Consider the following 113,237-nt stretch of genomic DNA (forward strand, 5'->3'; position numbering starts at 1 on the left):
GAGGGGCGGCGGATGGCGCCAGAAGGTGACTCGGAGGACGAGTGAACTCGTCATCCGTGGTGGCGTGATCGATGAACGTACGAGGAGCGAGACCGTCGGCCGTCACCGAGCCGAAGGCTTCGACTTGGCGAGCGGCCCCCTGGCTCGTGCCGAACTCGTACTCGGCCGCGACAACACGCACATTCTCGTCCTGTCATGGCATCATTCCGTCGTCGACGGATACTCGCTCGGAGTCCTGTGGGACGATCTGTGCCAGGCGTACAACGAGCCCGGAGACGCGCCCGCCCCGCGCCAGCAGGGAGAATTCGCCCAGCGGCAGTCGGCCCGCAGGGTCGCTAGGGCAAAGGAGGCCGCCCTCGCTATCCGCTCGCGGTATCCGAAAGCCCTGAACAGCCCAGCCGACACGCGTCCGCGCCCTCACCCTGTGGACCTCGGTGGAATCACGCTGCGCTGGGATACCGACGAAAGCAGGAAGGTTGCGGCTCGTGCCGATGAGCTGGGCCTGACCCTGTACATGGTGCTTCTTGCGGCTTATCGCTCAGCCCTTGAGGAGAAGGGCCTCCTGTCGCCCGACGCCCCTGTCTGGTCCCCCATGTCCGGCCGGGTGTCCAGTGCTTTCAGCCGGAGCGTCGGCCTGTTCATGAACCTGGTCCCCGTCTTCGGCTCGATCGAGAGGTCACCCGAGAAGAAGAGGCCGATGGGAGCGTTGTGGGAGGGCTGTATCGAGGCATTCGACCGCCAAGACGTGCCGCGCAACGATCTCATCGAAATCCTTCCCGAGCTTCCCGCGGCGAGTGCTCTGTTTGTGGTGCAGAACAGCTCGACGGGAACCCGTGATCTCACCGGAGTCCAACGGTCGATGCCCACACCGTCGGGGTACCCGCCCGCCGCACCGGTTCTGGAATTCGACAGCCCCGTCTCCGGCCTGTTTCCGACAGCGCTGTCCATCGAGTTCATGGGGGACAACAGTATAGCTGGTGTATTCGAATACGATCGCACGCGACTTGATGTGGCAACTGCTACTGAGGTAACGGATTACCTTTCCAGAGTGATTGACAAAGCAATCGCCGGGACATTCTCTTGGTGAGGATGCGCGCGGTCATCTCGTGTCGTTACGTACAACATGGATGAGTAAGGGGATCACGTGCGTAAGAGTGGCTTCTCGGAGAAACGGCTGACCCGCGTGCGAGACGTGCTTGAGCGCCGCGTCGACGCCGGCTACAGCCCGGGTGCGGCGGCCGTCGTCGCCCGCCATGGTGAGGTTCGTATCGAGGCAGTGGGCAATCTCGCCTTCGAGGGCGTGGGCGCGAGCAAACCGATGGCAGCCGACTCGATCTGCCGCATCTCGTCGATGACGAAGTCGATCGTTGCCGCCTGCGCGATGACGCTCGTCGAGGACTGCACGGTCCGCCTCAACGACCCGGTCGACGCACTCTTGCCGGAACTGGCGAACATGACCGTGCTCGCCGATCCGAACGGGCCATTGGACGACACCGTTCCCATGAAACACCCGATCACACTGCGGGACCTGCTCACCTGCCGCATCGGCACCGGCACGATCCTGGCCGAGCCGGGAAGGGTCCCGATCTGCGACGCGCTGAATGCGATCGAGCAAGGGGACGATCTTGGCGCTCCTGAGCCGTCACCGGACGAATGGCTCCGCAGACTCGGCACACTCCCGCTCGTCCACCAGCCGGGTGAGCGCTGGATGTATAACACCGGCCCCACCGCGACGGGCCTGCTCATCACGCGCGCCACCGGCATGTCCCTTGAAGACGCGGTGCGTGAACGGATCTGTGAGCCGTTGGGGATGAAGGACACCACCTTCGGCTTGGTCGACGCGAGAGCCGACCGGGTGGCGTCCGCGTACGTGTACGACGAAGTCGCCGACGAGCTCGTCGAAGAAGATCTCGAGGGCATCCGGAAGCGACCGTCAACGTTCAAGGCGCCCGCCAGCGGGCTCGTCTCGACCGCCGCCGATTTCCTGGCCTTTGCCTCGGCCCTGCTCAGCGGCGGTACCCATCGCGGCGAGCGGATCCTGTCGCGGCCGTCGGTGTCGTTGATGACGAGCGACCACCTGACACCGGCGCAGAAGGCGGCCTCCAAGTGGATGTGGCCGCTGGAGTACTTCGCAGACTTCGGCTGGGGTTTCGGGATGGAGGTCCGCGGCCGGCGCACCAACCTCGGCCCGTCGGCCGGGAGTTATGGGTGGTACGGCAAGTACGGTACGGCCTGGTGCAATGACCCTGCCGAGAGCATGACGACGATCTTCATGATCCAGCGGGAGGACGGGCTCGATCTGCCGGCCCTTGTCGACCTCTGGACGGCCGCATACCAGGCGATCGACGACTGACCTCCGTCAACCCAAATGCCGGAACCGGCGGCAGAGCGGCCCCCTCGGGCGTCGGCCAGTCCTGGCTGTCCGGCTTGAGGTGGAAGCACAAGCACGGACCACGGTCGGGGCCGGCAGCGTGGTATCCGAGGGGTGCGGCCATTGAGGCGCGTTTCCGAGGGACGACGACAGTCACCTTGGGCGGATCTGGAGCCCGGCTCCGCCGGCCGCGGAGGCGCTACCGCGTCTGCTGCGCGGAGTCCACCGGTGACGCACTGAGGACTTCGACCGCGCGCAGGCCGAGTGCCGCCGGGATCGAGAGGGGGTTCGGTCTGCGCCAGCTCAACCCCGGTGACGGCACTGCCGCGCGGCGGCCCATCAGCGCCGAGCGGGCCAAGGCTGAACCCGCAGACCGCCTCCCGAGCACTGTCCCCGTTCCGGGGATTCGGTTCCGGTCTGCGCACGCCGCGCCGCCGCGGACATCGTCGATCACCTCCTCGGCCGCTCCCGACGCGGGCGAGGAACCCGAGGCTGCCGCGCTGTGAAGCCGCGGCACAAAGCCCTGGAGGGTTGCCCACAGCGCCTGTTACCGCTGAACAGAGGAGCACAAGGAGAACGATGTATGTGATCGCTAACGGCCCCAGCCCAGAACCGCCTCCCCGACGACCGCGACACCGGAGGCCGGTGCTGGGGTGTGCGTAGAAGAACAGGCGATTGAGGCTCACGGACTGGCTTGTTTTCACCTATAGGGGTGAGTAGTTCTCGTCAAACACCTGCAGCTCGGGACGCACCGAGTCGGTTAGCCGGTTTTGACTACTGACCAGCGGGACAGCGCGAACTTTCATTGCGTCCGCCATCGGCTTACCGCCGCCTCTGCACGGCGGTGGCTTGAATATATCCCCACGCTTGCAAAGCCGACCGATGGGTGACCCGTCAGGAATTGGCCAGTAGCCCGTATGGTCGATGAATCGGTTTGCGATTGATTCAATGGGCACTTAGAGTGTTCTTTCGCAACGGGGGATGGCTGAATGTGCCCAGTAGAACCAAGTGATTGGTGTCTCTCCTTCCCATCCTCGGTATCTGCTGAATTGTTCGATGCGACCGCGCCAAGGGGGAGTCCTTCATGCCTGCAATGCTGGAGCGTCCGAAGATTGTTCTGTTTGACGGCCCAGGAGGGCCCTTGCCCGAGTGGTTCCTTCCCAGGCTTTGCGATGAGTACGAAGTCCGCGTGCTCTGGGTAGCCAGTGGGCAGACCGAGAAAGATGAGGATCGGTCGGTTTTATTTGATGCGTACTGCAAAAACTCCGCCTTGTCGAGTCAGGAAGACGCACTTCAAGAGATCGTAGATTTTGCGCGCACGTGGCACCCCGATGGGATTCTGGGGTTCAGTGAACTGGGTGTGGATGTAGTACACGGCGCCGCCTTGCAACTGGGGCTTCCTGCCAACTCCCCGGAATCCATTCCTGCTCTGCGGGACAAGCAGATGCAGAGGGAGTTGCTTGCTAAAGCAGGCGTACCCGTACCTCGTTTTGCCCCTGTGTATTCCCTCGCTGACTTACAGGATGCGATAGGCCACGTAAAGACGCCCGCAATTCTCAAGCCGGCGGCAGGGGTCGGCAGCATGGCCACATACAGGGTGACGGATAAGACAGACCTTAAAGAGCTGTGGGACACGGCTTCCGGACGCTACGCGATGGATCCTCGCGGGACCGGCGAGTTGCACTTCGTTCTGGAAGAGCTTCTGATAGGTGAGAACTGGCACGAGGACGCACGCTACGGAACCTACGTCAGTATTGAATCCCTCGTGGCTGATGGCGTGATCCACCATCTCGGAGTCACCGACAAGATGCCCTTGTCGGAGCCATTCCGTGAGAACGGCGGCATCATGCCCTCCGTCCTCCCGGACCACCGGACGAAGCTTTTGCTCCAGTGCGCTTCTCAAGCAGTGTCTGCGGTGGGCATCACCAACTCCGCAGTGCACACCGAGATCATGCTGACGGCAGAGGGCCCTCGGATCATCGAGGTCAACAGTCGCATCGGAGGCGGTACGACCGAGATGCTGCACCACTGCTACGGCTACGACATCGTTCAAGCGATGGCTGCCGTGGCAACCGGTCGTCCCGTTCCGATGCGCGGGAGTCTGCGGCAGAGTACAGCGTTCTGCTGTCCCCAAGCCCCGGCTGCAGATGTGGTGATCAGTAGTGCGCCTTCGGTTGAGGAACTGCTGGCCCTGCCTGCCGTCCGGGATGTACAGCTGCCCTATAGCGTTGGGGACCGTCCCGCCTGGGAGTCCGGCACCAAGAGTGGGACCGTGGCTCGGGTCATAGCCGTGGCGGAGTCGGCAGACCACCTGTTGGCCCTGGCGGACCACTTGGCATCACCTGCGACGTTCTCGTACCAGCCCTCTGGTGCGAGTGCCTCGGACTGACGATGCATCGCGCAGAGGTCACTTTGGACCTGACTGCAGTGGAACGCAATGTCGAGGAACTGGTCAAGTTGGCGGACGGGGCTGCCCTTTGGGCCGTAGTCAAGGCGAACGCCTACGGTCACGGCGCAGCAGCTACCGCGGCAGCTGCCATGCGGGCCGGCGCGAACGGCCTTTGTGTCGCCACCGCTGGCGAGGGAACGGCGCTCCGTAAACTCTTCCCGGCTGCCCGAATTATCGTCTTGGGACCTGTTACGCGAGAAGAAGTTGTACAGGCCCGACAAGCTCGGTTGGAGTGTGTTGCGTATAACCAGGAGAGTATTGCCATCCTGGGCGAACAGGTGGATATTCACTTGAAAATGAATACCGGGATGAACCGCTGGGGCTGGTCGGAACCCCCCGAAAGGCTACCTGACCGCATAGTGGGAGTGTTTAGTCATTTCGCCCGGGCGTATTCGGACCCGCGTCATACCGAAGAACAGACTGCACGGTTTCTGCAATGGAGCGCAGATATGCCGAACATTCCCCGGCATATCGCCAACAGTGCTGCAACCCTGCGATTCCCGAGTACTCACCTCGACGCAGTTCGCTGTGGTACGGCGATCCTGGGCCTATCTCCGTTTGAAGATTCCACACCTGAGGAACTTGGGCTGCGGCCAGCTCTACGCTGGACCAGTTACCTGGCGCAGACAAGAATTCTTATGCCGGGCGATAGCGTCGGATACGGAGACAGTTTCACTGCTCCCTTACGTATGCGTATGGGGATCGTCCCAGTAGGGTACGGTGACGGTTTCAGTAAACGGCTGACTGGCTCTCGGATTCTGGTCGGGAACACTTTCGCTCCGGTGATTGGTGTTGTATCAATGGACGCCATCGCGGTAGGTCTCGAAAGAGACGTTCCGACCGGAACAACGGTAACGATCGTCGGCGACGGAATTACTCTTGAGGACCACGCCAAGGTGGCTGGTGCCACTAATCTTGAAATCTCCACAGGGCTAACGGCTGACCCCCGCCGTGTTCGACGTCGATTCACTCACTAGACATGAGGAGCAGGGAATGCATATCGGTGTGATCGTTGGCGGCCCCAGCCCTGAGAGGGACGGGTCTTATCTTTCTGGTGAAGCCGCCCAGAAGGCCCTCGTTGACTTGGGGCATCAGGCTGATCTTATTGACATGTCCGACAAGGGCTTCTGGCGGGAGATAGGCCAGTACGAGGTCGCCTTCATCGCGGGCCATGGATGGTTCGCGGAGGACGGCAAGGTTCAGGGCATGTTGGAGATTCAAGGTATTCCGTACACCGGCTCCGGGGTGCTGGCGAGTGCGTTGGGTATGCATAAGCCCACGTTCAAGAAACTAATGATGGCGGAAGGTATTCCAACTGCGCCATGGGCGGTTCTGCGGCCTGGATCATCCGATGTGGAAATCAGAGCCGCAGTCGAGGAGCTGGGACTGCCAGTGTTCGTTAAGCCGTCCTCCAGTGGGGAGAGTCTGGCTGCAGGAATTGCCAGAAGCACGCGTGAAGTGGTGCAGTTACTTGGCTCTGTGGAGGAGTTTGCCCCGCAGGAGTACCTCGTCGAGCCGCTTCTTCAAGGCAACACCCTCACGATAGGTCTCCTCGAGATCGAGGGGCGCCTGGAGGCACTACCCGCCCTCGAGGCGATCCCGCACAAGGGGTTCTACGACAGTCACGCCAAGTCCGACCCCAGTCTCCGGACCTATCTCTGCCCGGCTCCGCTTGCCGAGGAGACGGCCGAATCCATCAGGGAGCTAGCCTTGAAGGTCTTCCGGGTGTGTGAGTGCCGTGGCGTGGCAAGAGTCGATTTCATGATGGGGAAGGCAGGACCAGTGGTGCTGGAAGTGAACACTGTTCCCGGTCTGACCCATCAGGGCAACCTTGCGGCCATGGCCGAGGCCGCCGGATTCGGTTACCAGGCCATGATCGAGGCGATCCTGAACAGCGCCTCTGACCGGCCGGCTTATTGCCCGTGACACGCAATCTTCAGACCCGCAGCCGTCTGCACCACCTGAAGGAGGCCCCTTGAAAGGCCCGTTGACCCAACGCAGGGTCCCCTTCTACGCACAATGGGAGTCCCATCACCTCGTCGGCGCGATTATTGGTGGAACGGCCAGCGCTCGTGATGACACGAAATGGAAGCAATCGGGAGCCCAGTCGATTGATGAGTACGAATACTGGAGTTGGCGCTGCTGCGGTATGGCGTGCCTGAACATGGCGCTTGATTACTGGTTGGGGTTCACCCGGCCGACCGTAGTTTTGGCCAAGGAATGCTTGGCTGCAGGCGGGTACATCATGCGCGATGATCAACTAATCGGGCTGATCTACGATCCGTTCTGTCTCTACGTGAAAGATCGCTTCGGGATCGTCGCTGAAACGCATGCTGCTCTTTCTCTGCGTGACATCCGGGACGCCACGGTATCCGGGTGCCTCGTCATGGCATCCGTGCATCCTGACATCCGCCGTCCCACAAGGGCGGCGCCCGATCGTGGGGGTCACCTGGTGCTCGTTGTGGATACAGATGAAGAGGCGCTATACATCAACAACCCTTCGGGAACTGATCCGTCTTCCCAGGAATATGCTCGGGTGGCGGCAGCCGACTTCGAGCGGTTCTTCGCCGGCCGGGGGGTCGTCCTGTATCCACCCGCAGAGGGTGGGTCGGCACGATGAATTCCCAACCGGATGACGCCGCGGCAAGAGCGGCGTCTCCGCGCGTGACCGGAAGCCGTCTCACCGCTCTATGGAGGAAGTGGAACGGTGGCCTCAATCGGACGTTCTGGGCAGTGTGGGCTGCGACACTGGTTAATCAACTTGGCGCCATGGTTATTCCCTACCTCGGGTACTACATGTCCGAGGAGCGCCACGTATCATTGTCGACGGTCGGGGTGATCTTGGCTGTTTCCGGGCTCGGCAGTGTCATCTCCCAGTTATGTGGAGGGTTTTTCGTCGACCGGTTTGGCTATCGCGTCACAATGACTGCCGGCATGGTAGGCACTGGGGTATTCCTGTTCCTGCTCGGTGCGGTCGACCACCTTGCATGGATCGCTGTGTTCGTCTTGCTCGTTGGGGTCATGGGTGATATGCATCGGCCAGCCTCCGCCACACTCGTCGCCGACCTATTTCCCGCAGCCGAGCGGCCCCGAGCGTACGGGCTTTTATACTGGGCGGTGAATCTGGGATACGCCTTCTCCATGGTTTCTGGCGGCTCCCTTGTGCGTCATGGTTTCACCTGGCTTTTTTGGGTGAATTCCGTGACGTGTGCCGCGGCTGGGATTTTGGTCTGGAGGTCCACTGGTACCTCCGGTTCAAAAAAGGCGCCGGTTGCGACCCGACCTGGCCGTTATATGGACGTGATAAAAGACCGGCTGCTCCTGGCCTACCTGGGCTCTTGGTTCGCATACGGCATCGTCTTCTGCCAATCCCTGACGACCCTGCCCCTTGCCATGAAACTGGATGGCCTTTCAGCCTCCTCCTTCGGGTATGTGATGGCCGTCAACGCAATCGTCATCGTGGCGGTGCAACCTGTTGCCGGGCCTCTGCTGACGCGGCGCGACCACAGTCGCGTGCTGATCGGTGGAATCCTTACCCTCGGCCTTGGCTTCGGCTGCACCGCTGTGGTGTCGACACCGATCGGGTACGCCCTCACCGTGGCACTGTGGACGCTCGGTGAAATAGCTGTCAGTTCGGTGAACCAGGCCGTCATTGCCTCGTTCGCTCCAGCCTCGCTGCGTGGACGCTACTACGGCCTGTACGGCATGGTGTGGTCCACCGCCATGCTCACCGCGCCCCTCGTGGGAACCCAGTTGCTCGAATGGGGGCCCGTACCGCTGTGGACTATCTGCGCACTGCTGTGTCTCGGCGCAGCCACCGGTCAGTGGCTGCTCAGGCCAAAGATTCGCGCTCAAGCCATTCGCCTCAATGCTCTACTTGACCCGAGTGAGCAAGCCGTAGCGAAATGATTTGTTGATGTTCCTGTTTCTGTGGATTAGGCGTTCAGGTCACGATTGGCTGAACGCGGGCATCAACCGCTTGACAGTAGATTCTTGATGGGGTGAGGGTCACTGCTTCATGACGGCCAGTCAGGCAGGGTAATTTCCTTCGGCCCATAGAGTGCTGTGGATTTCTCGGTCATCAAAGCCCAGTAGCGGTCCCCGAAGGACCAATGCCACCACTCAGTGGGGTAGTTCACCAGGCCCACGGCGCTTAGCGCCGAGCCCAGCAGATTTCGGTTGGCGCGGGCCTTCTCGCTGATGTTGGCGGCCTCGGTGTAGCAAGCACCCTCGCTTTCCTCCGGGTCGGCGTTCACTGCGGTACCCATATCCAGTTCGTGCCCATCGGAATCGGCCAAAGTCAGGTCGACGGCCGCTCCGGCGCTGTGTGGAGCAATAGCTGGCGGTGATACGTACTTACTCGTTGCTGACTGGATCTGTTCGTCAGTCCACTCAGGGTGGCTGACGCGCAACTGATTAGCGTAGTTCTCGAAGTACTCTCGCTGAAGGGGTAGTGGTCGGTATCCCTCGATGAACAGGAGCCGCACGTCTTGCGGAAGCAGCTCCTGGGCTTTGAGTAGTCGCTCCAGCAGGCTGCTCCGCAGGTACGCGAAAGCACTGTTCGCGTCATGCTTACGTGCATCGACCAGTAAGGAGGTGCAGCCGCAGACGTCTACAAGAGGTTCACCGCATTCTGCTACGAGAATGGAAGCGACTGTCGGATCTGACATCAAGATGATCTCACTCATGGCACGATGATCTCTCATATAGTCGAAGTGGCAAAGCTTCCAGGTAACAGCGCGGTGAAGCGGATCCGGGTTCCCTTGGTTGCTGAGCGTTGTCACTGTGCTCTTCCAGTATGGCCGCTGATTGGATGACAACGCAGCCGCCCGCAATGGACAAGGCTCCTGTGCAGTTGAGGGTGCGTTCGACGTCTCGACTCGCCGGCACAGGAGCCTTGTTGGCCTCCAAGCCCGCCGCACTCGACTTGCCACCATGCCTTGGTCGAGTGGGTCACCCTAGTCATCGTCACCCGCGAGGGTTACCACCGCTGCAAACTTCCGCCGCACCAGCGTGCCCTGTCTGGCGGAACGCAACCAGGTCGGCGAGGGCCGAGCCGACTTCTCCCACAAGCACTGCCGACGCTGGGCGAATGAGCAGGTGGTGACCGGCCTGGCCGGGCGGCTGCTATGGATCTCACCGGCGTTGCCCGGCCGCGCGCACGATCTCGCCGGTTCCTCTTCTTACGGCATGTGTGTCGGCCGATGTAGCCGAGGGGCCCGTGACGCGGGGAGCAGATACACGTCCGCCCATGCCATATAGCCCATGATTCAGTCATGTGATCCTGTATGTTCGGATTCAAGCGGAGAGGAGCCGTTGGCCCGCAGGAGGGCGACAAGTTCGCGTGATTTCTTGGCACCAACGTGGAGTTCCTTGCGCAGGGTCTCAGCCGAGATGGGCCGCTGGTGCAGCTTCCGGTGATGTGCGTCTTTGGCTGCGGCTTGCTCGACCAGCGGGTCGTTGTATGTCTGTCGACGGCAGAACGTGGGTGGCGTGTCGTACTCGGCCTGCTCGGTGTCCGCAACAGATGGTGGTGCCCCGTGGGCGAGGAGTTCGACCGCGAGTAACAGGGCGACCGGTGGCCACCCGGCGACGAGTACCGGCTTCCACTCCAGGTTCGGAGCTGCGGCGATGTTGGCCGCCAGGGACACCCCGATGCCCAGGAAGAACGCCGCCCACAGCAAAATTCGGGGCCGTCGCCCCACATGCCTTGCCGGATTCAGCAGTCCCAGCGTCGCCAGCAGAAGCAGGCCATCGACGGACAGAGGCCAGAACGTCGCCGTAGCCACGTCCGCACCGCCTTGTAGCGCGAAATGTCGCTGATGAACATAGGACGCGTACGCCGCCACCCCCGCGACCAGTACCGCACAGCAGCGACGCACCCACACCTCAGCCGTCGCAGCGAACCCTGCGCAGCGTGGCGCCGCTCTCTCAGCTTGACCCACCGCTTCCAGCGCCCCCGGCGTCCCCTTCCGAGGCGCAGACCCAAACTGTCCAGTCGCCAAGGAACCCGTGGAGCGGGCCATTCACCCCACCTCCAGCCGCGTCGAGCGGGCCAGGGCGTGGGCGTAGTGTTCAAGTCCCCCCTCGGACACAGACAGTAAGCCCACAGGCGGTGCTGGCCGGACTCCGGCGAGCACCGCCTTTTGGCGTCGGCGAAGGTCATGCGCAGTCCGTTCCCCGGCTCGTCCACCACGGCAACCGGCGCCTGCGCTACCGCGGCACCATCAACAACGACACCTGGCTCCACACCCGAGCCACCGCCCTCGATATCCGCCGACTGATCAACCTCGGACTCACCCACACCAGTGGCACCTGGCACCTCGCACCTGGCACCGCGCACCAGCCGGTACATGGCCACGAGGGCTGTCCGGCCTCACGGCCGGACAGCCCTCACCAAGATCTTCATCAGCCTTCTAGGAGCGCGGGTCGCGCTCAGCGCGCTTCGGTGCCTTGGCCGTGACCGCGCAGGCCGCCACCAGGGCTGCGAGCAGCAGGGCGCCCGCCGACCACCAGCTCGCGACGGTGAAGCCGTGCACCATGCCTTCGGCGGCGACCAGATCCTTCTGGGCCGGGCCCCGCAGCGGCTCGGTGACGTAGCGGGTGGCGGCGCTCGCGGCGATGGTGTTCAGGAGCACCGTGCCGAGGGAACCGCCCACCTGCTGAAAGGTGGTGACGGTCGCGGACGTGACGCCCGAGTCCGCCGGCGCCACTCCGGCGGTCGCCGTCGCGTAGACCGGCATGAACGTCAGGCCCATGCCCAGGCCGAGCACCAACAGCGCGGGCAGGACGTGGGTGGCGTACCCGGAGTGCACGGTCAAGCGGGTCAGCACCACCATGCCCGCGGCCGCCAGCACCATGCCGGACACCATCAGGGCGCGCGGCGCCGTGCGGGGCAGCAGACGGGCCGCGATCCGCGTCGCGCCGACGACGATCGCCGCCGACATCGGCAGGAACGCCAGGCCCGTTTCCACGGGCGAGTAGCCGAGGACGACCTGCAAGTAGTAGGTCAGGAACAGGAACACGCCGAACATGCCGACGGTAGCCAGGCCCATCGTCGCGAAGGACCCCATCCGGTTGCGGTCCTTGAGGATCCGCAAAGGCAGCAGCGGACTCTCCGCGCGGCTCTGCCACACCACGAAGCCGACGAGCAGGACGACACCCCCCGCGAACAGCGCGAGGACCAGCGGGTCTGCCCAGCCCCGGGGTTCGGCCTCGCTGACGCCGTACACGAGGGCGACGATTCCGCCGCAGCCCAGCAGCGCGCCGCGTATGTCCAGGCGCACGCCCGGAAGGCCCGGGCGGTGGTCCAGGAAGGCGAGGGCACCGAAGAAGGCGACCGCGGCGATCGGCACGTTGACGTACAGGGACCAGCGCCAGTTCAGGTACTCGGTCAGCAGACCGCCCACCACGAGGCCGAACGCGCTGCCGCCGCCCGCCAGCGCGCCGTAGATCCCGAACGCCTTGCCGCGTTCCTCGGGATCGGTGAACGTCGTCGTCAGCAGCGACAGCGTCGAGGGTGCCAGGACGGCTCCGAACATGCCCTGGAGGGCACGCGCCGCGAACAGCACTCCGGGATCGGCTGCCGCGCCGCCCAGCGCCGAGGCCGCTGCGAAGCCGGCCAGGCCGATGAGGAAGGTGCGCTTGCGGCCCACCAGGTCGGCAACGCGGCCGCCGAGCAGCAGCAGACCGCCGAAGGCCAGCGTGTAGGCGGTGATCACCCACTGCCGGCTGGAGTCCGAGATGCCCAGGTCGTGCTGAGCGGAGGGCAGGGCGATGTTCACGATGGTCCCGTCCAGGATCACCATCAGCTGCGCGAGCGAGATGACGACGAGTGCCCACCAGCGCTTGGGGTCGGGCGCCGCCGTGGCGGGGGCGTCGGAGGTGCGGGCTGTCGTCCGTGGCCGGCTGGAACCCGTGGACCTGTCGGGGGTGTGCGGGGCGGATGACTCCCTGTCGGCGGTTGCCCCGTCATGGGCGGTTGTCCTGTGGTGACGCTGTTTGCTCATGGAGATCACATTTCGAGTCAGGGTGCTGTCGAGGCATTTGGGCAGGGGGCGTCGCGCGGCCGGAGAACGGTGACGCGTGCCGAAGGCGTCGATGCCCGTCGCGGCATGCCTACGCGTGTCGACGCACTTCGGTGGTGAGCTGATCGCGGTACGCCGACCAGGTGCCTGCCGCTCGCGGGCAGGGGCAGCAACCGGGCATGCCGAGCCGGCGGGCCGGCCCGTGAGTGGGCTGCTCGCGTGCTGGTCGGTAGCGCTGCTGTTCCACTGGTCGATGAAGGATCTGACGCGTGACCGGCGTCCGCGTGCCACTGAGGCGGCTTCGGAGCAGGCCGGCATCACGGCGACCAGCAAGGGTGCCCGTTCACGGGCGCGCGGCCTGCGGCCCGCACGGCCAAGGGGCGCACAGGCGAAGGCAGCTCATGGAGATGCCGCAGGGAGGGGCTTGAGGCTTACCGCGCGCCGCTAGAGGAACGAAGGCACACGGCCGGGGGCAACTATGGCCGCAACTACTTCGGAACGGTCCATGTCTCTCGCCTCCTTCCGGCCGGGGCGCACGGTGCGCGTCGACGGCGGGGAACCCCGCCGCAAGTTGTTCGTGGCAGAGTACACCGCCCGATAAGGCGAGCAAAAAGCATTACTTCAGCGCCAGTCCCAGGTTCTCGGTGCAGTCCTCGTGATACCGGCTGTCGCGTAGCGGGGAATACGGCACGGAGGAGGCGCTCAGCGCCTCCTCCGCGGCCCGGCTGGTCTTCAGAAGTGTGGTTGTGAGGGATCCTGGCGCACTGGTGTGCGCGGCCGGCGGGCCTCTCGTTACGCGTCCGGCTCGGCGGCGCAGGTGAGGTCCTTGGAGGGGCGGTGCCCGGTGGTGAGGAACGTGGTGGTGGCGTCGTTGGCGCAGGTGTTGGTGCCGAAGGGGTAGAGCCCGTGGCCTCCCTGGTCGGCGGTGACCATCCTGGCCCGCTGGCCGAGGGCGTGTCGCAGGGTCTTCGCGCTGGTGAGCGGGGTGCCGGGGTCCCGCTGGTTCTGGACCATGAGCACGTTCGACGGGCCTCGGTCGCCGACCTTCACCTGCTTCTCGATGCCCTTGCGCGGCCAGAAAGCGCAGGGCGTGATGCTGCCGGTGGAGCCGCCCAGCATGGGGTACCGCAGCCGGTCCGCCGCAGCGGCGCGCCGGTAGGTGTTCAGCGACCGCGCCCAGCGGGAGTCGGCGCAGACCACGTGGTGGCGGGCGGCGGCCGTGTTCTCGGCCTCGTCGTCCAGCGGTGAGGTCGGCGGTACGGGCTTGCCCTGGGCGAGTGCCTGCCACGCCTTCGCCAACGCGGGCAGGGAGGCGTTGCTGTAGAGGCGTTCGAAGGTCAGTCCGCGGAACTGCATACCGTCCGTGGTGCCGATCGGGTGGGCGGTGAGGCGGGCGGCGAGCCGGTAGTACGTGGCCTTCACCTGCGCCGGTGTGCGGCCCAGCCCGTATTCAGGGTGCTTCGCCGCGTACGCGGCGAAGTCGGGGAAGCGGTCGTGCATCCCGCGGGCGAACTGCCGGAAGGCGGTGCGGTCGTAGCCACCTGCGCCGACGTTGCTGTCGAGGACGATCCGATCGCCGCGATGGGGGAACAGCGTGGCGTAGACGGCGCCGAGCCGGGTGCCGTAGGAGGCACCGAGGTAGGAGATCTTGTCCTCGCCCAGCGCTGTCCGGATACGGTCCATGTCGCGGGCGACGTTGGCCGTCGTGGTGTGCGGCAGCATCCAGGCGCTACGGGAGGTAGCGCACTGCCGGGCGATGCTGCGGGCGTGCGCCGCCTCCCGGGTCACGTCGGCCGAGGAGTGCGCGTACGCGGGGAAGGCGCCGCGCCGCAACTGGGGCTTGGTCTGGTCGCAGGTGACCGGTGTGCTGCGGCCGACACCGCGGGTGTCGAAGCCGATCACGTCGTAGGAGTCGAGCACGCTCTTCGGCAGTCCGGAGGCCGCGAGAAGGGCGGGATAGTCGAGGCCGGGGGCGCCGGGGCCGCCCGGGTTGGTCAGCAGCACACCGCGGCGTTTCGCCGGGTCCTTGCTCGCCAGCCGGGAGACCGCGATGTCAATCTTTCGGCCATCGCGGTGCCGGTAGTCCAGCGGGACCTTGAGCGTTGCGCACTCCAGCCGGGAAGCGGCGTCGGCGTCTGCCGCGCCGGCCTTGCGCGTCCCGTCCTTCTCGGGGCACGAGCCCCACCGCAGGGTCTCCGGCGCCGACGGTGTGTCCCTCATCGCCGCGGATGCTCCGGGTATGACGGCCACCGCCGTCGCGGTCACCGCCAGGGTCAGAGCCAGCTTCTTGCGGTGCGTCCGAAGTCCTCTTCTCAGGACCTGCTGTTTCGACATGCCGCGACGTTATGGCGACTGCGATGACGGCACATCAGCCCCGCTGGCACATTGTTCTACGCCCAAGGGCTAGGCACGTTTCGACTCCGGTCGAAGGCACCGCCACGAAGGTGCCCACCACCCGGCGAGATCAGCCCACGTGACGAAGCACTACCCGGCGCGGTACGCCTCGGTGTGGCTCAGGATCAGGCGGGTGAGCGCGGCGGGGCGGTCGAGTTGGAGGAAGTGACCGGCGCCTCGCAGTCGCTCGAAGCGCCAGGGGCCGTCGACCCACTCGCCGGAGCGTGCGATCTGTTCGAGGCTGCTGTAGATGTCTCCTTCCGGCCAGATTCCGAGCGTCGGCACCTCGACCCGGGGGACCGGGCTGATCTTCGCGTGCACGGGGTGGATGTTGGCCTGATAGAAGTTCAGCATCGCCCGCACCGCGCCGGGCCTCTCCAGATCGGCGATCCAGGCGTCGGCCTCGGGGTGGTTGCCCACCCACCAGCGGAACGTCGACCAGGGGCCGCCCTCGCCCTCTGTCTCGCTGCGCAACCAGTCCTCGGCGTCGGAGAACAGCATTCGCAGCATGTACCACGACAACTGCTTCTGCTCGTACGCCGCGTACCTCCGCGCGCCGGGGTGACCGATGCTCAGTGCGACGTAGGACCTGACCCGGTCGGGGCGGTGGGCGGCCATGGCCCACGTCGACGCCGCCCCGCGGTCATGACCCACGAGATGGAAGGTCTCCGCGCCGAGTTCGTCGACGATCGCCCACAGGCGTTCTTGGTCCTTCGCGATCGTGTAGCTCGCCACCTCGGCCGGCATGTCCGAGTCCCCCTGTCCGAGGAGGTCGGGGGCGATGACCCGGTAACCGGCTTCCAGGAGTCCGGGGATCTGGCCCCGGTAGACCGCCGACGAGTCGGGGATGCCGGGGACCAGAACGATGGTCTCCGGGCCGGTCCCCGCGGTGAAGACGTTCAGCCGGTGCCCATCGACTGTGACCGTGTGGCGGTCCATGCCGGTGAGGCGGTGAACCGCCGAGTGGAGGACGGGTGAGGAGTGCCCCTGTGTCATGACGATGCTCCGTTTCTCTCAAATGTCGTGGTGGTCGTGGTGGTCGTGAAGAGGGCGAGGACTACGAGGTGCTCCGTCTGAGCCATGACGGGAATCCCCTAATGACCAAGTGGTTACTAGGAGCGTACGCGGCGTTCGCGTTGATGACCACTTGTATACTTCGATCATGAACCCCTCAGAGGAAGGCCGACGGGCTCCCGGCCGCGCGGTGGAGTCGCCGGGAGAACCGTCGGCGACCCGTCGGCGGCGCGACCCCGAGGCGAGCCGGCGAGCGATCCTCGACGCTGCCCGCCGTGAGCTGTACGAGCGCGGCTACAGCCGTATGACGATCCGTGGTGTGGCCGCCCGTGCTGGCGTGACGCACGGACTCGTCATGCGTCATTTCGGCTCGAAGGAGGGGCTGCTCCGTGCGTCGGTCCAGGGCCCGGGCGACCTCGAAGCGATCCTGGCCGGTGGTACGGAGGGGCTGCCGGAGCGCATCGCGACGGCGTTCGTCGAGCGGATGGAGGCGGCGAGGAGCTCCGATCCGATGGTGGCCCTGATCCGCAGCGCGGCGGCGGACGATCCTCTCGCGACCGACCTGTACCTGACGATGCAGGCGCAGAGCGCGCGCGCCTATCGCGTGGTGCTTACCGGGCCGAACGTCGACGAGCGGGTCGATCTGCTCGGCTCGGTGCTGCTGGGGGTCGCGTTCAGCCGGTACGTGGTCCGCGCCGGAGCGCTCGCCGCGATGGAGCCGGCGGAACTGGCCCGGCACCTGACCGAGTTGCTGCGCCCGATCGTCCATCCGGTCGACGGGGCCCCTGCGTCCGGAGGGTGAGGTCATGACCGCCGAGGGGGCGCCGGGGAGTTCGGCGGCTCTTGTTAAGTGACCGCTTGGACATTAGTCGGCAACCGCCGTAACCTCGCTAGTGTCCAAATGGTCACCAAGGGGTGAGCGGCCTCGTGCTGACACAACCTCTTTCGATGAGAGAGCAGTTCCGTCATGACCCCTGAGCCCCTCAGTCCCGACAACACCACCGTCGTCCTTGTCGACTACGCCGTCGGTTTCGCCAACCTGCTGCGGTCCCACCCCCTTGCCGAGCACCTCAACAACGTCGTCGGACTGGCCAAGACGGCGAAGTGGTACGGGAGTGGCCTGGTCGTGACCAACGGCGAGTCCAGCAAGCCGTCCGGTCCGCTTTACCCGGAGCTGCTGGAGGCCATCGGTGACCAGCCGGTCATCGAGAGGGCAGTCGACTTCAACTCCTTCCTCGACGAGTCGTTCGCCCAGGCGGTCCGGGCGGAGGGCCGGCAGAACCTGGTGATCGGCGGCGTCGCCACCGACGGGTGCGTGCTGCAAACCGTGCTGGGCGGCCTGCGCGAGGGCTACCGCGTGCACGTCGTCGTCGATGCCTCTGGAAGCCCCTCACCGGAGGCCCACAATGCTGCGGTGCAGCGCATGATCCAGGCCGGTGCGGTGCCGGTGACCTGGTTCTCCGTTGCGGCCGAGTTCCAGCTCGACCCCAAGTTCCACGACGCCCCGCACCGCATGCGCCTGATGCAGGAGAACATGCCGGCCATGGCCATGGGCGCCCGCGCCTTCGTCAACGGTGTCGATCAGGGGAAGCGCGCCGCCACGACTGCCTGAGTCCCTTGCGAGGGGCGGGCATCATCCCCGCTCCTCGCCCGCTCCGGGCCTTCCGGAAGGGGCCCGCGTCCACAAGTTCGCGACGCCCCCAGCTCGTCCGCCTCCACCGCGTACGCCGCCTCCGGAGCAAGGTCCCCGAAGATGCGCTCCAGGCCGGCCGGCGCCCGCAGCGCGGCCGGCGGCGCGTCACACATCAGGGCGGCGACTTGCTGCTCCACCCGCGCCAGCAAACCCTCCAACTCCTCGGGGAGCGGCACGGTGCGGCCCCGCACCTCCTCGATGTGCCGCTCCCCGTCCTGGCACGGACCCGTGGTGTCGATGCCACGGGGATCATCGGTCATCTCCGCCTCACGACCGGGCAGCGCATCTCGCCTCGCCACCCACACGCGCACGAGCCGCGCAGATACGCGGCCAGTGGCGCTCCCAACGTCCCGTCGTAGATCCACCAATGGGAGACGGCCTCGCAGTCTCCGGCACCGCTCCCGGCATCGAAATAGACAGGCTTGGGCTCACTCCCATCAGCCAACAGCGCCACCGGCACCTTCGTGCGAGGCCCCCAACTCCTTGTCCGTCCAGCTCATTTGTCCTCCGCGTCACTATGTGTCGCTCTCGCTAGCCGTACACCTGCCCTCCGACGCCCGATCACGGCCCGAGGATCCCCGAGCCCGGAGATCAGTGACCGGCAAACTCACGAACCCGTGACCCCTCGACGCACCGAAGCCGCCTGCCGCCGCGGGACCGCCTGGGACAGGCGTTCCACCGGCCCGCAGAAGTCCACCGCGTCGAGCTCCTCGCCCGCGAAGAAGCGCAGCAGGAGCTCTGCCGTCTCCTCGGGCCGTTCCACGACGAGCAGGTGGTCGGCGTCCCGGACGGTGGTGAACAGGGCGCCGGGGAAGGAGGCCGCGCACTCCCGGACGACGGCGGGCGGCGTGGTCCGGTCGTGTTCCCCGGTGAAGGCCAGGGCGGGCCCGGTGAACCCGGAGCCGGGCGCCCGCAGCGCCGGCATGCTGCGCTCCAGGGCGACGAGGTAGCGGGAGGCGTTGAGCGGGGCGGCCTCCCGCAGTGTCTTGTCGACGAGGAAACGGGCGGCCTCCCGGCCCCGTACGACCACGTCCTGATCGCCGCATAGCGTCGTGGCGACGACCTGGTCCACGAACTCGTCGTAGCGCTCCTCGCGCAGCAGTTCCACCTGCGCCGCCACTTTGTCGCCGGCGTCGGGCCCGAAGGTGACGGCGGTCCCGACCAGGCCCAGGCGCCGCACCCGCCCGGGGTGCCGGTGGGCGAACTCGTAGGCGACGGCGCCGCCGTAGGAGACGCCGACCAGGTCCACGCGGTCGACGCCCACGTGGTCCAGGAGGTGGGCGAGGCAGTCGGCAAGGCAGGGGAAGTCCGCCTCCGTGAGGGCCTCGCCGGTACCGTCGGTCCCGGGCAGGTCGGTCATGACGACGGGTCCGCCGCCGCGCAGCAGCTGTTCGAGGCGGGGCAGGGCGTACATGTCCTGGAAGACGCCGCCGGCCACCAGGACGGGGACGGTGCCGGGGGAGAGGTCGCCGACGACGCGGTAGCTGTACTGCGCGCCACCGTAGGTGACGTGCACGGCGTCGCCCGTGCCCCGGTCGTCGAGGAGCGCGGCGACGGAGGCGGCCGTACGACAGCGCAGCACCCGGGCCCAGGAGATCTGACGGCCGGTCCGCTCCTCCAGGCGGGTGTGCATCCGGGCCAGCCGCGGAGAGTCGCCGCCCAGGGCGAAGAAGTCGTCCTGGACGCCGATGTCCCGCAGCCCGAGGATCTCCCGCCACACCGCGAGGACGTCCTCCTCGGCGCCGGTGGCGGGGGCAGCGGCGGGTGACAGGCGGCCCACGGCGACCGTGCACGGTACCGGAACGCCGTGCCGGTCGGTCACGCGGACCCGTTCCAGCAGCGGGGCTGCCGTCCGCGCGTGCTCCGGGTCGGGGGTGCGGGCGACCACGCCGTGCACCGGGCGGGACGCGGCGGCGAGGTGGGAGCGGACGTACCGGCCGTCCGGGTCGACACCGGCGAGGACACAGGGCTCGGCCAGAGCGGCGCACACCCGCAGCGACGTCAGCGCCTGGGCGGCCTCCATCGGCGGATATCCGAGATCGGCGCCCAGGCCCTCGGAGGCCGGGCCCCGGCTGACACCGCGCTCCTGCCAGATGCCCCAGGCGATGCTCCGGCAGTCCAGGCCCCGCGCCCGCCGGTCGGCGGCGAAGGCGTCGAGCGCGGAGTTGGCGGCGGCGTAGGCGGCCTGTCCTGGCGCGCCGAACCTGCCGTACGCCGAGGAGAACACCACGAGTGAAGCGCCGGGCCGCTCGCTGGCGAGCGCGGCGAGGGTGTGGGCGCCGGCCAGCTTGGCGGCGACCGCTGCCGCGAGCCGGGCCGCGTCCACGTCGGGGAGGGCGGCCTCCTCCATGTGGCAGGCGAGGTGGAAGAAGCCGTCGGCCGGCGCCCCCCACCGCGCCTCCGCCTCCTCCACCGCCTCCCGGAGCCGCGCCGGGTCGGTGACGTCGGCCCGCGCGTACCGCACCCGCCCGGCGTCCGGGCGGGGCGCCGCCGAGCGCCCCAGCAGCAGGACGTGGGCGTCCCGGTCCGTGGCCAGGTGCTCGGCGAGGACGGCGGCGACGCCTCCGCCCCCGCCGGTCAGCACGTACCGGCCGCCGCGCACCGCGTCCGCCACCGGCACGGCCGTGCCCGGCGCAGGCGCATGCGCGGGCGCGAGCCGCGAGACCAGCCGTACCCCGCCGCGGTAGGCGGTACGGGGCTCACCGCACTCGGCGTCCAGTTCCGCCAGCACGTGACCGGCGGCCTCCGGGTCACCGGGCTCGACGTCCAGGCAGCGCACCCTCAGCCACGGCTGCTCATGCGCGGCGCTCGCCGCCAGGCCGTGGACCCCGGCACGGGCGGCGCAGACCCGCTCAGCCGCGGTGACCTGCTCGGCGGCGGCGGTCACGACCAGCACGGAAACGGCCGGTCCGGGGGCAAGCGCGCCGGCGAGTGCGGGCAGCCAGGTCAGGCCCTCGACGTGGGCGTCCACCAGCTCCTGCCCCGTCGCGTACCGGGGGCGCCGCCCGGCCAGGCGGGCGTGCACCACCTGCGCCGGGCGCAGCCCGCGCTCCGTCAACTGGGCGGTGAGCCGCCCCACTTGGGCGGCGTCACCGGTGTCCAGGACGAACTCGTCGTCCGCCACGACAGCGAACCGGGCGCCGTGCCGCACCAGGACGGCTCGTCGGCCCCCTTCCCGTACCGCCGCCGCGACCTGCCCGCCGAGCCCGGGGCCGGTCCGCACGGCGGGCCCTTCGCCCCCGCCTGCACCTGCACCTTCCCCCTCGCCATCGCCCTTGCTCCCGTCCTCGCTCTCGCTCCCGCCGATCACCAGGACAGGACCGGTGGGCGGCACCACCTCCGCTGGGGGCGGGAGCGCCGCCGGCGTCCACCGGGGCGTCAGGAACCACGCCGGCACCGTGGGACGTTCCTCGTCCAGCGTGCGCGCGAACCGTTCGGCCAGCTCCTTGCGCCGGATCTTCCCCAGCTCCGTCTTCGGCACCTCCTCGGGCCGGACGAAGACCACGAAGTCGGGGCGCGGCCCGAACGCCCGCAGCACGGTACGCGCGATCCGCTCCCTCGCCGCCGCCTCGTCAGCGCCCGGCGCCAGGACCGCGAAGAGCGCCAGCTTGTCGGAGGCGTAGTGCGGCAGCCGCAGGGGGCAGGCCGCCGTGTACGAGCGCCGTACGCAGTCCAGCTCCTCCACCACGGCCTCGATCTCGTGGCCGTGGTGGGTGACGCCGTTGACGATGACGGTGTCCCGCAGCCGGCCCGTCAGGGTCAGCCGTCCGCCCCGCAGCAGAGCGCGGTCACCGGTGTCGAACCAGCCGTCGGCCGTGAACGCCGCCCGGTTCGCCGCCGCGTTCTCGAAATACCCCGAGGTGACCTGGGCGCCGCGGACCTGCAACAGGCCCTCGGTCCCCTCCGGCACGACCCGGCCCTCCCCGTCGACGACCCGCAGGCGCAGCCCGGCCACCGGCCGCCCCAGGTCGGTACCGGCGCCGTCACCGGCGCCGTCAGTGGCGCCGTCACTCCCGTCGGGGGCGGCGTCCCCGGGCCCGGTGCCGCCCGGGAACCGGGCGTAGGTCACCCCCGACGAGGTCTCCGACATGCCCCATGCCGGCCACACGGCGTCCCCGGCCAGGCCGTGCGGCGCGAGCAGCCGCAGGAAGGCCCGCACGGTGCGCGCCGCGACCGCCTCGCCGCCGTTCAGCAGCCCGCGCACCCGCGACAGGTCCCAGGAGCGGTCCTCGCGCCGGGTCAGCTCCTCCACGACGAGGCCGAAGGCGAAGTTCGGTGCCCAGCTCACGGTGGCGCCGAACCGCTCCAGCAGGTCCAGCCAGCGCAGCGGATCGCCCAGGATCAGACGCGTCGGCGCGAACACCTCCGCGCACCCCGCCATCAGGTCCTTGAGGTGTGTCATCGCGATGCTGCCGCCGTGCTCCAGCGGCATCCAGTGCAGGGTGGTGTCGTCCGCCGTGTACGCGAGTGCGTCCAGCGTGCCGGCGGCCTCGGCGACGAGGGCGCGATGGGTCAACTCGACGAGTTTGGGCGTTCCCGTGCTGCCGGAGGTGCACAGCCGCAGCGCGACCGCCTCCGGCGGTACCGCGGCCGCCCGCGCCGCGGGCAGCTCCCGGCACTCCTCGGGCGTCACCGTCCGCAGCCCCGGCCACGCCAGCTCCGTCAGCTCGCGCCGGTCGGCCTCCTCGACCAGCACCGCCGGCCGGTGCAGGGCCTGCCAGACGTCGTGCACGCGGTCGAGCCCGGGGGCGTCCGCCGCGTACGCCTCGGGCCGTGCGACCGGGGCCGCCACGAACCCGCCCAGGAGACACCCCCACAGACCGGTCAGGAACGCCCGGCTGGACGGCAGTTGCAGCAGAACGCCGTCGCCCGGCGACACCCCTGCCCGGCGCAGCCCGCCGGTCACCCGCAAGGCGTCGGCCAGCAGCTGCGCACAGCTCTGCACCTCCTCAGCGGCCCCGGTCAGATGCGTGATCGTCTGCTCCGGCCGCAGGGCCGCCGCCCGGCGCAGGACGTCCCCCGCAGACCCGGGCAGACCGGGCGGCGGCGGGCCGCCGTCCGCCAGCGACGGCGGAGCCGACGCGGACGCCGCCCCGTCGCCCGCGACGCGGTCCCCGGGCGCGGCCCTCCTGCCCTCCTTCTCCGGAACGGCCCGTGGCGGTACGCCGGTCACGGCATCCGGTGCGAGGGGCAGCTGACCCAGCGGCTCGCGCACCGCGCCCCGGCCCACCGACAGCACACCGGGTCCGACCAGGCGGTCGGCCGTCCGCTGCCAGGCGCCGAGCAGATCGTCGTCCAGCACCGCGACCGGGGGCCGCTCCCGTCCCCGCACGGCCTCCAGGGCGCCGACCACGCACAGGGCGACCCGGCCCGGCTCGCCGCCCGTCAGCTCCGCCTCCAAGGCGGCCAGGTCCAGCGGGCCCCGCACCACGAGGTGGACGATGGCGCGGGCACCCCGCACGCCGGATCCGGCGAAGACCTCGCAGTCCTGCACGGAGCCGTGCGCCATTGCCCTGGCCCTGACTCCGGCCAGAAAACGCCGCTCGGCCGACAGATCGTCTGTACGTGACACGCCTACCCCCGACTCGAAGAAGGACGAGCGCCCGGCAGCCACGGTCTTCGGGCGTCTCGCGCAGACCCGATCAGGGTGGCGTCCTCCTCTTGCTCGACGCGCCGGGCGGGAACCTCTGCGGCCGGCCAAACCACCCGATGAGGTGAACGGGGGGCTGACAGGCAGGGCTCCCTTCACCTCGCCCAGGCCCTCAGCCCCGTGTCAGCCTCAGCCTCCCGGTACGGGTCCGCCCCCAACAGCACCCCACTGTGGGTCTCCGACGTCGAACCCGGCTCGACAACGGCCACGGCGCCGCGGCCTTCGTCTCGGGACCGGCCCTCGCGGCCCACCGGCGGTGCCGACCGGTCTCCCGCCGGCACCGCCTTCTGGCGTCCTTCTGGCGTCGTCGAAGGTCATGCGCGGCCCGGGCCGCCGTCGGCGCTCCTGCCGGTGCGGTAGCGCGGTGTCCGTACCCGCCTGGAGGTGTACCGCGTCTCACGTCGGCCCTTGGACGGTGGTGCGGCCGGGGCGAGCGGCCCCGGGCCGGCCGCCGTGGCACGCGGGTGGCCGGTCAGCATGCGCTGGAATCCGGCCGGCAGCTCGTGTGGCGGGACGTGCTTGCGCCGTCCTGCCAGCAGGCTGCGCAGCAGGGCAGCTCGCTCGCCCGTACCGGTCGGCCACGGTGATACGTCTCCGTCGTCGTGTCCGGCCGCGTGCTGGTCCGCGCCGTCGGCGAGCAGCGTCTGGTGGAGCTGCCGCAGACCCGCCGCGGGGGCGATACCGAGTTCCTCGCTGAGCAGGCGTCGGCATCTCTCGTACTCCCGCAGCGCCTCGGCCGAGCGCCCGCAGCGCTGGAGGGCCAGGATGAGCTGTTTCCAGAAGTGTTCCTGCAACGGATCGCACGCCAGGGCCTGACGGAGCCGCGGCACGTAGGCGCCCGGATCGCCGCCGCAGAGTCCGTCGAGGCTGAGTGCGACGCGCCGGTGCAGCGCGCGCCGCCTCTCCTCCTCCAGCAGCGGTACCGCGCCCAGCATCAGCTCCGGAGCGTCCACGTTCGCCAGCAGCGGCCCCCGCCACAGTTCCAGTGCGGAGTCCAACGTGCGGCTCTCCCCGTGGGTGTCTCCCGCGGCGCGCAGTTCCGAGGCGTGTCCCAGCCGTGCCCGGAACTCGGTGGCGTCGACAGCCACGCGGGTACCACTCAGGGCGTAGCCTCCCCGCCCGCCCTCGATGAGGGATGTGCCGTCCCGGCCGCTTCCCTGGGTCGGGTCCAGGGTCTGGCGCAGGCGTTTGATGTAACTGCGGATCGTCGCCCGTGGAGCCGTCGGCAGCTCGGTGCCCCATAAATACTCTGCGAGGTCCAGGACCGGCAGGGTGCGTCCGTGGTGCAGCGCCAAAGAGGCGAGCGCGATGCTCAGCTTTCCCGTCGGTATCTTCAGATGTCGTCCTCCGGACGTCACATCGAGTGCGCCCAGCAGGCGCACGGTGATTTCCATGTCATTTCCCCCATCTTTTCTGGGCACGGCACGCCAGGCTTTTCGATGGTCAATGCCTGGGCCCGGACGGCTCACCCGGTACGCCACCGCGCGGCTGCGCCACACACGGGAGTGCGGGCACAGTCCCCCGTTCCCGGGGCGCGGCGGGTTCCAAGGGGCTGAGTCTGCTGTTCTGCTGTTCTGCTGTGAGGATTCCACCGTCGGACGTTGTTGTGCAGCCGTTCTTCCGCGCAACAACACACATCGCGGTGGCTGTGCGGGACGCAACGGATCTGCTACGGAAGTGCCACGGGCTCCCTGGAAGCTGAAGTCTCCCCGCAACAGCCGCTGTCGTACCGGCCCGCCGGTAAGCCAAGGCCCCGGACGGCAGGCGGCATGTCATTCCCGAGCGAAAAGGGAGCACTGGGATGAAGATGTCCGCGAGTCGCACTGCGGTGATCGTCGAGGAGCACGGGAAGACAGGTCGGAGGGCTGGTGCATCCGCCAGGTCCGGCGCCGTGGCGCCGGAGACCGGGAGGGCGCCTGGTGGCATCGCATGAGTGAAATGGCGCACGAGAATGCGGCCTTCTCCAGTTTCCCCCGACGAAACCGGCCAGCCGTTCTTGCCGTGGCCGACGGGGCCCGAAGCGTCATCGGCGTCTTCCTGCTGGACGACCACGCGCTGTTCCGCGCGGGAGTCCGCGCGGCGGTCGAGGGAAGCCGGGACATGCGGATCGCGGGAGAGGCTGCCACGGGGAGAGAGGCGCTCGACGCATTCCGCTTCGGCCTCCGTCGGGGACCGGACGTGATTCTCGCGGATCCGGCCGCTGTGGGGATTCCCATGGCCGAATTCATCGGCCGGGCGGCAGAACTATTGGCCCCTCGCCCGGTGAGGGTGCTCATCGTCTCCACGGCCGACTCCGACGCGGAGGTCGTCAGGGCGGTCCGGTCCGGTGTGCACGGGGTCCTCGGGAAGTCCGCCGACCGCGATGAACTGATGCGCGCGATACGCACGGTGACGGGCGGGGGAGCGGTCTTCGGGCCGGGAGCGGCGGAGTGTTTGCGGCGCTGCTTCACCACGGTCGGCGACGTTCGGGGGCCCGGGGCATTCCCGGAACTCACCCCGCGCGAGCACGAGGTGCTCGACCTGCTGGCGCGGGGCTTGCCGAACCGCGATATCGCACGCCGTCTCTTCCTTTCGGAAAAGACGGTGCGCAACCACGTGTCCCACATCTTCGCCAAACTCGATGTGAAGGACAGGTCGGCCGCGACGGCCCGTGCCCGTGCGGCCGGTACGGGAGCCGGAAGCCCCGGCTGAACGCGAGCCGGCTCGCTCGGAGGGCTACGAGCGGTGGTAGTCCAGCAGACGGGTGTCGGTGCCCTCTACGCCGCCCGGCAGCCAGGAGGCCGCCATCCGCGCCACGACGTCTCGGGGCTGCGGCGGGTTGACGGTCCTGGTGTCGGGCTTCGCGGTCATCTGGAGGCCCCAGGCGAATCCGTTGAGGGGGATGAAGGAGGTCCAGAAACGGCGGTCGATTCCCAGCAGTACGTTCGCGTAGCTGTAGGCGTGCCAGGTGTGATAGCTGAGCGGCGGGTCACCGTCCATCGTGTGCACCTCGGATTCCACCGGTGCCCGGCGCGGGTCGAAGAGCACGCCCTGTGCGAAGTACGACATCGTCGCGAATACGCCGCGCGGGTCCTTCCGGTAGTACGTCTCGAACACGCCGACCTGTGCGGACGACAGCACCTGGAGCGCGTCTCGTACGGGGCGGAGAAAAGTGGCGAAGGAAGCCGGATAGCCGGAACTCCGGGACAGCTCGGTCCACGCGTCGCGCACGCCCTTCAGCGGATTCCCGCCTACGTGCGCGCCGATGGCCTCGTATGCCGCTGCGATCTCCGGCGACTGCTGGAAGTAGGTGACCTCGTCGAACTGGTACCAGAAATCATTGGCACGCCGGTCGCCCAGCATTCCCGGAACGTCGGGAAACTCCGGATCCCCCTGCCGGGTCTGCCGACGCTGACTCTCCGCTGCCCACGACGGCCCGCTCAGCACCGTGGCCGCCATCCCCGCGGCTCCGGCGATTCCGAGAGCGCCCCGCAGAAGCGCCCTCCGGCCATGCGGAACTCCGGAATCCCATACCGGTTCCTGTTTCATGTCCTGTTTCATGGATGGCCTCCCCCTTTTTCTCGGCTCCTGCCATCTTCATGTACTGGCAGTGCGTCATGCACTGTGCCGGTGCGGCGCTTTCCCTGTCCATGTCCCGGGACAGCTTCGGGACATTTATGGGACCGCGTGACCCATGCGTTCGGGACCGCGGGTTTCTTAGGTTTCGTGATGTCCGGTGGGGTGCCCGGTGAGGGCTCGGTTCCTGCCGGGACATCAGAGATCACCGAAGACGAAGGATGGTCATCATGACGGAAGAGACCGTGTCGTACGAGACGCCCGCGCTGGTCGAGGTCGGTGACTTCGCGGAGCTGACCCTTTCCCGCGGTACCTGGGGCTGGGACGACCTGAACCAGTGCTGGTTCCTGGGCTGCTGAACTGGCGCATCAGGCGCGGGGGCCGGACGGCACGCCACCTGGCCCCCGCACATCCACCGTGTGATGAAAGAAGAGGTGAAGACGATGGAAGCGCAGCTGTCGTATGAGACGCCCGCGCTGGTCGAGGTCGGTGACTTCAGGGACCGCACGTTGGGGCAGGGCACCTGGGGCTGGGAACTGGACTTTACCTGCTGGTTCTACGACTGCTGACACTCCTCCAGGGCTGAGGTGCCGGGTGAAGCATTTCACCCGGCACCCGCATTCTTGTTCCGGGCGGCCCTCATCAAGAGCGGAGAAACCATGCAATTCTTTGTTCTGCCCGATTCCCAGGACGCCACTGCCGTCTTGGAGGGAATCCCTTTCGTGCAGCGCGAACGGAGCCTGCACCATGCCTCGGGCCGTCCGTGGATCGTCGGTTCGTGGCACGACGACGAGGTGGTCCTCGGCGCGTACGGCAGCAGCCGCATCGCGCTGTTCGGCTCCACCCTGACGACAACCTCGGCTCTCGACCGGGCGCTCGCCCAGGCCCGTGGGCCGGAGCGGCTCGACACGCTCGCCCGGTCCGTACCGGGGAGCTTCCATCTGATCGCGTCCGTCGACGGCGTGACGCGGGTCCAGGGTTCCCTCTCGGGAACGCACGAGGTGTTCTGGACGACGGTCGGCGGTACGTCACTGGCCGCTGACCGGCCGGATATCCTCGCTGAGCTGACGGCCGGTGCCATCGACGACATCGGCATGCTGGGCCACTTCATGTCACAGCCCCCCTGGCCGCTGAACGAACGGACGCTCTGGCAGAACGTCACATGCCTGGGGCTGGGGGAGTACGTACGTCTCGCCCCCGACGGCACGGCCCGGCCGCTCCGCTGGTGGGCCCCGCCCGACGACGAGGTGCCGCTCACCGAGGCGGCGGAGAGGGTCAAGGCCACTCTGCTGAACGCCGCCGCCGCACGAGCCGCTTCCGGAGCGCTGCTCGCGTGCGACCTCTCCGGCGGTATGGATTCCACAAGCCTTGCCTTCACCCTGCGGCACATCGATACGCACAGCCGCATCGTGACCGTCTGTCATGACGCCGAGGACGCCGCCAACGACGATGCCAAGTGGGCGGTGCGTGCGGGGGCCTGGCTGGCCAACAGCGAGCCACTGGTCATCGAAGCGACGGAGTGCCCGGCGTCGTTCGCCGATCAGCTCAGCCTGGACGACGACCTCGAAGCGCCGTACGCCTGGTCCAGGACGAAGTCCCGCATCGCCCATACGGCGGAGCAACTGGCGGAGCGTGGAGCGTCGCTCCAGCTCACCGGGCACGGCGGTGACGAACTGTTCTCCCCCGCGCCATCCGCGTACCACACCCTCCCCCGGCGCCATCCGCTGCGCTCGATCCCGCACATGAGGGCCGCACGCAGCATGTTCCGCTGGCCCTTGGGCGCGATGACCCGCAACATCCTGCACAACCCCGGCTACGGGGACTGGCTCAGGGCTGCCGCGCGAGAGCTGACCACGGAAGAAGGCGGCCCCCGTCAGCCTGTCACCGGCTGGGGCGGGTATCCCCGACTTCCCGTCTGGGTCACGACGGACGCGGTGCACGCCTGCGCCGCGATGCTCCGTTCCGCCGCTGGAGAGACGGAGCCGTACTCGTACGACCCCACACAGCACCAAATACTGCACGGCGTCCGCCAGTGCGGCAGCCAGCTCCGGCTCACCAACCGGCGCACCCTGCGCCACGGAGTGGGGTACGACGCGCCCTACCTCGACGGGCAGGTCGTCGAAGCGGCACTCTCCTCACGGCTCATCGACCGGTTCAGCGCGGCTCGCGCCAAACCCGTCCTCGCCGAGGCCATGCGGGGCACCGTTCCCGACGCGATACTCGGCCGCACCACCAAGGGCGAGTTCAGCGCCGACGTGTACGCCGGGGTGCGGCGGCACAAGCGCGAACTCCTCGAACTCTGCGACGGCATGCTCCTCGCCGAGCGCGGACTGGTCGACGAGCCGGCGGTCCGCGCGGTGCTGACGGCACCGCATCCGATGTCCAGGACCTTCATTCCCATGGTGCACACCCTCGCCTGCGAATCGTGGCTGCGCTCGGTGGAGGCCGCGCGCGCCGAGCGGCGGCGGAGCACGGAAGGAGCCCGCGCCTCATGACGCACGAAGTGACGTACACACTCCCGCCCGACGTGATCGCGACCGCGACCGAGGACGGCATGGTGCTGCTCCAGGTGACGACGGGGCGCTACTGGATGCTCAACGGTGTCGGCGCCGTCGTGGTCCAGCTCCTCATGGAGAGCAAGGCCGTTCCCGCCATCGTGGAGGAGCTGAGCACCCGCTTCGGCGAGGATCCTGAGAGGGTCGCCGCCGATGTACGGGCGCTGCTCGAACAGCTCGCCGACGCCCGGCTGGTGACCTCATGAGCTTCCCCGTCGTACCCGAACAGCGCAGCGCCGACGTGCCGTTGCGGCTGCGGACGCTCGCCCGCCTCACCGTGTCCATCGCCTGGCTGCTGATCCGTCTGTCGCCGGGGCGGCAGCGCCGTGTGCTGAGTGCGGTGGCCCGCCGGGCGCGCCCCGCCGCGTACGGGCAGGCGCTGGACTGCCGCCAGGCCGTGGTGACCGTCAGCCGCAAGTGTGCGGGCCTGGGGTGTCTCCAGCGTTCCGTGGCAACCGTACTGCTGTGCCGGATGCACGGCACATGGCCCGAGTGGTGCACCGGTGTGCGCACCGAACCGTTCCGGGCGCACGCCTGGGTCGAGGCGGAGGGCCGTCCCGTGGGCGAGAGCGAGGACATTCTGCTCTTCCACAAGATGCTGCATGTTCCCGCACCCGCACCCGCACCCGCATCCGCCACCACCGGAAACCGGAGGCCGTCATGACCCCGTGCAACGACATCAGGTTCGGGCTCCTGCTGACCACCGCCCGTCGGGAGGGCCAGGACGAGAGCGAGGTCTTCGCGCGTACGCTGCGGCTCGCCCGGCACGCGGAGGACCTCGGCCTCGACGACCTGTGGGTGACCGAGCACCACTTCAACCCCGCCGCGGTCGGCTCCTCGGCGCTCACCCTCGCCGCTCATCTGCTGGGTGCCACCTCCCGTATCCACGTGGGAACGGCTGTCACGGTCCTCTCACTGCACGAGCCGGTGCACGTGGCGGAGCAGACGAACCTGCTCGACCACCTCTCGTCGGGACGGTTCACCCTCGGGGTAGGACGTGGTGTGCCGGGCGCCGAGCACGACGTCATGGGCCGGGGGCTGGACGCCTGGCGCGCGGGGGTCGCCGAGCCCCTGGACCGCCTGCTGGCCGCGCTGCGCGGTACGGTGCCCGACACTCCCGGCGTCTCTGCCGACGACGGACCGGCGTTACGCTTGGTCCCCGCTGCCAGGACGCGGCCGCACCCGCCCGTGTACGTGGCGGCGGGCTCACCGGCGTCGCTCACCGTGGCCGCCGAACGCGGGCTGCCGGTGATGCTGTTCTTCGACAAGGACCCCGACGCCAAGGCCGAGATGCGCGCGCTCTACGAGCGCGCGGCACAGGAGGCGGGCGGCCCGCCCGTACCGTCGCACGGTCACCGTCATGCCTTCGCCGTCTTCGCGCAGGTCACCGGGACGGAGCGGGAGACGGCACAACTGATGCGCGCCCAGGCGGAGTTCACGGCGTCGCTCAACAAGCGCCCGGGCGAGCCCTCCGCCACGCCGGAGGACGTGGCCCGTATCACGGACAAGCTCCTGACCACCCAGCCGGTGGGATCTCCCGGGACATGTGTCGACCGGTTGCTGCACCACATCTCGGCCTCGGGCTGCGGCCGTGTGATGTGTCAGGTCGAGTCGGCGGGGGACACCGCATCCGTTCTGCGGAGCCTGGAACGGCTCGCTACCGAGGTCTTCCCCGTCGTACGGCAGTGGGCCGGGACGGTTCCGGCCGGGGCCGGGGCCGGGGCCGGTGTCTGAGCCCGTGTCCCCCACTGCCTCCGCGTCCCCCGCGTCCCTCTCCCTCCGGGAGACCTTCCGGGTGCTGCTGGAGCACGTGCGTCAGGTCCGTGGCCGACTGATCCTCGGCGCGCTGCTGGGGCTGGCGGGCGCCGCGGCGATGCTCGGTCAGCCGCTCGCGGCCAAGGCCCTCATCGACCGCCTCCAGCATCAGGACGGCCTCACCGGCGCGCTCGCACTGCTCACCGTGCTGGTCCTGCTGGGCGCCGCGCTCAAGGCGTGGGGGCAGTATCTGCTGGCGCACACGGCGGAGTCCGTGGTCCGCGGCGCGCGGCGGCGGCTCGTCGCGCGGCTGCTGCGTCTGAAGGTGTCCGAACTCGACCGCAGCGAGCCCGGCGACCTGATGGCACGGGTCACCTCGGACACCACGCTGCTGCGCCAGATCACCACGCAGTCCGTCGTCTCCGCCACCATCAGCGTGCTCGGCCTCGCCGGGGTGCTGGTGATGATGGGGATGCTCGACGTGGTGCTGCTGGGCGTCAGCGTCTGCGTCGCGGCGATGGTGAGCGGGGTGGTGGTCACGGCCTTGCCGCGCATCTCCGCCGCCACCGCGCGTGCGCAGTCCTCGGTCGGTGACATGGGTGCCGTTCTCGAACGGGCCCTGGGCGCCCTGCGCACCGTCAAGGCGTCGGGCGCCGAGGAGCGGGAGACGGCCGTCGTGCACCGTGCGGTGGACGAGGCATGGCGTGGCGGGGTGGCGGCGGCGAAGTGGCAGTCGCTCATGGGAACGTCCGCCGGGCTGACCGTCCAGCTCTCGTTCCTCACGGTGCTGGCCGTCGGGGGAGCGCGGGTCGCCTCCGGTGCCATCGACGTGGCGACCCTGGTGGCGTTCCTGCTGTTCCTCTTCTACCTGATGGACCCGATCTCCCAACTCATCCAGGCGGTGGGCCAGTTCCATGTCTCGGCGGCGGCCGTCGCACGGCTGCGGGAGGCCGAGCGGCTGGAAGTCGACCCACTGGACGCCCCCGCCCCCGCCCCCGCCCTCGCTCCCGCCTCCGCCCCCGCACGGCGGTCGCGGCCGTCGCGCCCGCCAGGGGAGTCGGCGCCGCCGGTGTCGGTGCTCAGGAAGCCGGGCACCCCCGCCACCGTCGTCTTCGAAAACGTCGTCTTCCGCTACCGTCCCGGACTCCCCGACGTCCACCGGGGCGTCGACTTCGCCGCGGTCCCCGGCGGCATGACCGCGCTGGTCGGCCCGTCGGGAGCCGGAAAGACCACGCTCTTCACGCTGCTGGAGAGGTTCTACGAGCCCACCTCGGGCCGCGTCCTCCTGGACGGTGCCGATGTCAGGGACCGTCCGCTCGCCGACCTCAGGGCCGCGCTCGGGTACATCGAGCAGGACGCCCCCGTGCTCTCCGGCACACTCCGCGACAACCTGCTGTTCGCGGCGCCCGATGCCGACGAGCGACGGCTGGAGGACGTCCTGGTACGCACGCGTCTCACCGGGCTGGTCCGTGGCCTGCCCCAGGGGCTGGACACCCCGGTCGGCCACCGAGGCGTCAGGCTGTCCGGAGGCGAGCGACAACGCGTCGCCATCGCGCGTGCCCTGCTGCGCGCCCCGCGTGTCCTGCTGCTGGACGAGGCCACGTCGCAGCTCGACGCCGCCAACGAGCACGCCCTGCGTGAGGTCATCGCGGATGTGGCCCGGGAGACGACGGTCCTGGTCGTCGCCCACCGGCTGTCCACGGTCACCATGGCCGACCGCATCGTGGTGCTGGAGTCCGGCCGGGTCCGCGCCATCGGCACCCACGGCGAACTGGTCACCACGGACCGGCTGTACGGCGAACTCGCGGCCACCCAACTGCTCACTTCCCGGCCCGCGTGAGCCCCCCGATGAGCGTCCAGCCGGTTCGCCGGGCGGACCGAGGAAGCTATCGAGGCAGCTTCTTTCCACTCCGGCTTCCGCATCGCCTCGGTGAAATCGTCGCAACGGTCCGTGCAGGGCACACCTGGGAAAACCGGGCGACAGCAGGATGGGCGCGTCCGAGGTCCGGCTCGTGCCGGCCGCCGTTGCCAACGGCGATCCGATGTGCGACGTTGGAGTGGAGCCCGGAAACAGGGCTTCCGGACGAGGGGTGCCGTACCCGGTGTGCGACAAGACGGCCCGTACGGAGGCTGTCATGTCGTGGCTCGTTCTCGCCCTCTCAGGTGTGCTGGAAGCCGTGTGGGCGACGGCCCTGGGCAAGTCCGAGGGCTTCAGCAGGCTCGTCCCGTCCCTGATCTTCGCCCTCGCCCTGGCCGGAAGCATGGGCGGCCTGGCCTACGCGATGCGGGACCTTCCCGTCGGCACCGCCTACGCGGTGTGGGTGGGCATCGGGGCTGTGCTCACCGTCCTCTATGCCATGCTCACCGGCGGTGAGTCGGTGAACACCTTGAAGGTCGTCTTCCTGGTGCTGATCGTCGGCAGCGTGATCGGCCTCAAGGCCGCTCACTGAGGGTGATCGCGCAGCGGGCCGCGCCGCCCTGGCGGGCCCTGACACCACTCGACGGCGCCGAAGACACCGTGTCTCCCGCACCGGAGCAGGCCCCGTGACCCCGGTCTGACGCAGGGTCAGGACTGGTCCAGGGCCCGTTCGATGGCGCGTCGGGCCCGGTCCGCCGCCGTCCGGTCGTGCTGGAGCTGCATGGCCGCGTTCAGCGCCAGTCCGGCGGCGACGATCTCGAACAGTGCCTGGTCGACGTCGAACCCGGCAGGCAGCTCGCGGTTGTCCACCGCCGCGGCCAGGTCGGTGCGCAACTGTTCCCGCCAGCGCGACCACACCTCGGCCACCGCGTCGCGGACCCGGCCGGGGCGGCCGTCGTACTCGGTGAGAGCCGCGGTCATCAGGCAGCCGCCGGGCAGCAGCGGTGCCTCCAGATAGCCCACGGAGTTGGCGCACACCGCGCGCAGCCGCCGCAGTCCCGGCGGCTCGGCCAGTGCGGGTTCGACCACCCGGTGCCAGAAGTCGACGAAGGCCTTGTCCAGGGTGGAGATCTGGAGCGTCTCCTTGGTGCCGAAGTGCTTGTGCACCCCGGACTTGCTCATCTCCAGCTCCTCGGCGAGCCGGCCGATGGTGATGCCCTCCAGTCCTTCCTCGGAGGCGATCTCGGCGGCACGGCCGAGGATCCGGCCCCTGGTGGCCTGTGCTTCGGCTGCTGAGCGTCGTGGTGACATGCGACAAGAATAGCGTACGGTCGTTCGCTATTGATTTAGCGAACGTCCGTACGCTAAGTTCCGTGGCACCCACCGGAACGAAGGAGCACGAGATGCGGGTACGACGACTGGGCTGGGCCGGAGTGGAGATCGAGGCGGGCGGCGGTACGCGGCTGGTGATCGACTACGTGCGGGACCTCTCACCGCTGTTCACGGGCTGGAAGCCGGGCGAGGGACTGGCGGCGCCGAGCGGAAAGGCCACCGCCGCACTCGTCACCCACCTGCACCGGGACCACACCGACGCGTCCGCGCTCGCGGACGCGCTGACACCGGGGGCGCCGGTGCTGCGACCCGCGCCGGGCCACGGCGACGACGTGGACAACGTGACGACACTGCTCGCCGAACGCGAACTGGTCCAGCACCGGCTGGCGGCCGAGACCGTCGACGCCTGGTCCACCCGCCAGCTCGGGCCCTTCCGCGTCACCGCGGTCCCCGCCGTCGACGGGCTGGGCGACCCGCAGCTCAACTGGGTGGTCCAGGCCGAAGGGCAGCGGGTCTTCCACGGCGGCGACACGATGTTCCACGGCTACTGGTGGCTCGTCGCGCGCCGGTTCAGCCCCTTCGACGCGGTGTTCCTGCCCGCCAACGGCGCGGTGGTCGACGCGCCGCACCTCCAGCCGCCGAGCCCGCTGCCCGCCGCGCTGGACCCGAGGCAGGCAGCGGCGGCGGCGGAGATACTCGACGCCCGGTACGCGGTGCCGATGCACTACGAGTCGGAGCAGCCGGACAAGATCGCGGGCTATGTCGAGGTCTCCGACCCGGAGAAGGAGTTCCGCGCACACGCCGGGCGGCGCGCACATGTGCTGGCCGTCGGGCAATGGCTGGACCTGGCCACATGACGGGGGAGGGGCCGCTGGAGCCGCGCCCCCACGCGCGGCCCGCCCACCACCCCGGCCCGACCGCACCCCCTAGTGCCACGCCCCCGACAGGCGCCGGGTGACGACCGCGCTGAGCGTGCGCACGCCCCGCGTCGAGCAGGGGTCGATGCCGGTGAGTTCCCGCACCCGGCGGAGGCGGTAGTCCAGGGTGCGGGTGTGGACGTTGAGGGCGGCCGACGCGGCGCCGCGCTGCATGTCGTGGCGGTAGTACGTGTCGAGGGTGACGAGCAGGTCAGGGCCCGAGTCCAGCCGTCGGGCCACGTCGCGCAGCCACGCGTCGACGAACGGCACGTCCGCGACGGCGAGTTCGACGAACACGTCGGCCAGGGTGTGCGGCCGGAGCCGCGCTGACGCCCGTCGCAGCGGGGCCGCCCGGCTGATCCGACGGGCCCGGTCGAGCGCTTCGGCCAGCTCGGGCGGCCTGGCGGTGGCGGTGCCGACCGCGCAGGGCCGGCCGAGGGCATGGGCGAAGTCCCGTACGAGTTCCGGCAAGTGGTCGGGGACGAGATCGGGCATGAGGTCAGTGGTGGCGTGGCACGGTACGTTTTCCGCTTCCGCCGTGCCGGAAATCAGGGGGACAAGGGCGATCAGCTCGCCGCTCCCTTCGCCGTCCTCCGGGCTCCACATGACAGGCGTCTGGTGGTTCTTCACCAGTGTCTCGATCTCGTTTTCCAGAAAACGATCAACGGCGGGGCGGTCCGGAATCCGGAACACCGTCACCGCCCAGTAATCCGGCAGTTCCATGCCGACGGCCAGGGCGAGTTCCCACGCTATGGGATCTCCGTTCAGCAGTGATCGGGTCAACAGGGCGATCTGCTCGGCATACCGCATCCGGCGGCGCAGAACCCGCACGTATCCCTGGCGGTAGGCGGCGATGCCCCGTTCGCCCTGCGGGGCGAACCAGTTCATCATGTTCATGAGTTCCTCGACGCCGCCGCCGCGCTGGGCCTCCGTCGCCTCGTTGATCTCGCGCAGCATGAGCGCGGTGTGCAGCCCCAGAACCCGTTGCCGTGCGTCGAGTGACATGCCTGCCCCGGCCCGCAGCTCTCCCATCGAGGCGATGTAGCCGAGATCCGCGCCGGTCAGCGCGGTGTTGTCCGGGGACAGCTCGACGGTCCTGTGCCGGAACCACATCGAGTGCTCCAGCGTCTCGGCCCGCGCCCTGGGGTCCTTGTCCAGGAACTCGAACTCCGGGATCTCACGCGTGTACGTCTCGACCTCTCGGCGGGCGTTGGCCGACGCCTGCCGGGTCAGTTCGGCGAAGAGGCTCCCCATGGATGCGAGCATGTCATTCCGGACGAACCGGCCGACAGGCGAGATCCGGACGGTGTTCACACTCTGCGCAAATCGACGGCAAGCATATCGGCCAGACTTTTGTCACAGCGCGCAAATTTGCCGGAACGCCGCGTTCCCGTCACCTCTTCCGCTTGTGGGGGAGCCGTGAAGCGGCCTTAATGAGAATCGCGTGCGCGCCCGTGGGAGAACACCTCGGCAGTCATTCCGAACGCGACTTCCGGCAATCAATGTGCGCGTGCGTACGGGAATTCTCAGCCGGGCGCCGCACAATGGCGCCCGCTCAAAGGGGAGGGATGTTCCGATGAAGGCAGGCAAGAGAAAGAGAATCATGGCGGCGGTCGCGGTCCTGGCCACGTCGACGGCGCTCATGCTCGGCACGCCGGGCACCGGTTCGGCCGCACCCGCCGCCACCCCCAGCCTCCGTGCGTACGGGATCAGCGGCGACGGCACCCTGATGGCGGCGTTCTGGACCGACAATCCGAAGGTCCTCAACTGGGTCAGGGCCGTCGAAGGTCTCAGCGGCGATACGGGCCTGATCGGGATCGATTTCCGTGTGCAGAACGGCCTGATGTACGGCGTCGGCAACAAGGGCGGCATCTACACGATCAAGCTCCCGCAGGGCACCGAGGACGTCGTGGTCACCAAGGTGTCCCAGCTCCAGTACGCGCTGAACGGCACGACGTTCGGCGTCGACTTCAACCCGGCGGCCGACCGGCTCCGCGTGATCAGCGACAACGGCCAGAACCTGCGGCACAACCTCAACGACAACTCGACCATCCAGGACGTGAACCTCACCACCCCGCCGACGGAAGGCACGACCAAGGGCGTCACCGCCGCCGCGTACACGAACAACGACCTCAACCCGGCAACCGCGACCACCCTGGCCGACATCAACACGACCAGTGACCAGGTCGTCCTCCAGTCCCCGGCCAACAACGGCACGCTCGCACCGACCGGCAGTCTCGGCATCGACGCCGGGCTCAACGCGGGCATGGACATCTACAGCACCCTGTCCGGCGGGAAGGCGGTCGACAACGCCGCCTTCGCCTCCCTCACCCCGTACGGCGCCAGCAACCCGTCGCTCTACAGCGTCAACATCTTCACGGGGCAGGCCACCTCCATCGGCCAGTTCCCGCTGAACATCACGGACGTGGCCATCTCCCTCACCGGCACCTGATCCACGCGGTCATGTCTCGCCGCGGTCCGGCCGTCGCCGGACCGCGGCGAGACACCGCTGCGGGCGCACGGTCGCCACCGTAAGAAACCGGTCGAGATACTCACCGGATTCTCACCGGATTCCCACCTGCGCACGGCATCGTTCAGGACATGAGGTGTCACGTGCCTGTCTGTCCGCACTGCGGTCGAGTCCAGTGCATCTGCCGGTCCCGTTCGCGCCGGAAGGGCGCGCCGAGGGCGGCTGGCAGTATGGCCGCATGGTGGAGGGCACGGGCCGACGGCTGCTAGTGGTGGACGATGAACCGGCGATCGTGGACGTCCTGGCGACGTCGCTGCGCTTCCTCGGCTACGAGGTGGACGAGGCCGCAACCGGTCGCGAGGCGCTGGCCTCGGTGCGCGCACACAGACCCGATCTGGTCCTCCTGGACGTGATGCTGCCCGACTTCGACGGGTTCGAGGTCGTACGGAGGCTGCGCGCGAGCGGGGCACGGGTGCCGGTGGTGTTCCTGACGGCGCGGGAGAGCGGCGAGGACGTCGTCGGCGGGCTGGACCTGGGCGCGGACGACTACATCACCAAGCCGTTCCGGCTTGCGGAGGTCGCGGCCCGGGTGCGCGCCGTGCTGCGGCGGACGGACGGCAACGTCGGGCCCGCGGACGGCACGCTGCTGCGCTGCGCGGACCTGGAGATGGACGCCGAGACGTACGAGGTGCGGCGGGCGGGACATGTGGTGGAACTGTCGCCGACGGAGTACCGGCTGCTGCGCCATCTGCTCCTCAACGCCGGGCGCGTACTGACCCGCGAGCAGTTGCTGGAACATGTGTGGGACTACGGCGAGGGCGACACCGCCGTGCTCAAGACCTACATCTCGTATCTGCGCCGGAAGGTGGACTCCCTCGGCCCGCCGCTCATCCACACCCGGCGCGGCATCGGCTACATCCTGCGCACCCCGGAGGGCTGACCGTGCCGGGCCCGGACGACCCGGGCACACGCCGACGGCCGCACCTCCCCCTGCCCCGCTCGCTGCGCGGACGGCTCCTGATCGCACTCCTGGCGCTGGCCGCGACGGTGCTGCTGGCGCTGGACGCCGTCGTCTACTCGGCGCTGCGCGGCTATCTCGTCGACCGCACGGACACCGCGCTGCGCGGTGTGCGGACCCGTGTCGTCAAGCAGGTGCAGCAGGGGCTGCCGCCCGCACAGGGGCTGGGCCCGGACGCGCGGATGCTGGGCACGTCGGAGTACTTCATCGAGATCCGGCGGCCGGGCGGAGCCGTGACACCGCTGGTGACGGGCCTGCGCAACCCGGAGGACCCGCCGCCCGAGCTGCCCGCACCACTGCGGCGGGCGGCGCACGCGCCGGTCACGGTCCCCGCCCTCGACGGAGGCGCCCCGGAGTACCGGCTGCTCGCACATCCCCTGCCGGGGCGGCGCGGCACCCTGGTGATCGCCGTGCCGCTGACCTCCGTCGACGGCACCCTCAGCCGGCTGCTGCTCATCGAGACGGCCGCCACGGCGGGCGGCCTGGCCCTGCTCGGCGGCGCCGGACTGTGGATCGTGCGGCGCGGGCTCAGAGCGCTGGAGTCCATGGCGCGGGACGCCGACGCCATCGCCGCAGGGCAGAGCGCGCGCCGGGTGCGGCCCGCGGACGAGGCGAGCGAGGTGGGACGCCTCGGGCTGGCCCTCAACACCATGCTCGACGGGCAGGAGGCCACCCAGCGGCGGCTGCGGCAGTTCGTCGCCGACGCCTCGCACGAACTGCGCACGCCCGTCACCGTGATCCTCGGCTACGCCGACCTGCATCACCAGGGCGCCCTCGCCGACGCGGGGCAGCGCGGCAAGGCGATGGACGGCATCACCGGAGAGGCACTGCGGATGCGCGGGCTCGTCGACGACCTGCTGCTCCTGGCCCGGCTGGACACGGCCCGTGCCCCGGAGCGCGCGCCCGTCGACGTCGGCGAGGTGGCGCGGGCCGCGGTGGCGGCCGCGCGGGCCGTGGACCCGGGCCGACCGCTCGGGCTGGAGGCGGAGCCGGGCACGGTGGCGGAGGGCGACGGCGAGCACCTGCGGCGGGTGGTGGACAACCTGCTGGCGAACGTGCGGGTGCACACGCCGACGGGCACGGGTGCGCGCGTACGTGTGGGGCGGCGGGACGGCTGGGCGGTGCTGGAGGTGGCGGACGACGGCCCCGGCATCCCCGCCGAGTCGATGCCGAAGGTCTTCGACCGCTTCTACCGCGCCGACCGTTCCCGCAGCGGCGACGGCAGCGGTCTCGGCCTCGCGATCGTCGCGGCGGTGGCGGCGGCACACGGCGGCGGGGTGGAGGTGAACAGCGGGCCCGGGCTGGGCACTTCGGTCTCGGTGCGGGTGCCGCTGGGCGGCTGAGACCGCGCGGTCGGCGCGGTCGCGGGGCGCGGATATTGCCGAGTTCCCATGCCGGGCTCACCGAATTCCCACCCTTCCCTGTGAGCCTGTGCGGATGGAAACGAAGATCAGGACGGCGGGGGAGCGCTTCCGGCGTGGTCCGGGCGGCCGGGCGAGGGCCGGGGTGGCGCTGGCCGTCGTGCTCGCGGTGGTCGCGTGCGGGTTCGCGGCAGAACGGTACGGATGGGCAGGGCTCGGGGGCGCCGGGAGCCCGGACGCGGAGCGGAAGCCCAATGTCGTCATGGTGATGACGGACGATCAGTGGCTGGAGTCCCTGCGCGTGATGGACCGCACGCGCGAGCTGCTCGGGGAGGAGGGTGTGGAGTTCGAGCGGTACTACCCGTCGATGCCACTGTGCTGTCCCTCCCGGTCGACGTACCTCAGCGGCCAGTTCGCGCACAACAACGGTGTGCGGCACAACGGGCCACCGCTGGGCGGATACGCGAATCTCGACGACACGAACACGCTGCCGGTCTGGATGCGGAAGGCCGGATATGCGACCTCGCATATCGGCAAGTACCCGAACGGCTACGGCAAGAAGGATCCGAGGGAGGTGCCGCCCGGCTGGGACGAGTGGCGCGGCTCGGTGGATCCGACGACGTACCGGATGTGGGGGTACCAGCTCAACGAGAACGGCAGGCTCAAGACGTACGGGGACCCGCACGTCGAGGACCCGGACCTCTACCAGACGGATGTGTACCGCGACAAGGCGGCCGATTTCATCAAGCGCAAGTCGGCGGAGGGCAAGCCGTTCTTCCTGGACGTGGCGTTCCTGGCGCCGCACGGGGAGCTGATCGACCGTAAGAAGGACCGGAAGCAGGAGCAGGGCCAGGGCGACGAGGCGGACAGGCCCCAGGTGGGGCCCGCTCCCCGGCCCGCGCCGCGGCACAAGGGCGAGTTCGCCGACGAGCCGCTGCCTGATATGCCCGCGTACGGCGAGGACGACATGTCCGACAAGCCGGGGTTCCTGCGTGACTACCCGGAGCTGGACCAGGAGACCACGGAGGAGATCACCCAGAGCTACCGCGGGCGGCTGGAGGCACTGCTCGCCGTGGACGAGGCCGTCGACAAACTCGTGTCGACGCTGCGCGAGGCGGGACAGCTCGACAACACGTACCTGCTCTTCGCCTCGGACAACGGCTTCTTCTTCGGCCAGCACAACGTGCCCACCGGGAAGTTCCTGCCGCACGAGGCGTCGGGACACGTACCGATGATGATGCGCGGGCCCGGGATCGAGGGCGGCACACCGTCGCGCGAGATGAGCAGCAACGTCGATCTCGCCGCGACGATCGCGGACATCGGCGGAGCCAGGCCGGGGCTCGCGCTCGACGGGCGGTCCCTGCTGCCGTTCGCGCGCGATCCCCGTCGGCACACCGACCGGCCGATCCTGCACGAGGCGGCGGAGGGCGCGCGGCGCGGTGCGGTGGGCACGGACGGCGGCCCGTCGTCGGGTGACGACGCGGCGTCCGGACGGCGGGCAGCCGAGGGTGATCTGGACCAGGACGGCGAGGCCTCGCCCCGCAAGACCCGGAAGCGCAAGCCCAGGCACGGGCAGGTCTACTCCGCCGCGTACGAGTCCATCCGCACGGAGCGGTATCTGTACGTGCGCTACACCAAGGGCGGCAGGGAGCTGTACGACCTCAAGTCCGACCCGTACGAGCTGAGTTCGAGGCACGACGACCCCGCGTACGCGGAGGTGCGGAAGGGGCTGGAGAAGGCGCTGGGGAAGCTCCAGGGGTGTGCGGGCGACGAATGCGGCGCGGACGTGGGGGAGTTGCCCGAACCGGGGTGAGCCGAAGCGGTGAGGTGACGCGGGGTCCGGGGTTCGCCGAGGCGCCCACCCTCGTGGAGTCGCCGACGTCCAGCACCTGGTACCTGTGGGGCGACACCTAGCAGCACCGCCTTCGCGCAGGACGCCACCGCCACCGCCACGGACCGGGCCGACGCCACCTTCGCCGTCGGGTACTGACCCCGCCCTGCCCTCCGGGACCCACGGGCCGGGGTGTGTGAGCCGGAGAACGGCCCCCGGCTCACACACCCCGTCATCCGGTCTCAGTCCTGGTAGACCTTGTCGGTGCCGGGGCCGCCGGAGAGGGTGTCCGTGCCCGCGCCGCCCCGCAGCACGTCGTCGCCGCTGTTGCCCCAGAGGGTGTCGTCGCCCGCCTCGCCGTACAGCGTGTCGTTCTGCTCGCCGCCGAACAGCTCGTCGGGGCCGCCGCCTCCGCGCAGGGTGTCCTTGCCGGACTCTCCGCGCAGGATGTTCTCCTCGTCGGTGCCGGTGAGGGAGTCGTTCCCGGGGCCGCCGAGGCACTCGTACGTGCACCCGGTGAGGATGTCGTCGCCGTCGCCCCCGTAGGAGCCGAAGCCCATCACGCCGCCGCCCCCGTCGAGGGTGTCGTTGCCCGCCTCGCCCTTGAGGACGTTCGACGGGCTGCCGGTGAGGGTGTCGTCACCGGCGCCGCCGAAGAGGGTGGCGTACGCGTCGCTGTCGGCGTTGACCGTCGCACTGTCGTCGCCGTCGCCGAGAGCGACCTGGTAGATGTCGGAGTCGTCGGAGTTCTGGGGTGCGAGCACCGCGCACTGGACGACGGTGTGGTCGGAGGGCGAGGGATAGACGCACTCGTCCCATTCGGCGGCTTCCGGGTCGATGGTGAGTTCGCCCTGATCGCGGAAGGTGAGGATGTGGTACTCCTCGAATTCGCCGCGCTTCTCCATCTCCGTGGAAATCTCCAGGGAGTTGTTCTGCCCGGCGGTGGCCTTGTAGGTCAGCTCGCCGTTCTCGCGGACGAAGGACGCCGCGACGGGCTCGGCTGCCGGTGCGGCGGGCGCCGCGAGCGCGAGGCCGCCCAGGGCGAGCGTGAGCGCCGCGGTGGCCGTGGCGGTGATGTTCCGGTACGTGTGCGTGTTCGTGCGCATGCAGGAATGACCCTTCGTGGAAACACCGCCCGGCGAACCGGCGGAGAAAGCGCCGGTGATGTCAGTGCTGCGAAGAGCGGGCGATGTCGGGAGTTTTTCCGAACGCGACGTTAGATACCGGGACCGCTCAAGAAGTTGCGGCGGACGGCGAATTTCTCGCCGGAACGGGAAATGATGCTTTCCGTTTCTCCGTGCCCCACGGGAATTCCACGCCGCGTTTACGCGGAGTTCTCCGTGTGCGGTTTCAGGGCCCTCCGGGCGGCCGGTGCCGTCGTGCCAGGGCCTCTCCGGGCCGTCCCCGGGGCCTCTCCGGCCCGCTCGGCGGCGCGGAAGGTGCCCGCGAGTTGAACTGTTTGCGCCCGGTGTCCGTTGCGGTGTGCGCCGGGCTGTCGTGATGCCCGGTCTGTGCCCGCCGGGGCCCGCCGAGGCCCCGCGGGTCTGTGTGGAATCCACGCGCCGACAGCGCCGACACCGTGAGGAAGGGATACACATGAACCGGGGTGACGATGCTGATGAGCCGGCCAGGGAGTACGAACCCCTCACGCCCGCTTCCCCGGCTGATCTCGGCCGGCTGAAGTCCGCGGGGGAGGGGTCCGGGGCCTCCCCCGCGTTCTCCGTGGTCATTTCCGGTGACGGCTCCGCCGTCATCGACGGCGACCCCGTGCCCGTGGTGCCGGGCGAGGAACTGGACGTCGCGATCCTCGACACGCTGCACGGCTACGCGCGCAGCCGGAACGCGCCCGTGACGGCGGCCATCTCCGACCCTGCCGCGGAGTACGTGGCGGTTGTCGAGGTGCAGCCGGACGGGGCCAGCAAGCTGCTGGACCAGGTGTACGACGACGCTCACGCGGACGCGGCCGCGGCCGTCGCGGGGGCCGGAGCCGGGGCTCCGGAGCCCACGGAACAGGCCGCGCCGGTGCAGCCGGTGCCGGAGCAGACCGCACCGGCTCCGGCTCCGGCCCCTGGTCCTGAGCCGGTCGCGCCCGCGCCCGTGCCGGAGCAGGCCGTACCCGCGCCGGGCCCGGAGCAGGCCGTACAGCCGCCGGCCCCTGAGCAGGCCGACGCCACCAGCGTCATGCCCGTGGTGGGTACAGGGCCCGCCGCTCCGGTGCCTCCGGTGGGTACAGGGCCCGCAGCGCCGGTGCCTCCGGCCGCCGGTCACGAGGCGGAGGGGCTGGAGCCGTCCAAGTCGTCGCGGTTCAAGCCGTCCATGCCCTCCATGCCTTCCTTCTCGATGGGCAAGGGGTCGTCGTCGAAGAGCAAGTCCTCCTCGCCGATGAGCACGCCCAGCTTCCGGGCGAAGGGGGGCCAGTCGGACGACGAGTACCAGCAGCCCGGACTGATGGAACGCCCCCTGGTCATGGGCGGGGTGGCGGTGAGCATCGTCGTGCTCGTCGTCGGCTCGCTGGTGGCGCTGGGCAGCGGCGGCTCTGAGGGGGAGGCGCAGCAGAACAAGGCCACCGGCGCGGAGAACGAGGCGGGCAAGCCGAAGAAGCCCAAGCAGTCGACCTATCCGGACCCCACCAGCCCGTCGCGCTCGGCGGAGTCGCCGTCTCCCAAGTCGGGGTTGTCCTCTCCCTCTCCGAAGAAGAAGTCGGACAAGAAGGACTCGGGGAAGGACAAGCCGAAGGACTCCCCGAAGGCCGACAAGGATGTCCCCATCCCCACAGGCGCGGTGGTGCTCAAGAACCACTTCGGCTTCTGCGCCGACCTCCCCGGCCAGGGCAAGGGACAGATAAACCAGCAGATCATCGACGAGCGCGAGTGCGGCGGGTCGACGGCCGACAACCAGCGGTGGAAGCTGGACAAGAGCCCCGAGAAGGGCCCGGGGGGCGTCGACCTGTATCTGATCCGCAACACCAAGGACGGCTTCTGCTTCGACCTGGGGGACTACGGCCCCCGGGAGGTCGGGACGCCGGTGGCAGAGTTCCACTGCGACGCCAGCAACAAGGACAACCAGCTCTGGTGGTTCGACAAGCGTCCCGACGGCGCGTACTGGATCCGCAACCACAAGAGCGGCGACCTGTGCCTCACCCCGGCCAGGTCGGGCACGAAGGCCGAGAACGCCGACCTCAAGCTGGGTGTGTGCGACAACAGCAAGCAGGAGTGGACCTTCAAGAAGGTCTGAGCGAGGTCCGAGCCGGGAGCGCCGCCGCCCCCACCACCGTCGTCAGGGCATGGGGGGAGGCGGCGGGGCGAACGGGTCGATGGCGTCGACCGGGGGCACCTCCTTCGCCCGGTGGTTGCCGGGCTTGCATCCGGCGAAGGGCCCCATCGGGCTGCGCAGGGACTGCATGACAGGCCCCAGATAGTCACGGTGCCAGTTGGCGGGACCGCACATCCCGGACCCCGGACCCGTCAGCTCCCCCCAGGCGAGCCACAGCCCGTGCAGCTGGGCAACGGCCTCCGAGTGCTCCCACCAGCGCGAGCACCAGGGCTCCGTGGAGGTGACCTCCCTGCCGTAGACCGGCAGCAGCACATGGTGGGTCCACAGGGTGAGCTGCCGCAGGATGTAGGCGTACTCCTCGCCGTCCAGGTAGAGGATGAACTGCGGAGGTGCGGGCTCCGGGGGCCTGTCGTCCGGGAACTCCGGGCGGTCCTGGGGTCCCCCCGGCTCCTGGGGTTCGTGGGGTGCCTGTGCGGCGTCCTGGACGTCGGCCGTCATCGTGTTCCTTTCCGGGTGCGGTGAGGACCGCCTCGGGCCGTTGCCGAGCCGAGGTGGCCGTGGAGCGGCGGGACATGACGGGACATGACCCTGTCCGGCCAGCACAACGCACACACGCGGCATCGGGTTCACCGCATCCGCGCACGTGCCCGGAGTGCGTGCGCGGGAGAACCGTTTCCGGCTCCCATCCGTGTCATCCGTACAACGCCATGACCACCCGTTGCCGGACCCAAGGAGGGACATCCACGATGTCCACCACCCCCCGCCCAGGAAAGTTCACTCTGAGACGCCCTGTACGCCCCGTACGCGCCGCCGTGGCGACAGCCGCGGTGCTGGGTGCGGCGACAGTCGGGATCCTCGCCTTCGGGCCTCCTCAGATGCTGCTGGCGGCCGACGAGTCCGGCAGCCAGATCTCGGGGTTCGCGGGCAAGTGCGTCGACGTGGCGGACGGCAACAGCGCGAACGGCACCCAGGTGCAGCTCTACGACTGCAACGGCACGGAGGCCCAGCGCTGGACCATGCCGGGGGACGGCACCATCAGGGCCTTCGGCAAGTGCCTGGACGTCTGGGAGAAGGGCACCGCCGCCGGGACGTCCGTGCAGCTGTGGGACTGCCACGGCGGGCCGAACCAGCAGTGGGTCGTCAGCGAGGCGCAGGACATCGTCAACCCGGCCGCGGACAAGTGCCTGGACGTGCGCGGGTACAACAGCGCCAACCGCACACCTCTCCAGATCTGGACCTGCACGGGCGCGGCGAACGAGAAGTGGACCGTCGCGAAGAAGGAGAACCCCCCGACCACGGGCGGCGGGGACAGCGGGGGCACCACGGGCGGCACCACGGGTGGCAGCACCGGCGGAGACACCGGAGGCAGCACTGGTGGCACTACCGGCGGCAGCACCGGTGGCAGCACCGGTGGCGACACGGGCGGCAGCACCGGTGGCGGTGACGACCACCCCGGCGACACTCCAGGGAAGTTCGTCGTCAGCGAGGGCCAGTTCAACGAGATGTTCCCCGCGCGGGACTCCCTCTACAGCTACAAGGGGCTCACAGCGGCGCTGAACGCCTTCCCCGCCTTCGCCACGTCGGGCGACGACACCACGAAGAAGCGGGAGGCGGCGGCCTTTCTGGCGAACGTCAGCCATGAGACGGGCGGCCTCGCGCACGTCGTCGAGCAGAACACCGCCAACTACTCCCACTACTGCGACCCCGCCCAGGCGTACGGCTGCCCGGCCGGCCAGAACGCCTATTACGGGCGCGGACCCATCCAACTGAGCTGGAACTACAACTACAAGGCCGCCGGTGACGCGCTCGGCCTGGACCTGCTGAACAACCCCGCCATGGTGGAGAAGGACTCCTCCGTGGCCTGGCAGGTCGGCCTCTGGTACTGGAACACCCAGAGCGGCCCCGGCACCATGACCCCGCACGACGCCATGGCCAACGGCGTGGGCTTCGGCAACACCATCCGCTCCATCAACGGTTCGCTGGAGTGCGACGGCAAGAACCCGGCCCAGGTGCAGAGCCGTGTGGACACCTACCAGCACTTCACCCAGATCCTCGGCGTCGATCCGGGGAAGGACCTCTCCTGCTGAGGTAGGTGCGGCTGCCCGGTGACACCCGGGGGCGACACGAACGAAGCGGGGGCCGTCGGATTTCCGACGGCCCCCGCTTCCTCTCCGCGGGGCGGCGCGGGACGGGCGTCAGCGACGTCCCTGTTGTTGTGCCTGATTGCGCTGTGCGTTCTGCTGCTGTGCCAACCGCAGCCAGGGGGTGTACTGGGGCTGCGCAGTGGTGTGACCGGAGGCTCTCCCGGGAGAGTAGTTCTGTACGTGGGCGGCGGCACCGTTGCGCGGCTGCCCGCCTCCGGCCGCCCTGTTCATCAGCGCTTGCGCCCGCTGTCTCTCCTGTTCCGGTGTCCCCAGGCCCCTCGAAGCCCGGTGGGCGTTCTCCAGGTCCCGAGCCCGTTGCTGGGCGGGCGTCAGCGGCTGCTCCGGGGCGGGCTGCGTGGGCGTCGGCTGTGTACGCGACGGCTGCTGTGGCGGGTACGGCTGCGACTGCGCCGGGTTCGTCCGGTCCAACGCCTCCTGCCGGAAGAAATCGGCTGCCAGCGCGGCTTCCTCCAGCCCTTGCGCCTGTTCGAACTGGGTGCGGCCGGTGGAGCGCTGCTGCGGGGGAGGTGCGGCGTCCTGGTACCTGGTCGGCATTCCGGCGTACGACGCCACGGACGTCTGCCGTGAGACGTGCGAGGCCACGGACGTCTGCCGGGATACGGGGAAATTCCGGTTCCAGTCCTCCGGCCCCAGGTCGGAAACCGGGGAATCCGGCGCTGCCATGTCGTGTCTCCTTCCGTCGAGCCGGTGTCCCGCCTCGGCGTGCGGCAGCTCTGTCTTCACTACGGGGCGCGAACACGCCCGGTTCACACTGTGCCGAGGTGCCCGATTGAACCGGCTGTGCTCGATTTACGTTGGGCCCCACGACGAGCTGATCTTCGAATGCGCGGAGGGAGCAGGACACGGTGACACCGGTGGCGTCGAGACACGCCGGGCAGGTCACCCCACTCTCGAAGGCACCCGGTGTGAGGCTCGGCAACGCTCCCGCTCGCCCATATTCACCTGGAGTGACCGCGTGACCACCACTGTCGCGATCAACGGATTCGGACGCATCGGTCGCGGCTTTCTGCGCGCGATGCTGGAACGCGACAGCGCTCTGGAGATCGTCGCCGTCAACGACGTCGGCGATCCCGAACTGATGGCGCATCTGCTCCGCTACGACAGTTGCTTCGGACGACTCGACTGGGACGTCCGCTGCGACAGGGACACACTCCGGGTCGACGGCCGCGACTTCAGGTTCCTCAACGAGCGCGACGTCCGCGACCTGCCCTGGAAGGAGCTGGGCGTCGACATCGTCGTCGAGGCCACCGGGCTGCTCACTGACGCCGACGTCGCCCGCGGGCACCTGGAAGCGGGCGCGCGCAAGGTGCTGATCGCCGCGCCCGCCGAGGGCGAGGACCTCACGGTGGCCTACGGCGTCAACCACGACCGCTACGACGACCTGTGCCACAACGTCGTCTCCCTCGGCTCCTGCGTCACGAACGCCCTCGCCCCCCTGGCCCATGTGCTCGACGAGCTCTTCGGCATCGAGCACGGGCTCATGACCACCGTCCAGGCGTGCGCCGACGAGAGGCTGTCCGACGGCCTGCGCCACGACGTCAGAAGAGGCGGTGGCGGGGGAGAGGGCATCACTCCATCCACCACCGGGGCAGCCCGCGACATCGGTCGCGTGCTGCCCCGTCTCGACGGCAGGCTCGACGGCTACGCGCTGTGTGTGCCCGTGCAGACCGGGGCGCTTCTCGACCTCAACGTCACACCGCGCCGTCCGACCACCGCGAGCGAGGTCGAGGCGGCACTCCGCGATGCCGCGCAGGGGCACCTGCTCAACGTGCTGGCCTGCACCGAAGAGCCCGTTGTGTCGAGCGACATCATCGCCAACCCGTCCTCCTGCGTCGTGGACCTCGCGCTGACCCATGTCACCCCGACCCAGGTGCGGACCGTGGCCTGGTTCGACGACGAGTGCGGGCTCACCAACCGGCTCCTGGACACCGCCGAACTCATCGGCCGGGCCTGGGCCGTGGGGCACGGGAAGCCCATGGCCCGGGCCAGATGACGGGACGGACACAGCGGGAGCGGTTGCTCGCCGGGTGAACCGCCGGGTGAACCGTCCGGTGTGCGCATACGTCGTGCGTGCACAGACGTTTCACCATCCGAGAGGCGTGTTCTATGCGTGTGAGACCACTACCGCCACTGCGATCACTACGAACATTCAGACCCCTGCTGTTCGCCTTTCTGCTCGTTGTCGTCGGTGTGTCGGCCGTGGCCTCGACGCAGTTCTGGTCCGACGGGGGGAAGGAGGACATGGCCTCCGCCTCGGCCGCGGCCGAGAACGGGGAGCACACCGTCACCCTGCGCAACGAGACGGGCAGCCGTGTGTGGGTCGGTGCCACCGTCAACGCGGACGGTTCGAAGCCGCTGACGGGGCTGCCGGTGCTGGACCCGGGCAAGTCGGCCACCGTCACCATTCCCGAGAACTCGGACCCGGGGCACTGGCGGGGCAAGTTCTTCGCCCGCCAGGGGTGCAGCGGGGAGGAGGGCACCACCTTCTATTGCGAGGTGGGCGACTGCGGGCCCTACGCGGACCACTGCACTACGGGCGAGCAGCCCGTCAGCCTGGCGGAGTTCAACTTCGACAGGGCCGACAACCTGGCACCCTGGTACGACGTCAGCTATGTGAACGCGGTCTCCACGTCGGTCACCATCACGCCCGAAGGGGCGAAGCCGCCGGAGAACGGCGGGGAGTGCGCCTCGGTGGGCTGCCCCACGAATCTGCTCTCCGCCTGTCCGCCGGAGAACCTGACCAAGGCCAAGGGCACCGGCAGGCCGCTGGTGTGCGTCAACCCGAACCGCGACGCGAAGACCCCCTACAGCGAGGCGCTGGCCAAGCAGTGCCCCTCCGCCTACTCGTGGTCCAAGCACGACACCGAGCCGGGCAACCAGGTGGTGCGCCAGTGCAAGGAATGCAGCGGCATGACCGTCACCTTCCACGGCAACGGCGGCCCCGCCGACAAGCCCGACCCCAAGCCGGAGCCGAAGCCGGAGCCCACCCCCGGCAACGACCAGCCCGGCAACCCCGGCGACTCGCCCTCGAACGGCAGGGGCGTCGCCGTCAACCCCGTGGACGGCGCGACGGAGGCGCTGAAGGACTCCGGTGCGACCTGGTACCACAACTGGGCCGCCTCCAGCGATGGCCTCACGCCGCCGGAGGGTGTGGAGTTCGTGCCCACCATCTGGGGCAGGGGGTCGGTGAATGACGCCGAGCTGAACAAGGCGAAGCAGTCGGGTAAAAACCTGCTGGCCTTCAACGAGCCCGATCTGCCCCAGCAGGCCAACATGACGCCCGAAGAGGCCCTGGATCTGTGGCCCCAACTGGAGAAGACGGGCATGCGGCTGGGCGCACCCGCCGTCGCGTACGACGCGGCCAAGGACGGCAGCTGGCTGGACCGCTTCATGAAGGGAGCCCAGGAGCGCAACCTGCGCGTCGACTTCATCCCGGTGCACTGGTACGGCTCGGACTTCGGCCCCGGCGCTAGCGAGCAACTGGCCTCCTACCTGAAGGGCATCCACGAGCGCTACAACAAGCCGGTGTGGCTGACGGAGTACGCGCTCATCGACTTCACGGCCAAGGACCACAAGCCGCGCTACCCCAGCGAGCAGGAGCAGACCGCCTTCATCAAGGCATCGACCGAAACACTGGACAAGCTGGACTTCCTGGAGCGTTACGCGTGGTTCGCGCTCTCCAAGCAGACCAGCCCGACGGGCCTCTACGACGGTGCCACCGCGAACCCGAGCGGCAACACCTTCCGCGCGGCGGACTGACCCACTGTCTGTCGTGACGTCACGGCCACGGCTTCACCGCGCCCTTCGGGGTACGGTGAAGCCGTGGCCGGAAGTGTTCTACGGGCGCGTTTCCGCCGTGTCCGCGGTGGTGTGCCCACAGCGGACGAGTGCGGGCATGCGCGTACGGCTTGTGCGGCACGTACGGCAGGCCGTACGGCAGGCGTCGCGCGGGCCCGTGACACCAGTAGGCTGACAGTCCGTCGCGACGGGGGGCGATCGCGGTTGGTCAGGGCAGGGCTCTTGAGCCGTGTCCTGCACACAATTCACCGTCAATTTTCCTGAACAGGCCCACATGTCAGCACGAGCCCCCCATACGTCAGCACAAGCTCCACTCATATCTGTCATCGGTATCGGTGCCACATGGCACTCCCGTCCGCGTCGCCGCGCCGGGAGCCTGGAGCGCATGAACGTCCCCGTCGTGAACGCCCCTGCCGTGCATGTCCCCGCTATGAATGCCCTGGTGGCCCCGTGAGCGCGGCCTACGAGGAGTCCCTGCGCTTCGCGGTGCTGGGACGGGTCAGGGCGTGGCACGGTGACACCGAACTGGACCTGGGCTCACCGCAGCAGAGAGTGGTGCTGGCCGCCCTGTTACTGCGCCGGGGACGCCCCGTCACCGTCGCCGAACTCGTCGACGCCGTGTGGGGAGACGAACCACCGACCGCCGCCGTTTCCGTGCTGCGGACATACGTGTCACGGCTGCGCAAGGTGCTCAAACCCGAACGCCAGGCCGCGGAAGCCCCGCAGGTGGTGGTATCGGTCGCGGACGGATATCTCGTCAGGGTGCCCGAGAACTCCCTGGATCTGCGGGTCTTCGAGCGGCGCGTCGCCGAGGCGAAGAAGCTGCGCACAGCGGGCGAACTGCACGCCGCCGCGAAGCTGCTGCACGCCGCGCTCGACGGGTGGGAGGGGACACCCCTGGCCGGACTTCCGGGCCCGCTGGCCGAGGCGGAGCGCTCCCGGCTCGTCGAGGAGCGGCTGACGACGCTGGAGACCTGCCTGGAGGTCGATGTCCAGCTCGGGCGGCACAACGAGGTGATCGCCACGCTGACGGCGCTCACCGGCGAGCACCCGCTGCGGGAGCGGCTGTGCCAGCTCCTCATGCTCGCGCTGTACCGGTCGGGACGGCAGGCGGAGGCGCTGGCCGCCTACCGCAGGACGCGGGGCACGCTGGTGGCCGAGCTGGGCATCGAGCCCGGCACGTCGCTGCGCGAGCTGCACGACCGCATACTCGCCGCCGACGCGTCGCTGGAGCCGTCGGCGCCGGAGAAGGAGTCCTACCGTCTGGCCCCGGCCACCCGGCAGGCCGCCCGCCCTGCACAGCTCCCCGCCGACCTCCACACGTTCACGGGGCGGCAGGCCGAGCTGAAGCAGGTCGAGGAGCTGTCGTCAGGCGGCGGTACGGGCCCTGCCCCCATGGTGATCGGCGCGATCGGCGGCATGGCGGGCATCGGCAAGACGACGCTGGCCGTGCACTGGGCACACCGGGTCGCCGACCGCTACCCCGACGGGCAGCTCTACATCAACCTGCGGGGCTTCGACCCGACCGGTTCGACGGTCACGCCCGCGGAGGCCATCCGCAACTTCCTCGACGCGTTCGGCGTCCCGCCGCAGCGCATACCCGCGTCCCTCGACGCGCAGGCGGCCCTGTACCGCAGCATGCTCGCCCAGCGGCGGGTCCTGATCCTCCTGGACAACGCCCGCGACACCGAGCAGGTGCGGCCGCTGCTGCCGGGGTCGCCGAGCTGCCTGGTCATCGTCACCAGCCGCAGTCAGCTCACCGGGCTGATAGCCAACGACGGTGCCTATCCGCTGACGCTGAGTCCGCTGAAGCCCTCCGAGGCGCACGGCTTCCTCGTGCGCCGCGTCGGCGCCGCACGGCTGGCCGCCGAACCCCAGGCGGCCAAGGAGATCATCGCGCGGTGCGCGCGGCTGCCGCTGGCCCTCGCCGTCGTCGCGGCGCGTGCCGCCACGCACCCCGGCTTCCCGCTCCACGCGGTGGCCAAGGAGCTGCGCGACAGCCAGGACAGTCTCGACGCGCTCGCGGGCGGCGACCCCACGACGGACGTACGGACCGTCTTCTCCTGGTCCTACGAGGCACTGTCCGTCCCCGCGGCCAGGCTGTTCCGCCTGCTGGGCCTGCACTCGGGGCCCGACATCTCGGCGCACGCCGCCGCGGCCCTCGCCGGACTCCCGCTCCGCGAGACCAGGAGCCTGCTCGTCGAGATCACCCGCGTCCATCTGCTCACCGAGCACGCGCCGGGCCGCTACTCCCTGCACGACCTCCTGCGTGTCTACGCCGCCGAACGCGTCGAGACCGAGGAGACACCGCAGGAGCGGGCCCGTGCCGTGGAGCGGCTGCTGTGCTGGTACCAGCACACCGTGGACGCCGCCTACCCCCACCTCACCCCGCGCCGCCGCCGGATACCTCTGCAACCCCTGCCAGAGGGCTGCAACCCCCTGGCGTTCACCATGCGCGACCAGGCGCTGACGTGGTGCGAGACGGAACGCGCCAACCTCGTCGCGGCGGTGCATCAGGCGGCCGCCTACCAGCGGCCCGACATCGCGTGGCGGCTCACCGCCGCCATGTGGGGGTTCTTCTACCTCCGCAGCCACCTGCACGACTGGTTCGAGACAGCCCGGGTGTCCCTCGCCGGTGCCCGCGAGGCCGACGACCGCACGGGCGAGTCGTGGAGCCTGAGCGACATGGCCGCCGCGCTGACGGCGATGCGCAGGTTCGACGAGGCCATCGTCCATCTGCGGCAGGCGATGATGCTGTGCCAGCGGCTCGGGGACACCACCGGCAGATCCCAGGCCGTAGGCAACCTGGGCAATCTACACATGCAGGTCGGACGGCTCGACAAGGCCGTCGAGTACACACGCCGTTCGCTGGCCCTCGACCGCGCTTCCGGCAACGCCTGGGGAGAGGGCATAGCCCTGGCCAACCTGGGGGACGCCTGTCAGCGGCTCGGCAGGTTCGACGAGGCCAACGACTACCTGGAGCAGGGCCTGGGCGTCCTCCACGCCACCGGCAACCGCTGGGTCGAGGGTGTCACCCTCGACATCCTCGGCACCGTCCAGCACCGGCTGGGCCGCCACGACGACGCGATCCAGCGCTACCACCAGGCGCTGGAGACACACCGGGACGTCGGCAACCGCTGGGGCGAGGGACACACCCTCGGCCACCTCGGCGACATCCACCTGGCGACGGGCAGGCCGGAGGTGGCCCGCGCCCGGTGGCGCGAAGCGCTCGCCGTCTTCGAGGAGTTCGACCACCCCGACGCCAAGGAGATCCGGGAGAAGCTGCGCCGCCTGGAGGAGGGCGCGCGGGGCACGGAGCACACGAGGCCGGGGGCCGACCCCGCCGACGTGGGTGTGCGCCCGGCGGACACCAGCACGACGTGAGCGTGGCCACGGTCGGCCGCGGGGGTGAACCACCGCCTCCGCGGGACCGTGGTTGCTCACGCGAAGGTCGCACGGGGCCAGGAAAGTCTCGGCCCGCGCGCGATGGATGTGCGGGCCGGGGGCCACCGGAGAGGACAAGGGAAGAGGAACACCGCAGATGTACGAGGAGTCCCACGGGGAACCGCACCTGACCGTCGACCAGGTGGCCGTGGCCGAGATGAACAGCCTGCTCAGCGCGGAGGAGTTCATGTGGGAGCGGCTCAGGGAGGCCCGGGACGCGTACGCGAGGGCCGAGGCCGCGGACAAGGACGCCACGGGCCTCTTCAAGCGGGGAATGATGGGCCGGGACCAGCAGCAGGAGTACCACCACGCCGCCGTCGCGGCCCTGGAGCGACAACAGGACGCCGCAAGGCACTTCGCCGAGGCCCGTGACCGGCTCGCGAGCAGGACCGGCGCTTCGACGGAGCGGGGGACACGGGACCAGCCGTCGCCGCTCTCGCGGCCCGAAGGGCAGTTCACCCCCCGGCTCCAGTCCCAGCACTCGTCGCAGGGGCACGGCTCGGCCGCCCGTGAGACCCAGCCGCCCGCGCCGACGGTGACGGTCGTGGCTCCGGCCCCGGCGCCCGCGCCCGCGCCGGTGTCCTCCGGCTCCCCCTACGGGAAGAGCGGCGGCCGTGGCCGTAAGCGCCGCAGGAAGTGAGTGGTGAGCGGCGAGCGGTGAGCTGACTGAACCGTTCCCCACCGGGGCCCGTTGTTCCCGGCGTCAGCACCCCCGACCATGAAGGAGGGGCTCCATGGCCGACACTGACCCGCCTCGGCAGGCCGGGACCGGGCCGAACACGTCCGCTCCGGATGCGGTGAACAACGAGGCCAGGCGACTGGCGCTGAACCTGATCAGGGAGGAGTTGCGGGAGACCTCCCGCAGGCAGGCGCTCCTGAACCTGGTGAGGCGCGCGGCACAGTGGATCGGGCGACGCCTGAACCCGGGCCGCTCGACGCCGCAGGACTTCGCCGCTCAGTACGCGCCCGCGGCCTCCCCCTCGGGGCCCGACTACGGCGGCCCGCAGCAGTGGCAGGGGCAGGGCTGGGGGCAGGAGCGCTCCATGCAGCCCTTCCAGCCCGGGCCCGGGGCGTACGGTCCCGGGCCCGGGACCGGCGGGTTCGCGCAGGGGCCGCCGGCGCAGCAGTTCGGCCAGCAATTCGGGCAACAGCCCGGCCAGCAGTTCGGGCAGCCGGGGCCACCCGCGCCGGGCCAGGAAATGGCGGACGCGTGGAAGCGGGCGCTGGACGTCGCGGTCAAGGCCCACGTGGCCGAGCTGCTCAAGGGCGAATACAAGAAGGCGGCCGACAGCGGGCGGTTGCCGCGCGCGCAGGCGATGGTCACCCCGGAGATGAGTGAGGCGTCCGACCACTTGCCCGGGAACGAGAGGGACCGCCTCCGGGCGACCCTGCTGGGCCAGTCGCAGGGAGCGGCCCCCGGGGCGCCCGAGGCCGCCGACCGCTCCACCCGCCCGGCCACGCCGTCCGAGCCCGCGCCCGCGCCCGAACGCACGGCATCCCTCTCGACCGGTGAGCGCCAACAGGCCCCGCCCGCCCCCGCGCAGGAGCAGCGGGCTGGCGTCTCCCCCGTCTCGTACCCCCCGATTCCCCGAAGCGGGACGTCGAGCGAGCCACAACCGAGGACTGAGCCTTCCTCGTTGAGCGCTGCTGAGCACAATGCGCTGGATGAGAGCTTCTACGGGCGGGCCGACCCGTCGCGCTTCGAACGCCCGGCACAGCCGTTGGCCGCCACGTACACGGGCACGAATCAGCGCATGAGCGATGCCCAGACGGCGGAGAGCGTGCGGCAGAGCCAGCGGGATCAGCAGAGGTCGGCGTTGGAGACGCCCACTGTGTCCCCGAACACGGCGAACCCCGTGAACCCCGCGGCGTCCCGCTCCGCGTCCCCGCTGCCCCAGTCCCCGATCAGCGCCGAGGGGCACCGGGTCCTCGCCACGACGACGCCTGCCGCGCCCACACACGCGGCGAACTCGTCCGCCACGCCGCCGCCCAAGACCGCGCAGGTTGCCGCCAACACGGCGGCCAAGGGGCGCAGCGTCAGGTAGCGACGGTCAGGCAACAGCGACGGGCCCGCGGCTTCCCGCCGCGGGCCCGTCCTCTGTGCGCTTCGCGCCTGCCGCCTACTTGTTCCACCTCTTGTTGGTGTTGTTGACCCGCGTCTCCGCCGCCGTCAGATCCACGCGCAGCGGGATGCCGGGGCGGCTGCCGACCTTGATGAGGAAGTTGCCGAGCCCTGGCGGGTCGGCGCGGCGGCCGTTGGCGGCGTCCCAGGCCGGCGGGGTGGACCAGTCTGTCAGCAGCCGCTTCTCCGCCTCCGTCAGCTCTACGACCTGGCTGAGCTGGGGCATCTCGGCGGGCGGCAGGCCCGCGCAGACGACCATGCCCGCGCGTTCCACGAAGCCCTTCGCCTTGGTGCGGTCCTCCTCGGCCGGGAGTGCCATGAGGTCGTCGATGCTGTGGGTGATCATGGCCAGGCCGACGCCGCGCTGACGGTCCAGACGGGTCAGCGCGTTGACGCGGTCCACCAGTCCGCGGCCCGCCTGGAGGACGCGCCACAGCTCGTCCATGACGAGGAAGTAGTTGCGCTGCGGCTCCAGTCCCGCGTCCGCGAGCGCGTGCGCGGCGGAGACCGCGCCGAAGCCGTACGACCAGCACGACAGCAGCGCCGCCGCCTGGAGCAGGACCTCGCTGTCGTCGATGCCGCTGACGTCGAAGCAGACCGGGCGGTCCAGCTTCATCGGCTCCGTCGTCGGGCTGGCGAAGGTGCCGCCGAGGCGGCCGTCGCCGAGCAGCGCGGTCAGCGACGCCTCCAGGTTCTCCGTGACGTCGCGGTAGCGGTTGATGTCGCCCCGGTCCAGGGCCACGGCGCGCACGCTCTCCGGGGCGTCCTTGATGACCTGCACCAGGTCGCCGAGGACCGGGACGCGGTTCTGGCCCGAGGTGCCCGAGGAGTGCCGGTCGTCCAGGACGTTCAGGGCCGCCGACAGGATCGTCTCCTCGCGGTCCGTCGGCGGACCCGAGCGCAGGATCGTCACCAGCGCCGAGACCATGTGCAGGCGGCGGCCGTGTATCTCCGCGAGGAGCCTGCTGCGGGCCTCGCCGGTGAGCCGCGACGCGGCCTGGAGGGACTCGCCCGGGTCCAGGACGTTGAGGTTGCCCCGGCCCCGGCCCAGGCTGATGACCTGGCCGCCGATGGCCCTGATCAGGTCCACGTAGTCGGGCTTGAGGTCGCCGAAGATCAGCGGGTGGACGCCGTAGCCTGAGAGGCCGAGTGCCATGCGCCGGACGACCGTCGACTTGCCGAGCCCTGGGCGGCCGAGCACGAACATCGACGGGTTGGCGAGCAGGCCCGTGCGCATGAACCACGAGACCGGGTCGCAGCAGACCGTCGCCCCGGACTCCAGGTCGCGGCCGAGCGGCACCCCGACCATCGGGGTGCCCGACCCGGCGCCGAACGGCCACAGGCCGCACACCTGGACGGAGGTGCCGCGCCACTCGGGCGCGGGGTCGACGTAGCCGACCATGCCGCCGCCGGGGCCCGGCCAGCCACGGGAGGTGGGGCGGGGCTGGCGGGGCTGCCTGGGCTGTTTCGTCTTCGTCTTCGTCGAGCGTGCCATCAGGTTCTGGTTCTCCTCTTTCCTCGTGCGCGGGCAGCCGACGCCGTCACATCACGTCGCGCACGGTCTGCGGCAGGGCGGTGTGCAGCGGCAGCACCAGGCCCAGCGGCAGCGCCGCGGCGAACGCCGCCGCCTGCGAGCCGTAGACGGGCCGCACCGCGATGCGCGCTGCGGGCGCGAGGTTGTCGACGGCTGCGGCGGCCTCCGGCAGCTCCGCCTGGGAGTTGACGGTCGCGGTGATCAGCAGGCCGAACCGGATCACGCCGTGGCCCTGTGCCTGCTCCTCGGTGGTCCTGCGCGCCGCGGTGACCTCCGCGTCGTCGCGTGCCTGGCCGATCTGCGACTGCTGGGCGCTGAACAGCGCGTTCTTGTAGTCCTGCTGGACGACCCTGGCACCCTCGGCCGGGGTGTGCGGGCGGTACAGGAGCGTGACGCGCTTGCGCGCGATGTCGCGGTTGGGCTGCACCAGGTTGGTCAGGACGTTGGAGAACACCTCGCCCTGCGGGGCCTCCGTCATGGCCCACGTCATGCTGAACGCGCCGTCGTGCCGGTAGTGGTCCCACGCCTCGCGCGCCGCCATGGGCCCGGCCTGGTCCCACGTCAGCCCGGTGCCGCCGGTGGCCCGCGCCTCCTCGACCAGGGGCGCGACGGTGGGGTCGTAGGCGACACGTATCGCCTCGGTGAGTTCGGTCGCCGTCATCGGCACGGCCGTGCCCGCGCCCGTCATGGACAGCCCGGCGGTCAGGCCTGGCAGCCGGGTGCCGATGTGCAGCGCCATGTCCTCCGCGCTGCGGCGGGAGGCGCCGGGGCGGGCGGCACCGGAGTACGTCAGCGCGATCCGGGTGGCGATCTGCGCCGAGCCCGAGGGGTAGGAGGCCAGCACCTCGTCCAGCATCGCCGTGGCCAGTTCGGGCGCGTCGGGCGCCGAGTTGGCCGAGACCTCGTGCTGGAGCCGCACCCCGGTGTCGGGCGCGGTCTCCACCGTGACGCTCGCGGCGACGAGGTCGGGCTCGGCGCCCAGCGCCGACAGCCACTGGCCCCAGTGCGCCACCCAGCTGTCGACCTGCCGCTCCTCGACGAGTGCCGCGCCGTCCGCGTCGCAGGAGATGACCACGGTGTGGTGGCCCGTCGACGGGATCGTGATCATGGCGAACGGGCGGGAGTAGCCGTCCTGCGCCTCCGTGAGCGTCGACCCGGCCGCCAGGCCCGGCAGTTCGCAGGTGCCGCGTCCGCTCCTGCCCATCGGGCCCGAGCGGTACTCGTGGCTGCCGGAAGCGGTGGTGCGCCGCCACGCCAGGCGGACCGCGCCGCGCTGCATCAGCGTCCGCCCGTGCCGGTCCTTGAGCGCCAGCGGGCCCATGATCACGGCGAGGGCCAGGGCGATGCCCAGCGCGGCCCAGAGGGAGATCAGGGTGGCCAGGACCACGGCGATCAGCCCGGCGAACAGCAGGAGCGTCACGCCCAGGGACAGGCCGCGCAGCCCCGAGGTGCGGGGCCTGCGGAAGTTGCCGTACGTGCGGGGGGAGAGGGTTTCAGTAGCCACGGGGCTTCTCCTGCTGATGGTCGTCGGGGTGCTGACGGTCCGGCACCGTTACCGGGGCCTGGCCCGTCGTCGCGTCCCGTTCCTCTGACTGTGTCTCGGCGCTGTTGTCCTGCGCCTCGGGCCGCGCTGTGGTCGGGGCCGTGGCGGGCCCGGCCGGTTTTCCGTGTGCCCTGTCGCTTCCCTTGGCGGTTCGCGCGGCGCCCGTCTGCAACCCGCTGGGGTCCGGCACCACGGCGGCGCCCGCCACCGAGCGGCCGGTGCCGAGGCTGCGCAGGTGCGGGACGGGCAGTGCTCCGGTAGCCGCGCTCGACGATCCGTCAGAGCCGCCGGAGGAGCGCCCCGAGCGGCCTCCGCCGGACACCGCCGCCTGGACGACGGGCGCGGCGAACCGCATCAGCGCGGGCAGCGTCGCGCAGGCCAGGACGATCAGGACGACCCCGGAGACCATGGAGACGACCTCGTTGTCCTGCTTCTGCCCGCTGATCGAGAACGCGGCGGCGTACACGACGGCCGCCGCCGGTTTGTAGAGCACGAAGGCGAGCAGCCAGCCCACGGACCTGCGGAACCAGATCCGGCCCGCGGGGGCCGAACTGGCCGCTGCGGCAAGGGGGAGTGTGCCGGTGAGGATCACCAGCATGGCCATCCGCACGATCATCAGGGCGATCTGCGCCACGGTGCCGATGACCACCAGCATGGCCATGATCAGGACGAGGAACGAGGAGTCCGTGCCGCCCAGTGCCAGCATGGCGGAGGTGCGCTTCTCGAACTCGTCCACGCACTGCGCGACGGGTTCCCCGGCCGCGCTGATCTGCTGGCAGCCGGTGGACCTGTCGATGATCCACACGCTGAACTTGTCCCCGGCCGAGGTCAGCAGGCCGACCGTGGCGACCCCGGCGGAGGAGACCACCACCAGGTTGAGCAGCCCCTGGAGGGCCTGCTTGGCCGAGTCGCCGCGGCGCTGCCAGGCCAGGTGCCCGGCCGCGAACAGCAGACACAGCACGGCGGTGAACGAGGTGACCCACAGCGTGGAGTCCTGGAGGAACGCCACGGGGCCGCCGTTGTCGGCCAGTTCGGGGCGGCCCAGGCTCATCCAGGAGCTGCCGAGCGCCTTGACGGTCGTGGCCGCCGCTTCAGCGGCGCTCTCGGCGATGTCGTCGAACCCGCTGTCGCCGAGGTCCTTCGGGGACGCGCCGGAGCCGTCCCCTACGCAGTATCCGCCGACGGAGGGGGCGACCCATCCGAAGTCACAGCCCGCCATCAGACACCTCCCCATTCGGTGTATCCGGCCAGCGAACCGACCTGGGTGGGCGCGGCGGGGTCAGCCGGGTACTCCAGCTTCCAGTCGCCGTTCTGCCACAGCATCGTGGTGGTGGCGGCCTGCATGCGGCCGTCGGGGAACCGCCACACGGTCTGGATCACCGCGGTGCTGGAGTTGTACGTGACGAACTTGAACCCGGCGATCTGCCCGTGGGCACCACCGCCCTGCTCCGTGGTCGCGCTCTTCCGCTCCGACTTGGTCCGCTCCGCGATGTAGGTGTCGCGGCCCGCGCCGACGGTCTGCGCCGTGGCCACCTTCCGCCAGTCGTCGGCGGCGAGATAGCGCACGCTGATCTGGCTGCTGGCCAGCAGGGCGCCGACGGGGGTGTGCGCGTAGCAGCGTGCGACGTTACGGCCGACCAGCGCCGGGCCCGACGCCTTGGAGGAGGGGAGCGCCACGGCGTCGTACAGCGACCAGGTCACGCGCCGGGGTGCCGAGGTGGGCACGTCCTGCTGCTTGTCGGCCAGTTCGGGGCACGTCCCGCCACCGCTTCCGCCGCCGCGGGACGAGGACCGGTCCGGGTCCGCCGCGGGGTCGGCGGACGACCGGGCCGACGTGGAGCCCCCGTCCTTCGCCGGTGCGGTGGGCGGGTCGGAGGTGAGGACGACCGCTCCTCCGATGACGGTCACGAAGCCGATGAACGCGGCGGCGAGTACGAAGCCGGAGCGCAGCCACGGGCTGCGCGGCTCGTCGGCCGCCGCGCGGGTGCCGGGGTCTGCCATGTTCTTTCCCCATCCTCACGGGTGGTCGGGTGCTGGTGGGCCGGAGTGCTGATCGGTCTGCTCCGTGTTCCTGTACGGGCGTTCCTGGACGTTCTGTGGGGGCGTTGTTCCTGTACGGGCGCGCGCCGGTGTGCCTAGACGAGCGCGCCGACGATGCCCGAGGCGGAGCCGACGAGCAGGCACGCGCCGAGGACGAAGCCGAGCCCTCTGGCGTGTTCCCGGCCGCCACCGCGGGAGTGGTCGACCGCCATGCGTGCCGCGACGGCGAAGATGCCCGCGACGCACAGGGCCGTGACGGTCCACGCCACCCACTTGAGGACCTTCAGCAGGTCCTCGGCTCCGGGCGGCGCCTCCCCTCCGCCGACGTCGGGTACGCCCGAGGGCTGCGGGGCTGCCACGACCATGTGGGCCGCGTTCGGTGTGACGTCCATGACGGCCGCCAGCAGACTGGACAACTCGTTTCCTTTCCAGGCGGTGAGCCGGATCGCGGGTGGGACGTATCTACAGGGGGCGGGTGAGCCGGGTCAGGTCACGCGCCAGGGCCGTGCACTCCTTGGGCAGATGCGGCTCGCCGAGCCGCCACTGCTCCACCCAGGGGACCTCCCACAGCCGGGGCACGGCGCCCGAGACCAGCCGCACCCGGTCGCGCAGGAGCCGCGGGCGCTTGCCCGGAGCGTCCGCGACGACGACCAGGCCCAGCAGCTCGACCCCGGTGACCATGCGCGAGGCCCACTGCTGCGCGGCGTGCTGCGCGGCTTCGAGACCGTGTGCCGTGGAGCGGGCGACCAGGACGACCGACTGGGACGTCGAGGCCGTGGGCCAGGCCCGGTTGGCGTCCCGGCCGCCGGAGATGGCGCGCTCCAGCGAGCTGACACCCGCGCCTCCGTGCACGCCAAGCCACCACCAGCCGTGCCCTTCGCCCGCGTGGGGCTGTGCGACGGGCAACGCCTGCTCGGGCCGCGGGACTCCGGCACCCTGGGGCGCCGCCGGTCCTGTGAGTCCTTCCGGCGCACTCTGAACCGATCCGTGAGGTTTCCCGTTGGTGCCCCCCGGAGGGTCGGACTGCGGCAACCAGGGATTCACAACCGGCACATCCCCCGCCAAGACATCTCCTTCGACCGCTGATACGACGAGCCGATAGTACACATAAACCCGCAACAGGCAATAAATTGCTTGTTCTTCGATTACTTCGCATAAAGGCCAATTCACCCATGCCAATTCACAGAGTTTTTTTGGGGTGTTCAGATGACATGGGGCGTTCCGGATGAACGGCCGTCCCGGTCGGGCGGGATCGACGGCGCTGATCGTGGGAGGCGTCGGCCTGGGGCTGCTCGCCTCCGTGGTCGGGCTGTCGGTGGTGGGGGCCGTCGAGGAACAGGACGACACGGCCTCGGTGGGTTTCGCCAAGGACCTCAAGGCGGGACACGTACCCGCGGACTACGCGGCGTGGATCCAGCGTGCAGGTGAACTCTGCGACGAGGTGAGCGCGCCGCTGGTCGCGGCGCAGATCGCCGCCGAGTCCGGCTGGAATCCCGACGCGGAGAGCCCCGTCGGCGCCCAGGGCCTGAGCCAGTTCATGCCCGGAACCTGGAAGACCTGGGGCGTGGACGCGGCGGGCAAGGACGGCAGCGACGAACCGGACGGCGAGGCCGACCCGTTCACACCCGGCGACGCGATCATGACCCAGGCCCGCTACGACTGCTGGCTCGCGGACAAGATCCGACGTATGGGCGTGGAGGGGGACATCACCCGCCTGCTGCTCGCCGCCTACAACGCGGGTCCCGGAGCGGTCCAGGAGTACGGGGGCGTGCCTCCGTACCCCGAGACGCAGGGCTATGTGACGCGGATCGTCGGCTCGATGCCCAAATACACCGAGGGCGACCCGGTCGACGCCGACAGCCCGTTCGGCGACCGCGTCGTGGCCGGTGCCCGCAAGTGGCTGGGCACCCCCTACTCGTGGGGCGGCGGCGGACCCGAGGGCCCGGGACGCGGGTTCGCGCAGGGCGCGAACACGGTGGGGTTCGACTGCTCCAGCCTCGTCCAGTACGCGGTGTACTACGCCAGCGGCGGCGACGTGCTGCCGCCGCGCGTCACGCAGCTCCAGGCCAACGCGGGAGAGGCGGTTTCCCGCGACGACATGCGGCCTGGCGACGCGATCCTGTTCAAGCTCAATGGAGGCAGTTACGACCACGTCGGCATTTACATCGGTGACGGGCAGTTCATCCACGCGCCCAAGACCGGTGACGTCGTCAAGATCGCTGATCTCGACGAATCGTATTACGCGAGCAAGCCCCAGAAAGTGAGGCGCTTCGGATGACTTCCTCCTCCGCGCGCAGCGGCGCCGTGGTGGCCGCGACGGTGCTCACCGTCCTGCTCACCGCGAGCGGCTGCGGTTCAGGCGAGGGCGGGGAGGACGCGCGCACCGCGCCGTCGTCCCCCGCCACCTCCCCGGCCGCCACCGGCACCGGTCCTTACCCGACCCCGGCCGACGCTGAGGCCGACGCGTCGGCCTCAGCGTCCGCTTCCGACTCGGCCTCGGCGTCCCCGGGCGCCGGGGCCACGGGCGAGCCCAAGGGAGGAACGGTCCGCCCCGAGGACGTGAAGGGAACCGACGCCGACGCGGTGAGCCGCGGCGCGCTCAAGTCGCTGTGGACGTTCGACACGGCCATCGACAGCGGGCCCAGGGACGCCGAGCTGCGGACGGCCGAGGCGGGCTGGCTGACGGACAAGTACGCGGACAAGCTGCGCGCCGACCGGCCCCAGTCGGTGCCAGGGGCGCAGTGGCAGGAGTGGGACAAGCACCGCGCCTACACCAAGGTCGGCCTGGAGAAGACGGAGGACGCGGCGAAGCCCGCCGACGCCGGCGGCGAGGCATGGCGCCAGTGGACCGTCACCACCACGCCGACGGGGCGCGACCAGTGGTCGGGCGACCCCCTTGTCGTCACGGCGTACGTACAGCTCACCCGCACCGCGGACGGCAAGCCCTGGCGGGTCGCCGACGTCACCGTCGCCTAGGCGCAACCGCCGCCCGGACGTCGACGTCGCTCAGGAGGCGTCCGGTGACCGGTGTCCCGCTTCGGCAGGCGACACTTGTCGCACGGACACGACCGACAGCACCCGTCCCACAGCCCGGAGAACTCCTTCATGCCTTCGAACGCCGAATCCATGGATGTCCCCACCTGGCCGGTCTACGACCTCATCGTGCACGAGGACGGACGGATCGTCGCGTCGGGCCCGCAGATGCCCACGACCGGGCACCCCACCCGCGCCGACGCGCTGAACGCGGTGGCCGGGACCGCGGTCAGGCTCGGCCGCCCCGTGCGGGCCAGGGCCACCGAGCCGGACGGCGCCGTATGGCCGCTGATCATCGCGCCGGACGGCTCGGTGCGCGAGGCACCGGACGGCGCGACGCCCGCCCCGGCGCAGAAGGCCCAGAAGGCACAGAAGTCGCGGAAGGTGCGGCAAGCCCAGGAGGCGCCGACGACGCCGAAGAAGCGGTCGTTCGGGCTGCGCCGCCAGGCGAAGGAGAAGCGCGGGGCGGGAACGGCCGCGCCGGGCCCTGCGGCCCCCGCCTCCGCGACGGGGCTGCCCGGACAGCCCGGACAGCCCGGACTGCCGGGCCAGGGCGGGCAGTTGGTGAGTGGGGACTACGCGGGGCCGCTGGCGCAGGTGACGGAACATCTGCGCGTCGGTCAGTACGCCGAGGCCGTCAAACTCGCCACCGAACTGGACGACAGGGCGGCGGGCGTCCTCGGGGTCTCGCACCCCGACGTGCTGCACATCCGCGAGAAGCGGGCCGAGGCGGCGGCCCGCACCGGGGACGCGTTCGGCAGCATCCAGCTGTACCGCGACGTGGCCGAGCGCTGGCACTACCGTGGCGAGGGCGCGATGGCAGAGGATGTGGCGAGGCGCGCGGAAGAGCTGTGGAGGCAGATGCCGCAGGGGGACGAGGCGCTGTCCGCCGGGCTCGTCGTCGTCAGGATGCGCAATCAGATGCCGGGGCAGTCGGGCGACGCGCTCACCGCTGTACTGGCAGACCGTGTGCGGCTGCTCCAGGCACACGCGGGGGCGTCCGAGAACTTGCAGATGGCGCCCCAACAGCCCATGGCCACCGCCCCCTCGCACTCGCACCCCGTGGCCCAGCAGCCGGTCGCGGCCGAAGTCCCCGCGCAGCAGGTGGTGGCCGAGGCTCCCGCGCAGCAGCCTGTGGTGGCCGCTCCCGTGCAGTATGCGGCGCCCGCTCTCGCACGGCCGGTCGCGGCTGAGGCCGCCGCGCAGCCGGTGGTGGCTGAGGCTCCCGCGCAGCCGGTGGTCGCCGAGGTTCCCGCGCAGCCGGTGGTCGCCGAGGCCCCAGCGCAGCCTGTGATGGCCGCTCCCGTGCAGTATGCGGTGCCCGTCCTCGCGCAGCCGGCCGGGGCCGAGATCGCCGCGCGGCTCTTGGCGGCCGAAGTCCCCGCGCGCACGGCGGCGGAACACACGCCCGAGCCGCGGTCAGTGGCGGGTGCCGGTGCCCCCGAACAGCCTGTGGCTGTCAGTTACCCGCACCCGGTAGCGGCCGGTGCCGCGGTACGACCCGCGGCGGAACACACTCCCGCGGCACACCCGGTGACGGACACGTCCGCACCTGCCGCGGCCAACAATGTCGCGCACTCCGTGGGGGAGCACGCACCCGCACAGCCCGCGGCGGCCAACGTCGCCGCACAGCCTGTGGCGGACACCACCGCTGCCCAGAAGCCCCGCCCCGCGATGAGGCAGATGACCTGGGAACGGTCCGCTTCACCCGTCCGGAGCGCGGGCTGAGCCCGGCCGCCCTGCGGCGGTGTGTCACGCGGCGGAGGTGTACCACCACGCGGGCTTCCTGCGCACCTCGTCGTCGGCGCTCTCGACGACACCCATGGCCAGCCGCAGCGCGCGCACCGCGTGGTGCACGCGCGACTTGACGGTTCCCGACGGTATGCCGAGCACCTGGCCCGCCTCGCGCATCGACCTACCGGAGTAGTAGGTCTCGTACAGCACCTCGCGGTGGTTGGACGAGAGATGCTGGAAGGCTTCCTTGAGGAGCATCGAGGACAGCAGCCAGTCCACGTCGTCGGACTTCGTCAGCAGATCCTCCAGCCAGACGTTGCCGTCGACCTCCTGGGGACGGGTCATGCGCAGCCGGTAGTCGTCGATGACCAGGTTGCGCGCCACTCTGAACAGCCACGGGCGCAGCGGCTGACCACTCGTCAGGTCCTGCGTGCGCCAGCAGCGCAGCAGTGTCTCCTGCACCACGTCCTCGGCGCGATACCGGTCACCTCCCAGCAACCGCACCACGTAGGCGTAGAGAGCACCCGCTTGTTCGTCGTAGAGCGTGCGCATCGCGCGTTCCTTGGCGCTCATCGACGCCGAGGAACCCATTATGGTCCAGCTCACGTTCGCGTTCCCTTGTTCCATGACCTTGTGAAGGACAGGGCCCAGGCCCGAGTGGCCTCGACCCGGGGGGAGTGTCGCGAGCGGGGTTCCACATCGCATTGACGTGCGATTGACGGCCGAAGTGGCGACTTCCGTCGCCGGAGGAGGCCGCGCGGCGCGTCGGCGGAAGCGCGTCCTCCGTACGGTCCCTAGCGCTGACCTGCGCTTTCCCTCTCCAGCGGCGCGTTCTGCTGCGCGGCGCCGGCGGAGGTGAGGGCATGTATACGGCGATTGACGCTGCTCAACAACTCGGCATCTTCCGCACTACCCCCGCCGTGCTGCGACCACACATCGAGCAGCGCACGACCATGGCCGACCGCGGCGGAGACGTCGTCGATGAGCCACCAAGCGGCGACCGCGCGCCGCAGTTCCTCCTGCGCTCCGGGGAGGTCACCCTGCCGTTGGCGTATCCGGGAGAGTTCGACGCACATGGCCGTCGCGCCGGTGTAGTTACCGCATTGGTACGCGGTGAACGCCTCCAGCGCGTGTGCCTCGACCCAGAAGGGGTGCGCGATGTCGAAGGCGCGCGCGGTGTGTTCCCGCAGCCGGAAGGCGAGCGCGGCGGCGCGTTCCAGCGCCCCGGAGTCGAGCGCGCGCCCGATGTCGTCGACAAGCCCCGTGAGTTGCTCGGGCACCGGCACGGGGGACGCCGCGCTCGCCGGTGACTCCGGGGCGGGCGCGGGCGCGGGTTGGGGTGCGGGTTCCGGAGCGGGCGCGGCGGTGGGCACGGGTGCTTCCGGCGCGACGGGTGCGGGTGCGGGCGCAGGCGCAGGGGCGGGAGCCGGAGCGGGTGGGGCGGCGACGGTGGGTTCGGGGACGGGCGCGGGTGCCGGTGTCGGCACGGGTGCGGGTGCGGGTGCGGGTGCGGGTGTCGGCACGGCTGCGGGCGCGGGTGCCGGGGCCGGGGCCGGTGCGGCCTCGGCCGGTGGCGCGACGGCGGGCTCCGTGCGCGGTTCGTCGTGCTGACCCAGGCCCTCGGTGTGTCCCAGGACGCTGCTCGACCCGTCGGGGGCGACCTCGATGCGCGTGGTGGAGACCGCGCCCTCGTCGACGATCAGTGACTGGACCGGCCGGCCCTGTGCCTGGGCGTGCCGGTGCAGTGCGTCGAGCACGACGACGTGCACGGGTTCGCCCTCGGGTACGGGGTACGGCCTTCCGTTGATCATCGCGGTGCCGTCGGAGCCGATCAGCACCTCCCAGGGGTCGTGCTGGTTGTGCTGGGTGTGCTCACTGGTCATCTGAGGGTTCCTTAGTCGTCGCTGCTCGGCTTGGGCATCGGGGAGATCGTCGGGTAGGACTCGCCCTCGGGCGGCGCGATGGCGCCCGAGTACATGGCGAACGACGTCCTGACTCCGAAAACGTAACTCTGCGCGCCGCCGCTCTGCGGTACGCCCTTCGCCTGCTTCACCGCGTCGAGACCCACGGAGTACGCGGCCAGGGTCAGATCGAGCTTGGCACCCTTCACCTCGTTGTTCGCGACGAGTGCGTCGATGTCCTTGGCCAGCGAGCACATGTACTTGGCCTGCGCCATGATCGAGTCCTCCGCGTCCAGCGCCGACGTCTCGTCATTGTCGTCCTCGTCCTCGCCGAACTCGTCGAACTTGTCCGGGGGAAGCTGGGAGATGCCCTCTTTCCCGTTCGGCCCCTTGAGCTTCGGGTCCCAGACGGACTCCTGGTTGATCTGTGCGGCGATGACGATCGCCCCGATCTGGTCGCACTCCTGACCGGCCTTCTTGACCACCTCGCGGTACTCCGCGGGTACGGCCTCCTCGGCCAGATCGCCCTTCCCGTCGCTCTCGAACGCCACCTTGACCTGGTCCTCGTCGACCGAGGGGCCGTCGCCGCCCCCTCCGCCTCCGCCGCAGCCGAAGATCTGACAGATGATCACGAGGGGCCAGAAGACCACCCCGATGGCGCAGATGACGATCACGCCGACGAGGAGCAGCAGCAGGATCATCGGGCTGAACAGGCACCCGAAGACACCCGCACCCGCGCCCGCGGCCACCAGCACGGTGGTGGTCTCCTTCTGCTGGTTCTGCTGGGAGGACTGAGCTCCCTTGCCTTCACCCACGATCAGTCGCTCCCCTTGCGTTTGCCTGCTCTGCATGGGCCCTGAACAGCGATGAACCAGGTCACCCAATTTTCCGTAGTGGCTGCCCGACGGACCACAGCGGACTCGCACGCCGTAACGGACACGGCGCCCGGTCAGTTCAATGTGACTTCTGTCGACGTATCCGGAACGAGAGAAAGGGTGGACGCGCATGGCTGTCCCACCGGCGGCGTCCGCCGGACCGCAGATGTGGGTTCGCGGGCCCTCCGCGCCGCAGCAAGCCACCGCCGCGCCTGCTGCTCCAGCGCCCGAGGCCCCGGCACCCGCCGCACCGGCACCGGCCCCTGCCGCGCCCGCGCAGACCGCTCCCGCGCCTGCGGCACCCGCACCTGCGCAACCCGCGCCCGCACCGGCCCCCGCTCAGGCCGCCCCCGCCGCGCCTGCCGCACCCGCCCCCGCTCAGGCGGCCCCGGCACCGGCCCCGGCCCCGGCACCGGCGCAGACCGCTCCTGCGCCCGCCGCGCCCGCGCCCGCACCGGCCCCCGCAGCGCCCGCGCCCGTACCCGCACAGGCGGCGCCTGCACCCGCGCCCGCGCCTGCGGCACCCGCGCAACCCGCCGCACCCGCACAGGCACCCCCCGCGCAGGCGGCACCCGCACCCGCGCAGCACGCCCACCCCGTGGCGCAGCCCGCACCCGCGCAGACGCCCGCCGCGCCCGCGACTGACACACCGTCACCGCACCGTGGCCAGCCCGTCGCCTGGGTCAACGCACACGGTGGCGGTGGCGCGGGCACCCTCGCACGGGTGCTGGGCGGCGCCGACCTCGGTCAGCGGTGGCCCGAGCCCGCGCGTGGCGAGCCCGGCGGTGTGCTGCTCGTGGCCCGCACGCACGCGGGCGGCATGCGCGCCGCGTCGCAGAAGCTGAACGAACTGCGGCTGGAGGACCACCCCGCCGGGGTGCACCTCCTCGCCGTCGTGCTCGTCGCCGACGCGCCGGGGCGCCTGCCGCGCCCCCTCGGCCAGCGGGTCCGCGTGCTGCGCTCGGCGGCCAAGGTCCACCGTGTGCCGTGGATTCCCGCCTGGCGGCTGGGAGAAGACATCGAATCGCTGCCGAGAGAGGTGCGCGCGTTGGCTGGTATCGTCACCGCTCCGCCCGCGAGGGCGGTGGCCTCGCAGTGATGTTCCCCGATCTCATTCAGCTCGCCGGTGGTGGCCTGGACGTCGATACGGGCAAGGACGCCTACCAGCCCGGTGCCAAGGCGGGAGAACTCCTCCAGTACCTGGCCTGGATCGTGTCCGCCTGCGCCGTGGGCGGGATCATCGTCGTCGGCTCACAGATGGCCTTGCAGTTGCGGCGGGGCGAGCCCGGAGAAGGCGCGAACTATTTCCGTGGCCTCGTCATCGTAATGGGGGCCTGCATTCTCGGCGCCACGGCCGGGCCCCTCGTCGAATTCGTCATACAGCCTTACCTCATCTGACAGCGTACGTCCCCTACCTGACTCACCTTGATTACGGAGAATCCCATGAAGGACACCCTGCACTCCCTCTACAGCGGTGGACTGAACTACCTGGCCACGGGCGATGTGCCCGACCCGGAGCGCAAGGCTCCCGACGAGCTGTCCGACGCGGTCAACACCGTGCTGGGCATCGCGGGCTGGGCAGGAACCGCCGCTGGTGTGGCGGGTGTTCTGGTCACCGGCATGATGATGGCCATATCCGTGAAGCGCGGTGAGGGCTCGGAGCACCTCAGCCGCCTCGGCATGGTGCTCGGCGGCTGTGTCCTCGTCGCCACGGCGGGCCCGATCATCCAGTTCTTCTTCCAGGACTAGGAGCAGCCGTTCCCGGAAGAGGCCATTGCCATGTTCGGCTTGAGACGGAAAAAGGCCCCGGCCGAGGGGCCCTTCTACAAACAGCGCGGCTGGGTGAACTCGGTCATGTTCCTCGGGGTTCTCCTGGCTCTGTCAGCGGTCGGCCTGGTGACCGGTGAGGACGTCAAGTCCCCCTCGTCCTACAGTCGCGAGGCGTTTTCCGGGGTTCGCGGTCCGCTGTCTCCTGGCGACCCGCTGAAGGTACGGAGTGGCCCGGACGGCCGCCCCGAGAACTGTCGTACTGACGACAAGAAGCAGGAGCGGCCGAAGAAGGCTCCGGACGACGTGGAGTGGCAGCAGCGTGGCGCCGTCATGGTGCCCGTCTCCGCGTCGGCCGGGCCGCTCCGCACGGAGGACGACGGCATGTGGTGGTGCTTCGCGCACACGCCCACCGGGGCTCTGCTGGCGGCGCACCTGCTGCCTGTCCAGCTGAGCGGCTCCGACTGGCGCACCGTCGCTGAGCAGCAGATCGTGCCGGGTGAGTTGCGTGACAACTTCGTCGCCAACAAGGTCAAGTTCGGGGACAAGTCGCAGGGTTCGGAGCCGGGTGCCGTCGGGCGCTTCGTGGGCTTCTCCCTGGACTCCTACTCGGACGACGAGGCGACCGTACGGCTGCTCCTCACCCGTCCCATCGGAGGCTATCTGTCGACCTCGGTGTCCGTGCGCTGGCGGGACGGGGACTGGAAGGTGGCCCTTCAGGAGGACGGTTCCCTCACTTCAAGGGCCAAGGCGGTCATGACTGACGGGTTCACCATGTGGGGAGCAATACATGAACCTAGCCGGTAAGTGCTCGACCACTATCGACTTTTTCGGAATGTTCGGCGATCCCATCGGCGAGATGATCGGTGTGGTCGCCAAGCTCATCATCAACGCCGCCTACGGCATCTTCGCGAAGGCGGCGAACGGCCAGTCCTACGACACAGAAGTATCCTCCGCGATCAGCGGGCAAACACGCTGGATCGTCATTTATCTCGCTGTCGGGTCGCTTCTCTTCTCGGCTGCCAAGATGGCGATGGACCGGCGTGCCGAGGCGGGCCAGACCGCCCTGAAGGGTGTTCTGCGCGTCCTGCTGGTCAGCACGATGATGAGCACCGCGGTCATCACGTTCGTCACGGTGATGGACGAGTACTCCAAGTACCTCTACGACGACGGCATGAAGAAGCTCCAGGACACCCTCGCCTGTGACGACGGTCTTGGAAACATGCTGCTGCTGGTCGTCGGGTGTCTGCTGCTCCTCTCGGCGATCATCCACACGCTCCTGATGTGGATCCGGCTCGGCGTGATGATCATCCTGATGGGCACGCTGCCCGTGGCCGCCGCCGCCTCGATGACCGACTGGGGCGGCACCTGGTGGCGCAAGCACCTCGGGTGGATGCTCGCCTGGCTGTTGTACAAGCCCACGGTCGCCCTCGTGATCTGGTCCGGCTCCGCGATGGTCAACGCGACGGGCGACACCGGCTCCGTCGACACCCAGATCGCGGGCATGGGCATGCTGTTGCTCTCCGCCATCGCGTTGCCCGCGCTGATGAGGATCATCGTCCCGGCGACGGAGTCGCTCGGAGCCGACAACAGCGGCGGGGCCACCATGGCGGCGGCGGGCGGTATCGCCTCCGGCGCGAAGGCGCTCGGCGGCGGCGCCGTCAGCGCCGCGGCCTCGGGGCTCGGCAAGTCCGCCGCCTCGGCCGCGTCGAAGGGTCCCTCCGGGGCCGGGAGCGCCGGTTCCTCGGGCGGTTCGGGCTCTGCGGGGGGTTCGGGTTCCTCCGGCGGTTCCGGTTCCTCGGGCTCGTCCGGTTCCTCGGGCTCGTCCGGTGGTTCCGGTTCTTCGGGTCCCTCGGGCAGCCAGAGCGACAAGAGCGGCGGCCAGAGCGGTCCGGGAATGGCGGGCGTCGGCTCGGGCGGTGGCGGCGGCGGTGGTGGCGGTGGCGCCAGCGGCGCCTCGGCCGGCGCCAGCCGCGCGGCCATGGCCGGAGCGCTTCCCGTCGCCGGTGCCGTGCTCGGCGCGGCGGCCAGCATGGCGGCGAAGACCGGCAAGGCCACAGCGGATCTCGCCGCGAGCGGGCTGCCCGACCCCAACAAGCCGTCGGGCAACGGCTGAAGCCACACCGGGACCGCGCACAGCGTCGTGCGCGGTCCCGGTCCGTCCCCCGGCTGCGCACGGCTCGCGCCCCGGCCCCGGTCACACGGGGTCCCGGGCCGCGAGCCGCCTCCCGTAGCCCCACGATCTACCCAACGGAAGAAAACCAGGTTTCCCCATGGCTACCGAAGCTCTCGCCGCCGATCCCACCTACGGGAACTGGCGCAGGCCCCGGCGTCCAGGACTGGGGCCGCTCGGCCTCATCGGCACCGTCGTGGTGTTCGGGGGGATCGTCTTGGATCTCCTCGTGTCGATGGCCTCGTTGCAGGCCACCATCGTCCTGGTCGTGCTTCAAGCGTTCTTCCTCATGCCGCTGGCCGCGCGCACGCAGGACGGACGCAACGTCTACCAGCTCATGGCCCTGCGCATCGGCTGGATACGCCGCAAGGGCAAGGGCTCGACCACCTACGTGTCAGGGCCGCTCGGGCGCCGCTCGGGCGGCCGGTTCCGTCCGCCGGGGCTGCTCAGCCGGGTCAAGGTCGAGGAGGGCAGGGACGCCTACGACCAGCCGTTCGGCGTGCTGCACCACCGCGGCCGCAACCTCTTCACCATCGTCCTCGGCTGCGAGCCCGACGGCGGCTCCCTCGTCGACCCCGACCAGGTGGACACCTGGGTGGCCTCCTGGGGCCACTGGCTGGCCCGGCTCTCCAACGAGCCGGGTCTGCGCGGTGCCACCGTCGTCGTGGAGACGGCGCCCGACACGGGCAGCAGGCTGGCCAATGAGGTGCTGCCCCGCATCCACCCCGACGCGCCGCCCGCCGCGCGCGCGGTGATGGAGGAGGTCGTCGAGAAGTACCCGTCGGCCTCCTCCGAGATGCACACCTACATCGCGCTGACCTACGGCATCCCCGGCGGCCAGAAGCGCAAGCCCGAGGACATCATCAACGACCTCGCCATCCGCATCCCCGGTCTCCTGGAGGGGCTCCAGGGCGCAGGCGGCGGTCCCGCCGCGCCGCTGTCGGCCGAGCGCATCGCCGAGGTCGTCCGGGTGGCCTACGATCCGGCCGTCTCCGGCGACGTCCTGGACGCCCGCGCCCAGCACGGTGGCACCGGACTGGAGTGGGACGACGCGGGGCCCGCAGCGACGGTGGAGACGCCCAGCGCCTACCAGCACGACTCCGGGGTGTCCCGCACCTGGATGCTGACCATCGCGCCGCGCGGCACCGTCCGCGCCAACGTGCTGCGCGGCCTGCTGGAGGCCGCGCCCGGCACCCGTCGCAAGCGGGTGGCACTGCTGTACCGGCCCATCGACCCGGCCACCTCGGCGCGCATCGTCGAGGCCGACCGGCGTGCCGCGCAGTTCATGGCCACCTCGAAGCGCGGCATGGTGCAGGCGCGCGCCGCCAACGAGATGCGGGCCACTGAGCAGACGGCCGTCGAGGAGGCCACCGGCGCGGGCCTGGTGGAGTTCTCCCTGATGGTGACGGTCACCGTCGACACCGACGCCGAACTGGACGACGCCAACGCCACGGTGCGCAACCTGATGGCCGGAGCACGGCTCCAGATGCGCCCCGCCGACCGCATGCAGGCGGCGGCGTTCAGTTGCACGCTGCCGACCGGCATCCTGCCGTGGGAGTACACGCTGGTGCCGCGTGAGCTGAAGGAAGCACTGTGAGCAAGAAGAAGAGCGCCGCGAACACCAAGAAGCAGCCGCCCCCGAGGGAAGCACTCGGCCACTCACGTGGACTGCCGGGCCCCGGCGGCGGCCAGGTCGCCAACATGGACCCGCCGTCGATGTGGCGTGCCACCACCGTGCAGGCGTGCGGGCTGTGGCCGTTCGCGGCGGGCTCGGGCGCCCCCATGAGCGGTGTCCCGCTGGGACGGCACCTCTACACCGGTGCCACCGTGTGCGGCGACCCGCTGTCGTGGTTCACCCGCGCCCACTACATCTCCAACCCCTCCCTGTTCATGCTCGGTATGCCGGGTCTGGGCAAGTCCACCCTCGTCAACCGCATGCTCATCGGGCTGTCGGCGACGGGTGTGGTGCCGATGGTGCTGGGCGACCTCAAGCCCGACTACGCGGACACCGTGCGCGCCCTGGGCGGCCAGGTCCTGTCCATCGGGCGCGGGGTGGGCGGCATCAACGTCCTCGACCCCGGGGCCATGGGCGCCGCCGCCGAACGCATCGGCGGCGAGGCGGGGCGGATGCTGGTCGCCGAGACACACGGCCGTGTCCTCAACATGGTCGCCGCGCTCGTCACCATCGTGCGCGACCGCGCCATGGACGACCACGAGCAGTCGGTGCTCTCGGCCGCGCTGCACCACCTGCGCGAGCGCACCCCCAAGGGCAAGCAGCCGCTGCTGCCCGACCTGCTGAAGGTGCTCGCGGAGGGCCCCGACCGGGTGCGCGCCGTGACCCTGGACCGGGGCGACGAGCACCGCTACCGCGATGCGGTGGACCCGCTCCACCGGTCGCTGCTGGGCGTGCTGGACGGCCCGCTGGGCGACACCTTCTCCTCCGAGACCGTCACCCGCATCGACCTCAACGCACCGGCGGTGTGCGTGGACATCTCCCGCATCGGTGAGGCGGACACCCAGCTCACCGCCGCGGCGATGCTGGCCGCATGGTCCGACGGACTGGGCACCGTCGCCGCCTCGCACGCCCTCGCGGACGCCGGACTCCAGCCGCGCCGCTGGTTCTTCACCGTCCTCGACGAGCTGTGGCGCCCGCTGCGCGCGGCCTCCGGCATCGTCGACCGCATCGACGCGCTGACCCGCCTCAACCGTACGCTCGGCCTCGGCGACGCCAAGATCACGCACACCCTCAAGGACGCCGAGGCACTGGGCAGTTCGTCCGACCGGGTCAAGGCGCGCGGCTTCGTCGAGCGTGCGGGCATGGTGGTCTGTGCCGGGCTGCCGCGCGCTGAGATGGAGGAGCTGGGCCAGGTCGTCGGCCTGTCCCGCAGAGAGGTCGAACTGGTCTCCTCCTGGTCCTCGCCCCCCGGCTGGGCCGGGACCGGGGACCGCGAGGAGCCGCCGGGCCGGGGCCGGTTCCTGATCAAGGTCGGTGGACGTCCCGGCATCCCGATCCAGGTGTCCATCACCGACACCGAGCGCCATCTGCACGACACCAACAAGCGCTGGCAGCAGAACGAAGAGGCCGTCGAGATGGTCAAGCAGTACGGTCCCGACTTCTCGAAGCACCCACAGACGGACGAGAGGAGAGCCGGATGAGCAAGAACCCGGCCGCCGGGCGCAGCGTGGGCAACGAGCTGGCCCCGTGGGCGATCGTCCTGGTGGCCGCCCTGGCGCTGGTGCTGTTCGGCGCCGCGTGGATCGGCGGGACCCTGGGAGCGCTGCTGACGGGTGCGGGCTGGAACCCGCCGCCGTTCGGCCTGGCGACGTTCGGCACCCTGCTCACCCAGGGTCCCGGCACGCTGTGGCCGGGCACGTCGCCGGTCGCCGTTGTCCTGGGCATCGTCCTCGTCTTCGTCGGGGCCATCGCGCTCGGCGTGCTGGTCGTGCGCCGGGTGCTGCGCATGCTCGGCAGGACCAAGGGGCTCGCGGGCAAGAAGGAACTGGCCAGCATGGGCCCCGAGGGCATCGCGGAACGCGCCCGTGACCTGCGCCCCTCGCTGAAGGGCAAGCAGCACCTCCACCCCGACGAGACGGGCAACCTGCTCGGCGACCTCGATCCCAACGGGCCGGAACTGCGCTCCTCCTTCGAGGACGTGGAGCTGGACCTGATGGCGCCCCGAGCGGGCAAGTCCACGGGTATCGCCGTCCCGCGCGTGCTGCGCGCACAGGGGCCGGTGCTGCTCACGTCCAACAAGTCCGACGTCTACGCCGTCACCCGCGCCGCACGCGAGCAGGCGGGGAAGGTATGGACGTTCGACCCGCAGGGCATCGCGCACACCCCCCGCGAGATGTGGTGGGACATCCTCTCCGACTGCCACACCATCGAGGGCGCACGCCGCCTCGCCGGGCACTTCGTCGCCTCCGTCAACGACGACCAGTCGAAGAAGGACTTCTGGATCTCGGCGGCCCAGAACACCATCACGTGTCTCTTCCTCGCGGCGGCGCGCGGCGGCGCGTCCGTGAACGAGCTGCTGGGCTGGCTCGCCGACCCGGCGGACCGCACACCCGTCGACCTCCTTCGTGACGTCCAACTTCACGCCATGGCCGAGCAGTTGCAGGGCACGGTGCGGGGCGCGGTGGAGACCCGCGACGGCATCTACGAGACCGCCAGGCAGTGTGTGGCCTGTCTGCTCGACCCGGAGATCGTGGCCTGGGTGACCCCCGACCCGAACCTTCCGGAGTTCAAGCCGCACGAGCACGTGCTGGGCAAGGACACGCTCTACCTGCTGTCGAAGGACGGCGGTGGCTCGGCCGCCGGTGTGATCGCCGGTCTCGCCGACTCGACGATGCGCGCGGGCGTGATCGCGGCCGAGCGCATGGGCGGCAGGCTCGACCCGCCGATGACGGCGGTGCTCGACGAGGCGGCCAACGTCTGCCGCATCTCCGACCTGCCCGACCTCTACAGCCACTTCGGCTCGCGTGGCATCAACGTCGTCACGCTGTTGCAGAGCTACCGGCAGGGCAGCCGCGTGTGGGGCGAGGCGGGCATGGACGCGCTGTGGAGCGCGGCCACGATCAAGCTGCTCGGCGCGGGTCTGGACGACGCCGACTTCGTGGAGAAGGTGTCCAAGCTCGTCGGCAACCAGGACGTGCGCACACCGTCGATCTCCAAGAGCAAGGACGGCACCTCCCGCTCGTACTCCTACCGGCTGGACCCGGTGCTGCCCGCCGACCGCATCAGGGCGCTGCCCAAGGGAACGGCGCTGCTGCTCGCCACCGGTGTGCGGCCCGCGCTGATCCGGCTGCGGCCCTGGTACAAGGAGCCCAACGCGGGTGCCATCTCGGCCGCGGCCAAGGCGGAGACGGCGGCCATCACGGACCGCGCGGCACGTGCCTGGGCGGGCCTCCACCCCGATGCGGCTGTCGAAGCCGACCCGGGCGTTCCCCCTGAGCCGGGCGGTTACCCCGGACCAGGCGGTCAGCCCGGCGCGGGCGGTTACCCCGACGGTGCGGGTGGTTACCCCGACCCGGGTGGTTACCCCGAGCCGGGCGTCCACCCCGGCGCGGGAAGCCACCCCGACGGTGCGGGCGTCGAGACCGACGCCGGCGTGAGCAAGTGGCAGCGGGGCGCGGTGTCCTTCGGCAAGACGAGCTAGCAGGGGCTGGCAGAGACTGGACAAGCACGGGCGGACCGCCTGACCGGGGTGACCGGTCAGGCGGTCTCCTGGTTTCTCAGGGTTCAGGGTTCAGGGCCTGTGCGCCAGTGTCGCCGCGCGCAGCAGCCACTCGACGGGCCCGTACCGGAAGCGACGCGACATCCAGGCGCCGAGGGCGAGCTGTGCCCCGTACAGCACGAAGCACCCCGCCACCACTACGGCCGCCCCGTACCGTCCGTACAGCCCCAGTCCGTACCCGGTGAAGACCAGCGCCATCACCAGGGACTGGGAGAGGTAGTGGGTGAGCGCCAGGCGTCCTGACCCGGACAGCACCTCCGCGATCCGTGTGCCGGGCCCGGTGTGCACCAGGAGCAGCAGGCCGCAGACGTACGTGGCCGTCAGGGCCGGTGCGGTGAGCACACCGACCGCGGAGCCGACGTCGTACCAGCGCGCGTCCAGCGGTCCCTTGCGGCACACCGCCATGACCACGCCGCCCACGAGGCCGACGGGCAGGGTGACGGCGAGAATCCGCACCATCCGCGCGCGGTGCGCTCCGGTGCCGGTGAGCAGTCCCCGACGTCCCGCGGCGAGTCCCGCCAGGAACGCGGCGAGCATGTCGATGCCGTACAGCGCGTTCCAGCTCAGCGTGGAGTGCAACTGCCGCAGGTTGGCGGCGACGACCGAGCCGGGGTCGCCCCGGTAGGCCGATACCAGGTCGCGCAGCGCGGCCGAGGTGGCTCCCGGGCGCGGGGGCTCCGCGAGTGTGACCATGAGCAGGCCCCAGACCAGCAGACACGCCGCGACGGCGACGACGAGACAGGCCGCGACCCGGACCGCGACGCGCGGGGTGATGTCCCGGAGCGCGAAGAGGACGAGGCTCAGCACCGCGTAGATGGTCAGCACGTCGCCGGGGTACAGGAGGACGGCGTGTGCGAGGCCCAGCAGGAACAGACAGCCCAGCCGCCGCAGATGCCGGGGTGCGAACGAAGCGCCCGCGCGCTCCGCCGAGGCCCGCTGGAGGGTGAAGCTGTAGCCGAACAGGAAGGAGAAGAGCAGATAGAACTTACCGCTGGCCAGTGCCGTGACCAGCCAGGCGACGGTGTCGTCCGTCCATGACGCCACAGGCGCACCGCCCTCGCCCACGTGGGGCCCGGCCATGTTCTGCGCGTTGACCAGCAGGATGCCCAGCAGCGCGAAGCCGCGCAGCACGTCGACCTCCCGTATCCGGCCGGGCCCAGGTCCCGTTCCCGGTGCCGCGTCGGTGCCGGGGCTCGGGCGGCCAGGGGACGGGATGCGCACTGCGCGGCCTCCGGGAGGGGTGCGACGACGGGACGGACCAGGGGGAAGCGACCGGCACCCCGGCGTAGGACGGACACCGTGGCACCGGTCGCGGCTCGGGAGGTCACGACGGGAAACACCAGCTGACGGTTCAGTCGGCCGGTTCGGCCGGTGGGTTCCGTCGGCGTCAGGTCACCAGGCCCCGGCGGTAGGCGTAGATGACCGCCTGGACGCGGTCGCGGAGCCCGAGCTTGCTGAGGATGCGCGACACGAAGGTCTTGACGGTCTCCGGGCTGATCAGCAGGGCCGTGGCGATCTCGCCGTTGGACAGCCCGTCGGCGATGAGGCGCAGCACCTCCAGCTCCCTGGGCGTCAGCGGGATGTCCTCCGCCGTGCCCTCGGCGGGCCGGATCCGCGCCGCGTAGGTGCCCACGAGCCGACGTGTCACCTCGGGGTCCAGCAGCGCGGCACCCATGGCCACGGTCCGGATGCCGTGCAGCAACTGTGCGGGCGGCGCGTCCTTGAGGAGGAACCCGCTCGCCCCGGCGCGCAGCGCCTCGTAGACATATGTGTCCAGGTTGAACGTGGTCACCACGAGCACCTTGACGGGGTGCGGCACCCCGGCACCGGCCAGCAGCCGGGTGGCCTCGATGCCGTCGAGTACGGGCATGCGGACGTCCATCACCACGACGTCCGGGCGCAGCCGCATGGCGAGATCGACGGCGGCCCGGCCGTTCTCGCACTCGCCCGCCACTTCGAGGTCGGGCTGTGCGTCGATGATGGTCACCAGGCCGGTGCGGACCAGTACCTGGTCGTCGCAGACCAGCACCCGGATCGGCTCGGTCACGACGGGCTCCCCGAGGGGATGTGTGCCCGCACGAGCCAGCCGCCGTCGTCCCTGGGGCCCGCGCTGAACTCGCCGCCCAGGACGTCGACGCGCTCGCGGACACCCGCGAGGCCACGGCCGCTGCCCGCGAGGAACCCGGCCCGCGCGCGGGGCCCGTCGGCGTCGCGAGTGTCACGTGTTTCGGTGCTGGTGCCCACCGCGCCGGGCGCGTCCGTGCCGACCTCCACGGAGATCTCCCTCGCGCCGTGCCGCACCCGGACCGAAGTGTGGCTGCCGTGCGCGTGCTTGAGGGCGTTCGTCAGCGCCTCCTGAACCAGCCGGTAGGCCACCAGATCGGCGCTGCCCGTCGACTCGGCGGGTGTGCCCTCCTCGGAGAACTCCACCGGCTGCCCCGCCCGTCGCGTCTGCTCCACGAGGGTGAGCAGCCTGCCGACGGGCGGCACGGTGGCCCCGACCCCGACCCCGACCCGGGTTCCGGTTCCGGCACCGGCAGCACTGGCACCGGCGGGGGCGCCGTGCCCCGGATCGAGCAGGTCGAGCAGGTGGCGGAGGTCGGTGATGGCCCGTCGGCCCGTGTCGGTGACGGCGGTCAGTGCCTGGTCGAGCCGGTCGGGCGCCGCCGTCAGATAGCGTGCCGCCTCCGCCTGCACGACCATCGCCGTCACATGGTGGGTCACCACGTCGTGCAACTCGCTCGCGATGCGGGTGCGTTCGGCGATGAGGGTGTCCTCGGCGACCCGCCGCCGACGCTCCGCCTCTGCGGCCCGGTTGGCGCGCAGCCATGCGCCGATGCCCCACGGGAGCGCCAGCACCAGATAGAAGGTGACGATCTCGCTCATCGGCTCGCCACCGCCGAGCAGGTGGAAAGCGACCGACAGTGGCACGTAGGCGGCGGAGAGCACGAGCACGGTGGCACGCCGGTACCGCTCCAGCCAGGACCCCGCGCCCACCAGCGCGACGGCCAGTCCGGTGCCCGCGAAGGTGTGGTAGCCGCGCAGTTGGTCGAGGGCGAACCCGGCCGACACCAGGGTGAGACACACCAGGGGCCACCGTCGGCACACGGCGAGCGGCAGGCACTGGAGGGTGACGGCCACGATGGCCAGTGCGTCGAAGGGGCGGGCCGGAAGACCGCCGAGCTGCGTCCCGTGGCTGTGCAGCGCCGGTACGAGCGAACCGGCGAAGAGCAGCAGTCCGAGGGCGAGATACCCGGGGGAGAGGTACCCGTGCGAGAGACGCGGTACGGCGGCCTCCAGCCTGCGCCACAGCTCAGGGACGCGCCGAGGACCGATCACCGGGGCAGTGTAGCCGTGGCCGCGATCCGCTCGGTGCGCCGGCGCCGGGGCCTCAGGTGTCCGCGACGGCGGGCCACCCAGAGGAACACGAGGGTCGCCAGCACGCAGAACAGCACCGAGAACACACTTCCCTCGGGGCCGAAGTCACCTCCGGTGACGAGCGTCGGGCCCGTCGCCGTGGTCTCCAGCAGCCCTTGTGTGTCACCGTTGCCGGAGACAACGCTGCTGAAGATGCCCGCCACGGCGAAGTTCCAGCCGAAGTGCACACCGATCGGCACCCACAGGTTGCGGGTGGCGATGTACGCGGCGGTGAGCATGCCCCCGGCCTCGATGGCGATGGCGAAGGCGCCCCACAGCGTCGCGTCCGGGTTGGCCAGGTGGTACGCGCCGAACAGCAGGCCTGTGGAGGCCATCGCCAGCCAGGTGCCGGTGCGTTCCTCGATGACGCGGAACAGGACGCCGCGGAAGAGCAGTTCCTCCGTCACGGCGGCAGCGGCCATGTAGCCGACGATGCCGACGGCTCCCGTCGCCGAGCCCCGCCCTTCGATCTCGTACCACCCGTTGGTGGCGAGTTGCAGGACGACGAGCCCGAACACCGCGACGCCGATCAGTGTCCCCACACCGAGCCCCGTGGCGGCACCCTCCCGGGCCAGCTCCGTGACCGCGCGGCGTTCGGTCCTGCGCACTACCCACCCGTAGGCGAGCAGCGCCAGCACGGCCGTCACTAGGCCGATCACGAGCGTGAGCCACGGGTTGCTCCCGTGCACGGCGGCGACCCCCTGACCACCGATGAGGGCGACCGCCGCGACGGCCACCAACTGCCACACCACTCTCATGAGGACACTTCCTTGTCGTTCCGCGCGGCCGGAGTGCCACGACCGCCGGGAACGCTACGGATCCGGAGCGCCGGAATCGTCACCGCACGGTGGACACCCGCGTGTAGCTCGCACGGGGGACGGACACCGTGTGCGGGGGCGTGTGCCGCAAGTCACCCGCTGATTCGCCGACTGACGCTCGGTCAGACGTGAACCGGTGATCCACACTGCACGTAGAAACGCGCGTAGAACCGCACGTAGGGGGCCGGGCGTGTGCTGTGCCCCTTCGCACTCCCGGAATGAAGCGAGCCCCGATGCCGACGATCACCGTTCTGACCCCCGTGCGCGAGGACGGGTACCACTACCTGCCCGAACTGCACGAGTGTCTCTCCGCGCAGCGGCTCCCCGTCGGCTGGCGGCTCGAATGGGTGCTCCAGGAGGACGGGCAGAAGGGCAGGGCACTGGAGTCCGTCCCGGACGCGCCCTGGATATCCAAGGGCGGCGGGCGGCGCGGGGGAGCGGCCCAGGCCCGCACGCTGGGGCTGTCACGCGCGACGGGGGAGTTGCTGCGCTGCGTGGACGCGGACGACCTGCTGCCCGGCCAGGACACCCTCGCCGACGCCATCCGCGTCCTGGAGGCCAACCCCTCCTACGGCTGGACCGTCGCGCCGTGCCTGGACCTCCACGTCGACGGCCGCCTGGTGCCGGGCCCCTACGACCCCAGCCCCGGACCGCTGCCCGAGCGGGCGCTGCTGGACGGCGCGAAGCGCGGCGCGTTCCCGGTCGTGGGCACGACGCTGACGGCCCGCACGGACCTGGTGCGGCTGGTGGGCGGGTGGCCCGCCGTGCCCGCCTTCGAGGACGGCGCACTCGTGCTGTGCTGCGAGGCGGTCAGCCGGGGGTGGATGCTGGCCGATCCTGGCGCGGTCTACCGCAAGCACCCGGACCAGCACACCGCCACGGCGGCCTTCCTCGACGCGGAGGAGACACGCCTCCGCCAGGAGGTCGCCATCGCCCGGGCCGAGGCGCTGCACGCCGCCGCGTGGCGGTGGGTGCCGGGGGTGGGGGTGTCGCCAGGGGTGGGAGAGGCCGAGTGCGTCGGGACCCCTGGCTGACACACCCGATGGACCGTCGGTGCAGGTGAACCGCTACGCCTCGTTGTACGTGGTGACATCCGGTGTCTGGATTCCAGCGGAAAGGGCATATCGCATGGACACAATCAGCAAGGTCTGGTCACTGCGTGATGCGCCAGAACCTCCTCCCGGACGCACTCCCCGTCGGGACGCAGAGTCGTACCTCATGAACATGATCAGGGAAAATGGTAGAGAGCATGGCGAGCCGACCGTTGCCCACTGCGTCGCGGCTTCCATTTTCGCCATTCGTAGCACGCCCGGAGTGGGAGAGAAGGGTGCTCACGACGTCGACGAATTGTTCAAGCGGCCTGATTTGAAGCCGTACCTTATGCGGCCCGCCTCCGATCAGAGGGCGCAGACGTACGTCGCCACGGTGGAAGATGGTCACTGGAACGCGCTGAACAGCAACCCCAGGACAGCGTCTGTGGGTACCGCGGCCGGTGCCTCGATCGGCGTGTCAATGCGTGTCCGCTTGCTGAATCTCGCCGCCACGTCGTCGCAGTTCCAGGCGTATTTCCGGCGTGAGTTGAATCCGGCGGGGCGCAACGTTGGTAGCTTCAACTACGCTGGGCGATCGGCTGCTCCGTCCGCGAGCACGCCGCGTACGGACTATTCCAGTGGCCAGGGCCGGTCCAACAGGCGTGGTGGGCCCGCGAGGTAGTAAAGGCACTGTCGTGTTCGCGTGCATGTGCCTCGCAGGCCGTGCGCGAATCCCTGGAACGCTCCCGCCCGCGGGAGTTCCGAGGGACCGGCCGCACGGCATGGATTCGGGGGCTGGTACCCGCCCCCGAATCCTCTTGCTGCCGCCGAACCCGTCAAGGCTGCGAGGCGGTCAGCCGGGGACGGAAGAGGCCGAGCGCTTCGAGGCCCCAGGCTGACGCCCTCGACGAACTGGCGGTGCAGTGTGAACCGCTACGCCTCGTTGTACGTAGTGATGTCCGATACCTGGATTCCAGTGGAAAGGGCACATCGCATGGACACATTCAACAAGATCTGGTCACTGCGCTCGGCGCCAGAGCCTCCGCCCGGACGCACTCCCCGTGCGGACGCAGAGGCGTACCTCATGAACATGATTAGAGCCCATGGTAAAGAGCATGGTGAGCCGACCGTAGCCCACTGCGTCGCGGCTTCCATTTCCGCCATTCGTCACACGCCCGGAGTCGGAGAGAAGGGTGCTCACGACATCGACCAATTGTTCAAGCGGCCTGATTTGGAGCAGCACCTTATGCAGCCCGCCTCCGATCAGAGGGCGCAGACGTACGTCGCCACGGTGGAAGATGGTCACTGGAAAGCGCTGAACAGCGACCCCAGGACACGGTCTGTGGGTACCGAAGCCGGAGCCTCGGTCGGCGTGCCGATGCGTCTCCAGTTGCAGAATGCCGCCGCCGCGCCGTCGACGCTCCAGGCGTACCTCCAGCGTGAGTTGAACCCGGTGGGGCACAACGCCGGTAGCTTCAACCACGCCAGCCGACCGTCTGCTCCCTCCGCGACCACACCGCGCACGGACCTTTCTGGTGGTAACAACCAGGCTCAGAAGCGCAGTGGACCTGGCAAGTAGCAAAGGTACTGTCGTGTTCGCGTGCATGTGCCTCGCAGGCCGTGCGCGAATCCCTGGATCGCTCCCGCCTGCGGGAGTTCCGGGGGACCGGCCGCGCGGCATGGATTCGGGGGGCTGGTACCCGCCCCCCGAATCCTCTTGCTGCCGCCGAACCCGTCAAGGCTGCGGGGCGCGAACAGGTGGCTCGCGCAGGCGGGCCGCCGTCCGTGGCCCGGTCTCCGGGGAACGGCTGGGTTTTCTCTCAGGGCATCTGAGGGCTACGCGTCACCCATAGATGCCTGGACCTTCGCGGGGTGGCCGTTGGCCGGCTCCGCCGCTGCCGCCGCTACTTCCGGCGGCTGCCGCCGCTGTGATGGTGGCTGCTGTGGTGGCTGCTGCGGTGGCTGCTGTGGTGACCCGACCCGTACGCCGGCTGGGTGGCCGAGCCGCCGTTGCCGTACGACTGGCCCTGCGGCGGAGGGTTGTACGCTTGGCCGTAGGTGGCTGTCTGGTGGACCCCGTGCGGGTTGAGCTCGTTGCCGTAGTGCACGTTGAACTGCTGAGGCAGGCCGGTGGCCGTCTGAATGTAGGCCCGCGTGACCGGGTCGTACGCGACGGCGGCCCGGCTGCCCGGTGTGCTGTGCGCCGCGTTCTGGTCGGTCCAGTAGCCGTGGTCCTGCGTGGCGACATGAAGATTCGCGTCCCATGCGGCCGAGCTGTTCGAGGGTGTGTTGTAGGCCTGAGTCAAGCGCGGGTCCATAAACGCCCTGTCGACGTCACGGGCGCCGCGTTCCCCGTAGCCGGCCTGGATGACACCGGTGGCAAACCCCGCGCCGTGCGCCACGGTCGCGTTGTGGGTGTTGCCGGACGCGTCGATCTGCTGCTGAAGGTACCGCTGGGTTTCCGCGCGCGGGCGGCGACCACCCTCCGGCACCGGGTCCTGGTTCAGGTCATTCAAAGGCATGTTTCTGATTCCTCCTTTTGCCCATGACCATTGATTCAGACGGCACTACGCGGACCAGGGTGTGACGGTTCATGTCGCCGGGTCCGCCGTTCGGGCGGGGGAGGGCGGTGGTTCGGGTGATGTTCACCCGACTGCCCTGTGAGCTGAGGGAACGGCATCTCGCGTGAGCGGTGCACGGTGACATGTGACGTGTATCACCCCGCCCCGAGAACCCGCGCGCCGGTCACGCCGTCTGGCAGGTGTGAGATCACGTAGCAGCGCGGCGCCGCGCGAACTGGACGAGGAACGTCTCCTCCGGCTCGTCGCCAAGGGCGATCGTGGCGCGTTCGACGAGTTCTACCGGCGCACCTCGCCATGGATGGCGGTGCGGCTGCGCCGCCGTTGTGCCGACGAGCAGATCGTCGCCGAGGTCATGCAGGAGACGTATCTGGCGGTGTGGCGCGCGGCGGGCGCGTTCGCCGGGAGTGCGGTGGGCGGGACCGCCGTCGGGTGGCTGTGGACGATCGCGGCACGCCGCCTCGTCGACGCGTTCCGGCGCCGCGCCCACCACGCCGAACCGCCGCCCGCGGCGGCCGGGCAGGCGCTGGCGCCAGCGGCGGAGGAAGAGGTGCTCGCCGCGACCGTGGGCGGCGACGTCGGGGACGCGCTGCGGCGCCTCGCGCCCGAGCTGCGGCAGGTACTCCAGGCCATGGTGCTCGACGGGCTCTCCGTACGGGAGACCGCCGTCCTGCTCGGGCTGCCCGAAGGCACGGTCAAGACCCGCGCCCGCCGGGCCCGGATCGCGATGCGGAAGGCACTGACATGAGCGGTATGAAGGACAGGGGTGACAGGGGTGACAGGGGCGGGGAACACGCGTCGACACGGCTCCTCCACCGGTACGCGCGCGGCGACACCGGCATCCCGGCCGACGAGGTGTGGGCCCTGGAAGCACACATGGAGACATGCGCGGTGTGCCGCGGACAACTGGCCGCCGCGCTCCCCGACGAGGCACCCACAGTTGCCGCCCTCCTCGACACCGTGCGCTCCGGGCTCGGCCCCCGACTGGACGCGATCGCGCCGACACCGTCGCGTCGCCACCGCTGGACGAGGCTGTCGGCGTGGGTGACACCGGCGATGGCCCCGTGGCTGGCGATGACCGTCGGACTGACCCTGATCGCGCTGCTGCTGGACATGGCGGGCCCGGACCTCGCGGACCTCGGCACCGTGTCCCCTGTGCTGCTGCTGGCACCCGTGCTGCCGCTGGCCGGGGTCGCCGCTTCCTGGTCGCGGGCGCTGGACCCGGCGTACGAGCTGACGCTCTGCGCACCACGTGCGGGGCTGCACCTGCTGCTGCGCCGTACCGCTTCCGTCCTCGCCGTCCTCGTCCCCGTGCTGCTGGCGGGCGGATGGCTGACGGGCGTGACCGTGGCGCAGTGGCTGCTGCCGGCCGCCGCCTTCACCGCCGCCGCCCTGGCGCTGGGCGGTGTCATCGGCGTGAGCCGTGCCGTCGTCGCGCTGGGCGTCGTGTGGGTGGCCGTGATCCTGGCGCCGGCGCTGGCCACGCGACGCGTCCCCCTCGCACTGGAGCCGGGCCAACTGCCCCTGTGGGGGCTGCTGTTGGCGCTCGGCGTCGGTGTCGTGGCCGTCCGCAGGAACGCGTACTCGGCGCTGGGGCACCCACGTTGACCGCCTCGTCGATCCCTGACCGTAAACACCGCACCGCAGGAAAGGACCACCGCATGACGCCCGCCACGAGCGCGGCAGACCTCGCGCCGAAGACCTACGCCTGGGAGGTGCGGGCCACCGAACTGAGAGTGCGCGCGGGCCGCAAGAGGATGGCCGTCGACGGACTCACCCTCTCACTCGGCACCGGTACCCATGGCCTCCTCGGACCCAACGGCGCGGGCAAGACCACCCTCATCAGGGCCCTGGCCACCGTGCTGCCCCCGGCCGGGGGCGAGCTGGAGCTGTTCGGTGTCTCCGTGCGCGGGACGCGCGAGCACCGGGACCTGCGCCGCCGCATCGGCTACCTGCCGCAGGAGTTCGGCTACTACAAGCGGTTCACGGTGCGCGAGTTCGTCGAGTACATGGCCTGGCTCAAGGAGGTGCCGAAGGCGGACATCCCCGGGGCCGTCCAGCGGGCCGTGGAACGGGTGGGGCTGGCCGATCGCGCCGACGAGCGGATGAAGGCCCTGTCCGGAGGCATGGTGCGACGGGCCGGGATCGCCCAGGCCATCGTCAACGACCCGGCGGTGCTGCTGCTGGACGAGCCGACCGTCGGCCTCGATCCGGCGCAACGCATGCGGTTCCGCGAGCTGTTGCAGGAGCTGGGCCGGGACTCGTGTGTGATCGTCTCCACCCATCTCGTCGAGGATGTCGCGGCGGCCTGCTCCGACGTGGTGCTCTTCGCCGAAGGGCGCCTCCTCTTCCAGGGCACACCACAGGACCTGGCCGCCGCCGGAGGCCCCGAGCACCCCGGCGACAGCCCACTGGAGCGCGGCTACTCGGCGCTCCTCGGCGACTCACCCGGCGGCGACTCGCCGCACGGTGCCGTGTCGGCCGTCAACTCCCAGCGGGAAAGGGGCACTTGGTGAACGGGCGTGTGCTGCGCACAGAACTGAGGCGCTCCACGGCGCCGTGGGCCGGGCTCGCCGTACTGGGCGGCGCCCTCGCGTTCCTGTATCTGATCGACGGGCCGTGGTGGCAGGGCACCGCGGGGTGGACGGCCCAGTGGACATCCATGGCGCTGTGGACACGCACGCTGCTGGCCTATCTGTGGCCGGTCGCGGTGGGCGTCGGCGCGTTGCAGGGGCTGCGCGACTCCCGCTCGGGTATGACCGAGCTGCTGACGACCACCCCGCGCCCCGCCTGGCGACGCGCGGCGCTGCCCGCGAGCGCGACGGCGCTCACACTGATGGGCGGCTTCGGCCTCCTCGTCCTCTGGGGCGGGGTACAGGTGGCACTGGGCACCACCCACTACACCCACCTCGGATGGCTGCCGATCTCGCTGGTGGGAGCCCTGGCCCTGGTCGCGGGCGCGCTGTTCGGCATGGGGGTCGCGCGGGCGCTGCCCTCCGTGCTCACCCCGCCCGTGCTGGCGTTGCTCGCGCTGGTGGCCGGCGTCCTCCTGCGCCAGAACACGGACGGGCGGCTGCCGTCGGGCATGGCGCCGAACCAACTGTCCCTGCTCTCGCCCGTGACGGCGGAGGCGCGGGATTCGGTGCTGACCCTCGCCGGTTCCGTACACGTCGGCCAGACACTGTGGCTGCTGGGCCTGCTCGGCACCGGTTTCGCGCTGCTGGTGGCCGCCACCGCGCGGGCCCGGCTGCTCGCCGTCGCCCCCGTCCTGGCCGGTGCGGCGCTCTCCCTGCTCGTCCTCCCCACCGCCCCGCGCGACACCTACGTCACCGACAAGGCCGCCGTGACCCTGGTGTGCGAAGGACCGGTGTGTGTGACGGAGGCACACGAGGACCGGCTGTCCGCACTCGCGCCGCGCGGCGAGAAGGCGCTGCGCCTGCTGCGTGCGGCGCTGGGCGACAAGGCGCCGGACGCGGTGCGGGAGGAGAGCGCGCCGCGCGGAATCATGGAGGAGCGGGAACTGTCCGAGGGAGTGCTGATGGTCGACTTCGACGATCCGGTGATCGCCCGTGCGCGGGGTGCGGAACTCACCCGCGCCCTGCTCGGCGAGGGGCTGGCGCCGCACTGCGCCGGGCGCAGCGACAGCGAGAGCGGCGGACTGGACGAACTCGCCGCGCAGAGCGTCGCCGCGAGCTGGGCCCTCGGCGAGCACGACCTCACCCTGCTGGAAGGCGCGGTGTTCGGCGAGCGCGACCACCGTGCCGCCGCCGAACCGGTCTGGAAGAAGCTGACGGCGATGTCACCGGCCGAGCAGCGCGCGCGGGTCACCGAGGCGCATGCCGCCGCGCTCTCCTGCTCGCGGGAGCAGCTGGAGACGCTGGCGTCGAAGGGGAGCACGTCGTCGTGAGATGGCTGGTGCTGTACGCGCGTTCACGGCAGGTGCCCGCTTCGGCCGCCGCGATCGTCCTCGTCGCACTGGCGGTGTGGGCGTTCGGCGGACATGGCGCGGACGGTGCAGACGGTGCAGACGGAGGGGGCGCGACGGGTCCGGCGGACCTCCGGCTCGTGGCCCTGGTCCTCACCGCCGGGGTGACGATCGCCTCCGTCGGGTTCGGCGGGCAGGACGTGGCGCTGGACAGAACGGCCGCGATCCGGTGGGTGCCCCGTCGGGCGGCACACGTACTGCTGGCCGGTGCGGTCGTCGGCGCGCTGCTGCTGACGGTGCGGGCGGTGGGCCCTGTGCTCGCGCCCGTCGCGTTCGTCGTACGGGACAGTGCGGGACTGGCCGGTCTGGCCGCACTTGGTGCGACGGTGTGCGGGGCACCGTACGCGTGGACCCTGCCGACCGGCTGGCTCGCGTTCACCCTCTTCGCCCCGCAGCAGACCGGCGTGCCAGGGCCTGGCCAGGTGGCGGGGTGGCTGCTGCTGCCGCCCGGCACGGCAGTGGCCACCTGGACCGCGCTGACCCTGCTCGTGGGCGGTACCGCGCTCTACGCGGTGGCGGGGCCCGCACGCGGTGGTGTCGCGCGCCGGTGACGTCTGCGGGGCACCCGTGCCTCACCGTATCCCGGTCCCGGTCCCGGTCCCGGTGTCGGCGCACGCTGCGGCGAGCACGGCGCCCATCTCCGGGACGAGCCCGGCGACGGGATCGTGGGTGAGTTCCGTCATCCGCAGCCGACCGCCGACGGTGACGACGCCGAGTATGTGCTCGCCCCGCAGTTGAGTGATCTGCGCGGGACCCCACAGCGCGGAGAGTGCGCCCAGGTTCCGCTGCGACGGGTCGACGGCGCCGAGGTTGGTGATCTGGATGTCGGCCGCCGTGGCGGCGGTCATCATGGCCTCGGCGTCCTGCGGGCTGGAAGGGGGGTGTGCCGCGAGGGCGGCGGAGCCGGTGGTGAGCGCGGACGGTGTGCGCTGCCGGGCGAGCGAGGCGTGTGCCTGCCGGGCCAGTGCCCAGAAGCCGTGTCGATCGTGTCCGTCGCGCCCCTCGTGCCCGGTCGCCCCGGCACCGGCCCCATCGTCACAGGTACCGTTCCCGGCCTGTGCGTCGCTCGCCGTACGGGCGCCCGCGAAGCGGACCACCACCTCGTCGGGGAGAGCGGCTGCCCGGCGCAGGTCCATCGGGCTCAGGACCCTCACGAACGTGCGCCCCCGTCGGCGGAACACCTCCGTCGCCGCCGCGCAGAGCGCCGCGTGCACCGAGGCGCGCTCCAGTCGGCACCGTCGACGGAGCCGCGTGGTCAGCCCCTGGTCCAGCGCGAGGGTGTCCATGTGCGGGGTGCGCCCGGAGAACGGCACCAGCGCACCCGCGGTGCTCATACGTGGGTCGTCCTCCTCCGGGGGTGTGCCGGTGGGTGTGTCCCCGTCGTCCGGCGTCGCACCGAGACGGGCGAGGAGGTCTTCCTGTGGCTCCGGCACGTGGCCCGGCGCCAACTCGGCACCGCCGAGGGCCGCTACCAGGTCCAGCAGGGCCCGCAGCCCGCCGACACCGTCGGCGATCTGGTGGGCGAAGGTGAGGACGACGGCGCACCCCGGCTCCCCCGGGACGAGTACGGCGCGCAGCAGAGGCCCTGGAGCCGAGGGGATGGGGCGGGTCTGCTCGGCGGCGACGACGGATTGCCACGGTGTGCCCTCGGCGGCCACCTCCAGCGGGACCGGGCCGTCGCACACGCGGAACGCCGCCTCGGGCGCGGTGCGGTCCACGGCGACCGCGAGCAGCGGATGCCGGTCCCGCAGCTTCGCCAGCGCCGAGGCCAAATCCGTCGCCGGTACGGGGTGGTCCAGCTCGGCGACCAGGGAGAACTGGACAGGGTTGCGCTGTACGTAGAAGTCGATGGTCCGCTCGAACGCGCCCAGTGGCCGGACAGTGGTGTCGTGGCACGTGGGTGTCATGGTGGCTGGCTCTTTCCATTCGACGGTCCTGTCACTTAGTGACAGTGTCATTAAGTGACAGGGTGGCGCAACCCCCGGCTCGACGGTGCGGAGGTGTGCCGTGCTGGCTCCGGGCGTCACTTAATGTCAATATGACACTTGACGTGGCAGTTGGGAGCGGGGGGAAGCGGAGGTGGGTGACGGCATGGCAGCGGCCAAGCGCGCCGGGGGCGGCATGAGCGACCAGCGGCGCCACCGCGTGCGACTGGAGATCTCACGGGAGGCGGCCCGCCTGTTCTGGGAGCAGGGCGTGGACGCCACCAGTGGCGACCAGATCGCCGAGGCCGTCGGCCTGTCGACGCGCACGATCTGGCGCCACTTCCGCAGCAAGGAGAGCTGCGCCGAACCCGTCGTCATGCAAGGTGTCGAATGGGAGATGGCCACGTTGCGGAGCTGGCCCCCGGAACTCTCCCTCGAAGAGCACTTCTCCGCGGAGACCGTCAGGTTCGGCCGTGAGGCCAGCACCGTCGAGCACCTCGATCAGAAGCTCGCGCTCCAGATGATCCACCTGGCCGACAAGGAACCGGCCCTCCGCACCGCCTGGTTGATGGCCTGTGACCAGGTGGAACGTGAGATGGCCGGGATCTTCGGGAAGCGGCTGAACCTCCCGGCCGACGACCTCCAGGTGCGGCTGCACGCCGGAGCCGCAGCGGCTGCCCTGCGGATCATCAGCGAGGACATCGGCAACGCGCTCCTGGGGGGCACCGAAGCCCGCGAACTCGCGGACGCTCCGGAACGTGTCGCGCGCGCCGTCCGCAGGGCGACGGGCGGAGCCGTGGGCGACGCGCTCACGTGACACGCTCACGCGACGCCGCCACGTGACACCCTTACGCGACGCCGCCACGTGAAGCGCTCACGCGACCCGGCCACGTGACACGTTCACCCCGCCCCGCCGTCCAGCAGCCAGTTGTAGCGCAGCCGCAGCGCCCGCTCCGTGCTGGCCGCAGCCGTGCAGAGACCGAGCACGGTGTTGCCCCACGCCGGCAGGTCGACGGGCGAGGTGAAGGTCCCGATGTACTGGGCGACACCCTGCGGATCCCGGGTGATCTGTTCGGCGAGCTGGAGGACCAGCAGAACCAGGCCGACGAAGAGCACCACGAGCGAGAGGAAACCGATCCAGCGGCTCAGCGCGGGGTGCGCGCGGTCGAGGCGAGCACGGCGCCCCTCGGCGGAGGCGGAGTCAGGGGCCAGTGGGAACTCGTCCCCCGCGGCGGTGACGTAGTGGCAGCGCTTGAGCCCGAAAGCACTCTTCCGCACTTCGACGGTGCCACCCTGGACGGGAAAGGCGGCAGGCACTCTGGACTCGGCGTGATGCCTGCCGTCGAGGTACAGATGTGCTTTGACGTGCCCTGACGAGTCTCCCTGATGCTTGACGTCGACGGTGTAGACCGTCTGCCGTCCGTCGTCGCCCGTCAGCCGAAGATGGAACAGTGCGCGGGAAAACGACTGCCACCAGCGGAAACGCTTCAACTCTCGGCCGTCCCCCGGCTTGACCCGCTGCACGGCCCGACGGTGCTGCCACTCCTTCAACATGTCTCCGTCCCCCCGCTACTTGCCCGGCTCGGCCGCGCAGGCGCGGTCCTGCGACGGGCGCTGACCGGTGGTCAGATATGTCGTCACCGCGTCCTTCGCGCACGTGTTGACGCCGAACGGGTAGACACCGTGCCCGCCCTGATCGGCCGTCACCATCGTGGCCCGCTTCCCGAGCGCCTTCCGCAGCTTCTCGGCACCGGCCAGCGGTGTCCCCGGGTCGCGGGTGTTCTGCACCATGAGCACGTTCGACGGGCCACGGTCACCGATGCGCACCGGCGGCTCGACCCGCTCCTCCGGCCAGAACGCGCACGGTCCGATGCTGGCCGTGGCCCCGCCCAGCATCGGGTACCGCACCCGGTCGACCGCGACGTTCCGCTGATACTCCCGGACCGTCTCCGGCCAGCGTGAATCACCGCAGATCACGGCGAAGCGCGCGGCCATCATGTTCTCCATGTTCGGTATCGGCGGGTTGGGCGGCGGCTTCTGACCCGTGTCGAGGGCCTGCCACATCTCGGCCAGCACGGTCATGTTCGCGTCGCTGTAGAGGCGGTCGAACGTGATCCCGCGGAACAGCGTCCCGTCCATGCCATGGACCGGCTTCGTCTCCAGCCGCTTCGCCAGCTCGAAGTACTTCGCCCTCACCTGCCCGGGTGTGCTGCCCAGGCCGTATTCGGGGTGCGCGGCGGCGAACGCGGCGAAGTCCGGGAACCGGTCCTCCAGGCCACGGGCGAGCGACCGCATCGCCGTGTAGTCGTAGCCGCCGGGGCCGAGGTTGCTGTCGATCACGATCCGGTCGCCGCGCCCCGGGAACAGCGTCGCGTACACCGAGCCGAGGTAGGAACCATAGGAGGCACCGAGGTAGGAGAGCTTCGGCTCGCCCAGCGCCGCCCGGATCCGGTCCATGTCGCGCGCGATATTCGCCGTGGTGGTGTGCGGCAGCATCGACGCCGTCTTCGAGGTGGCACACTGCTCGGCGACGGCCCGTGCGTTCTTCGCCTCCTTGGCGACGTCGGCCGCGGTGTGCGCGTACGGCGCGACGTTGCCGCGTGCCTGCTGCTCCGGCGTCAGATCGCAGGTCACGGGCGCGCTGCGGCCGACACCGCGCGTGTCGAAGCCGATCACGTCGTAGGAGTCCTGGACCTTCTTCGGCAGCCCCGACGCGGCGAGGACGGCCGGGTAGCCGAGCCCTGAGATGCCGGGGCCTCCCGGGTTGGTCAGCAGCACGCCACGGCGCTGCGACGACGGTTCGTCGCGCATCAGCCGGGAGATCGCGATCTCGATTTGGCGCCCTTCCGGCTTGCGGTAGTCCAGCGGGACGTCGAGCGTCGCGCACTCAAGTCGGGGCGAGTCGGGTGCGTCGTCCGAGGTGGCCGAGGTGGCCGAGGTGGCCTGCTTCGAGCACGGGCCCCACTGCACGGTGTCCGGCGTCGACGCCGCCGACACCCCGGGAAGCGTGGTCGACGCCACGGCGGTGGCGACGAGGGGGAGCGCGAGGGCGACGGACAGGGTTCTGCGCATCTGACGTCCTTCTGAGAGCGTGGGGGGCGAAGTCCCGACGAGTCTGTCCACTCGGCGCCACCCGCACATCGGCCGCGCGGCCCGCCCCACCTTCGACCAGAGTCGTAGCGGCGCTCCGACCTCGGTCGAGGGCACATCAGCCCCTGGGCCCACTGCCAGGGGCGCACGGCCCGGCAATAATGGCCCGATGAACACGGACGTCGTGCCACGGCCACCACGGCTCGGAGGCTGGCAGCAGACATGGCGGCTGGTGGCGTCCGCGGCGGTGGGCATCCCTATCTGGCTCTCCATCGGTGTCCTGCTGGCGCGGGACCACGAGGCCGACAGATGGTCCTGGTTCTTCACCGGCGATCCGCTGGTGGCCCTCGCCTGTCTGACGGCGCTGCTGTGGCGACGGCGCTTCCCGCTCACCGTCGCCACGACCGTCGTGGTCGCCTCGGCCGCGTCGACACTCGCCACTGGCATGGCGCTGCTTGCCCTGTGCTCGATCGCCACCCGTCGACGCCCGGTGGAGATCGGGATCGTCGTCCCGGCCTATGTGATCGCGTCACAGGTCGGCGTCGGGCTGTACCCGCTCCAGAGCCAGCCCACCCCGGTATGGGTCCAGATCGCCCTCCCGGCGCTGAGCGCGGGCAGCGCGGTGGCCATGGGCATGGCCATCGGCGCGCGGCGCGTCGAAGTGCGGTCCCTGCGGGAGCGGGCGGAGAGCGCGGAACGGGAACAGGCCGCACGTGCGGCACAGGCACGGGCGCTGGAACGCAACCGGATCGCGCGCGAGATGCACGACGTGCTCGCACACCGCATCTCCCTGGTCGCCATGCAGGCGGGAGTGCTCGACCACCGCGGCAACCTCACGGCCGACGAGAACCGCGTGCTGGTCCGCGGCATCGTCGACGGCTCGCACCAGGCGCTGGAGGAACTGCGCGACGTCCTCGGTGTGCTCCGTTCCGACCAGAGTCTCCCGGAGGCTCCACAGCCCTCCCTCGACCGTCTCCCCGAGCTGGTGGCCGATGCCCGCGCCTCCGGGCTGGACGTCGTGCTCACCACCACCGTGACGGGCACACCCTCCGATGCCCTCGGACGCACCTGCTACCGGATCGTCCAAGAAGGACTGACCAACGCCGCCAAGCACGCGCCGGGCGCACACGTACACATCACCGTCGAAGGAGCGGCCGGGGACGAGCTGCACATCAGCGTCCGCAACTCCCCGGCCGCGATCACCGCCAGGGCACCCGCATCGGGATTCGGGCTGCTCGGCCTCGCCGAACGCATCGCCCTCACCGGCGGCAAGCTGGACCACCACCCGACACCCGTCGGCGGATACCTCCTCACGGCGCGACTACCCTGGCCGGACGACCAGCACCACCAGCACCACGAAAAGAGCGCATGAGTGGACAGTGAGCGGGAGCCGGTACGTGTCGTCATCGTCGACGACGAACAACTGGTGCGGATGGCGCTGCGGCTCGTCATCGAGGGCGAACCGGATCTGACCGTCGTCGCGGAGGCGGCCGACGGTGACACCGCGCTCACCGTGGTGGACGAGCAGCGCCCCGACGTCGTGCTGATGGACGTACGGATGCCGGGCCGGGACGGGCTCAGCACGACACGGGAACTCCTCGCCCGCGCGTCGCCGCCACGGGTGCTCATGCTGACCACGTTCGACTCCGACGACCTCGTGCTCGGCGCACTGCGCGCCGGAGCACTCGGGTTCGTCCTCAAGGACACCCCGCCGTCGCGGATCATCGACGCGGTGCGGACGGTCGCTGACGGGAACCCCGTGCTGTCCCCCGCGGCCACGGCGCGGGTGATCGCCGCGGCGACCGGTCCGCAGTCCTCGGCGTCGCGCGACTCGTCCCGCGAGGCCGCGCGTCGGCAACTGGCCACGCTGAGTGAGCGGGAACTCGACACCGCCCGTGCCATCGCGGACGGTCTGGGCAACCCGGAGATCGCCGAGCGGCTGCGCATCAGCGTCGCGACGGTCAAGGCGCACACCAGCAACCTGTTCGCCAAGCTCTCGGCCGAGAACCGGGTGCAGATCGCACTTCTGGTGCGCGACGCGGAGGACTGAGGAGGCCGCCTGACCTGGTCAGTCGCTGATGGTCCAGGGCATGACGAGGCCGAACTTCCACAGGTACACCGACACCAGCACGGCGCAGATCGCGACGCCGACCGAGGTCAGGATGATGTTGCGACGGCGCACCTTCGGATCGAGGGCGCGCTGCGCGGCCTCCGTGACCTTGCGCTTCGTCCACCGCAGCACCAACTGGGCCCAGACGAACTCGGTGCCCCAGATCGCCATCCCGGCGAAGATCACCAGCCAGCCGGGGCCGGGCAGCGGCAGCATGATCACGCCGGTCACGACGACCGCCAGACCGATCACGAACACACCGACCTGCCAGCTCAGGTGCAGGGTGCGTCTGCTCTTCACGAACGCGGGGGCGCGGGAGCCCAGCGGTTTCTCGTCCGTGGTGGGGGCGGGCTCGGCGCCGGAGTCGGGGCGGGGGTCCGGCGCGGACGTCGCGGCCGTCGCGACGCCGTGGTCCGTCCCCGCTCCGTCCAGGGAAGGCCCGGGACTGAGGTCGTGGCTCTGCGTGTCCGAGTGGTTCATCGGATGCGGTCTACCCCCTTGGTGGCGGCTGGCGCTGTCACCTCGGGAACAGCGTGTGTCGGCACAACGGATGGGAACCCCGCCCAGTTCACTGACGTCGACGCTCCCAGGACCACCGTACCGAGACCGCCCCTGACGGCGCCTGTCGGCCCGGCCAGGCCCCGCTAGTTGGAGACGGCGGCGACGCTGCCCGCGGTTCCCGCGGAGACCGCCGCCATGGTGCGCAGCACAGCGGTGTTCACCGCTGCCGCACCCCAGCTCTCCCGCTCCAGCGCCTTCGCCCGCTTGTAGACCTCGCCCGACCACGGAACGGAGCGGTACAGGCTCGGCAGGGTGCCGCTCGCGAGGAGCAGTCCGATCAGCGCCGCCGTACGGTCGTCCGGCTCCTCGCCGTCGATCAGCACGGCGCGCACCCTGGCCACGAGGGCCTCCTTGTGGCTGGTGTCCGCTGCCGTCGTCGCGGTGGAACGGAAGACACCCAGCGTCTTCCTGCTCTCCCGGCGCAGCATGCCCCGCTCGACGAGGCGGTCGAGCACCGTCTCGCGCAGCCCGGTGCCGATCTGGATGAGGAGGGTCTGGACGCCCCGCACGCGCCCGGCGACCTTGTCCTGCGCCGCCCTGAGCACGGGATCCGGCAGCGGATCGCCCTCGACGGCGCGCACCTTCACACCGTTCAGCCCGGAGTCGTTCTCATCGACCGTGACATGTCCGCCAAGGCCCAGCTCGACGAGCACGGCGCCGCCCAGGGTGTAGTACAGCGTCCCCGCTCCCGCGATCGCTCCCGACTTGTCGTCCATCATCAGCAGCGTCAGATCCTCGACGATGAGTGTCTCGTCGCGCATGGTCTGCATGGTCTCGTTTCCCACCGTCGGTACCGGAATCGGAAGGGGCCGTCAGGAGCGCGCGGCCCGCCGTTCACGCTAGCCCCGGACGGGCACCGGAAGCAGGGTGATCTGTCACCGCTGTTCATGACAGACGTCATACGAGCGTCATACGAGCGTCGTACGGGCCTCGTACGGGCTCCTCGACATGGGACTCACGCGCACCCGTGCGGACATGTGAGGCACCCTTGCGCGCGGCGTCCGCGTGTAGTCCGCTGACACCCATGGGGAAGAGAAGCGTTGCCGCACTGCTCGCCGCGCTGGCCGCGGGATCCCTTCTGACGGGCGCGCCGGGCCCGCGCGCGCAGGCCGCCGAGCCCGGTCCTGGCGATGGCCCGTCCCGGGACCTGGGCCGGGGCATCGACCTCGACACGGTGACGATCCCGCGGTTGCAGCGACACATGGCGAACCGCACCCTCACCTCCTCCGAGCTGACCACCGCCTATCTGCGGCGCATCGAGGCAATCGATCCCAGGATCAACGCCGTGCTGCGCACCGACCCGACCGCTCTGCGCCAGGCCGCCGCCAGCGACGCCCGGCACCGGAGCGGCCACACCCGTGGCCCGCTCGACGGCATACCCGTCCTGCTCAAGGACAACGTGAACACCCGCGACATGCCGACCACGGCCGGTTCGCTGGCGCTGGCCGGGAGCCCGCCGGACACCGACGCCGCACTGGTGACACGCCTGCGCGACGCGGGCGCGGTGATCCTCGGCAAGACCAACCTCTCCGAGTGGGCGAACTTCCGCGCGGCGAAGCCGACATCGGGCTGGTCGGCGGTGGGCGGCCAGACCCGTAACCCGTACGTACTGGACCGGAACCCGTGCGGGTCCTCCTCGGGCTCCGGCGCCGCGCTCGCCGCCTCGCTCGCGCAGGTGGCGATCGGCACCGAGACGGACGGCTCCATCGTGTGCCCGGCCGGGATGAACGGGGTGGTCGGCGCCAAGCCCACCCTCGGGCTCGTCAGCCAGGAAGGTGTGGTGCCGATCTCCGCCGAGCAGGACACCGCGGGGCCCATGGCACGCAACGTCACCGATGCCGCGCTCACCCTCGCGGTCCTCAGCGGCACCGACACCCCGCGCCCCGCCGCGTCCCCGGCACACACCGGGTCCGGCAGCGTGCCCGGCGGCTCGCACGAGGACCGGCTCGAAGACCGGCTCGAAGACCGGCACGGGGACCTGCGCGGGGATCTGCGCGGGGATCTGCGGGGCAAGCGCATCGGCCTGTGGCGGCTGCCCTCGCTCGGCCCCGACGTGGACGCCGTCATGACCCGTACGGCGAAGAAGCTGCGCGCCGCCGGGGCCGAGGTCGTCGAGGTGACACCCCCGTACCAGGACCGGCTGGCCGAGCTGGAATTCCCGGCGCTGCTCAGCGAGTTCCACCGGGACATCGACGCCTACCTCGCCACCCGCGAGGGCCCCAAAGACCTCGCCGCGCTGATCGAGTTCAACCGCACCCACCCCGAGGAGCGGACGTGCTTCGCGGGCCAGGAACTGTTCGAGCAGGCGCTGGCCGCGCCGCCGACCACCGACCCCGGGTACAGGGCCATGCGCGCCGAGCTGAAGGACCTCTCCCGGCGCTCCCTCGACGAGACCATGGCCGCGCACCGGCTCGACGCCATCGCCTCGCCGACGAACCCGCCCGCCTGGACGACCGACTGCGCGCGGGGCGACAACGACGTGATCCCGTCCTCCACCCCAGCGGCCGTTGCGGGCTACCCGTCGCTCTCGGTGCCCGCCGGGTCCGTGGGCGAACTGCCCGTCGGGGTACTGCTGATGGCGGGCGCGGGGCAGGACGCGAAGCTGCTGTCGCTGGGCGCCGCCGTCGAACACCGGCTGGACGCCTGGCGGGCGCCGCGCTACCTCCCGTCGACCGGCTCAGGCTCCGGCTCAGGTGCCGGTTCCGCCCGTTGAGCGCGACGGCGGGGGTCAGGTGTTCCTGACGTTCGCCACCGCCGTCGTCATGCAGTATCCGATCGGACCCGAGGTGTCGTGCAGCGTGACGTGGCCGACGGCTATGCCCTCGTCGCTGGAGTGGGCCGCCGACTCCAGGCCGATCGCCTCGCTGAGGGGGAGCCGGCTGAGGCACACCGTGTAGTCGGCGTTGATGAACTGGAGCCCGGCGTCTCCCGCGTGCGAGAGGGGGCTCGCCGCGTCCGCCGCGAGTGCCGTGCGGATGAGGGGCGAGAGCGGTTCGCCCGCCACCAGTTCGCACCCGTCGCGCAGCCAGGCGCGGCGCCTGCCGACGCCCTCCTCCCACCGCCGGATCGGCCGGTTCTCCTCGTCGAACATCCAGATCGTCCACGGCTCGTCGCGCGCCGTGGCGAACGCCTCGGGAGCGGGCGCGTCCCAGGCGGGGGTCGCCGGGACGTTGCCCGACGGCTGTTCGGCGCGGCGCAGCAGGACCGCGCTCGCGCGGGCGACGGGCCCGCCCTCGCCGTGGACGACGGCGTCGGCGACCCTGATGCGCCGCCCGTCCCGCACCCGCGTGGTCTCCACCCGGACGGGAGCCATCGGCGCGTTGCGGAAGAGGTCGACGGTCAGCCGTGACAGGTGCAGCCCGTCGTCCCCGTGGTCACGGTCCAGGGCCCGTGCCGCGAGGCCGCCGAGCAGTCTGCCGTGCAGCATGCCGGGCGCCCACCAGCTTCGCGCGTGGGGAGCGGGCAGGAACTCCTCTCCCGCCGCGGATTCCGCCACGGTGAAGAACGCCTCCCGCTGGCCCGTCGTCCCGGCCACGGACTCTCCCTTCGTCTCCGGTGTCACGCTCGTCAACTCGTCAAGGGTCTCGTCAACTCGTCAAGATGTGTCGCCGTGCCGTGCCGGTCCCGGCGTGGTCGGGTCCAGGCGCTGGATCAGGACGAGGGCCGCTTCGGTGATCTCGTCGGCCTGCCGCCGCGTCGCGCACATCGCGATCTCACGTCCTGCCTCGCCCATGACGGCGGTCAGCGCCGCTGCCGTGAGCCGGTCGACGGAGTCGGTGCCGATGCCCAGCAGCACGGCGTTCTGCCGTATCCACTCCCGGTTGCGGGTGCGCCGCACCAGCTCGAACCCGGGCGGGCCGTCGCCGTCCATGAACAGCCGGACCAGATCGCGCCGTTGCCAGGAGCAGTCCAGGAAGGCGCGGGCGCCGACGGTGAAGAGACCGAGCGGTGTGTGGACACCCGACTCCCTGGCCTTGGCGACCGCGCTCGCCGCCGACCGCTCGTGGGTGGTCTGGTGGTCCTCCCACAGGGCGAGGAAGAGTTCGGACTTGCCGCCGAAGTGGTGGTAGAGGCTGCCGACGCTGGAACCGGCCCGCTTGACCACGGCCGCGACGCTCGCCTCGGCGAAGCCCTGTTCGCCGAAGACCTCGCGTGCGGCGGTGAGCAGGGTCCGCCGGGTCTCCGCCGTACGGCTCCACTGCCAGGCGCTGCCGCCCGAAGCGGGCCGTGCCGTCCTGCGTGCCATCGGTTCCCCTCCCCGTCGTCGCCGCCCACCGTACCGAACCGAATCCTGGAATCACCCGCCCGTAGCACCCTTGACGGGCCCGCACCCACGGGATCAGGCTGCTTCTATTCCTAGAGTTCTGTTCTAGAAAATCGTGTGAGTGAACCCGGCGCGGCCGGACCGTTTCGCGAGCCTGAGTGCCCCAGCGCCCCAGCACCCGTGGGCCTGAGGGTCTGAGCAGAAAGGAAAGCCGCCCATGGTGGACTTCTCCCTCAGTACCGAGGAAAGGCAGATCCGCGACACCGTCCGCGCGTTCATCACCAAAGAGGTGATGCCGCTGGAGGCGGAGGTCCTGCGCAACGAGCGGGCCGGGGCGCCCGCCATCGACCGGAGTGTGCTCGCCGAACTGCGCGCCAAAGCACGCAAGTCGGGCTTCTGGGGGGTCAGCACCCCCGAGGAGTACGGCGGGATGAACCTCGGCGCCGTGATGACCGCGATCCTGACGATGGAGACCGGCCGCACCTTCGTACCCTTCACCTTCGGCGGCGCGGCGGACAACATCCTCTACAACTGCGACGAGGAGCAGAAGCAGCAGTACCTCCTCCCCACCATCGAGGGCCGCCGCCGCTCCTGCTTCGCCATCACCGAGCCGGGTGCCGGATCCGACGCGCGCAACATCCGCACCCGCGCCGTACGGGACGGCGACGACTGGGTCATCAACGGCGAGAAGACCTTCATCACCGGCGGCAACGAGGCCGACTTCGTCATGGTCTTCGCCGTCACCGACCCGGAGAAGGGCGCCGACGGCGGGGTCACCTGCTTCCTCGCCGACCGCGACATGGGCTGGAAGTCCGAACCCATCCCGACGATGGGCCAGTGGGGACCCGCCTCGCTGGTCTTCGACGACGTACGGGTGCCCGCGCGTAACGTACTGGGCGAGGTGGGGCAGGGCTATCCGCTCGCGATGCGCTGGATCGGCCGGGGCCGCTATCTGATCCCGGCCGGTGCGCTGGGGGCCGCCGAGCGGATGCTCCAGATGGCGGTGGACTACGCGGGGATCCGCCGGTCCATGGGCCACCTGATCGGCGAGTACCAGGCGATCCAGTGGCAGATCGCCGACTCCCAGATGGAGATCGAGGCCAGCAAGTGGCTGACACTGTACGCCGCGTGGCGCGTCCAGCAGGGAATGGACGCGCGGCACGCCTCCTCCATCGCCAAGCTGAACGGCGCCCTGATGGCCAATCAGGTCGTGGACCGCGTGCTCCAGATACACGGCGGCATGGGCTACACCAAGGAGCTGCCCATCGAGCGCTGGTACCGCGAGCTGCGGTTGCTGCGCATCTTCGAGGGTACGGACGAGATCCAGCGCCGCACCATCGCGCGCAACCTCCTCAAGGGGCACGTGCGGCTCGGTGGTATCGGCGAGTGAGCGGCATCCCGGGCAGCGACCCCCACGCCCACCACGACCACCACGCTCCCCGAGACCCCCACGACCCCGACCCCAGCGCCTCCGACCCCAGCGCCTCCGCCCGCGCCGAGGCCATGCGCGCGCTGTTCGCGCCCCGGTCCGTCGCGCTGGTCGGCGCCACCGACAAGTCCGGCTGGTCCCGTGCCACCTACGAGAACCTGCGCGACAACGGCTTCCCGGGCCCCGTCCACCTCGTCAACCCGCACACCGACGTGGTGCACGGCCGGCGCGCACACCGCAGCCTCGCCGACATCGGCGAGCCGGTGGACATGGCCTACGTCATGGTGCCGACCAACGCCGTCGCTTCGGTCCTGCGCGAGGGCGCCGCGCAGGGCATCCGCAGCTATGTGGTGCTCAGCTCCGGCTTCGGCGAGACGGGGCCCGAGGGGCGGCGCAGGGAGGAGGAACTGCTCGCCCTCGCCCGCGAGGAAGGCCTGACCGTCCTCGGCCCCAACGGCAACGGCTACATCAACGCCGCCGCCTCCACCACCCCGTACGGCCTGCCGATCCCGGGACCGCCGCGCGGCGGCCCCGTCGGCGTCGTCCTCCAGAGCGGCGCGCTGGCCAGCTCGGTGCTCGCCTTCGCGCAGTCGCGCGACGTGGGCCTGAGCCTGCTCACCGCGATGGGCAACGAGATGATGGTGTCGGTCACCGATGTCATCGAGTACCTGGTGGACGACCCGGACACCAAGGTGATCGCGCTGTTCCTGGAGTCGGTGCGGCGCCCGGACGAGTTCGCGCGCGTCGCGCGCCGCGCCGCCGTGGCGGGCAAGCCCGTCGTCGCGCTGAAGATCGGCTCCAGTGATCTGGCCTCGCACACCGCGCGGGCCCACACGGGTGCGCTGGTGGGCGACGACGACGTCGTGGACGCGGCGTTCCGGCAGCTCGGGGTGGTCCGGGCGCGCTCGCTGGAGGACCTGATCATCACGGCCGGGCTGCTGGCGCGCACCGGAGGCATCGGCGGACCGCGCGTCGGCGTCGTCACACCCTCGGGCGGCGCCTGCGAACTCATCGCCGACCGCGCCGAGCACGAAGGGGTCCAACTGCCCCAGTTCGCACCGGAGACGGTGGCCAGGCTGAAGAAGGACCTGCCCGAGTTCGCCACGGTGAGCAACCCGCTGGACGTCACCGGGTACGTCGTAGTGGACCGCACCCTGCTCGGACGTGCACTGGAGGCCGTGGCCGCCGACCCCGGCATCGACGCGGTCCTGCTGCTGTGCGACCTTCCCCAACGGTACGTTGCCGAGCCGGAGTTGGTGCACATGCACTTCGCCTCCCTCGCGCGGCGCATCGACGAGGCACCCGTCCCCGTGGTGGTCTCGGGGAACGTGCTCACCGATGTCACCGAGGTCGGCCGCGAGGTGCGCGAGAGCACCGGCTTCCCCTGCCCCTCGGGCGGCATCGACCACGCGATGTCGGCGCTGGGTGCGGCCGTACGGTGGTCGAGCGGCCGGGCCGCCGCTGCCGCACGCCCCGAGCGACGCGTACGCCGCGCACCCGCCATGTCCCCGGCGGACGAACCGGTACCGGGGGAGCAGCGGGCGGGGGTGTGGACCGAACACCGGGCTGCGCGGCTGCTCGACGGCCACGGCATACCCGTCGTGCCCTCGGCTCGCGCCCTGACGGAGGACGAGGCGGTGGCCGCCGCGGAGCGGTTCGGGTACCCCGTCGTGCTCAAGGCGACGGCCGACGGGCTCGGGCACAAGAGCGACATCGGCGGGGTGCGCCTCGGGCTGTACGCGGCGGACGCGGTGCGCCGCGCGCACCGCGAGGTCGCCGCCGAACTGCGCTCCCGTGCGCTGCCCGGCGCGGGCACGCTCGTGCAGCCGCAGCGCGAGGGCGGTGTGGAACTGCTCGTCGGCGTCCTGCGCGACCCGTCGTGGGGGCCGGTGCTGGACATCGGCCTCGGCGGTGTGTGGGTGGAGGTGCTGGGGGACTCGGTGCTGCGGCTGCTGCCCGCCGACGCCGCCGAGGTCCGCGACGCGCTGGGCGAACTGCGCGGCGCCGGGCTGCTCGCGGGGGCACGCGGTACGGAGCCCGCCGACCTCGACAGGCTCAGCGAGGTGATCGCGCGCATCGGGGACATGGCGGTATCGCTGGGCCCGGGGCTCGCGGAGCTGGAGGTGAATCCGCTGCTGGTGCGGGGGTCGCGCGTCGAGGCGCTCGACGCGCTCGTCGTCTGGCACTGACGGCCGCGCGGCCGAGGGGCTACTGGCGCTTCGCCGGGCGCGCCAGGCCGTCAGCCGTCGCCCCCGCTTTCGCCGTGCAGCAGGGCGAGCTGGTACTCGACGGCTTCCGTGAGCCGCTTCTCGTCGTCGGTGGCGAGGAGGTCGAGCAGGGCGCCCCGCAGCACGGCCAGGGCCAGGGTGCGGCGGACGGCGCCGTCCTCGCTGTCGCGTTCGGACGGCGGCTGGCAGCCGGCCAGCACGCCGAGCCAGTCCTCCACCGTCGCACGGGCGAACCCGGCCCAGGCCCCGTCGGGCTGGACGAGGGAGCGCGCGTACGCCTCGGCCCACAGCCGCAGCAGCGGCCGGTGCTCCTTCGCGGCGAGCCACGTCCAGACCCGTTCGGCGGCCGGGACCAGCCCGGCGGGGCGGCCGGACAGCCTGGCCCGGTCCAGGAGCGCCAACTCGTCGGCGCGGGCGCGCGCCAGCAGCGCCCGCAGCAGGCCGTCCTTGCTGCCGAAGAGGAAGAGCAGGACGCGCGGGCTGGACCCGATGGCCTCGGCCAACGGGCGCAGCGACAGGTCGGTGAGGCCGTGGGCGAGCGCGTACTGGTAGGCCGCCTCCAGCAGTTCGTGCTGCCGGGCGGAGGGGGATGGCGCCTCCTGGGACATGCCGCTAGCCTAACTGAAACGACTGTTTCAGTGGTGTGGACGGAACGGCCATGGGACCAGGAGAGCGGCTCATGTCGCAGCAGGAGCAGGAGCAGGAGCAGGAGCGCGTCGTCGTACGCCGCGCCGACCGTCCCGGTGACCTGGGATGGGTGGTGATGGCCCACGGCGAGGCGTACGAGCGGGAGTTCGGCTGGAACACGGACTTCGAGGTCCTGGTCGCCAAGATCGTCGCCGACTACGGCGGCAAGCACGATCCGGCCCGTGAGGCGGGCTGGATCGCCGAGGCCGACGGGCGGCGCGTGGGCTGCGTCTTCCTCGTCGCGGGTGACCAGCCGCAGCTGGCCAAGCTGCGCATCCTGCTCGTCACCCCGGAGGGCAGGGGCCTTCGTCTCGGGACACGCCTGGTCCGGGAGTGCCTCGCCTTCGCCCGCGAGGCGGGCTACGAGCGGGTGACGCTGTGGACCAACGACGTGCTGGCGGCGGCGCGCAAGATCTACCAGAGCTTCGGCTTCACCCTCGCCGACGAGGAGCGCCATCACAGCTACGGCCATGATCTCGTCGGCCAGAACTGGACCCTCGACCTGCACGCGGGCGCGGCGGACGGCGGCGGCCGAGCGACGCGGTCGCCGGTCCGGTGACCGCGAACAGCCGGACCGGCGAGTGGTTGACGGTACGTCAGCCGCGCTTGAAGAACTCGACCTCCCCCAGGGCGAGATGGCGCCCCGCGCCCTCCCCGGCGGCGGTGCGCGGCACGAGCCGGACCTTGACCACGTCGCTGAGCCTCGTGGTGACGGTCTGCGGCCCCGGCTTGTCGTTGAGGGTCACCTTCTGCCGGTGCGTCTTTCCGTCCGCGTCGGTGGCCAGGAGGTCCAGCTCCGTGGGCCGCGCCTGCTTCCTGAAGTCCTGCGCCGACTTCGAGGCGCCGGTGTGCACGACGAGGTTCACGAGCCGGAACGGGGCACGGAAGGTGAACGTCACCGACTCACCGGTGCGGGGCGCGCCCCAGTACCTGTTGGTGAGGCCGTCCGTGGCGGCGGACGCGGGGTGGCCCTTCACCGCCGCGCTCGCCGAGACGTCCGTCGGGCTGATCGCGGACGCGCCGCTGAGCTTGTCCCGTACGTCCTCGACGGCGGTACGGCCGAACGGCAGCAGATAGAAACCGGCGACCAGCAGTGCCACCACCAGGAGCAGCAGGAGGGTGCGGCGCAGCGCGTCGCCCGACCCGGCCCGCACCCGGCGCCGGAACGGCCACCTCTTGCGCCACCACGGCAGCTCCTCCACCGTCGCGGCCGGGTCCAGCGGTGCGGCGCAGCGGCGGCAGAAGCGCCTGCCGGGCGGGTTCGGCGTGCCGCACACGGGGCACGGCGGCCCGTCCAGCGCCTCCTCGTCGGCCGAACGCCGCACGACGGGCCGCGCGGTGACGGGCTTCGCGGGCCGTACGGGGGCGATGGGCGCCGGGTCCGGCCGGGCCGGTGTGCTCGCGGGCTGCACCGGTGCGGGGCGGCGCGGGCCCGTGGCCGAGACCGGGGGGCCGCCAGGCGCCGGTGCGGTGGTGTGCGGCGTGCCGGTGTCCCGCGTGGCCGCGCCGGGGTCCGTTTGCGTGGCCGCGTCCGCGTCCTGGGCCGAGTCCGGTGCGGTGCCGTTCAGGTCCGTCCCGTCCGCGCCGTGCGTGCGGCCCGTACCGCTCGTCTCCGGCGCCGCCTCGGACGGTGCCGTGGCGGGGGAGGGTGCGCGCCCCTCCGTACCGGCCGTGTCCACCGCACCGTGCGCCGTGGACGCGCCGGGCGCACCGGAACCGTCAGCCATCCCGGACGGGCCGGACGCACCGGCCCCAGGAACGGGACCCGAACCTGAGCCAGGACCCGCCCCCGCCCCCGGCGCGGGCGCCGTTGGCCTTGGCTCCCGCGACCAGCCCAGATACGTACCGCAGTTCCCGCAGAAGTCGTCCGCGTCGCCGTTGGCCGTTCCGCACTCGGGACATGCGCGCATGGCGTTCAGCTCCCCTCTCCGCCGGACGAGCCGGACGGGCCTGACAGGATCTCCACCCGGCAGGTGAGATGTACCGGGCACACCGCCTCGACGAGCGCCCGCACCCGGGCCTCGTCCACGCCTCCGCCGCCGGGCGCCCGAACGCGCACCAGCACGTCCGTCGCGGGCGCGGGCGGCAGCTCCGAGCGGGTCTCCGACGACCAGGACACCCCGCCGCTGTCTTCGATCTCCGTTTCCACGCCCAGACTCAGCCGCAGCAGCTCCACCAGCCCCCTGCGCGTGCCGCGCCAGCGGTGCAGTTCCACGGCGTGCGCGACCGCCTCGCGGCTCAGCCCACCGGCCCGCCCGGACACGCCCGAGGGGCCCGAGTGGTCAGCGCCTCCGGCCGACGTGGAGCCGTCGGGGCGCTCCGGACCCTCGGCCCGGATACCCACCCAACTCGCCACCCACGTCAGGAAGTCCTCGGGCGCGAGCCGCGGGTCGAAGTAGGCGGGCAGGTTGTCCAGCGTCGAGAACACGGGCGCGAGGAGCGTGTCGAGGCCCCCGGTGAAGCGCTGCGCGAAGTCGTCGTCGGCGTAGAGCGCGGGCAGTAGCGCCCCGATCGGGTGCCGCGACGGCAGCCCAGGCACCGCGCCCCGGCTCACGTCGACTCCCCGGAGGGCGCCGGGCTGACGACGACCTGGTGCTGGTACGAGAAGACCAGCGCGTCGGGCGCGACGTCGATGCGGTCGGCCGGTGCGCCCCTGCGCCCCGTGATGGGGTCGGCGGGGAACAGCCGTACCTCCTCCACCAGCGTGGCCCCTGAGATGCGCTGGAGCACGGCGAAGACCTCCCCGTACTGCACCGGTCTGCCGAACCCCCAGCCCGTGCCGTCGGCGCCGCCCCGCAGGGGGTTGAGGTGCCGGAACAGCGCGGCGAGCGCGTCCTCCCGCACCCGGTCGGCGTCGGCGGCAGGTGCCTGGAGCCTGGCGACGACCGTCACACCCTGGTAGGCCGGTGGTTCCACGACGAGCCGGGTGCCGATCAGCCGCCGTTCGTCGAGGCGCCCCGCGATGGCGGCCAGCATCGTGTCCGGCGGGATGAGCTGCTCGAACCGCAGCCTGTCGCCCTCGTCGGCCACCGCGTCCGGCACCACCAGCACCCGCACGGCGCCCGGTTCACCGGCCACCGCGGGCAGGCACTTCACCCGCGCCGCCGACGGCGCCGCCTGCCGGGCCACGACCTCGTGGTCCCCGGCCGTGACCGCGCGCTCCTGGAGGCGCAGCAGATGCGGCGCGCGCACCTTCGCGTTCTCGACGGTCTCGCCGTCCACCCCGCCCCGCGCCGCCTCCCTGTTGTGCACGGCGGCGATGTACGGCACCGAGCTCTGGAGCACCGACACCGCGCCGCGCGCGACGTTGCCCGCCGTGCCGCCCCCTGTGCGGTAGCGCGGCACCCGCAGCTGGGCGCCCTTGGGCGGTACGCCGCCGTAGACACGTAGCGTCCCGTCGGGCTCGCGCACGGCGGGCGGGAACGTGAACTCCCCGGCCGTCGCGTCGATGAGGACGTGCCGGTCGCCGGGCGACGAGTCGCCGAAGTGCTCGACCGCAGTCCATGTCTCCCAGCCCTCGCCGGAGGACACCTCGACGACCGGGGGTTCCCCGTCGAGCAGGATCGGCGCCCTGCCCACCGTGAACCGCTGGCCCGCCACACCCTCGGACACACCCAGCGGCACATCGAGCACCGCCTCAGCGTGCTCGGCCACGGCGGTGCCGCCGATGGTGAACACCTCGGCCTCGCGGACGGTCGGCGACTCGGAGTAGAAGGGCTGCCCCGGCTCCGCCTCGGTGACGCGGCAGCGCAGCCACCCCGCGCGGGTGCCCGCGACCACGGAGGCGGTGTGTCCCGGCGGCACGTACACGACGATCTCGCCGGGCCGGTTGAGGCCGCCCGTGGTGTCGGAAGCGGTCTCGCACGTCACCCACCGCGAGCCGTCCCACGCCTCCCACACGAGCGGCGGCTGACGCGGGTCCACGCCGACACCCTCCACGCGGCTGTCCAGCCGTACGGCGACGATGCAGCGCGGCACGGCCACCGGCAGCCCGAACAGCAGCGCGTCGCCGGGGGCCGGTCTGGTCTGGAAGCACGGCACGTCGGCGCCGTCGGCGAGCCGCCCCGTCACATCGGTCTGGGTGCCGCCGACCGGTGCCGTCACCAGTTTCTCCAGCGAACTGGGCACGATGGGCAGGTCCTCGGTGGTGGCGAACACCACCGCCTCCTCGGTGTCGCTGCGCGGCGTGGCCACCTGGGTGCCCGCGCGCAGCAGAGCCGTCTCCGGCTGCGGCGCCGAGAGCCGGAAGTCGACCTCGGTGGTGGCGGCGGCGGGCGGGAAGAGTCGGATGCCCAGCAGGTCGAGGAAGGCCGCGTAGTTCTTGTCGGGCACGCGGTTCAGCCGGTACAGCAACTGGTCGACCATGTAGGCGAACGTCTCGATGAGCGTGACCCCGGGGTCGGACACGTTGTGGTCCGTCCACTCGGGGGCACGCTGCTGCACATACCGCTTGGCCTCGTCCACCAGTTGCTGGAAGCGCCGGTCGTCGAGATGCGGTGAGGGAAGCGCCATCAGCTCACTCCTTCTTCGGCGGCACCCTCGGCCGACGGGATCGTGTAGAAGGGGAAGACCAGGTTGCGACGGTCGTTGGTGGACCTGACGGTGTAGTGCACGTCGATGTAGAGGACGCCCTCGTCCACCGTGTCGAAGGCGATCACCACGTCGTCCACCTCGATGCGCGGCTCCCAGCGCTCCAGTGAGCCGCGGACCTCGTGCGCGATGCGTCCGGCCGTGGCACCGTCGCCCGGCGCGAACACGTAGTCGTGGATGCCGCAGCCGAACTCGGGGCGCATCGGGCGCTCGCCCGGAGCCGTGCCGAGCACCAGCCGGATGGCCTCCTCGATCTCCCGGTCTCGCTCGACCATGCCGATGCCGCCCGTGGCGTTCACCCGCAGCGGGAAGGCCCAGCCGCGGCCGATGAACTGCTCGGTCACAGCGGGCCCCCGATCAGCACGTTCGGCGCACCCGTGAGGATCACGGCACCGCAGGCCGTCTTGTCGCCCACCCGCGCCGCGGGCAGTCCGCCGATGAGGACCTGCCCCGAGACGGCGCCCGCGGGGTTGGGCAGCACGACGTTCGCCGGGCCGAGCAGCGCGTGCGGGGGTATGACGCACACGTGCAGGCTCCCGACGACGGCCGCGGGCTTGCCGCCGATCAGCACGGTGGCCACCTTGGCGGCGGCAGCGGGCGGCGGGGTGGTGAGGGCGCCGCCGTGGACGGTGCTGTCGCCCGTACGGGCTGCGGGGGGCATCGCGTTCTCTCCTCGTTCTGGAATCCGGAAATCCTTGGTGGTGCCGTCGGACGGCGCCGTCAGTTGATGCGCACGAACCTGCCCTTCAGTACCGCGAGCAGGCCGCCGTCGATGCTGACGTCAGCGGTGCCGTTGACACTCACCGAGCGTCCGCGCAGGTCGATCTTCCCGTTGCCCGCGTCGAGCGTGATGCCGGTGCGGGAGAGGGACACGGTGCTGAGCGCCCGCCGTCCGCCGGGTGCGAACACGGTCAGCTCGATCAGCCCGGCGCGCTCGTCCAGCTTCACCTCCAGTTGCTTGTCGCCGCTGGCCAGCCGCACGCCGGAGGGGCCCCTGGGTGCGTCGAGCAGCTCGACGCGGTTGCCCGAACGGGACACCAGGGAACGGCGGTTGACCTTGCCGCTGGTCGGGTCGACGAGGGGCACGTCGTGCGGTGAGGGCTTGTCCACGCCGTTGTAGAGGCCGCCCAGCACGTACGGGCTGTCCAGTGAGCCCTGCTCGAAGCCGACGAGCACCTCGTCGTTGACCTCCGGGCTGAACACCCCGCCGCCGCCCTGGCCGCCCCATTGGACGGTGCGGACCCAGTCGGACACGTAGGTGTCGTCCAGCCACGGGAACTTCAGCCGCACCCAGCCGCGCTGCGCGCCGCCCTGCTCGCGGATGTCGGTCACCACGCCGATGGCCAGGCCCGGCATGCGCGGGCCGCGCGGCGGCGCGTTGCCGCCGGTGACGAGCCCGGCCAGCGAGCGGTCCGGGACCGCGCTCACCGACACATGTGTCCGGTAGCCGCCCTGCGGTTCCAGCACATGCCGCACCGAGGTGGTGGTGTAGCGGCCCGAGAAAGCGGCGCCCACGTTGCCCAGCGCCACGGGCACACCCGCGCGCAGCTTCGGGCTCCCCTCGGCGACGGCCTCCAGCTCCCCGAACCCCGAACTCACCGAGCCGGCGACGGAGTCGGCGACGGCCTTCGTCGCCG

At 70.6% G+C, this 113,237-nt stretch carries 97 protein-coding genes, 1 pseudogene and 1 riboswitch (2 of these 99 cut by a window edge); of the genes and pseudogenes, 56 read left to right on the plus strand and 42 right to left on the minus strand.

Going from position 1 to position 113,237, the window contains the following annotated elements:
* The 7 genes from ACWGJ2_RS01265 to ACWGJ2_RS01295 all read left to right on the plus strand — a co-directional run.
* Nucleotides 1–1,087, plus strand: the 3' portion of a protein-coding gene (locus tag ACWGJ2_RS01265) for a condensation domain-containing protein (RefSeq protein WP_453343818.1). It extends 323 nt beyond the left edge of the window; only the last 1,087 of its 1,410 coding nucleotides appear in the window; its start codon lies beyond the left edge, outside the window; its stop codon occupies nucleotides 1,085–1,087.
* Nucleotides 1,088–1,144: 57 nt separating this feature from the next.
* Nucleotides 1,145–2,353, plus strand: coding sequence for a serine hydrolase domain-containing protein (locus ACWGJ2_RS01270; RefSeq protein WP_453343819.1), 1,209 nt, complete (start codon nucleotides 1,145–1,147; stop codon nucleotides 2,351–2,353).
* 1,102 nt (nucleotides 2,354–3,455) lie between these two features.
* On the plus strand, nucleotides 3,456–4,760 hold the full coding sequence (locus tag ACWGJ2_RS01275) for an ATP-grasp domain-containing protein (RefSeq protein ID WP_453343820.1): 1,305 nt from the start codon (nucleotides 3,456–3,458) through the stop codon (nucleotides 4,758–4,760).
* A gap of 2 nt (nucleotides 4,761–4,762) precedes the next feature.
* Complete coding sequence (gene alr / locus ACWGJ2_RS01280; RefSeq protein WP_453343821.1) at nucleotides 4,763–5,797, plus strand: alanine racemase; 1,035 nt, start codon at nucleotides 4,763–4,765, stop codon at nucleotides 5,795–5,797.
* 16 nt (nucleotides 5,798–5,813) lie between these two features.
* Nucleotides 5,814–6,746 carry a D-alanine--D-alanine ligase family protein gene (locus ACWGJ2_RS01285; RefSeq protein ID WP_453343822.1) on the plus strand — a complete coding sequence of 311 codons (933 nt, stop codon included), beginning with the start codon at nucleotides 5,814–5,816 and terminating at the stop codon, nucleotides 6,744–6,746.
* A 49-nt stretch (nucleotides 6,747–6,795) separates the two neighbouring features.
* Nucleotides 6,796–7,440 carry a C39 family peptidase gene (locus ACWGJ2_RS01290; protein WP_453343823.1) on the plus strand — a complete coding sequence of 215 codons (645 nt, stop codon included), beginning with the start codon at nucleotides 6,796–6,798 and terminating at the stop codon, nucleotides 7,438–7,440.
* Nucleotides 7,437–8,729, plus strand: a complete 1,293-nt coding sequence (locus ACWGJ2_RS01295; protein WP_453343824.1) for an MDR family MFS transporter — start codon at nucleotides 7,437–7,439, stop codon at nucleotides 8,727–8,729. Before ACWGJ2_RS01290 ends, ACWGJ2_RS01295 begins: the two co-directional genes overlap by 4 nt.
* A gap of 107 nt (nucleotides 8,730–8,836) precedes the next feature.
* Here ACWGJ2_RS01295 and ACWGJ2_RS01300 read toward each other — a convergent pair whose 3' ends face one another.
* Nucleotides 8,837–9,508 (minus strand): M15 family metallopeptidase, encoded by a 672-nt coding sequence (locus tag ACWGJ2_RS01300; protein ID WP_453343825.1) that lies wholly within the window; start codon nucleotides 9,506–9,508, stop codon nucleotides 8,837–8,839.
* Between the two features lie 212 nt (nucleotides 9,509–9,720).
* On the opposite strand from ACWGJ2_RS01300, the pseudogene ACWGJ2_RS01305 reads away from it, so the two are divergent.
* A pseudogene (locus tag ACWGJ2_RS01305) lies at nucleotides 9,721–10,007 on the plus strand (IS5/IS1182 family transposase); the annotation flags it as partial.
* An 83-nt stretch (nucleotides 10,008–10,090) separates the two neighbouring features.
* On the opposite strand, the gene ACWGJ2_RS01310 reads toward ACWGJ2_RS01305, so the two are convergent.
* The 4 genes from ACWGJ2_RS01310 to ACWGJ2_RS01325 form a co-directional block, all read right to left on the minus strand.
* The gene (locus ACWGJ2_RS01310) at nucleotides 10,091–10,846 is read right to left on the minus strand and encodes a DUF2637 domain-containing protein (protein WP_453343826.1); all 756 of its coding nucleotides are present in this window, start codon (nucleotides 10,844–10,846) and stop codon (nucleotides 10,091–10,093) included.
* A 390-nt stretch (nucleotides 10,847–11,236) separates the two neighbouring features.
* On the minus strand, nucleotides 11,237–12,829 hold the full coding sequence (locus ACWGJ2_RS01315) for an MFS transporter (RefSeq protein ID WP_453343827.1): 1,593 nt from the start codon (nucleotides 12,827–12,829) through the stop codon (nucleotides 11,237–11,239).
* A gap of 810 nt (nucleotides 12,830–13,639) precedes the next feature.
* Nucleotides 13,640–15,181: an alpha/beta hydrolase gene (locus ACWGJ2_RS01320; RefSeq protein ID WP_453343828.1), complete on the minus strand. Its 1,542-nt coding sequence runs from the start codon at nucleotides 15,179–15,181 to the stop codon at nucleotides 13,640–13,642.
* A 150-nt stretch (nucleotides 15,182–15,331) separates the two neighbouring features.
* The gene (locus ACWGJ2_RS01325; protein ID WP_453343829.1) at nucleotides 15,332–16,237 is read right to left on the minus strand and encodes an alpha/beta fold hydrolase; all 906 of its coding nucleotides are present in this window, start codon (nucleotides 16,235–16,237) and stop codon (nucleotides 15,332–15,334) included.
* A 166-nt stretch (nucleotides 16,238–16,403) separates the two neighbouring features.
* Here ACWGJ2_RS01325 and ACWGJ2_RS01330 point away from each other — a divergent pair, with 166 nt between their 5' ends.
* Together ACWGJ2_RS01330 and ACWGJ2_RS01335 are read left to right on the plus strand one after the other, a co-directional pair.
* Complete coding sequence (locus ACWGJ2_RS01330) at nucleotides 16,404–17,057, plus strand: TetR/AcrR family transcriptional regulator (protein ID WP_453343830.1); 654 nt, start codon at nucleotides 16,404–16,406, stop codon at nucleotides 17,055–17,057.
* 165 nt (nucleotides 17,058–17,222) lie between these two features.
* Nucleotides 17,223–17,867, plus strand: coding sequence for an isochorismatase family protein (locus tag ACWGJ2_RS01335; RefSeq protein ID WP_453343831.1), 645 nt, complete (start codon nucleotides 17,223–17,225; stop codon nucleotides 17,865–17,867).
* Here ACWGJ2_RS01335 and ACWGJ2_RS01340 read toward each other — a convergent pair.
* From ACWGJ2_RS01340 to ACWGJ2_RS01350, 3 genes are all read right to left on the minus strand, one after another.
* Entirely contained in the window at nucleotides 17,837–18,208 is a 372-nt protein-coding gene (locus ACWGJ2_RS01340) for a hypothetical protein (protein WP_453343832.1), read from the minus strand. The two genes, ACWGJ2_RS01335 and ACWGJ2_RS01340, sit on opposite strands and share 31 nt — an antisense overlap.
* A 347-nt stretch (nucleotides 18,209–18,555) precedes the next feature.
* Nucleotides 18,556–23,520: an alpha/beta fold hydrolase gene (locus tag ACWGJ2_RS01345; protein ID WP_453343833.1), complete on the minus strand. Its 4,965-nt coding sequence runs from the start codon at nucleotides 23,518–23,520 to the stop codon at nucleotides 18,556–18,558.
* Nucleotides 23,521–23,912: 392 nt separating this feature from the next.
* Complete coding sequence (locus ACWGJ2_RS01350) at nucleotides 23,913–24,992, minus strand: AfsR/SARP family transcriptional regulator (RefSeq protein WP_453343834.1); 1,080 nt, start codon at nucleotides 24,990–24,992, stop codon at nucleotides 23,913–23,915.
* A 544-nt stretch (nucleotides 24,993–25,536) separates the two neighbouring features.
* Here ACWGJ2_RS01350 and ACWGJ2_RS01355 point away from each other — a divergent pair.
* Entirely contained in the window at nucleotides 25,537–26,289 is a 753-nt protein-coding gene (locus tag ACWGJ2_RS01355) for a LuxR C-terminal-related transcriptional regulator (protein ID WP_453343835.1), read from the plus strand.
* 24 nt (nucleotides 26,290–26,313) lie between these two features.
* Here the strand turns inward: ACWGJ2_RS01355 and ACWGJ2_RS01360 are convergent, their stop codons facing one another.
* The gene (locus tag ACWGJ2_RS01360) at nucleotides 26,314–26,940 is read right to left on the minus strand and encodes a hypothetical protein (RefSeq protein WP_453343836.1); all 627 of its coding nucleotides are present in this window, start codon (nucleotides 26,938–26,940) and stop codon (nucleotides 26,314–26,316) included.
* 443 nt (nucleotides 26,941–27,383) lie between these two features.
* On the opposite strand from ACWGJ2_RS01360, the gene ACWGJ2_RS01365 reads away from it, so the two are divergent.
* The 8 genes from ACWGJ2_RS01365 (at nucleotide 27,384) to ACWGJ2_RS01400 (ending at nucleotide 33,913) form a co-directional block, all read left to right on the plus strand.
* Complete coding sequence (locus tag ACWGJ2_RS01365; RefSeq protein ID WP_453343837.1) at nucleotides 27,384–27,512, plus strand: lasso RiPP family leader peptide-containing protein; 129 nt, start codon at nucleotides 27,384–27,386, stop codon at nucleotides 27,510–27,512.
* A 63-nt stretch (nucleotides 27,513–27,575) separates the two neighbouring features.
* Nucleotides 27,576–27,722: a lasso RiPP family leader peptide-containing protein gene (locus ACWGJ2_RS01370; RefSeq protein ID WP_453343838.1), complete on the plus strand. Its 147-nt coding sequence runs from the start codon at nucleotides 27,576–27,578 to the stop codon at nucleotides 27,720–27,722.
* 153 nt (nucleotides 27,723–27,875) lie between these two features.
* Nucleotides 27,876–29,648: an asparagine synthase-related protein gene (locus ACWGJ2_RS01375; protein WP_453343839.1), complete on the plus strand. Its 1,773-nt coding sequence runs from the start codon at nucleotides 27,876–27,878 to the stop codon at nucleotides 29,646–29,648.
* A complete protein-coding gene (locus ACWGJ2_RS01380; protein WP_453343840.1) occupies nucleotides 29,645–29,914 on the plus strand; it encodes a lasso peptide biosynthesis PqqD family chaperone in 270 nt (89 codons plus the stop codon). The genes ACWGJ2_RS01375 and ACWGJ2_RS01380 overlap by 4 nt, the downstream gene beginning before the upstream one ends.
* Entirely contained in the window at nucleotides 29,911–30,372 is a 462-nt protein-coding gene (locus ACWGJ2_RS01385; RefSeq protein ID WP_453343841.1) for a lasso peptide biosynthesis B2 protein, read from the plus strand. The genes ACWGJ2_RS01380 and ACWGJ2_RS01385 overlap by 4 nt, the downstream gene beginning before the upstream one ends.
* The gene (locus ACWGJ2_RS01390; protein WP_453343842.1) at nucleotides 30,369–31,442 is read left to right on the plus strand and encodes an LLM class flavin-dependent oxidoreductase; all 1,074 of its coding nucleotides are present in this window, start codon (nucleotides 30,369–30,371) and stop codon (nucleotides 31,440–31,442) included. The genes ACWGJ2_RS01385 and ACWGJ2_RS01390 overlap by 4 nt, the downstream gene beginning before the upstream one ends.
* 4 nt (nucleotides 31,443–31,446) lie before the next feature.
* Nucleotides 31,447–33,303 (plus strand): ABC transporter ATP-binding protein, encoded by a 1,857-nt coding sequence (locus ACWGJ2_RS01395; protein WP_453343843.1) that lies wholly within the window; start codon nucleotides 31,447–31,449, stop codon nucleotides 33,301–33,303.
* 217 nt (nucleotides 33,304–33,520) lie between these two features.
* A riboswitch (guanidine-III (ykkC-III) riboswitch) is annotated at nucleotides 33,521–33,587 on the plus strand.
* Nucleotides 33,588–33,598: 11 nt separating this feature from the next.
* Nucleotides 33,599–33,913, plus strand: coding sequence for a DMT family transporter (locus ACWGJ2_RS01400; protein WP_453343844.1), 315 nt, complete (start codon nucleotides 33,599–33,601; stop codon nucleotides 33,911–33,913).
* 116 nt (nucleotides 33,914–34,029) lie between these two features.
* Here the strand turns inward: ACWGJ2_RS01400 and ACWGJ2_RS01405 are convergent, their stop codons facing one another.
* Entirely contained in the window at nucleotides 34,030–34,632 is a 603-nt protein-coding gene (locus tag ACWGJ2_RS01405; RefSeq protein ID WP_453343845.1) for a TetR/AcrR family transcriptional regulator, read from the minus strand.
* Between the two features lie 92 nt (nucleotides 34,633–34,724).
* Between ACWGJ2_RS01405 and ACWGJ2_RS01410 the strand changes: the two genes are divergently transcribed.
* Nucleotides 34,725–35,510: an MBL fold metallo-hydrolase gene (locus ACWGJ2_RS01410; RefSeq protein ID WP_453343948.1), complete on the plus strand. Its 786-nt coding sequence runs from the start codon at nucleotides 34,725–34,727 to the stop codon at nucleotides 35,508–35,510.
* 69 nt (nucleotides 35,511–35,579) lie between these two features.
* Here ACWGJ2_RS01410 and ACWGJ2_RS01415 read toward each other — a convergent pair whose 3' ends face one another.
* A complete protein-coding gene (locus ACWGJ2_RS01415) occupies nucleotides 35,580–36,824 on the minus strand; it encodes a PucR family transcriptional regulator (RefSeq protein WP_453343846.1) in 1,245 nt (414 codons plus the stop codon).
* A gap of 349 nt (nucleotides 36,825–37,173) precedes the next feature.
* Between ACWGJ2_RS01415 and ACWGJ2_RS01420 the strand changes: the two genes are divergently transcribed.
* The 4 genes from ACWGJ2_RS01420 (at nucleotide 37,174) to ACWGJ2_RS01435 (ending at nucleotide 42,232) form a co-directional block, all read left to right on the plus strand.
* Nucleotides 37,174–38,022 carry a DUF4394 domain-containing protein gene (locus tag ACWGJ2_RS01420; protein WP_453343949.1) on the plus strand — a complete coding sequence of 283 codons (849 nt, stop codon included), beginning with the start codon at nucleotides 37,174–37,176 and terminating at the stop codon, nucleotides 38,020–38,022.
* Nucleotides 38,023–38,278: 256 nt separating this feature from the next.
* A complete protein-coding gene (locus tag ACWGJ2_RS01425; protein WP_453343950.1) occupies nucleotides 38,279–38,980 on the plus strand; it encodes a response regulator transcription factor in 702 nt (233 codons plus the stop codon).
* Between the two features lie 2 nt (nucleotides 38,981–38,982).
* Complete coding sequence (locus ACWGJ2_RS01430) at nucleotides 38,983–40,401, plus strand: sensor histidine kinase (RefSeq protein WP_453343847.1); 1,419 nt, start codon at nucleotides 38,983–38,985, stop codon at nucleotides 40,399–40,401.
* A 94-nt stretch (nucleotides 40,402–40,495) separates the two neighbouring features.
* Nucleotides 40,496–42,232 carry a sulfatase family protein gene (locus tag ACWGJ2_RS01435; protein WP_453343848.1) on the plus strand — a complete coding sequence of 579 codons (1,737 nt, stop codon included), beginning with the start codon at nucleotides 40,496–40,498 and terminating at the stop codon, nucleotides 42,230–42,232.
* Nucleotides 42,233–42,492: 260 nt separating this feature from the next.
* Here ACWGJ2_RS01435 and ACWGJ2_RS01440 read toward each other — a convergent pair whose 3' ends face one another.
* Complete coding sequence (locus ACWGJ2_RS01440; protein WP_453343849.1) at nucleotides 42,493–43,356, minus strand: calcium-binding protein; 864 nt, start codon at nucleotides 43,354–43,356, stop codon at nucleotides 42,493–42,495.
* Nucleotides 43,357–43,846: 490 nt separating this feature from the next.
* Here ACWGJ2_RS01440 and ACWGJ2_RS01445 point away from each other — a divergent pair, with 490 nt between their 5' ends.
* Nucleotides 43,847–45,484: an RICIN domain-containing protein gene (locus ACWGJ2_RS01445; RefSeq protein WP_453343850.1), complete on the plus strand. Its 1,638-nt coding sequence runs from the start codon at nucleotides 43,847–43,849 to the stop codon at nucleotides 45,482–45,484.
* Between the two features lie 42 nt (nucleotides 45,485–45,526).
* On the opposite strand, the gene ACWGJ2_RS01450 is transcribed toward ACWGJ2_RS01445, so the two are convergent.
* Complete coding sequence (locus tag ACWGJ2_RS01450) at nucleotides 45,527–46,021, minus strand: DUF4913 domain-containing protein (RefSeq protein ID WP_453343851.1); 495 nt, start codon at nucleotides 46,019–46,021, stop codon at nucleotides 45,527–45,529.
* 248 nt (nucleotides 46,022–46,269) lie between these two features.
* Here ACWGJ2_RS01450 and ACWGJ2_RS01455 point away from each other — a divergent pair, with 248 nt between their 5' ends.
* Nucleotides 46,270–47,610 carry a glycoside hydrolase family 19 protein gene (locus ACWGJ2_RS01455; protein WP_453343852.1) on the plus strand — a complete coding sequence of 447 codons (1,341 nt, stop codon included), beginning with the start codon at nucleotides 46,270–46,272 and terminating at the stop codon, nucleotides 47,608–47,610.
* Between the two features lie 108 nt (nucleotides 47,611–47,718).
* On the opposite strand, the gene ACWGJ2_RS01460 is transcribed toward ACWGJ2_RS01455, so the two are convergent.
* On the minus strand, nucleotides 47,719–48,351 hold the full coding sequence (locus ACWGJ2_RS01460; RefSeq protein ID WP_453343853.1) for a hypothetical protein: 633 nt from the start codon (nucleotides 48,349–48,351) through the stop codon (nucleotides 47,719–47,721).
* Between the two features lie 292 nt (nucleotides 48,352–48,643).
* On the opposite strand from ACWGJ2_RS01460, the gene ACWGJ2_RS01465 reads away from it, so the two are divergent.
* The 5 genes from ACWGJ2_RS01465 (at nucleotide 48,644) to ACWGJ2_RS01485 (ending at nucleotide 56,975) form a co-directional block, all read left to right on the plus strand.
* Nucleotides 48,644–49,681 (plus strand): type I glyceraldehyde-3-phosphate dehydrogenase, encoded by a 1,038-nt coding sequence (locus ACWGJ2_RS01465; protein WP_453343854.1) that lies wholly within the window; start codon nucleotides 48,644–48,646, stop codon nucleotides 49,679–49,681.
* A 248-nt stretch (nucleotides 49,682–49,929) separates the two neighbouring features.
* A complete protein-coding gene (locus ACWGJ2_RS01470; protein ID WP_453343855.1) occupies nucleotides 49,930–51,447 on the plus strand; it encodes a glycosyl hydrolase in 1,518 nt (505 codons plus the stop codon).
* A 489-nt stretch (nucleotides 51,448–51,936) separates the two neighbouring features.
* On the plus strand, nucleotides 51,937–54,870 hold the full coding sequence (locus ACWGJ2_RS01475) for a BTAD domain-containing putative transcriptional regulator (RefSeq protein WP_453343856.1): 2,934 nt from the start codon (nucleotides 51,937–51,939) through the stop codon (nucleotides 54,868–54,870).
* 157 nt (nucleotides 54,871–55,027) lie between these two features.
* A complete protein-coding gene (locus ACWGJ2_RS01480) occupies nucleotides 55,028–55,570 on the plus strand; it encodes a hypothetical protein (RefSeq protein ID WP_453343857.1) in 543 nt (180 codons plus the stop codon).
* Nucleotides 55,571–55,664: 94 nt separating this feature from the next.
* Nucleotides 55,665–56,975 carry a hypothetical protein gene (locus tag ACWGJ2_RS01485; protein WP_453343858.1) on the plus strand — a complete coding sequence of 437 codons (1,311 nt, stop codon included), beginning with the start codon at nucleotides 55,665–55,667 and terminating at the stop codon, nucleotides 56,973–56,975.
* Between the two features lie 75 nt (nucleotides 56,976–57,050).
* Here ACWGJ2_RS01485 and ACWGJ2_RS01490 read toward each other — a convergent pair whose 3' ends face one another.
* From ACWGJ2_RS01490 to ACWGJ2_RS01515, 6 genes are all read right to left on the minus strand, one after another.
* A complete protein-coding gene (locus tag ACWGJ2_RS01490) occupies nucleotides 57,051–58,547 on the minus strand; it encodes an ATP/GTP-binding protein (protein ID WP_453343859.1) in 1,497 nt (498 codons plus the stop codon).
* Between the two features lie 46 nt (nucleotides 58,548–58,593).
* Nucleotides 58,594–60,090 (minus strand): SCO6880 family protein, encoded by a 1,497-nt coding sequence (locus ACWGJ2_RS01495; protein WP_453343860.1) that lies wholly within the window; start codon nucleotides 60,088–60,090, stop codon nucleotides 58,594–58,596.
* Complete coding sequence (locus tag ACWGJ2_RS01500) at nucleotides 60,080–61,348, minus strand: hypothetical protein (RefSeq protein WP_453343861.1); 1,269 nt, start codon at nucleotides 61,346–61,348, stop codon at nucleotides 60,080–60,082. The genes ACWGJ2_RS01495 and ACWGJ2_RS01500 overlap by 11 nt, the downstream gene beginning before the upstream one ends.
* Nucleotides 61,348–62,130, minus strand: coding sequence for a hypothetical protein (locus ACWGJ2_RS01505; protein ID WP_453343862.1), 783 nt, complete (start codon nucleotides 62,128–62,130; stop codon nucleotides 61,348–61,350). Before ACWGJ2_RS01505 ends, ACWGJ2_RS01500 begins: the two co-directional genes overlap by 1 nt.
* 134 nt (nucleotides 62,131–62,264) lie before the next feature.
* Complete coding sequence (locus tag ACWGJ2_RS01510; protein ID WP_453343863.1) at nucleotides 62,265–62,585, minus strand: hypothetical protein; 321 nt, start codon at nucleotides 62,583–62,585, stop codon at nucleotides 62,265–62,267.
* Between the two features lie 46 nt (nucleotides 62,586–62,631).
* Entirely contained in the window at nucleotides 62,632–63,021 is a 390-nt protein-coding gene (locus tag ACWGJ2_RS01515) for a DUF6668 family protein (protein WP_453343864.1), read from the minus strand.
* A gap of 373 nt (nucleotides 63,022–63,394) precedes the next feature.
* On the opposite strand from ACWGJ2_RS01515, the gene ACWGJ2_RS01520 reads away from it, so the two are divergent.
* The 3 genes from ACWGJ2_RS01520 to ACWGJ2_RS01530 all read left to right on the plus strand — a co-directional run bounded on the left by ACWGJ2_RS01520 (nucleotide 63,395) and on the right by ACWGJ2_RS01530 (nucleotide 66,930).
* A complete protein-coding gene (locus tag ACWGJ2_RS01520) occupies nucleotides 63,395–64,447 on the plus strand; it encodes an NlpC/P60 family protein (RefSeq protein ID WP_453343865.1) in 1,053 nt (350 codons plus the stop codon).
* Nucleotides 64,444–65,145: a hypothetical protein gene (locus tag ACWGJ2_RS01525; protein WP_453343866.1), complete on the plus strand. Its 702-nt coding sequence runs from the start codon at nucleotides 64,444–64,446 to the stop codon at nucleotides 65,143–65,145. The genes ACWGJ2_RS01520 and ACWGJ2_RS01525 overlap by 4 nt, the downstream gene beginning before the upstream one ends.
* Before the next feature lie 129 nt (nucleotides 65,146–65,274).
* Complete coding sequence (locus ACWGJ2_RS01530; protein ID WP_453343867.1) at nucleotides 65,275–66,930, plus strand: hypothetical protein; 1,656 nt, start codon at nucleotides 65,275–65,277, stop codon at nucleotides 66,928–66,930.
* Between the two features lie 24 nt (nucleotides 66,931–66,954).
* Here the strand turns inward: ACWGJ2_RS01530 and ACWGJ2_RS01535 are convergent, their stop codons facing one another.
* From ACWGJ2_RS01535 to ACWGJ2_RS01545, 3 genes are all read right to left on the minus strand, one after another.
* On the minus strand, nucleotides 66,955–67,542 hold the full coding sequence (locus tag ACWGJ2_RS01535) for a sigma-70 family RNA polymerase sigma factor (protein WP_453343868.1): 588 nt from the start codon (nucleotides 67,540–67,542) through the stop codon (nucleotides 66,955–66,957).
* A gap of 188 nt (nucleotides 67,543–67,730) precedes the next feature.
* A complete protein-coding gene (locus tag ACWGJ2_RS01540) occupies nucleotides 67,731–68,819 on the minus strand; it encodes a hypothetical protein (RefSeq protein WP_453343869.1) in 1,089 nt (362 codons plus the stop codon).
* 11 nt (nucleotides 68,820–68,830) lie between these two features.
* Nucleotides 68,831–69,652 (minus strand): transglycosylase SLT domain-containing protein, encoded by an 822-nt coding sequence (locus ACWGJ2_RS01545; RefSeq protein WP_453343870.1) that lies wholly within the window; start codon nucleotides 69,650–69,652, stop codon nucleotides 68,831–68,833.
* A 658-nt stretch (nucleotides 69,653–70,310) separates the two neighbouring features.
* Here ACWGJ2_RS01545 and ACWGJ2_RS01550 point away from each other — a divergent pair.
* The 8 genes from ACWGJ2_RS01550 (at nucleotide 70,311) to ACWGJ2_RS01585 (ending at nucleotide 78,808) form a co-directional block, all read left to right on the plus strand.
* The gene (locus tag ACWGJ2_RS01550) at nucleotides 70,311–70,811 is read left to right on the plus strand and encodes a DUF6668 family protein (protein ID WP_453343871.1); all 501 of its coding nucleotides are present in this window, start codon (nucleotides 70,311–70,313) and stop codon (nucleotides 70,809–70,811) included.
* Nucleotides 70,811–71,110: a hypothetical protein gene (locus ACWGJ2_RS01555; protein WP_453343872.1), complete on the plus strand. Its 300-nt coding sequence runs from the start codon at nucleotides 70,811–70,813 to the stop codon at nucleotides 71,108–71,110. The genes ACWGJ2_RS01550 and ACWGJ2_RS01555 overlap by 1 nt, the downstream gene beginning before the upstream one ends.
* 45 nt (nucleotides 71,111–71,155) lie before the next feature.
* Nucleotides 71,156–71,461 carry a hypothetical protein gene (locus ACWGJ2_RS01560; RefSeq protein WP_453343873.1) on the plus strand — a complete coding sequence of 102 codons (306 nt, stop codon included), beginning with the start codon at nucleotides 71,156–71,158 and terminating at the stop codon, nucleotides 71,459–71,461.
* A gap of 39 nt (nucleotides 71,462–71,500) precedes the next feature.
* Nucleotides 71,501–72,286, plus strand: coding sequence for a hypothetical protein (locus tag ACWGJ2_RS01565; RefSeq protein WP_453343874.1), 786 nt, complete (start codon nucleotides 71,501–71,503; stop codon nucleotides 72,284–72,286).
* A gap of 28 nt (nucleotides 72,287–72,314) precedes the next feature.
* Nucleotides 72,315–73,595, plus strand: coding sequence for a hypothetical protein (locus ACWGJ2_RS01570; protein ID WP_453343875.1), 1,281 nt, complete (start codon nucleotides 72,315–72,317; stop codon nucleotides 73,593–73,595).
* A 157-nt stretch (nucleotides 73,596–73,752) separates the two neighbouring features.
* A complete protein-coding gene (locus ACWGJ2_RS01575) occupies nucleotides 73,753–75,249 on the plus strand; it encodes an SCO6880 family protein (protein WP_453343876.1) in 1,497 nt (498 codons plus the stop codon).
* 104 nt (nucleotides 75,250–75,353) lie between these two features.
* The gene (locus ACWGJ2_RS01580) at nucleotides 75,354–76,808 is read left to right on the plus strand and encodes an ATP/GTP-binding protein (protein ID WP_453343951.1); all 1,455 of its coding nucleotides are present in this window, start codon (nucleotides 75,354–75,356) and stop codon (nucleotides 76,806–76,808) included.
* Nucleotides 76,805–78,808 carry a type IV secretory system conjugative DNA transfer family protein gene (locus ACWGJ2_RS01585; RefSeq protein WP_453343877.1) on the plus strand — a complete coding sequence of 668 codons (2,004 nt, stop codon included), beginning with the start codon at nucleotides 76,805–76,807 and terminating at the stop codon, nucleotides 78,806–78,808. The genes ACWGJ2_RS01580 and ACWGJ2_RS01585 overlap by 4 nt, the downstream gene beginning before the upstream one ends.
* A 90-nt stretch (nucleotides 78,809–78,898) precedes the next feature.
* Here the strand turns inward: ACWGJ2_RS01585 and ACWGJ2_RS01590 are convergent, their stop codons facing one another.
* The 4 genes from ACWGJ2_RS01590 to ACWGJ2_RS01605 all read right to left on the minus strand — a co-directional run bounded on the left by ACWGJ2_RS01590 (nucleotide 78,899) and on the right by ACWGJ2_RS01605 (nucleotide 83,061).
* A complete protein-coding gene (locus ACWGJ2_RS01590; protein ID WP_453343878.1) occupies nucleotides 78,899–80,107 on the minus strand; it encodes a DUF418 domain-containing protein in 1,209 nt (402 codons plus the stop codon).
* Nucleotides 80,108–80,273: 166 nt separating this feature from the next.
* On the minus strand, nucleotides 80,274–80,933 hold the full coding sequence (locus ACWGJ2_RS01595) for a response regulator (RefSeq protein WP_453343879.1): 660 nt from the start codon (nucleotides 80,931–80,933) through the stop codon (nucleotides 80,274–80,276).
* Nucleotides 80,930–82,225 (minus strand): sensor histidine kinase, encoded by a 1,296-nt coding sequence (locus ACWGJ2_RS01600; protein WP_453343880.1) that lies wholly within the window; start codon nucleotides 82,223–82,225, stop codon nucleotides 80,930–80,932. The genes ACWGJ2_RS01595 and ACWGJ2_RS01600 overlap by 4 nt, the downstream gene beginning before the upstream one ends.
* Nucleotides 82,222–83,061 carry a CPBP family intramembrane glutamic endopeptidase gene (locus ACWGJ2_RS01605; protein WP_453343881.1) on the minus strand — a complete coding sequence of 280 codons (840 nt, stop codon included), beginning with the start codon at nucleotides 83,059–83,061 and terminating at the stop codon, nucleotides 82,222–82,224. Before ACWGJ2_RS01605 ends, ACWGJ2_RS01600 begins: the two co-directional genes overlap by 4 nt.
* A 293-nt stretch (nucleotides 83,062–83,354) precedes the next feature.
* Between ACWGJ2_RS01605 and ACWGJ2_RS01610 the strand changes: the two genes are divergently transcribed.
* A complete protein-coding gene (locus ACWGJ2_RS01610; RefSeq protein ID WP_453343882.1) occupies nucleotides 83,355–84,155 on the plus strand; it encodes a GltA in 801 nt (266 codons plus the stop codon).
* A gap of 991 nt (nucleotides 84,156–85,146) precedes the next feature.
* Nucleotides 85,147–85,731, plus strand: coding sequence for a hypothetical protein (locus ACWGJ2_RS01615; RefSeq protein WP_453343883.1), 585 nt, complete (start codon nucleotides 85,147–85,149; stop codon nucleotides 85,729–85,731).
* A gap of 325 nt (nucleotides 85,732–86,056) precedes the next feature.
* Here ACWGJ2_RS01615 and ACWGJ2_RS01620 read toward each other — a convergent pair whose 3' ends face one another.
* Complete coding sequence (locus tag ACWGJ2_RS01620; RefSeq protein WP_453343884.1) at nucleotides 86,057–86,674, minus strand: hypothetical protein; 618 nt, start codon at nucleotides 86,672–86,674, stop codon at nucleotides 86,057–86,059.
* Nucleotides 86,675–86,915: 241 nt separating this feature from the next.
* Here ACWGJ2_RS01620 and ACWGJ2_RS01625 point away from each other — a divergent pair, with 241 nt between their 5' ends.
* Genes ACWGJ2_RS01625 through ACWGJ2_RS01645 form a run of 5 tightly spaced genes read left to right on the plus strand, consistent with a single transcriptional unit; the run spans nucleotide 86,916 to nucleotide 91,267 of the window.
* The gene (locus ACWGJ2_RS01625; protein WP_453343885.1) at nucleotides 86,916–87,479 is read left to right on the plus strand and encodes an RNA polymerase sigma factor; all 564 of its coding nucleotides are present in this window, start codon (nucleotides 86,916–86,918) and stop codon (nucleotides 87,477–87,479) included.
* A complete protein-coding gene (locus tag ACWGJ2_RS01630) occupies nucleotides 87,476–88,339 on the plus strand; it encodes a zf-HC2 domain-containing protein (protein ID WP_453343886.1) in 864 nt (287 codons plus the stop codon). The genes ACWGJ2_RS01625 and ACWGJ2_RS01630 overlap by 4 nt, the downstream gene beginning before the upstream one ends.
* A 53-nt stretch (nucleotides 88,340–88,392) precedes the next feature.
* Nucleotides 88,393–89,247: an ABC transporter ATP-binding protein gene (locus ACWGJ2_RS01635; protein ID WP_453343887.1), complete on the plus strand. Its 855-nt coding sequence runs from the start codon at nucleotides 88,393–88,395 to the stop codon at nucleotides 89,245–89,247.
* Complete coding sequence (locus ACWGJ2_RS01640; RefSeq protein ID WP_453343888.1) at nucleotides 89,244–90,638, plus strand: hypothetical protein; 1,395 nt, start codon at nucleotides 89,244–89,246, stop codon at nucleotides 90,636–90,638. Before ACWGJ2_RS01635 ends, ACWGJ2_RS01640 begins: the two co-directional genes overlap by 4 nt.
* The gene (locus tag ACWGJ2_RS01645; protein ID WP_453343889.1) at nucleotides 90,635–91,267 is read left to right on the plus strand and encodes a hypothetical protein; all 633 of its coding nucleotides are present in this window, start codon (nucleotides 90,635–90,637) and stop codon (nucleotides 91,265–91,267) included. The genes ACWGJ2_RS01640 and ACWGJ2_RS01645 overlap by 4 nt, the downstream gene beginning before the upstream one ends.
* A 21-nt stretch (nucleotides 91,268–91,288) precedes the next feature.
* On the opposite strand, the gene ACWGJ2_RS01650 is transcribed toward ACWGJ2_RS01645, so the two are convergent.
* A complete protein-coding gene (locus tag ACWGJ2_RS01650; RefSeq protein WP_453343890.1) occupies nucleotides 91,289–92,623 on the minus strand; it encodes a peptide synthetase in 1,335 nt (444 codons plus the stop codon).
* A 184-nt stretch (nucleotides 92,624–92,807) separates the two neighbouring features.
* On the opposite strand from ACWGJ2_RS01650, the gene ACWGJ2_RS01655 reads away from it, so the two are divergent.
* Complete coding sequence (locus ACWGJ2_RS01655) at nucleotides 92,808–93,458, plus strand: TetR/AcrR family transcriptional regulator (protein WP_453343891.1); 651 nt, start codon at nucleotides 92,808–92,810, stop codon at nucleotides 93,456–93,458.
* Nucleotides 93,459–93,541: 83 nt separating this feature from the next.
* Here ACWGJ2_RS01655 and ACWGJ2_RS01660 read toward each other — a convergent pair whose 3' ends face one another.
* Entirely contained in the window at nucleotides 93,542–94,195 is a 654-nt protein-coding gene (locus tag ACWGJ2_RS01660) for a hypothetical protein (protein ID WP_453343892.1), read from the minus strand.
* 15 nt (nucleotides 94,196–94,210) lie between these two features.
* The gene (locus tag ACWGJ2_RS01665) at nucleotides 94,211–95,713 is read right to left on the minus strand and encodes an alpha/beta hydrolase (protein ID WP_453343893.1); all 1,503 of its coding nucleotides are present in this window, start codon (nucleotides 95,711–95,713) and stop codon (nucleotides 94,211–94,213) included.
* Nucleotides 95,714–95,900: 187 nt separating this feature from the next.
* On the opposite strand from ACWGJ2_RS01665, the gene ACWGJ2_RS01670 reads away from it, so the two are divergent.
* Both ACWGJ2_RS01670 and ACWGJ2_RS01675 read left to right on the plus strand, forming a co-directional pair.
* Nucleotides 95,901–97,103 (plus strand): sensor histidine kinase, encoded by a 1,203-nt coding sequence (locus ACWGJ2_RS01670; protein WP_453343894.1) that lies wholly within the window; start codon nucleotides 95,901–95,903, stop codon nucleotides 97,101–97,103.
* Nucleotides 97,104–97,781, plus strand: coding sequence for a response regulator transcription factor (locus ACWGJ2_RS01675; protein WP_453343895.1), 678 nt, complete (start codon nucleotides 97,104–97,106; stop codon nucleotides 97,779–97,781).
* A gap of 18 nt (nucleotides 97,782–97,799) precedes the next feature.
* Here the strand turns inward: ACWGJ2_RS01675 and ACWGJ2_RS01680 are convergent, their stop codons facing one another.
* Together ACWGJ2_RS01680 and ACWGJ2_RS01685 are read right to left on the minus strand one after the other, a co-directional pair.
* On the minus strand, nucleotides 97,800–98,321 hold the full coding sequence (locus ACWGJ2_RS01680; RefSeq protein WP_453343896.1) for a TIGR02611 family protein: 522 nt from the start codon (nucleotides 98,319–98,321) through the stop codon (nucleotides 97,800–97,802).
* Nucleotides 98,322–98,485: 164 nt separating this feature from the next.
* Nucleotides 98,486–99,163: a GOLPH3/VPS74 family protein gene (locus tag ACWGJ2_RS01685; protein ID WP_453343897.1), complete on the minus strand. Its 678-nt coding sequence runs from the start codon at nucleotides 99,161–99,163 to the stop codon at nucleotides 98,486–98,488.
* A gap of 263 nt (nucleotides 99,164–99,426) precedes the next feature.
* Here ACWGJ2_RS01685 and ACWGJ2_RS01690 point away from each other — a divergent pair, with 263 nt between their 5' ends.
* Nucleotides 99,427–101,115: an amidase gene (locus ACWGJ2_RS01690; RefSeq protein WP_453343898.1), complete on the plus strand. Its 1,689-nt coding sequence runs from the start codon at nucleotides 99,427–99,429 to the stop codon at nucleotides 101,113–101,115.
* Nucleotides 101,116–101,130: 15 nt separating this feature from the next.
* On the opposite strand, the gene ACWGJ2_RS01695 is transcribed toward ACWGJ2_RS01690, so the two are convergent.
* Both ACWGJ2_RS01695 and ACWGJ2_RS01700 read right to left on the minus strand, forming a co-directional pair.
* Nucleotides 101,131–101,937: a thioesterase family protein gene (locus tag ACWGJ2_RS01695; protein ID WP_453343899.1), complete on the minus strand. Its 807-nt coding sequence runs from the start codon at nucleotides 101,935–101,937 to the stop codon at nucleotides 101,131–101,133.
* A gap of 60 nt (nucleotides 101,938–101,997) precedes the next feature.
* Nucleotides 101,998–102,648: a TetR/AcrR family transcriptional regulator gene (locus ACWGJ2_RS01700; RefSeq protein WP_453343900.1), complete on the minus strand. Its 651-nt coding sequence runs from the start codon at nucleotides 102,646–102,648 to the stop codon at nucleotides 101,998–102,000.
* 235 nt (nucleotides 102,649–102,883) lie between these two features.
* Here ACWGJ2_RS01700 and ACWGJ2_RS01705 point away from each other — a divergent pair, with 235 nt between their 5' ends.
* Together ACWGJ2_RS01705 and ACWGJ2_RS01710 are read left to right on the plus strand one after the other, a co-directional pair.
* Entirely contained in the window at nucleotides 102,884–104,056 is a 1,173-nt protein-coding gene (locus tag ACWGJ2_RS01705; protein ID WP_453343901.1) for an acyl-CoA dehydrogenase family protein, read from the plus strand.
* Nucleotides 104,053–106,284, plus strand: coding sequence for an acetate--CoA ligase family protein (locus ACWGJ2_RS01710; RefSeq protein WP_453343902.1), 2,232 nt, complete (start codon nucleotides 104,053–104,055; stop codon nucleotides 106,282–106,284). Before ACWGJ2_RS01705 ends, ACWGJ2_RS01710 begins: the two co-directional genes overlap by 4 nt.
* A gap of 50 nt (nucleotides 106,285–106,334) precedes the next feature.
* Here ACWGJ2_RS01710 and ACWGJ2_RS01715 read toward each other — a convergent pair whose 3' ends face one another.
* Nucleotides 106,335–106,931 (minus strand): TetR family transcriptional regulator, encoded by a 597-nt coding sequence (locus ACWGJ2_RS01715; RefSeq protein WP_453343903.1) that lies wholly within the window; start codon nucleotides 106,929–106,931, stop codon nucleotides 106,335–106,337.
* A gap of 71 nt (nucleotides 106,932–107,002) precedes the next feature.
* Here ACWGJ2_RS01715 and ACWGJ2_RS01720 point away from each other — a divergent pair, with 71 nt between their 5' ends.
* Entirely contained in the window at nucleotides 107,003–107,569 is a 567-nt protein-coding gene (locus tag ACWGJ2_RS01720; RefSeq protein WP_453343904.1) for a GNAT family N-acetyltransferase, read from the plus strand.
* Nucleotides 107,570–107,606: 37 nt separating this feature from the next.
* Here the strand turns inward: ACWGJ2_RS01720 and ACWGJ2_RS01725 are convergent, their stop codons facing one another.
* The 6 genes from ACWGJ2_RS01725 to ACWGJ2_RS01750 all read right to left on the minus strand — a co-directional run.
* Complete coding sequence (locus ACWGJ2_RS01725; protein WP_453343905.1) at nucleotides 107,607–108,737, minus strand: NADase-type glycan-binding domain-containing protein; 1,131 nt, start codon at nucleotides 108,735–108,737, stop codon at nucleotides 107,607–107,609.
* A gap of 188 nt (nucleotides 108,738–108,925) precedes the next feature.
* Nucleotides 108,926–109,564 carry a phage tail protein gene (locus ACWGJ2_RS01730; protein WP_453343906.1) on the minus strand — a complete coding sequence of 213 codons (639 nt, stop codon included), beginning with the start codon at nucleotides 109,562–109,564 and terminating at the stop codon, nucleotides 108,926–108,928.
* A complete protein-coding gene (locus tag ACWGJ2_RS01735; RefSeq protein WP_453343907.1) occupies nucleotides 109,561–111,522 on the minus strand; it encodes a putative baseplate assembly protein in 1,962 nt (653 codons plus the stop codon). The genes ACWGJ2_RS01730 and ACWGJ2_RS01735 overlap by 4 nt, the downstream gene beginning before the upstream one ends.
* Nucleotides 111,522–111,944 carry a GPW/gp25 family protein gene (locus tag ACWGJ2_RS01740; protein WP_453343908.1) on the minus strand — a complete coding sequence of 141 codons (423 nt, stop codon included), beginning with the start codon at nucleotides 111,942–111,944 and terminating at the stop codon, nucleotides 111,522–111,524. The genes ACWGJ2_RS01735 and ACWGJ2_RS01740 overlap by 1 nt, the downstream gene beginning before the upstream one ends.
* Nucleotides 111,941–112,261, minus strand: a complete 321-nt coding sequence (locus ACWGJ2_RS01745; RefSeq protein WP_453343909.1) for a PAAR domain-containing protein — start codon at nucleotides 112,259–112,261, stop codon at nucleotides 111,941–111,943. The genes ACWGJ2_RS01740 and ACWGJ2_RS01745 overlap by 4 nt, the downstream gene beginning before the upstream one ends.
* Before the next feature lie 59 nt (nucleotides 112,262–112,320).
* Nucleotides 112,321–113,237 carry the 3' portion of a VgrG-related protein gene (locus tag ACWGJ2_RS01750; protein ID WP_453343910.1) on the minus strand. 862 nt of this gene lie beyond the right edge of the window, so only the last 917 of its 1,779 coding nucleotides appear in the window; its start codon lies off the right edge, out of view; it ends in the stop codon at nucleotides 112,321–112,323.

The sequence above is a fragment of the Streptomyces sp. NPDC054796 genome, from assembly GCF_053611545.1.

What these genes read in the sequence shown, in the direction of transcription:
- ACWGJ2_RS01275 (WP_453343820.1), top strand. Translation starts at nt 3,456, where the DNA reads ATGCCTGCAATGCTGGAGCGTCCGAAGATTGTTCTGTTTGACGGCCCA.
- alr (WP_453343821.1), top strand. Translation starts at nt 4,763, where the DNA reads ATGCATCGCGCAGAGGTCACTTTGGACCTGACTGCAGTGGAACGCAAT.
- ACWGJ2_RS01285 (WP_453343822.1), top strand. Translation starts at nt 5,814, where the DNA reads ATGCATATCGGTGTGATCGTTGGCGGCCCCAGCCCTGAGAGGGACGGG.
- ACWGJ2_RS01295 (WP_453343824.1), top strand. Translation starts at nt 7,437, where the DNA reads ATGAATTCCCAACCGGATGACGCCGCGGCAAGAGCGGCGTCTCCGCGC.
- ACWGJ2_RS01300 (WP_453343825.1), bottom strand. Translation starts at nt 9,508, where the DNA reads ATGAGTGAGATCATCTTGATGTCAGATCCGACAGTCGCTTCCATTCTC.
- ACWGJ2_RS01310 (WP_453343826.1), bottom strand. Translation starts at nt 10,846, where the DNA reads ATGGCCCGCTCCACGGGTTCCTTGGCGACTGGACAGTTTGGGTCTGCG.
- ACWGJ2_RS01315 (WP_453343827.1), bottom strand. Translation starts at nt 12,829, where the DNA reads ATGAGCAAACAGCGTCACCACAGGACAACCGCCCATGACGGGGCAACC.
- ACWGJ2_RS01320 (WP_453343828.1), bottom strand. Translation starts at nt 15,181, where the DNA reads ATGTCGAAACAGCAGGTCCTGAGAAGAGGACTTCGGACGCACCGCAAG.
- ACWGJ2_RS01325 (WP_453343829.1), bottom strand. Translation starts at nt 16,237, where the DNA reads ATGACACAGGGGCACTCCTCACCCGTCCTCCACTCGGCGGTTCACCGC.
- ACWGJ2_RS01330 (WP_453343830.1), top strand. Translation starts at nt 16,404, where the DNA reads ATGAACCCCTCAGAGGAAGGCCGACGGGCTCCCGGCCGCGCGGTGGAG.
- ACWGJ2_RS01335 (WP_453343831.1), top strand. Translation starts at nt 17,223, where the DNA reads ATGACCCCTGAGCCCCTCAGTCCCGACAACACCACCGTCGTCCTTGTC.
- ACWGJ2_RS01340 (WP_453343832.1), bottom strand. Translation starts at nt 18,208, where the DNA reads ATGACCGATGATCCCCGTGGCATCGACACCACGGGTCCGTGCCAGGAC.
- ACWGJ2_RS01350 (WP_453343834.1), bottom strand. Translation starts at nt 24,992, where the DNA reads ATGGAAATCACCGTGCGCCTGCTGGGCGCACTCGATGTGACGTCCGGA.
- ACWGJ2_RS01355 (WP_453343835.1), top strand. Translation starts at nt 25,537, where the DNA reads ATGGCGCACGAGAATGCGGCCTTCTCCAGTTTCCCCCGACGAAACCGG.
- ACWGJ2_RS01360 (WP_453343836.1), bottom strand. Translation starts at nt 26,940, where the DNA reads ATGCTGGGCGACCGGCGTGCCAATGATTTCTGGTACCAGTTCGACGAG.
- ACWGJ2_RS01365 (WP_453343837.1), top strand. Translation starts at nt 27,384, where the DNA reads ATGACGGAAGAGACCGTGTCGTACGAGACGCCCGCGCTGGTCGAGGTC.
- ACWGJ2_RS01370 (WP_453343838.1), top strand. Translation starts at nt 27,576, where the DNA reads ATGAAAGAAGAGGTGAAGACGATGGAAGCGCAGCTGTCGTATGAGACG.
- ACWGJ2_RS01380 (WP_453343840.1), top strand. Translation starts at nt 29,645, where the DNA reads ATGACGCACGAAGTGACGTACACACTCCCGCCCGACGTGATCGCGACC.
- ACWGJ2_RS01385 (WP_453343841.1), top strand. Translation starts at nt 29,911, where the DNA reads ATGAGCTTCCCCGTCGTACCCGAACAGCGCAGCGCCGACGTGCCGTTG.
- ACWGJ2_RS01390 (WP_453343842.1), top strand. Translation starts at nt 30,369, where the DNA reads ATGACCCCGTGCAACGACATCAGGTTCGGGCTCCTGCTGACCACCGCC.
- ACWGJ2_RS01400 (WP_453343844.1), top strand. Translation starts at nt 33,599, where the DNA reads ATGTCGTGGCTCGTTCTCGCCCTCTCAGGTGTGCTGGAAGCCGTGTGG.
- ACWGJ2_RS01405 (WP_453343845.1), bottom strand. Translation starts at nt 34,632, where the DNA reads ATGTCACCACGACGCTCAGCAGCCGAAGCACAGGCCACCAGGGGCCGG.
- ACWGJ2_RS01410 (WP_453343948.1), top strand. Translation starts at nt 34,725, where the DNA reads ATGCGGGTACGACGACTGGGCTGGGCCGGAGTGGAGATCGAGGCGGGC.
- ACWGJ2_RS01415 (WP_453343846.1), bottom strand. Translation starts at nt 36,824, where the DNA reads ATGGGGAGCCTCTTCGCCGAACTGACCCGGCAGGCGTCGGCCAACGCC.
- ACWGJ2_RS01420 (WP_453343949.1), top strand. Translation starts at nt 37,174, where the DNA reads ATGGCGGCGGTCGCGGTCCTGGCCACGTCGACGGCGCTCATGCTCGGC.
- ACWGJ2_RS01425 (WP_453343950.1), top strand. Translation starts at nt 38,279, where the DNA reads ATGGTGGAGGGCACGGGCCGACGGCTGCTAGTGGTGGACGATGAACCG.
- ACWGJ2_RS01435 (WP_453343848.1), top strand. Translation starts at nt 40,496, where the DNA reads ATGGAAACGAAGATCAGGACGGCGGGGGAGCGCTTCCGGCGTGGTCCG.
- ACWGJ2_RS01440 (WP_453343849.1), bottom strand. Translation starts at nt 43,356, where the DNA reads ATGCGCACGAACACGCACACGTACCGGAACATCACCGCCACGGCCACC.
- ACWGJ2_RS01445 (WP_453343850.1), top strand. Translation starts at nt 43,847, where the DNA reads ATGAACCGGGGTGACGATGCTGATGAGCCGGCCAGGGAGTACGAACCC.
- ACWGJ2_RS01450 (WP_453343851.1), bottom strand. Translation starts at nt 46,021, where the DNA reads ATGACGGCCGACGTCCAGGACGCCGCACAGGCACCCCACGAACCCCAG.
- ACWGJ2_RS01455 (WP_453343852.1), top strand. Translation starts at nt 46,270, where the DNA reads ATGTCCACCACCCCCCGCCCAGGAAAGTTCACTCTGAGACGCCCTGTA.
- ACWGJ2_RS01460 (WP_453343853.1), bottom strand. Translation starts at nt 48,351, where the DNA reads ATGGCAGCGCCGGATTCCCCGGTTTCCGACCTGGGGCCGGAGGACTGG.
- ACWGJ2_RS01470 (WP_453343855.1), top strand. Translation starts at nt 49,930, where the DNA reads ATGGCCTCCGCCTCGGCCGCGGCCGAGAACGGGGAGCACACCGTCACC.
- ACWGJ2_RS01480 (WP_453343857.1), top strand. Translation starts at nt 55,028, where the DNA reads ATGTACGAGGAGTCCCACGGGGAACCGCACCTGACCGTCGACCAGGTG.
- ACWGJ2_RS01485 (WP_453343858.1), top strand. Translation starts at nt 55,665, where the DNA reads ATGGCCGACACTGACCCGCCTCGGCAGGCCGGGACCGGGCCGAACACG.
- ACWGJ2_RS01490 (WP_453343859.1), bottom strand. Translation starts at nt 58,547, where the DNA reads ATGGCACGCTCGACGAAGACGAAGACGAAACAGCCCAGGCAGCCCCGC.
- ACWGJ2_RS01500 (WP_453343861.1), bottom strand. Translation starts at nt 61,348, where the DNA reads ATGGCGGGCTGTGACTTCGGATGGGTCGCCCCCTCCGTCGGCGGATAC.
- ACWGJ2_RS01505 (WP_453343862.1), bottom strand. Translation starts at nt 62,130, where the DNA reads ATGGCAGACCCCGGCACCCGCGCGGCGGCCGACGAGCCGCGCAGCCCG.
- ACWGJ2_RS01520 (WP_453343865.1), top strand. Translation starts at nt 63,395, where the DNA reads ATGAACGGCCGTCCCGGTCGGGCGGGATCGACGGCGCTGATCGTGGGA.
- ACWGJ2_RS01525 (WP_453343866.1), top strand. Translation starts at nt 64,444, where the DNA reads ATGACTTCCTCCTCCGCGCGCAGCGGCGCCGTGGTGGCCGCGACGGTG.
- ACWGJ2_RS01530 (WP_453343867.1), top strand. Translation starts at nt 65,275, where the DNA reads ATGCCTTCGAACGCCGAATCCATGGATGTCCCCACCTGGCCGGTCTAC.
- ACWGJ2_RS01540 (WP_453343869.1), bottom strand. Translation starts at nt 68,819, where the DNA reads ATGACCAGTGAGCACACCCAGCACAACCAGCACGACCCCTGGGAGGTG.
- ACWGJ2_RS01555 (WP_453343872.1), top strand. Translation starts at nt 70,811, where the DNA reads ATGTTCCCCGATCTCATTCAGCTCGCCGGTGGTGGCCTGGACGTCGAT.
- ACWGJ2_RS01560 (WP_453343873.1), top strand. Translation starts at nt 71,156, where the DNA reads ATGAAGGACACCCTGCACTCCCTCTACAGCGGTGGACTGAACTACCTG.
- ACWGJ2_RS01570 (WP_453343875.1), top strand. Translation starts at nt 72,315, where the DNA reads ATGTTCGGCGATCCCATCGGCGAGATGATCGGTGTGGTCGCCAAGCTC.
- ACWGJ2_RS01575 (WP_453343876.1), top strand. Translation starts at nt 73,753, where the DNA reads ATGGCTACCGAAGCTCTCGCCGCCGATCCCACCTACGGGAACTGGCGC.
- ACWGJ2_RS01580 (WP_453343951.1), top strand. Translation starts at nt 75,354, where the DNA reads ATGGACCCGCCGTCGATGTGGCGTGCCACCACCGTGCAGGCGTGCGGG.
- ACWGJ2_RS01585 (WP_453343877.1), top strand. Translation starts at nt 76,805, where the DNA reads ATGAGCAAGAACCCGGCCGCCGGGCGCAGCGTGGGCAACGAGCTGGCC.
- ACWGJ2_RS01605 (WP_453343881.1), bottom strand. Translation starts at nt 83,061, where the DNA reads ATGAGAGTGGTGTGGCAGTTGGTGGCCGTCGCGGCGGTCGCCCTCATC.
- ACWGJ2_RS01610 (WP_453343882.1), top strand. Translation starts at nt 83,355, where the DNA reads ATGCCGACGATCACCGTTCTGACCCCCGTGCGCGAGGACGGGTACCAC.
- ACWGJ2_RS01615 (WP_453343883.1), top strand. Translation starts at nt 85,147, where the DNA reads ATGGACACATTCAACAAGATCTGGTCACTGCGCTCGGCGCCAGAGCCT.
- ACWGJ2_RS01620 (WP_453343884.1), bottom strand. Translation starts at nt 86,674, where the DNA reads ATGCCTTTGAATGACCTGAACCAGGACCCGGTGCCGGAGGGTGGTCGC.
- ACWGJ2_RS01630 (WP_453343886.1), top strand. Translation starts at nt 87,476, where the DNA reads ATGAGCGGTATGAAGGACAGGGGTGACAGGGGTGACAGGGGCGGGGAA.
- ACWGJ2_RS01635 (WP_453343887.1), top strand. Translation starts at nt 88,393, where the DNA reads ATGACGCCCGCCACGAGCGCGGCAGACCTCGCGCCGAAGACCTACGCC.
- ACWGJ2_RS01650 (WP_453343890.1), bottom strand. Translation starts at nt 92,623, where the DNA reads ATGACACCCACGTGCCACGACACCACTGTCCGGCCACTGGGCGCGTTC.
- ACWGJ2_RS01655 (WP_453343891.1), top strand. Translation starts at nt 92,808, where the DNA reads ATGGCAGCGGCCAAGCGCGCCGGGGGCGGCATGAGCGACCAGCGGCGC.
- ACWGJ2_RS01660 (WP_453343892.1), bottom strand. Translation starts at nt 94,195, where the DNA reads ATGTTGAAGGAGTGGCAGCACCGTCGGGCCGTGCAGCGGGTCAAGCCG.
- ACWGJ2_RS01665 (WP_453343893.1), bottom strand. Translation starts at nt 95,713, where the DNA reads ATGCGCAGAACCCTGTCCGTCGCCCTCGCGCTCCCCCTCGTCGCCACC.
- ACWGJ2_RS01670 (WP_453343894.1), top strand. Translation starts at nt 95,901, where the DNA reads ATGAACACGGACGTCGTGCCACGGCCACCACGGCTCGGAGGCTGGCAG.
- ACWGJ2_RS01680 (WP_453343896.1), bottom strand. Translation starts at nt 98,321, where the DNA reads ATGAACCACTCGGACACGCAGAGCCACGACCTCAGTCCCGGGCCTTCC.
- ACWGJ2_RS01685 (WP_453343897.1), bottom strand. Translation starts at nt 99,163, where the DNA reads ATGCGCGACGAGACACTCATCGTCGAGGATCTGACGCTGCTGATGATG.
- ACWGJ2_RS01690 (WP_453343898.1), top strand. Translation starts at nt 99,427, where the DNA reads ATGGGGAAGAGAAGCGTTGCCGCACTGCTCGCCGCGCTGGCCGCGGGA.
- ACWGJ2_RS01700 (WP_453343900.1), bottom strand. Translation starts at nt 102,648, where the DNA reads ATGGCACGCAGGACGGCACGGCCCGCTTCGGGCGGCAGCGCCTGGCAG.
- ACWGJ2_RS01705 (WP_453343901.1), top strand. Translation starts at nt 102,884, where the DNA reads ATGGTGGACTTCTCCCTCAGTACCGAGGAAAGGCAGATCCGCGACACC.
- ACWGJ2_RS01715 (WP_453343903.1), bottom strand. Translation starts at nt 106,931, where the DNA reads ATGTCCCAGGAGGCGCCATCCCCCTCCGCCCGGCAGCACGAACTGCTG.
- ACWGJ2_RS01720 (WP_453343904.1), top strand. Translation starts at nt 107,003, where the DNA reads ATGTCGCAGCAGGAGCAGGAGCAGGAGCAGGAGCGCGTCGTCGTACGC.
- ACWGJ2_RS01725 (WP_453343905.1), bottom strand. Translation starts at nt 108,737, where the DNA reads ATGGCTGACGGTTCCGGTGCGCCCGGCGCGTCCACGGCGCACGGTGCG.
- ACWGJ2_RS01735 (WP_453343907.1), bottom strand. Translation starts at nt 111,522, where the DNA reads ATGGCGCTTCCCTCACCGCATCTCGACGACCGGCGCTTCCAGCAACTG.
- ACWGJ2_RS01745 (WP_453343909.1), bottom strand. Translation starts at nt 112,261, where the DNA reads ATGCCCCCCGCAGCCCGTACGGGCGACAGCACCGTCCACGGCGGCGCC.